Below are 113,332 nucleotides of genomic sequence, written 5' to 3'. Positions count from 1 at the left end.
TTCGTGCGCACCGCCAGGGCGCTGAACCTGTCGCAGCCGGCGCTGAGCCGACGCATTCAGAAGCTGGAAGAAAGCCTCGGTGCGCCGCTGCTCGAACGCTCGACGCGTCACGTCAATCTCACCATGACCGGCCGTGATTTCCTGCCGAAGGTGCGCCGCCTCATCGACGAGTTCGAGACCTCGGTGCTCGCCATCCACGATATCGGCGCGCGAAGTTCGGGCCTGGTCTCGGTGGCTGCGGTGCCGACAGCGGTGTTCTATTTCCTGCCGCGTGCGATCGGCCGGTTTGCCGAAACGTATCCACGCATTCGCATCCGGATTCTGGACATCGGTGCCAATGAAGGATTGGAAGCGGTCGCGCGCGGAGAAGCCGACTTCGGCATCAATTTCATCGGTGCTTCGCATGCCGAGATCGAATTCGAGAAACTGGTTGAGGACCCCTTCGTCCTGGCCTGCCGTCATGACCATCCGTTGGCATCGCGCAAACGGGTCAACTGGTCAGAGATTGTGTCACACCGGGTCATCACCGTCGGTCGCAACAGCGGCAATCGCGCGCTGATCGACAATGCGCTCGCGCGACACGGCCTGCAGCTGAACTGGTCCTATGAGGTCGCTCACCTCTCCGGTTCGCTTGGCCTCGTCGAAGCGGGACTCGGCATCGCGGTGCTGCCGAAGCTTGCGACGCCCGCCGCCGGTCACCCCATCATTCACACCGTTCGATTGATCGAGCCGGAGGTGTCGCGGACGATCGGAATCGTGCGCAGGCACGGGACCACACTATCTCCTCACGCGAGCCAGTTTCTCAAGATGCTTCTCGAGGCGTGGCACACGCCTTCCGGGACGCGCGGGCAAGACAAGCCGAAGCCCCGATCCGCTCAGGCAAACTCGATTCGGCGGGCCTGAAGAGGAAACGCTAATAGGTCGGCAGCGCAGCGCTGCAAGACCGTTCCCCTGTCGAACCGGAAGTTCCTCGGATCAGCCCCGCCGTGTTTTCAGAGGCATTTTGCGTCCTCCGGCCGCAGCACCATAGTGTGGCCAGCCGACTGCGTTGCGTTCAGTCCTCATACCGCTTACAAGGCCGGGCTTCGCCAGTCGCGAGCAGGTACGGATGCACATGGTCAGGCGATCAGAACGCAGAACCCGAATTGATTGCCGCTAATTGATGCGGCGATTGGATCGATGCGCACGTTAATCATCTCCACAGGCGCCGTCCCCACGACCTAGGTCTGACAACATGCCGCTAGATCGGCTGACGGCCATGCGCTAGTGTTTTATACGACCGGTTAAAAACACCGGCCGTTTGAGGGAGAAAAACGTGAGATCCAAGGTTATTGGCGCAGTCACACTGGCGGTCGCTGCGGCCGGGCTGTTCGCAGCCGCTGCACCCGCATTTGCGCAGCAGAAGACGATTACGGTCTGGTGGGGCAAGGGCTTCTACCGCTCCGAAGACGACGCGCTGATCGAGACGATCAAGAAGTTCGAAGCCAAGACCGGCATCAAGGTCGAATTGTCGCAGTACGCGATTCAGGACATGATTCCGAAGACGGTCGCCGCGCTCGATGCCGGCACCGTGCCCGATGTTGCCTATTCCGACTCTTATGACGTGCAGGCGCAGGGCAAGTGGGCCTATGAGGGCAAGCTCGAGGACCTCACCGATGTCATGGAGCCGATCAAGGATCGGTTCGTGCAGAACACGCTGGATGCGTCGATCCTCTATAACGACGTCACCAAGAAGAAGGCCTATTACGGCTTCCCGCTGAAGCAGCAGAGCATGCACGTCCAGATCTGGAACGACATGCTGGAGAAGGCCGGCTTCAAGCTCGCCGACATCCCGACCGACTGGGAAGGCTACTGGTCGTTCTGGTGCGACAAGGTGCAGCCGGGGATCCGCAAGGCCACCGGCCAGCGCATCTACGCCGTCGGCCAGCCGATGGGCGTGGAGTCCACCGACGCCTTCCAGTCGTTCTACACCTTCATGGACGCCTACCACGTCAAGCTGGTCGACGACGACGGCAAGCTGCTCGTCGACGATCCCAAGGTCCGCGAGAACCTGATCAAGGCGATGAAGGACTACACCGACACCTACATCAAGGGCTGCACCCCGCCCTCGTCCACGACCTGGAAGGATCCGGACAACAACGTCGCCTTCCACAACAAGACCATCGTGATGACCCACAACTTCACGATCTCGATCGCGGCGAAGTGGTACGAGGACTCCCAGAACCAGGCGCTCACGCCCGAGCAGCGCGAGGCCGGCAAGAAGGCCTATGAGCAGGACATCGTCACGGCGTCCTTCCCGAAGGCGCCTGACGGGTCGACCATCCGCTACCGCTCCGACGTCAAGACCGGGCTGGTCTTCACCGCGGCCAAGAACAAGGCCGAGGCCAAGCAGTTCATCAGCTTCCTGCTCCAGGAAGACAACGTCCGTCCCTATATCGAGGGCGCGCTCGGCCGCTGGTTCCCGGTGACCAAGGAAAGCCAGGCCAGCCCGTTCTGGCAGGCCGACAAGCACCGCAAGGCGGTCTACGCCCAGTTCACCGGCGGCACCGCCGCGTTCGACTTCACCAAGAACTGGAAGTTCACGATCCTCAACAACGAGAACGTGTGGGCCAAGGCGATGAACCGGGTCGTCAGCGAGAAGGTCCCGGTCGACAAGGCCGTCGACGAACTGATCGCCCGCATCAAGCAGGTCGCGGGTTAATTCATCCTTTCCCTCTCCCCGCTTTGCGGGGAGAGGTATAAGAACAACACCGGCCGCGTTTCGCGGCCGGCAACTCTTTGAAGAGTCCGAAAAGAATGGCGATCACGCTCTCTGGCGATCAGGCAATCCCCGCGCCGCCCTTGTCGTCGCGGCTGACCCCGGCGCAGGTCTGGGGCATCGCGCTGCTCGCGCCCTATCTGCTGGTTTTCCTCGCCTTCGTCGTCTATCCCGTCTGCTACGGGCTGTGGCTGGCGCGGGCGCCGGCGAACTATGTCGCGCTCTACAACGACCCGATCTTCGCGCGCGCCGCGGTCAACACGCTGATCTTCCTGGTCATCGGCATCAACACCAAGATGCTGATCGCGCTGTTCCTGTCCGGCTTCTTCGCCCAGCAGCGCACCTGGATCAAATGGCTCTCGGTGATCTTCATCCTGCCCTGGGCGGTGCCGTCGATCCCGACCATCCTGTCCGTGCGCTTCATGCTCAATCCCGAATGGGGCGTGATCAACCACCTCATCTTCTCGTTCACCGGTGACGACGGCCCGAACTGGCTGAACGACCCGACGGTGGCGCTGACCATGGCGATCGGCGTCCACATCTGGAAGTCGCTGCCGTTCTGGACGCTGATCCTGATCACCGGACGCCTTGCGATACCGCACGATCTGTTCGAGGCCGCCGAGGTGGATGGCGCGAGCTGGTGGCAGAAGTTCCGCTTCATCACCTGGCCGTCGATGCAGACGCTCTACATCACCTGCACGCTGCTCTCGATGATCTGGACACTCGGCGATTTCAACAGCGTCTACCTCCTCACCGGCGGTGGCCCGGCCGACCTCACGCATGTGCTGGCGACGCTCGGCATCCGCTATCTCCGGCTCGACCAGCTCTCGCTGGCAATGGCATCGATCGTCTGTGCGATGCCGTTCGTCCTGCCGCTCGTGTACTTCATGATGAAACGGTTGTCGCGATGAAGCTTCCCTCCTTACGCGAAGTCGCGACCGAAGCGCGGTTGCTGCTGATCGGCATTCCCGTCTTCATCTGGACGATGGTGCCGATCTATCACATGTTCCTGTTCGCGATCTCCCCGAAGGAGGACGCGTTCTCGGGCAAGCTCTGGCCCGACCATCCGACGCTGCACAACTTCGAGATCGTGTTCAAGCAGCAGCACTACTTCCTGCGCGACTTCTATGTGCAGTTCTGGAACTCGCTGGTGATCGCGGCGTCGGTCGGCGTGCTGACGCTGTTCATCGCCACCGCCGCCGCGTTCTCGATCTCGCGGCTGCGGGTGCCCGGGGGGCGCATCGTGATGAACCTGGCGCTCTTCACCTATTTCATCCCCGCGGCGTTCCTCGCCGTTCCGATGTACCGCACCATGGGTAATTACGGCCTCCTGAACAATCACTGGTCGCTGATCCTGGCCATGGTGACGATCGCCAGCCCTTACGCGATCTGGGTGCTGAAGCAGGCCTCCGACAAGCTGCCGGTCGAGCTGGATGAAGCCGCCGTGATGGACGGCGCGACGACGCTCCAGATCTTCCGGCTGGTCTATCTGCCGCTGATGATGCCCTCACTGGTCGCGATCGGCACCTATGCGGTGCTGCTGGCCTGGAACGAATATCTCTACGCGTTCCTGCTGCTCTCCAACGACCGCGAGATCACGCTGCCCGTCGCGCTCGGCAACTTCCTCGCCGCCGACGATTCGCCGTGGGAGCTGTTGATGACCACCGGCTTCATCTACGCGCTGCCACCGGCCGCGATCTACTACGCCTTCCGCCGCTACATGGTCGGCGGGCTCACCGCGGGTGCAGTGAAGTCCTGACGCGACAGGACGCATCCGGTCGCCGCAAGCAGTGCGTTCGAGCGACAACGTGGACAATTGAAGATTGTCCACGCCTGCTCTAACCTCGAAGCCCTGTCACGGGCTCGTCATCATGCGCGGCAACGACGCGATCCATCTCGGCCTGATGCTGCTCGCGCTCGCGGCAGCCTATCTGGTGCCGTTCGAGCTGTTGCTGCTGGCCTATGTCGTGCTCGGCCCGGCGCATTATTTCACCGAGATATCCTGGCTGCATGACCGCAGCTACTATCTGCCTCACCGCGGGATTGCCGTAGCCCTGGCAATCGTCGCCGTGGTCGCGGCGCTGATCGACAACGCCTCGTGGTTCGGCTTCGCGATGTGGGGCGCGCTGATCGTCTGCGCCATGCTGGCGGCGACCACATCCGCGGTCGAGAGCATGCTGCTGTTCATGGCGGCGATCGCCCTGTCCGCGATCATGTATTCGAGCGGATCGTCGCTCGCCGTGATCGGCATCCTGATCCCGACGCTCGTTCACGTCTCGCTGTTCACGCTGATCTTCATGGTGCTCGGCGCCTATCGGTCCGGCAGCCGCGTGCAGGCCACGCTGGTGGTCGTCTACCTCGCCGCAATTGCCACGATCCTGCTGCTGCCGCAGACCGCCGAAATCCGGATCGCGAGCTTTGCCCGGGTCGGCCAGGATTATTTCGGCAATGTCGGCCCGGCTCTCGGCCGGCTGTTCGGTGTGCCCGGCCTCGTCCTAGACACCAGGCTGACCAGCCTGCTCGCCTTCGTCTACACCTATCACTACCTCAACTGGTTCATCAAAGCCGACGTGATCCGCTGGACCGAGGTGCCGAAGGCCCGGCTGGCAGCGATGGCCGCCGCCAGCGCTGCATCCACCGCGCTTTATTTCTACGACTATGCGTTCGGCTTCACCTTCCTGCTGGCGCTGAGCCTGATCCACATCCTGCTCGAGTTTCCGCTCGACAGCCTCGCGCTGCGCCAGCTCGGCGCCGCAATACAAGGCTCGGCGCGTGGATGGCACGCTGCACGAACGGCTACAGCGGCGCCGCGCGCTCGCCCTGCGAGCTCGACAGCTTCGAAGCGAGCGAAGCAATCACGATGACGACCGCGATCAGGCCGATCACCAGCGTGCAGATCGCGTTGATCTCGGGCTTCACGCCAAGGCGCACCTCGGAATAGATCCGGATCGGCAAGGTGGCCGAGCCCGGACCGGTGGTGAAGCTCGCGATCACGAGATCATCGAGCGACAGCGTGAAGGCCAGCATCCAGCCGGCGACGATCGCGGGCGCGATCAACGGCAGCGTGACGGCCGCGAACGCGCGCACCGGATTGCAGCCGAGGTCCATCGCCGCCTCTTCCAGCGAGCGGTCCAGCGAGCCGAGGCGGGACTGCACGACCACGGCGACGAAGCACATCGTCAGCGTGGTATGGGCGATCGTCACCGTCCAGAAGCCGCGCTCGGCGTTCAGCGCGACGAACAAGAGCAGCAGCGACAGTCCGGTGATCACCTCCGGCATCACCAGCGGCGCATAGAGCATGCCGGAGAACAGTGTCCGGCCGCGGAACCTCTCGCCGCGCGACAGCGCCACTGCGGCGAGCGTGCCGAGCAGCGTGGCGATGCTCGCCGAGGAGACCGCGACCCGCAGGCTCATCCAGGCCGCCTCGATCATCGCGCGGTCATTGAAGAACTCGTGATACCAGCGCAGCGACCAGCCGCCCCACACCGTCACCAGCCGCGAGGCGTTGAAGGAATAGATGACGAGAATGAGGATCGGCAGATAGAGGAACGCCAGCCCCAGCGCGAGCGAGGCGATATTGAAGCGGGACAGGCGAGAGACCTTGCGCATCGGCTCACCGCCCCTGTTCCAGTTGTCGCTTCTGCAGCCGTTCGTACAGCAACAGCGGCACCAGCAGCACCACCAGCAGCACGATGGCCGCTGCGGAAGCGACCGGCCAGTCCTTGTTGGTGAAGAATTCGAGCCACAGGGTCTGGCCGATCATCAGCGAATTGGAGCCGGCCAGGAGGTCCGGAATCACGAACTCGCCGACGATGGGGATGAAGCACAAGAGCACGCCGGCGCCGACGCCGGGCAGCGACAGCGGGAAGGTGACGAGCCAGAACACCTGCCAGGGCGGCGCGCCGAGATCGGAGGCCGCCTCCTCCAGCGCCGGCTCCATCTTGGCGAGCGTGGCATAGAGCGGCAGGATCATGAATGGAAGATAAGAGTAGACGATGCCGATATACATCGCGGTGTCGGTGGAGAGCCACACCACCGGCTCGCTGACCAGATGCAGAGCGAGCAGGATCTGGTTGAGCAGGCCGTCGTGCTGGAGGATGTTGATCCAGGCATAGATGCGGATCAGGAACGAGGTCCAGAACGGCACGATCACCAGCACCATCGCCACCGCCTGCCAGCGCTTCGGCAACCGCGCCATGCCATAGGCGATGGGATAGCCGATCAGGAGCAGCAGCGCCGTCGCCGTGACCGCGACGGTCAGGCTGCGCACATAGGCGTACACATAGATGTCGTCGGAACCGAGCAGCCTGAAATTGTCGAGCGACAGCGCGGCAAAGGCCGCCTTGAGCGATTCCCATCCCGCCGCCAGGTCAAACACCGGCTCGTAGGGCGGCTGCGCGATCGCGGTCTGCGACAGGCTGATCTTCAGCACGAAGGCGAACGGCACCAGGAAGAGCAGCACCATCCAGACATAGGGGGCGATCGCGGCGAAGCGCGCCGGTCGCGCGAAGATCCGGCGTCCGCTCATGACGGCAGCACCACGCAGTCGTCGGGCGTGAACCAGGCGACCACGTGCTGGTTCAGGCTGTAGGCGTCGACGTCGAGGCGCGCGCTGTTGGCGACGGACGCCTGCACCATCCCGCCGGTGTCGAGCTTCACCTTGTAGGTGGTGGTGCCGCCGAGATAGCAGATGTCGGCGATCACGCCGTCCAGCCGGTTGATCGCCGTTTCATAACCTGCCTCGCTCACCGGGCCGCGGCGCGACAGCTTGACCTTCTCGGGACGGATCGCGACCGACAATTTTCCCGCGCCGACCGGCTCCCGCGGCTCGGCCACCACCAGCGTCCCCGCATCACGCGTGCCGATGACCAGACGATGGCCGTCGCGCAATCTGGACTCGGCGTCGAACAGATTGATGTCGCCGACGAACTCCGCGATCCAGCGCGAACGCGGCGCCTCGTAGAGCTCGCGGGGGCTCGCGACCTGGGCGAGCTTGCCGACCTTCATCACCCCGATCCGGCTCGCCATCGTCATCGCCTCTTCCTGATCGTGGGTGACGATGATGAAGGTCATGCCGAGCCGGCGCTGGAGCTCCATCAACTCGCCTTGCGTGCTCTCGCGCAGCTTCTTGTCCAGCGCGGCGAGCGGCTCGTCGAGCAGCAACAATTGCGGCCGGCGTGCCAAAGCGCGGGCCAGCGCCACGCGCTGGCGCTGGCCGCCGGAGAGCTGGTCGGGCTTGCGCTTCTCCAGGCCCTCGAGCTTCACCAATGCGAGCATCTCCGCAACGCGCGTGGCGATGTCGGCGCGCGCCAAGCCGGCGCGCTTCAGGCCGAAGGCGATGTTGTCGCGCACCGAGAGGTGCGGAAACAACGCGTAGTTCTGGAACATCATGTTGATCGGACGCTCATGCGGCAGCGCCTGCGCGATGTCCTTGCCGCCAAGCAGTATACGCCCCTCATCCGGCGCCTCGAAGCCGGCGAGCATGCGCAACAGCGTGGTCTTGCCGCAGCCGCTAGGCCCGAGCAGCGCGAAAAACTCGCCGGCCTTGATGTCGAGCGAGACACCGTCCACGGCCCGGAACGTCCCGAACGTCTTGGCGACGCCCTCGATGCGCAGCAACGGCTGACCCGCTACGGGAAATGCAGCTCCAGCGGCCGTATCCGCCGCGACGTCCGTTCCGGGCAACTCTTCCGCCATGGTCCCTGCCAACCCCGATTCCGCCGCACGCTAGCGGCCGATCGGCCTTTGCTCAACCGGTTCGGGGCGATCGTTCACATCCGCCATGAACGCGGCAAGCCGATCACGATCGGCCTTGGGCATGGTCAGACCGAGCTTGGAGCGACGCCACAAGACGTCCTCTGGAAAACGCGCCCATTCGTGGCTCATCAGATAACGCACCTCGGCGCCGGTCAGCTCAGGGCCAAAGGTTGGGCCAAGCTCATCGCGGCTCTTCACATCCCCCAGCACGACCGGCAGTCGCGAGCCGTAGGCCGCGACCAGGCGTTGGGCCTCCGGCTCCGAGAGAAAGCGCCAGCGATCGCGTGCGAGGTCGACTTCGGTGTCGAAACGGTCCCAGGCGAAATCGCCGCCGGGGAGTACCGCCCCGGCGGTCCAGGGCGGCGACATCGGATAGAACGGCGTCAGCCGCGTCACCCCCCGCTCCGCACGCAGGCGCGAAGTAGTGACATCGCCGCCAAACATCGTGATCAGCGGCGCCTTGCGCCGGCGCGCATGGAACAGCGCCGTGCCGTCGCGTCCTCGCGCGGACGCCAGCGTCAGGTTGACGCCCGAGACCGTCCGGACCACGTCGGTCGGGGCGACGCGCTCGCGGAAATAGCGGCTGGCCGCTTCGCAGAGATAGCTGACGTCGGCGCCCGGCATCGCGACGATCGCAGGATCGCCGGTGAAAGCGTGCGTGACCGTGCCGATCAGCGTGAAATCGCGCTCGAGGGGCCGGGCGAAGATCAGCCGTCCATCATTGTTCTGGAAGACGTAGACGTTCTCGGAATCGAACAGCCGCGGCACGATGATCTGGCTCATCTGCATCGCGGCCATGGCGGGCTGCGGCTCCCGCAGCACGGTATCCGCCACCATCGACGTCCAGCCACCGGTGGCGTTGGCCAGCGCCCGCGCCGTGATCGTGCGGCGGTGGCCGCGATCGACCACCGCGAGGCGCCATGTGTCGGTTCTGTCAGCGCGCACGCAGCGTGCCCCGGTATGGATCGCGGCGCCGCGTTCGGCGGCATCCAGCGCCGTGAGCACCACCAGGCGGGAATCGTCAACGACACAGTCCGAATATTCGAACGCCGTGCCGAACGGACGCTTCAGCGCGTTGCCGACCGGATGATGCGTAATGTCGAGGGTCGCTGATGGCGGCAGGCCACCCCGGTTCGTGAGGCCGTCATAAACATACAGGCCGGCCCGCAGCAGCCATGGCGGACGCTCCTCGGAATGGGCGGGAATCACGAAGCGCATCGGCCGGACCAGATGCGGCGCGATCCGGAGCCAGATCCGGCGCTCGGCGAGCGCCCGGCGCACCCGCCAGAACCCGCGGCGCTCCAGCACCGACAGATCGCCATGAATCAGCCGCGGCGTCGCCGACGAGGCGGCGCCGCCGAGATCGCCCTGTTCGAACAGAATGACCCGCAGGCCGCGGCCGGCCGCATCGCGCGCGAGGCTGACACCGTTCAGGCCGCCGCCGATGATCGCAAGGTCGTAATCCGCCATGAAGCCGTCGAGAGCGAGCGAAACGAAGCGCTCCCATCACTAGCCGGTCTTGAGCGCAAGCTCCATGGCTTCGGCGCGGCCGACGAGGCCGGCATACTTCCCGATCGGCAGTGGCTTGCCGAGCAGGTAGCCCTGCACGCCGTCGCAGCCCTCCTTGGCGAGGAAGGCGAGCTGGTCGAGCGTCTCGACGCCCTCGGCGATGATGGACATTTCGAGGCCGTGGCCGAGATCGATGACGGCGCGCACGATCGCCGCCGATTGCGGGTTGCGGCCGAGATTGATGATGAAGGCGCGGTCGATCTTGATCTTGTCGAACGGAAACGCCTGGAGATAGCTCAGCGAGGAATAGCCGCTGCCGAAATCGTCCATGGAGATGCGCACGCCGAGCGCCTTCAGCCGGCGCAGCAGCGCCAGGCCCCGGTCGAAATCCTCGATCAGCACGCCCTCGGTGATCTCGAGCTCGAGCCGGCCGGGCGCCAGGCCGGTTTCGATCAGGATCGAATGGACCAGCCCGACCACGTCGCCGTGCATGAACTGCGCCGGCGACAGATTGACCGCGACCTGGAGCGGCTTCGGCCAGGACGCCGCCTCGCGGCAGGCCTCGCGCAGGATCCACTCGCCCATCTCGACGATCAGGCCGCTCTCCTCGGCGATCGGGATGAATTCGGCCGGCGAGACCTGGCCACGCACCGGATGCTGCCAGCGCGCCAGCGCCTCGAAGCCGATGATCTCGCTCTCGGCGACGCTATGGCCGGCGGCCCCCTGCGGCTGGAAGGCGAGCGAGAGCTCGCCGTTCTTGATCGCCATCGACAGGTCCTGATGCAGCACGCGGCGATCGCGGATCTGCTGGTCCATCTCCGGCTGGTAGAGGCTGATCGTGCCGCGCGATTTCTGCTTGGCGCGGAACAGCGCCGCACCGGCATTGGCGAGCAACGAGGCGCCGTCGGCGCCATTGTGCGGGAAAATCGACATGCCGGTGGTGGCGCCGGCACGGACTGGCCGGCCGTCGATCTGGAATTCCCGCGCGACGGCTTCGCCGAGCTGCTGCGCCAGCGCAAGACCCGCCTCCGGCTGCTTGCCGTCGATGATCAGGCCGAACTCGTCGCCGGACAGGCGCGCCACCACGCCGCCGCGCGCGGAATCCTGGAGCCGCTGGGCCACCTCGATCAGGAGCTTGTCGCCGAGCGCATGGCCGAAGACGTCGTTGACCTCCTTGAGGCCGTCGAGATCAACGCAGAGGACGGCGAACTCCTCGCCGGTGCCTTCGCAGGCCTCGATCATCTGAGTCAGCGCCTGCAGGAAGGCGGCACGGTTCGGCAGATCGGTGAGGCCGTCGTGATAGGCCATGTGCGCCATGCGCGACTCGGTCTGCCGGCGGTCGGTGACGTCTTCGTGGGTCTTGATCAGGTATTGCGGCTCGCCGGCATCGCTGAGCACGGTGGCGCGCCGGGTCAGGAACAGCCGCAGGCCGTCCTTGGTGGAGATCGGGTGCTCCTCGGTGATCATCCCGCGCTTCTTGATCGCAGCCTCGTCGCGCGCGATGATCAGCTTGGCTTCCTTGGGATTGAAGATGTCGGACGCGGTCAGGCCCGTGGCTTCCTCGCGCCTGCGGTTGAGGATCGTCTCGGCGCTGCGGTTGGCGAGCAGATAGCGGCCGTCCTTGACCTGCTCGACGATCAGCGCCACCGGGATGTTGTCGACGACGAGCTCGAGGAATTTCTTGGTGCTCTCCAGCTCCTGCGACAGTGAGCGGCGGTCGGTGATGTCCTCGAACACGAGCATCAGGAATTCGGGCTTGTTGTTCTCGTTGCGGACCACGATCCGGATCGAGGCAACCATGCGCCGTTCACCGCCGCGGTCGACCTCGAACTCATTACGGAACTGGCCGTCCGGCGAATTGAGCGCCGCCCGGTCGGTCGCCTCGATGCTGGCCGCTGAGACGGGGGCAAACAGCTCGCGCGCGTTCTTGCCGACGACCTGGTCCCGCGTAACCCCCCAGAACCGCTCATAGGCGGTGTTGGCGAAGATGTAGCAGCCGTCCTCGATGTTCTTCGCAGCAACGCAGGCCGGCACGTTGTCGAGCACCGTTTCCAGGAACTGCTTGGTCGAGGCGAGCTGCCGCGACAGCCTGCGCTCCTCGCTGACGTCGAGATGCGTCGCCACCGAGCCGCCGTTCGGCAGCACAAAGTATTTTACCAGGATGGCCCGGCCGTCAGGCAGTTCGGTGATCAGACCGTTGCCGCTTGCCGCCTTCTCGTAGAATTCCTTATCGGAGACGCCACCAAGGACCCCGCGCTTGCGCCGCAGCTCGAGGATGTCGTGGCCGTTCATGTCGGCCCACAGATCCGACCGTGACAGGCCATAGATCTCGAGATAGCGGTCATTGCAGAAGATGACGCGCCGCTGCGCATCGGTCATCACCACGCCCTGGTTGAGATTGTTCATGGCGGAGGAGACGAAGGCGTTGCGCCGCAGCTGCAACCGCCTGGTCCGGCGCAGCGCGGAGTGGATCCACAACGCGATTGCCACGAGGAACGCACAGACGACGATGCCCCCGATCAGGGCTTCCCAGATCAGGTTGGGATCGAGGTTGTCGAGCGAGCTCGGCGGGGCGAAGCTGACCGACAGCGCAAAGGCACGCGCAGGCGCGACCGTGCCGGCCAGGCACACGACGGCCTGCACAGCAATCAGAATCGTGCTGTCCGCGTGCCAGTTCTTCTCAGCCATCAGCCACCCGCGATTTCAACGTCGGATTGTCTGGCCTCACGGGTTTGGATCGGGTAAACGCCTGTACGCGCAACAGAAAAATGTCACGTTAAATACGGCAATTGCCCTGACATGATAAATGCTTCCTTAACGGAAAATCACCCCGCGCCCTCGTTCCCGGGCTTGATGCCACCGGCGCTTCCAGCGGACCTCCTGCACAACCATGGATAGGGTCGACTGCATCGTCATCGGAGCCGGCGTGGTCGGGCTCGCGGTGGCTCGAAAGCTGGCCCAGGCCGGGCGCGAGGTCATCGTGCTCGAGGAAGCCGAGGCCATCGGCACCATCACCTCCTCGCGCAACAGCGAGGTGATCCATGCCGGCATCTACTACCGCGCCGGAAGCTGGATGGCGCGCATGTGCGTCAACGGCAAGCACGCGCTCTACCGCTACTGCGGCGAGCGCGGCATCCCGCACAAGAATTGCGGCAAGCTGATCGTCGCGACCAATGCGAAGGAAACCGAGAAGCTGCAATCGATCAAGGCGCACGCCGAGGCCAATGGCGTGCTCGACATGCAGTTGCTCACGGGCGAGGCCGCACGCGCGCTGGAGCCGGCGCTCGCCTGCGACGCCGCGCTGCTCTCGCCCTCGACCGGCATCATCGACAGCCACGCCTACATGCTCTCGCTGCGCGGCGAGGCCGAGGAAGCCGGCGCGGCCTTCGCGTTTCACACCCCGCTGATCCGTGCCAAGGCGGCCGCCGGCGTGATCGAGGTCGAGGCCGGCGGCGCGGCACCGATGGCGCTGCAATGCAGCCTCCTCGTCAACGCTGCGGGCCTCGCGGCGACAACGGTGGCGCGCAATATCGACGGCATGCCGCTGGACCGGATTCCGCCGGCCTATCTCGCCAAGGGAAATTACTTCAGCTGCAACGCCAAGGCGCCGTTCTCGCACCTGATCTATCCGGTGCCCGAGCCCGGCGGCCTCGGCGTGCATCTGACGCTGGACATGGCGGGGCAGGCGCGTTTCGGCCCTGACGTCGAGTGGATCGAGACGATCAACTACGAGGTCGATCCGTCACGCGCCGAGCGCTTCTATCCGGCGATCCGGAGATACTGGCCGACGCTGCCTGACGGCGCGTTGATGCCGAGCTATTCGGGCATCCGCCCGAAGATCGTGCCGCCGGCGGTCGCCACGCAGGATTTCCTGATGCAGGGTCCGCGCGATCACGGCGTGGCAGGCCTGATCAACCTGTTCGGCATCGAATCGCCGGGACTGACGTCCTCGCTCGCGATCGCCGATCACGTCGCCGAGCTCGCAAATATCTGAAGCGTCTTCAAGCGAAGCGGATACCACTTCGCGCAAAGAAGAAAACGCGTCCAAACAAGAAGCCGGAGCTATTTCCGTTCCGATTCCGTCGGAACGGAAATAGCTCTGGACGCCGCGCAAATGTCCTTGCGCGGCTTCGCATCTTCCAACAGGGATGAGCGCAACAGCACTCACCCCTGCCTGAAGGGGTACGATCAAACTCGACGCTGAATACGGGGTTTACTAGTGAAGCGTGTCGCCAGTGTGCTTCAGACGCTCGATCTGGTCCTTGACCATCAACTTCCGGCGCTTCAACTCAACAATTTGCAGGTCGTCTGTTGAAAGGTGCACGAGAGCTTCGTGCAATTCGTTTTCGAGAGTTTTATGCTTCCGTTCCAATTCAACCAGATGTGCCTGAATTGTCATTCGAAACCTCCTCGGTAGGGGTGACCTTGGATTCGATCCGGACGACGAAGTGTACATCACCGATTCGTTCTGTCGATGGATATCCGTCGTCGCCTTGTCATTTTTGAAAATTCATATGTAACGAAGCGTGAGTAAGGAACCGCGCTGGGAAAAATCCATGATATCAATGCGCTTGCGCAGCGCCGCAGCGAACCGTCGAAATATCTTGCGAGAGATCGGTGAGCGACGGCCCGAGATCGCTTGCGGTCACGGCGCGCAAGGACGATAATTTCCACAGGGCATCCACAGCCTTAATCTCACGACTATCGGTTTTTCGGCCACCGCAGACATGACCCATGAAGACGAGAGCGAACTCGAAGCCGAGCTCGCCCGGTTGCAGCAGGAACACCGAGATCTCGACGCGGCGATCGATGCACTGCATCAATCGCCTGCCCCCGACCTATTGCGGTTACAGCGGCTGAAGAAGCGCAAGCTGTTGTTGCGCGACCGCATCGCCTTCATCGAAGACCAGATCACGCCCGACATCATCGCCTGATCCCCAGCGGGCTTTTCGCGGCGGGGCGAGCCGGGTGAATCCTCTTGACTCCAAAAGAACAAAATAGGAACATTCAGGCACCAAACGCCCCCAGGAAACGCCCCAGAGAAACGCCCAAGGAACCTAGCAAGGACAACGCAGATGTCGGCAACCGCCCTTTTGGACAACAGCCATTATGAACAGGCCTGCGATCAGGCGATCGCGATGTGCGACGGCAATCTGCGCAGCACCATCAAGGCGCTGATCATGGCCAACGAATATCTGGAGGCGGAGCTCGAGGAATTGCAGGCGGCGATTTCAGCCGGCTGCATTCCGGAGACCTCTCGCAGCAAGGCGCGGAGCAGCGCCGCCTGATGTTGATGATCGGAGCAACGCCATGTCGGACGTCACCTACTACGTTGCAATGCCCTTCCTGATCGATGACGACGGATCGCCGGTCGCGGGCGCCGCGGAGGAATGTCAGTCCTCGACGGCCGCGCTGCGGCGCGCCGAAATTCTGGCGCGCGGCGCCGGCCACATCGGCGCGGTCGCATTTTGCCGCAGCGGCGATCCCATGACCGGCGAATTCGGCGACGCGACGCTGCTGCGCAAGTTCGGCAACGTGCCGGAAGATCTGGCCACGTTGTAGGGCATTTATTGTTTGAGCATGATCTCCGCGCAAACGCGTTTCGCATTTGTCGCGAGGAAGATCGCTGCACACTTTGCGCTAGCGCGGCCCTTCGGGTCCGGATCATGCTCAGTTGCTGACCAGCCTGATCCGCGGCTCGTGCCGCCGGCGCGCCTTGCGCACATACATTGCGGCATCCGCCTCCTCCAAGGCGCGGCCTGCGTCGGAATGCGCCCCCAGCAACGCGACGCCGGCGGAGGCGCCCGCGGTCACATTCTGGCTGCGGAAGACGAAGGATAATTCGTCGATCGTCTGCTCGAAGGCCGCGGCCTTCGCCGTGGCATCGGTCTCGTTGAGATTCCACAGCAGCAGCGCGAACTCGTCGCCGCCGAGCCGGCCGACCACGTCGGAGGCGCGGACCTGCCGCGTCAGCGCGCCGACGATCGCCTTGAGCACCTCGTCGCCGGCGGCGTGGCCGAAGGAATCGTTGATCGGCTTCAGCCGATCGACATCGAGCACGATCAGCGCGCCGGTGGCGCGATAGCGCTTCATGTAGGCGATGGCGCGTGTGAGCTCGCGCTCGAAGCCGCGCCGGTTCGGAATCTCGAGCAGGAAATCGGTGTCGGCGGCAGCTTCCAGTTCCGCGACCCGCCGCTCCGCCGCCTTGAGCTTGCTCCGCAGCCCGCGGATGATCTTTGCACTATCCTTGGTGCCATCAAGCGACGCTCCGCGCCGCGGCGGCTTGGCCGGACGCTTGGTGGCAGGTTTGGACCGGCTGGCGCTGATTTTCCGGCCCTTTTTGGCCTTCGCAGCGCTCGCCCTTTTTGGTTTCTTCATGGGCATCCTGCTCAATGAAGGCTTGCGGGGATTCACCAAGACAGGATAGTGCATTCCCTTCTCCTTGCCACCGCCTTGCGAGCCGCCGGCCGGAACCGTTAATCTGGCCTATGTTTCTGTTTTCCCGAGCACAATTAACGTCATGACCGCGCCGATCGCCATCATCATGGGAAGCCAGTCGGACTGGGACACGATGCGGCATGCCGCCGACACGCTGGAGGCGCTCGGCGTTGCCGCCGAGACCCGCATCGTTTCGGCACACCGCACCCCCGACCGGCTGGTCGCTTTCGCCAAGGGCGCGAAGGCGGCGGGTTACAAGATCATCATCGCCGGTGCGGGCGGCGCTGCACATTTACCGGGCATGGCGGCGGCGCTGACGGAGCTCCCGGTCTTCGGTGTTCCCGTCGAATCGAAGACGCTCAAGGGCGTCGATTCGCTCTATTCGATCGTGCAGATGCCCGCGGGCATCCCGGTCGGCACCCTTGCCATCGGCAAGGCCGGCGCGATCAACGCGGCGCTGCTTGCTGCCGCCGTGCTGGCGCTGTCCGACCCAGCCTTGTCCGACCGCCTCGCCGCCTGGCGCAAGGCACAGACCGAGGCGGTCGCCGAGCGCCCGGAGGACAAGGCGTGACTGACGCAAAGCAGGTGAAGCTGAAGCCCGGCGACACCATCGGAATCCTCGGCGGCGGACAATTGGGGCGGATGCTGGCCATGGCCGCGGCGCGGCTCGGACTGCGCTGCCAGGTGTTCTCGCCCGATCCGGACTCGCCGGCCTTCGACGTCGTGCTGAACGCGACCTGCGCCGAATATGCCGACGTCGAGGCGCTCGAGCTGTTCGCCAACGACGTCGACGTCATCACCTACGAATTCGAGAACGTCCCGGCGGCCGCCGCGATGGTGCTGGACGCGCGCCGCCCGGTGTTGCCCAACCGCAAGATCCTGGAGACCACCCAGGACCGGCTCGCCGAGAAGGATTTCGTGACGCGGCTCGGCATCGGCACCGCAGCCTATGCCGACGTCACCTCCGTCCCCTCGTTGCGCGAGGCGATTTTAAGGATCGGTCTTCCGGCCGTGCTGAAGACCCGCCGCTTCGGCTATGACGGCAAGGGCCAGGCCATCATCCGCGCGGGCGACGACATCGCCAAGGTCTGGACCAGCCTCGCCACCAAATCGGCGATCCTGGAGGCCTTCGTGCCGTACGAGCGCGAGATCTCCGTGATCGCCGCGCGCTCGGTCGCGGGCCAGGTGGAATGTTTCGACGTCACCGAGAACGAGCACCGCGACCACATCCTGAAGATATCGCGCGCGCCCGCGCCGATCCCGGACGCGCTCGCCGAAGAGGCGCGCAGCATCGCAAGCAAGATCGCAAGCGCGCTCGACTATGTCGGCGTGCTGGCGGTGGAGATGTTCGTGCTCGCCAATGGCACCGGACCAAAGGTGTTGGTCAACGAGATCGCCCCGCGCGTGCACAATTCCGGACACTGGACACTCGACGGCGCCTCCGTCTCGCAATTCGAGCAGCACATCCGCGCCATTGCCGGCTGGCCGCTCGGCAAGCCGGTGCGCCACGGCGAGATCGTCACCATGACCAATCTGATCGGCGACGAGATCAACGATTACGAGAAGTGGCTGAGCGTTCCGGGCGCGACCATCCACATCTATGGCAAGGGCGCACCGCGCCCCGGCCGCAAGATGGGCCATGTCACCGAGGTCCGGCCGCCCCGGGACAAGTGACGGGAGCGCGGCAACCGCCGCGATCCCTTGCCGACTGGATTTTGTCTTGACGCGTTGTCTTGACGCGAACCGGTATCCACTTCGCTCGAAAACGCTCTAGGCCGCCTTCGCGCCTGCGACGACGCCGGTGGGCTCCTCGCTGAGCCAGCGATAGATCACCCCGCCAAGCGCGCCGCCGATCAGTGGCGCGACCCAGAACAGCCAGAGCTGCGCCATCGCCCAGCCGCCGACGAACAGCGCGGGGCCCGTACTGCGCGCCGGGTTCACCGACGTGTTGGTGACGGGAATGCTGACGAGATGGATCATCACCAGCGCAAGCCCGATCGCGAGCGGCGCGAAGCCCGCGGGCGCGCGGCCATGGGTGGCACCCATGATGATGAACAGGAACATCATGGTCATCACCACCTCGGTGAGGAAGCAGACCATCATGCTGTACTGGCCGGGCGAATGCGCGTCGTACCCGTTCGACGCGAAGCCCTTGGTGACGTCGAAGCCTGGGGCGCCGCTGGCGATGATGTAGAGCAGTTCGGCGGCAACGATCGCACCGCAGACCTGCGCAATCACGTAAGGCAGGATCTGTCCGGCCGGAAAGCGCCCGCCGGCGGCAAGGCCGACCGTGACGGCCGGATTGAGATGACAGCCCGAGATGTGACCGATCGCGTAGGCCATGGTGACGACGCTTAAGCCGAAAGCCAGGGACACGCCGACCAGGCCGATTCCGACCTGCGGGAAACCGGCCGCGATCACCGCGCTGCCACAACCTGCGAATGTGAGCCAAAAGGTGCCGATGGCCTCGGCAGCATATTTCTTCATATCCATGTGTCGTCCCCTCATTTCAAAGTTTCCGGAACAAAGCTCCGGTCGCCGCCCCGCCAAAGGCACCAAATCTCCCAAATCGGGGCCGCACAGAGGTATTTTCGCCCCATTTAATGGCTGAACTTGGCCCGAAAACCCGCTTGGCTGGTGGACATCCAGGGTTTTGTCTGATACATCCGCGCGCTCAAGGCTAAGGGCTTGTGCGTTTTGCCATCCCCTTTGACTTACCAGAATTCAAATCCGATCCACTGAAGAGGATGCCGCGTGCAGGTTCTCGTTCGCGATAACAATGTCGATCAAGCCCTCAAGGCGCTGAAGAAGAAGATGCAGCGCGAGGGTATTTTCCGCGAGATGAAGCTCCGCGGTCACTACGAAAAGCCCTCTGAGAAGAAGGCCCGCGAAAAGGCCGAAGCCGTGCGCCGCGCGCGCAAGCTGGCCCGCAAGAAGCTCCAGCGTGAAGGCCTGCTGCCGATGAAGCCGAAGCCGGTGTTCGGCGCTGGCGCCGGTGGTGAGCGCGGCGGCCGTGGCGGCCCGGGTGCTGGTCCGCGCGGACCGCGCTGATTTGCCGAATTTGTAAGACCTCAGTTTTCGATAACGCGGGCCGCTGGCCCGCGTTATTGTTTGTGAGCGGTGCCTTTCTGGGACGGGGCACTACCGATGCGGCGCTAAAGCGCGACGAGGTTGGTCGTCGCGCTTTAGATTGTTGTTTGAGCATGATCTTTTCGGAAAACCGCGGCACACTTTGCGCTGACGCGGCCCTTCGGGTCCGGATCATGCTCTAGCGCGAGCGAACCGTAGATGGCCTCCCCTTTCCCCGAGCGTGGCTTGGCGCGACTGCGCCAGATCTGGCAGCAACCGTTCGCACTGGCCTTGATGGGGATCGCACTATGCGGCTGCTCCTTCGATCTGGGATCGCTGATGCCGGAGAAGGAAAAGCCGCAGGAGGCCCCCAAGGCGGCGGCCGCCACGGAGAGCGCGGTCAGCCCTGGCAACGTCACTGAGGCCCAGACCCACACCGCAAAGGCCCAAGCCCTGGCCAAGTCAGGCGAGACGGCAGCAGCGCTCGACGAATTCAATCGCGCGGTCGGGCTCGATCCCTACAACGCGCAGGCGCTGTATGGTCGCGCGCTGATCTACCAGGGCAACAACCAGCACGATTTCGCCGTCGCCGATTTCACCGCCGCGAGCGGGCTCAACCCGCAAAAGGCCGAGCCCCTGCTCGGCCGCGCCATCAGCCATCTCGCCCTAGGCAAGATCAAGGAGGCTACGGCCGATCTCGACGAGGCTTCCGAGGCCGATCCGCACAATGCCCAGGTCTGGACCGCGCGCGGGCAGGCCTATGAGCGGCTGGGTGACAAGGCCAAGGCGGCAGCGTCCTACACCAAGGCGGTCGCACTTCGTCCACGCGACGATACCGCCCGCAGCGGCCTCGCCCGCGTCGGCGGCTGACAGCGCGGCGCAAGGGCCGTCTTAGTCGGGGGTGGCGCTCTTCGGCAGAACGGCGTGGAACATCGACTTGACGCCGGACAGCATCTCGTCGGCGACATTGGTCTTCTTCGGCCGCGGCACGGACACACCGGCATCGGCATCGGCACGCAGATCGAGCGGAGGCGCGATCGCCGGCACGGGAATGTCAGCCGGCGGCGTGATCCGATTCGGGTCGTCATTGCCGACCGAGGCCGTGTAGGACGGCGACGGACCGCCATTGCCATACGGCTCGGGCGAGGGCGTGGACACCGTGATCGGCGGCGGCAGCGGACGGACCGCGGACGGCTCCGTCGTGACGACACGCGGGGCCTCGGGGACGCGGGTGGCCTCGCGCACCGCGGGCTCGGGGGTCCGCTCGACCGGCTTGGTCTCGGCGGCTTTGGCTTCGGCAGCCTTGCCCTCAGGCGACTTGCGAAGACGCTCGATGGCGGCACGCGCCAGATCGTTGGCGTCGGGGGCCGCAGCCGGGGACGCCGCGGCCGGCGCAGAATTGGCCTCCACCACCGGGGCGGTAGCTGCCGGGATCGACTTCGCGGCCGCTTTCTCGCGCGCCGGGGGGCGGCCATGCGAGCTGGTGTCGGCGGGAGCGACGTCCGCAGCCTTGGTCTCAGGCTTGTCGGCGGGTTTCTCGGCCGCAGCCTTGTCCGTCGCAGTCTTCTCGGAAACGCTCTTTTCGGAGACACCCTTGGCCTTGACGCCGGGCGCCGGCAGGTTGGCGACGTCGGCGGGCTTCCCGTTCTTGCCAGCCTCGGCGGGTGCCACCACGGCCGTAGGGGTATCGGCCGCCGGCTTGGCGTTGATGTAGTGATTAACAATGTACGCCCCGATGATCGTCGCGAGCACCGAGGGGAAAATATCCATCGAGATTTTAGCGAGGTATTTCAGCATTTCTCGGCCACTCCCCGCGCGATCTGATGCGGGAACTTTGGGGCATTGTAAGGGATCAACTGCGACGGATCGATGGCAAACGGTAACGCCGGACTTACAGCTTCAGCTCGATCTCAAGGAACACGATCTCAGTTGAGGTTTCGTTAAGTACGTCGTGTTGGACGCCGGCTTTGCGGAAGTAGGATTTTCCGGCCGCAAGCTGCGCCTTGGAACGCTCGCCGCCGGGGGCCACGATGGTCATTTCGCCGGCGACGATGGGAACAATCACATAGTCCATCCCGTGGGTGTGATGCCCGGTCGCGCTGCCCGGGGCGAGCCGCCATTCGGTCACCCGGACCTCTTCGTTGTCGATCTGAACCTCGGACTTGGCGGCAAGCATCGGGAACTCCTTCAGGCATGATCCGGAAAAGTGTGGGGCGGTTTTCCGGAAAGACCATGCTCAAACAATAACCAGAAGCGCGACCGCGCTTCAGGGCACGAAAACCATGAACACGTAGACGGCAAATACCACCATATGGACCAGCCCGAACAGGACATTGGTCCTGCCCGTGCCGAAGGTCAGCATGCTCAAAAAGAAGGTCAGGAGCAAAAGGACGCTGCCCTGGGCGCTGAGGCCGAGTTCGAGCTCCTTGTCGAAGGCGTAGGTAGCGATGCCGACGGCCGGGATGGTGAGACCGATGGTCGCCAGCGAGGAGCCGAGGGCGAGGTTGATGCTCTTCTGGAGATCGTTCTTGCGGGCCGCCGCAATGGCCGAGACACCTTCGGGCATCAGGATCAGGAGCGCGACCAGAAGGCCGGCAAAGGCCGGCGGCGCGCCGATCCTGGCGGCGACGGCATCGACCACGAGCGAGAATTTCTTGGCCAGCAGCACGACTGCCAGGAGCGAGACCAGGAGCAGCCCCACGGTGAGCGCGAGCGCCCCGGCCGACGGGTGCGCCTCCCCGCCCTCGCCCTCCGCCCGTTCATGAACGAAGTAGTCCTTGTGCAGGACGGTCTGGGTGTAGAGAAACACCGCGTAGAGCGCGAGCGTCACCACGTCGACGAAGCCGAGCTGAACCGCCGAATAGACCGGGCCCGGCGTGGTGGTGGTGTAATTCGGCATGATCAGCGTGATGGTCGCGAGCGCGAACAGGACGCTGAGATAGACGTTGGCCCCGGAGAGCTGAAAACCCTGCTCGCGATAGCGCAGGCCGCCGATAAAGATGCAGAGCCCGACGAGGCCGTTGCAAACGATCATGACCACGGCGAACACGGTGTCGCGCGCCAGTTCCGGCGCCGGCTTGTCGCCCAGCATGATCGTGGTGATCAGGGCCACCTCGATGATGGTCACCGAGAGCGTCAGCACCAGCGTGCCATAGGGCTCGCCGACCCGTTCGGCGATCACTTCGGCATGATGAACGGCGGCGAACACCGTGCCGAACAGGATGACCAGAAGGACGATGGCGAAGACGAGCCCGCCCAGCGAGAGCGTGAAGACGTAGCCCGTCGCACTGACGGCCGCAAACAACAGCACGGCCAGCGCCGGGAAGATCCAGGCCGACCGTGGCATCGGATTATGCGCGCTCATCCACCAGCTCCAGTTGTAGATCCGAGCAGTAGCAAATCGGCCGGCAGATTCAATGCCAGTGCAGGAGCGGTGCGACCGGCAGGACGGTCAGCAGCAGGAACAGCGGGATCAGCACGGCGCCGGCGCGCAGGAGATAGCCGAAGAAGCTCGGCATCTCGACGCCGTTTTCGCGGGCGATGCTGGCGACCATGAAGTTCGGCGCATTGCCGATATAGGTGAGCGCCCCCATGTAGACCGCGCCCATGGAGATGGAGGCGAGCGTGCCCGAGAGCGCATGCATCAGCACCTGCGGGTCGCCGCCGGCGAGCTCGAAGAACAGCAGATAGGTCGGCGCATTGTCGAGGAACGCCGACATCACACCCGTGAACCAGAAATAGGCGACCTCGCGCGGCGTTCCGTCCGGTGCCGTGACGGCGGACAAAAGCCAGGCGAAGGCGCCGTGGTGCCCGGCATCGAGCATGGCAATGACCGGGATGATGGCGACAAAGATGCCCGCGAACAGCTTTGCGACTTCGCGGATCGGCTCCCAGGTGAAGCCGTTGGCCTGCCTGTGCTCGTCCGGCGTCAGCCACACCGACAGCGCCGCAATGGCCAGCAGTGCCACGTTGCGGGCGATGTCTTCCAGCTCCAGCCTGGTTCCGAGAATGTCGAAGGCAATGCCGGGCTTCCACATCGCCGAGGCCAGCAGGCTCGCGACGATGGCTGCAATCAGCACGAGGTTGACGAGGCCGCGAATCCGCAGCGGCTTCGCGGGGCCCGCGTCTTCCTGCAACGGCTCGCTACGGAAGCGCCAGACGTCGATGACGACGAAGATCGCCAGCAACAATCCGGCAACGATCGTCGTCTGCAGCCAGATGTTCCGCGTGGTCCAGAAGAAGTCGACGCCGTGCAGGAAGCCGACGAACAGCGGGGGATCGCCGAGCGGGCTCAGCGCGCCGCCGACATTGGCGACCAGGATGATGAAGAAGATGACGACATGAGCGTTGCGGCGCCGCGGCCGGTTGGCCCGGATCAGGGGGCGGATCAGGATCATCGCCGCCCCGGTGGTGCCGACGACGCTCGCCATCAGCGTGCCGAGCGCGAGGATGCCGGCATTCGCCGCCGGCGTGCCCCTGATGTCGCCCGTGATGAGAATGCCGCCGGCCACGACATAGAGCGAGAACAGCAGCACGATGAAGCCGAGATATTCGGCGAGCATGGCGTGGACGAGTGCGGCCAGCGTCGCCATGCCTCCTGCGAGCCAGACCAGCGAGCCGAGCGCCAGCAGTGACCAGGCCGCGGCGATCTTGCCGTAATGTTGGTGCCAGAACTTTGCAAACAGCAGCGGCCCGAGCGCGATCGACAGCAGGAGACCGGCAAAGGGCAGTGCATAGGGCCAGCGCATCGCCGCGCCGTCGAGTTCCGTCGCGGCCCATGCCTGCTGCGGCAACAGCGCGAGGATCGCAGCGACGGACAGGCCGCCGCGCAGCATCACGAGCCGTCTAGGAAGCAATGAAGCGCTTTGCTGTTTCAATCGCACCGAAAGCATCAAGATTGTCGTGTCCGCCGCCCGCAAAGCGAACGAACTGCTTCGGTTCATGCGCGAGCGCGAACAGACGCTCTCCGAACACGATCGGAATGGCAAGGTCATTGGTGCCATGCATCACCAATAGCGGCACCGTGACGCGCGCAATTCGCTCGTCGGAGCGAAACTGATCGCGCATCAGGAGGCGGACCGGAGCGAAGCGGAACAGCGAGGCGGCGACCTCGACCGTCGAGGTGTACGGCGCCTCCAGGACCAGTTTGCGGACCGGATGTTCGGAGGCGATGGCGACCGCAACGCCCGTTCCGAGCGAAAAGCCCCAGGAGACGATTCGTTCCGCCGCGTAGCGCGCCGTCGTGAAGGCGTAGGCGGCCGCGGCATCGCGCAGCAGGCCCTCCTCGCTCGGCGCGCCGGAGGAGCCGGCATAGCCGCGATAGGACAGCGCGACGAGGCCGGTGCCGTCGGCGGTCATCGCCTTGAAGCGGCTGACGCCGCCCGCGAGAAAATCGCCGTTGCCCGGAAAATACAGAATCACGGGGCGGCCGGGCCTGGCCGGCACGTGCCAGACGATGACTTTCTCGGCATCGGACGTGGTCAGGACGTGCTCTTCCGCCTCAGGCAGGCCGGCGGCATCCGGAGCGGTGCGACCGACGGGTGGGATCGGAAACAGCATCTCGCGCTGCCGGACATACAGCACGACGAGACCGGCGCAATAGACGGCCGCGAGCAGGATGGCGATCCACTTGACGATGGTCATGATGATGCGGCCGGTCTCCGGCTCAGGGCTTGCGCCGGCTCCGCAGCAATTTCATGACGTCGAGCCGGATGCTCGCGGGAACGTCGCGGCAGCCGCACGCCGCCGCATGCGCGGCGTGCCATTTGACGCGCTACTCGCGCGTCGCTTTGGGTGGCATGCGATGGGACCGGTGCCATTCCTTGTTGATGGCCACGATCCGCTTCCCTCGCGGGCTACATCGCCTTGACGATGTTCTCGGTGACCTTCTTGGCGTCGCCGAGCAGCATCATGGTGTTGTCGCGGTAGAACAGCGGATTGTCGATGCCGGCATAGCCCGAGGCCAGCGAGCGCTTGATGAACATCACGGTGCCGGCCTTCCAGACCTGGAGCACGGGCATGCCGTAGATCGGGGAGGTCTTGTCCTCTTCGGCCGCCGGGTTGGTGACGTCGTTGGCGCCGATCACGAAGGCGATATCGGCCTGCGCGAACTCGGAGTTGATGTCCTCGAGCTCGAACACCTCGTCATAGGGCACGTTGGCTTCGGCCAGCAGCACGTTCATGTGGCCGGGCATGCGGCCGGCCACGGGGTGAATGGCGTATTTCACCTCGACGCCTTCCTTCTTCAGCATGTCGGCCATTTCGCGCAGCGCGTGCTGGGCCTGCGCCACCGCCATGCCGTAGCCGGGCACGATGATGACCTTGGAGGCGTTCTTCATGATGAAGGCCGCGTCATCCGCCGAGCCGAGCTTGGCGGGCTTCTGCTCGCCGGTGCCGCCGCCGGCGGCAGCCGTCTCGCCGCCGAAGCCGCCGAGAATGACCGAGATGAAGGACCGGTTCATCGCGTGGCACATGATGTAGGACAGGATCGCACCGGAGGAGCCGACCAGCGCGCCGGTGATGATCAGCGCGGAGTTGCCGAGGGTGAAGCCGATACCAGCCGCGGCCCAACCGGAGTAGGAGTTCAGCATCGAGATCACGACCGGCATGTCGGCGCCGCCGATCGGGATGATCATGAGCACGCCGAGCGCCAACGCGAGGATAACGATCATCCAGAAGTCGAACGCGCTGCCGGTCAGCACGAGACCGACGATGAAGAACACCAGCGCCACGGCGAGCGCGATGTTGATGATGTGTCGGAACGGCAGGATGATCGGCGCACCGCTCATCCGCGCGGACAGCTTCAGGAACGCGATCACCGAACCGGTGAAGGTCAGCGCGCCGATGGCGACGCCGAGCGACATTTCAACGAGGCTCTGGCCATGGATGTTGCCGGGCGTGCCAATGTCGAACGCTTCAGGCGCGTAGAACGCGCCGGCAGCGACCAGCACCGCGGCCATGCCGACCAGCGAGTGGAAGGCAGCGACCAGTTCCGGCATCGAGGTCATCGGCACGCGGCGCGCGATGACCGCGCCGATGGCGCCGCCGATGGCGATGCCGACGATGACCAGCACCCAGGCCAGGCCGTCAGCCGGCGGATGGTTGGCGAGCGTGGTGGCGACCGCGATCGCCATGCCGATCATGCCGAACAAATTGCCCTGGCGCGAAGAGGCCGGGCTCGACAATCCCCGCAGCGACAGGATGAACAGCACCCCCGCCACGAGATACAAGAATGCAGAGAGATTGGCGTTCATCTCAGGTCCCCATTGATCCCTTCAGCCCGAGGTGGCCGCTTACTTCGACTTCTTCTTGTACATCGCCAGCATGCGCTGGGTGACAAGGAAGCCGCCGAAGATGTTCACGCAGGCGAAGATCAGCGCCACGAAGCCGAAGGCGCGTGCCCAGCCCGAGCCGCTCGAGACGTTCGCGACGCCGCCGGCGAGCAGCGCACCGACCACGATCACCGAGGAGATCGCGTTGGTCACGCTCATCAGCGGCGTATGCAGCGCCGGCGTCACCGACCACACCACGAAATAGCCGACGAAGACGGCGAGAACGAAGATCGACAGCCGGAAGACGAAGGGGTCGACGACCTGTGCTGCATGCTCCATGGCGGCTCTCCTTAGACCTTCGGCTGGAAGTTCGGGTGGATGACAGCGCCGTCCTTGGTCAGCGCGGTCGCCTTGACGAGTTCGTCGTCCCAATTCACGGCGAGCTTCTTCTCCTTCTTGTCGACCATGGTCTCGATGAAGGAGAACAGATTGCGCGCGTAGAGGCTGGAGGCCGAGGCCGCGACGCGGCCTGCGACATTGGTGTAGCCGACGATCTTGATGCCATCGAGGTCGACGACCTCGCCCGGCTTCGCGCCCTCGACATTGCCGCCGCGCTCGACGGCGAGATCGACCAGCACCGAACCCGGCTTCATCGACTTGACCATCTCGCCCGAGACGAGCATGGGCGCCGGCCGGCCCGGAATCAGCGCCGTGGTGATCACGATGTCCTGCTTCTTGATGTGCTCGGCGGTGAGCGCGGCCTGCTTGGCCTGATACTCTTTCGACATTTCCTTGGCGTAGCCGCCCGCGGTCTGCGCGTTCTTGAACTCCTCGTCCTCGACGGCGAGGAACTTGGCGCCGAGCGATTCCACCTGCTCTTTCGTCGCGGGCCGTACGTCGGTCGCAGTGACGATGGCGCCGAGGCGGCGCGCGGTCGCGATCGCCTGGAGGCCGGCGACGCCGACGCCCATTACGAACACCTTTGCGGCGGGCACGGTGCCGGCCGCGGTCATCATCATCGGGAAGGCGCGGCCGAAGGCTTCGGCGCCCTCGATCACGGCACGGTAGCCGGCGAGGTTGGCCTGCGAGGACAGCACGTCCATCACCTGCGCGCGCGTGATGCGCGGCATCAATTCCATCGCGAAGGCGGAAACGCCGGCATCGGCCATCGCCTTCAGCGCGGCATCGTTACCGTAAGGGTCCATGATGGCGATGACGAGCGCCCCGCGCTTGTATTGCGCAAGCTCCGATGCCTCGGGGCGCTTCACCTTGATGATGATGTCGGCGTCCTTCAGCGCGTCAGTGCTGACGGTGGCACCCACGGCGGTGAATTCGGAGTCCGGCAGCCCCGACTTGAGGCCGGCGCCCGGCTCGACGGCGATCTCGGCGCCGAGCGCTTTGAACTTCTTCACCGTATCAGGCGAAGCGGCAACGCGCGGCTCCGACGGATCGATTTCCTTGGCAACGGCGATCTTCATAGGCCCTCCGGCGGCGCGGGAAAAAGCGCGCACGCAAACTTAGCGTCACTCCCGCAACGTTGGATACCGGTTTTGGCACCGGTTTGAATGCAAATTTTATGGGCACCGACGGCGCTGTCGGTGCGGCAGACGATGGATCAGGTGAGGAAGATCGCCATCAGGATCACGATGAGCGCGACCGAGGCCGTGCCGTATTTCACCAGCTTGATGAAGCCCTCATAGGTCTGCTCGTGGGCAACGTAGTCGTTGCCGTCGGCAGTGGTGTACGCCACTTCGCTATGGTCAGCCATGGATTGTCCCCAGTCGAAAGTCGAATTCTGGGGCTGGGATACCTTAATCTTTCGGGCAGGGCAACGGCAGGCAAGCGCGGTTTTCCCGCAAATCAGGTCATTTGGAATTCCGATTGCCGGGAATTCGGGCTCTCGCGCCGCTCAGCCCTGATCGATCATTGTGGCGGTGACACTCACGGTCGGTCGCCGGGGCTCCGGAAGACCGAGCGCCGCGCGGACCGCGTCGATCGCCTTCTCGCCCGCCTCGGTAAATCGCGCCATGCGCGGATCCGTACCGGGACCGACCGCCACGGAATGGTCGCCGGCCAGGAAGCCATGGGTCATGTGGAACCCCAGCGCGCGATAGACCTCGAACTGCTCCTCCGAGAAGAACTGATCGCCGGTGGTCTCGTGGGGGAAGGTGTCGTTCCGCCGCGCATAGTCGCGGATGTAGTCGTTCTCGTCGCTGGAGAGCGAGGACTTGATATAGACGAGATAGCCCTTGTCATCGCCGCCATAGTCGATGCTGCCGATCGCCACATGGACGTGCGGGGCCTCGTCCGCGGCGCCGGAGGACGCTTGTGCGGACTTCCTGTCGGCGTTCTCCGCCATGATGGCGCGCGTGCGGTCGCGAATCGGCGTCCAGGGCAGATCGATCCGGACCCCGAGGTCGATGCGGGCATAGCGCTGCAGCTTCATCAGCGAGGCGAAATTCATCGGTGCGTCGGCTTCCGCGTCGACCGCGACGATCACCTTGCAGCGCCGCCGCAGCAGCTCGTAGACGCCGAGATTTTCGATGTGGCCGCCGTCGGTGAGATAAACGCCGTCGCTGTTCTCGTAGAGACGGCCCGAGATTTCCGACCACAGGAACAGCGGCGTGGAGCGGCGCTGCGGCCGGGCGGCGGCCCCGACATAGCGCGGGTTGCTCAGCCAGTAGCCCAGCCGCACGTTCAACAGCGCCAGCGTCGGCGTCAGCGCCTTGATCGAGTTCGAGCCCATATTCGACGACGCCGCCGCCCCCGAGATCGCCATGGCGGTGGCGAGATCGAGGCTTTGCTCGAGACGCTCGACCGCCGGAGTCCTGGCGTAGCGCGTCGCCTCGCTGCCGACATAGAGCGGCGAGAAGACGAAGAAGTCCGCATTGCGGCCGCGCCGGTTGGCGAAGTCCGATCCCTGGATGTTGAGCGCCGTGTTGATGAGATGATAGGGCGCCCGCAGCTTCGGCGCGGCCGGCCGATCGGTCGTCGTGGCACTGTCGTCCGCGACCACGAAAAGCTCGCTCAACTTCATGCGATCGAGCGGCTTGAAATCGCGCCCCTGGTCGAGGCTCGCCTCGGCGCGCGCGATATTGCCGTCTGCCGAGCGGCCGGGGTCGAACAGGAAAGCCTTGCTCAGCCGATCGCGGTAGAGGCGGTGCAGCGAATTCGCATTCGGCGTCAGGGACCAGGAGATCGCAAACAGCAGCATGCCGACGAGCGCGTACAGGATCACCACGGGCAGGCTGTGCGCGTAGCCGGAGCCTCGATCCGTCCAATCGAATTGTCTTGCGACATTGCCCGCGGCAAATGCGAGCCACGCCGGAACGTGGGATACCGGCGTCAACCAGTCCGTCGTCGCCGTCGCTGCGGCAGCTTTTGGCGTGATCTCGGCCGAGAGGGTGCCGGCAGCCGCGTCGAACTCGATCTTGCCCGACAGGTTTGCCGACGCGGGCACAGTCGATTTATTGGCGGCGAGACAGCCCTTCTGCGCAATAACGGTCAGAGGCGCCTGGCATTTTTCGATCGGATCGTTGGCGATGCCCCAATAGGACAGATAGAGATAGGCGACCCAGATGATCAGCGGCAGCGCCAATCCCGCGATCCACAGCGCGACCTTGGCGATGATCGCGAGCACCAGCGAGCCCCATTGCGAGGATACGCTGTTGCCCTTCAGGAGTTCGGCGAACTGCTGCCTGAAGGCCGTGACGAATATGCCGATCGGCGCGGCAATCGCGGCGAGCGATTTGATCCAGGTGACGGCGACGCCGCCGACCGGCCCGCCGATCGTGTTGCTGTCGACGACATCGAACATCTGCAACAGCATGAAGGGCTGGAACTCGAAGAACGCGATCACGGCAAGCAGCACCAGGAAGGTCGCGCCGGCCGTCGGCCAATGCGAGCGAAACTCCTGGCGGTTCTCGGGACTTGCAAATGACTGCTTGAGCGCCCAGCCGAAGAACAGGCCGATGCCGATGATCGCCGTTGCCAGCGTCAGCGCGAAATTCCTGATCTGAAGGACGCGGGCGAAGTCGCACGCGATGCCAAGCAGGAACGCGATGCCCGCGGCATAGGTCAGGAAGACGGTTGGGCCGATGCCCCGTTCCGCGCGTGAGAGCAGATAGGCAATTCCGCCGCAGGCAAGCAGCACCAGCGCAACGATCGCGCCGATGGCGGCGAAACCGAAACGGTCCGCGATCCAGCCGAAATGGTGCAGCTCACATTGCGGCGAAGCGCCGTCGGCAAGATCGACACCGAAGAAGTTCGCGACCGTCAGGCAGCTCCGCAGCGGGGTCGACCAGATGGTAACGGCGGCGAGCAGCAGCACCGCCGGCAGCGTCAGCCCGATATTGGCGATCAGGCCGCGCGCCACGATCGCAATCCCGGTCAGGAGATCGCGGAAGCCGGCCGGGACCAGGTAGTTGGAATAATTCCTGATGTGCCCGACCGACGGCGTGTCGCTGATCTCGCTGGCGGTCACGGTTTCCCCGGTCGGCCGCTCGCCGAACACGAAACGGCCTGTCACCGTCATGGTCGTGCTGAGCGAGGTGCCGATGTAGCCGCCACCCGATACGGTGGAGAGATAGTCGATCCGTCCGATCAAATCGTGGTGGTTCAAGGCCTGGAGCACGCCGAGACACATGGCCGAGGAGCGGATGCCGCCGCCCGACAAGGCGAGCCCGACGACGTCGAGCATCTGGCAGGCGACGATACCGTCGGGGTCGATTTGCCGCGCCTCCTCGCGGCGCGTGTTGATGGCCTCGATCTCGTCGCGCACGATCTGCTGATGCTTCTCGCACCAGGGCGTTTCCTCCTCGAAGGCTGCGGCGTTCCGTGCTGCGCCAGGTCGCGGGACCTGTCCCTGGTCGGGCATGCGAGCCTCTCCCGAGCAACAAAAAGCGATCGGCAATCAAGAATTGAAAAAATAAATCAAGTATCTACAGGATTAGTCTCGCCTCCGGCGCGAACGTTCAACGCGGGCGCGGGAACCCGAGGCGGCCAGGCGCCCGCGCGCCCGACGCCTCAGCCCATCGCCTCCAGCTCGTCGATCATCCCGGCAATGACCGAAAGGCCGCCGTCCCAGAATTTGGGATCCTTGGCATCGAGCCCGAACGGCCGCAGCAGCTCGGAATAGTGCTTGGTGCCGCCGGCGGCGAGCATATCGAGATAGCGCTCGGCAAAGCCCTCGGCCGCGTTCTCGTAGACCGCGTAGAGCGAGTTCACCAGACAATCGCCGAAGGCATAGGCATAGACGTAGAACGGCGAATGGATGAAGTGCGGGATGTACATCCAGTAGTTCTCGTAGCCGGCCTTGATCTCGATCGCCGGCCCCAGGCTCTCGCCCTGCACCGACAGCCAGATCTCGCCGAGCCGCGTCGCGGTGAGCTCGCCGTTCTTGCGCTCGGTGTGGACCGCGCGCTCGAAGGAATAGAAGGCGATCTGCCGGACCACGGTGTTGATCATGTCCTCGACCTTGCCGGCGAGCAGCGCCTGGCGCTGCCTGGCGCTCTTGGTCTGCGCCAGGAGCCGCCTGAAGGTCAGCATCTCGCCGAACACGCTCGCGGTCTCCGCCAGCGTCAGCGGCGTCGGCGCCATCAGCGCGCCGTTCTTGGCCGCCAGCACCTGATGCACGCCATGGCCGAGCTCGTGGGCGAGCGTCATCACGTCGCGCGGCTTGCCCTGGTAGTTCATCAGCACGTAGGGGTGCGCCGACGGCGTGGTCGGATGCGAGAACGCGCCCGGCGCCTTGCCCGGACGCACCGGCGCGTCGATCCAGCGGTCGGTGAAGAAGCGCTCGGCGATGTCGGCCATTTTGGGCGAGAAGCCGCGATAGGCCGTCAGCACCATGTTGCGCGCATCAGGCCAGCCGATGACGTCCGTCGCCGCAAACGGCAGCGGCGCGTTGCGGTCCCAATAGGCCAGCCGCTTCTTGCCGAACCACTTTGCCTTCAGCGCGTAATAGCGATGCGACAGCTTTGGATAGGCCGCGCGCACCGAGGCCACCAGCGCATCCACCACCTCGCGCTCGACGCGGTTGTTCAGGTGGCGCGAATCCGCGACGTCCTTGAAGCCGCGCCAGCGGTCGGAGATGTCCTTGTCCTTGGCCAGCGTGTTGGTGATCAGCGCGAAAGTGCGCTCATTGGCCTTGAAGGTCTTCGCCAGCGCCTCTGCCGCGGTTTTGCGCTTGGCGCCGTCGCGGTCCTGCAACAAATTGAGCGTCGGCTCGATCGCGAGCTCCTTAGGCCCGACCTTAAAGCGCAGGCCGGAGATGGTCTGGTCGAACAGCCGGTTGAAGGCGGAATAGCCGGTCTGCGCCTTCTCCAGGAAAAGCTGCTCGAGCTTGTCGTCGAGCTGATAGGGCTTCTCCTTGCGCAGATCCTCGATCCAGGGACGGTAATGTGCGAGCTCCGGCGCCTGCATCGCACGGGTCAAAATATCGTCATCGACACGATTGAGCTCGAGCGCGAAGAACAGAAGATGGGTGGACGCCGCCGTCAGCCGCTCGGAGACATCGCCGTAAAACTTTGAAATCTTGGGATCAACGCTGTCGCCGGCATGGACGAGACCGGCATAGGAGCCGAGACGGCCGGCGAGATCGTCGATCGCCTCATAGCGTCGCACGGCCTCGGCGAGCCATTTTCCGCCATCTTCATTTGCTGTCCCTGTCGCGAGCTTGCCTTTGTAGTCGGTCTCGAACGCGACGCAATCGGCATCCATCCTTTCGAGATCGCGCGCCACTTCCGGCGCGTCGATCCCGGAATAGAGATCGGCGAGGTTCCATTCCGGAAGCCTGCCGGTCTTGCTCGCAGGCTTGGCGAGTGAAGGCTTGGCAAGCGAAGACTTGGCGAGTGAAGACTTGGAGGGCTTTGCCTTGACGATGGCTTTCTTGGCGGCGGATGTCCTGGTGTTCGGCTTGCGGAGAGCGGGTTTGCTGGGAGCGGGCTTCTTCAAGGCAGACTTTCCGAGAGCGGACTTGGAGCGCGAATTCATTGTGTGGGAAACCTGTGTTCAACAAGCGCGGCGGCGGGCCAGGGCATCAAGGTTTAAGAGTGCGTTAATCGGCTTCGGCCAGAGTGCCCCGATTCGAGACAGATAGTAGTAGCGTGCGGGGAACACCATGGCTGCCAGTATTTTGATCGCCGACGACGACGCTGTAGCCCGCCGGCTGATCGAGAACATGGTGCAGAAATGCGGCTATGAGACGGTCGTCGTGGACTCCGGCGACGCCGCGATCGCCGCCCTCACCGCCCCCGATGCACCTGCGATCGACGGCGTCATCCTCGACCTCGTGATGCCCGGCCTCGACGGCATGGGCGTACTGGCGAAGATCCGCGAAGCCGGCCTCAGCGTGCCTGTGATCGTGCAGACCGCCCATGGCGGCATCGACAACGTGATCTCGGCGATGCGCGCCGGTGCTGCCGATTTCGTGGTCAAGCCGGTCGGCATGGAGCGGCTCCAGGTCTCGCTTCGCAACGCGCTCAACGCCTCCGCGCTCAAGGGTGAACTACAGCGCATCCGTCACAGCCGCGAGGGCCGGCTGACCTTCTCCGACATTATCACCCGCGCCGAGGCGATGGCCGGCGTGATGCGCACCGCGCAGAAGGCGGCGAACTCCTCGATCCCGGTGCTGATCGAGGGCGAGTCCGGCGTCGGCAAGGAGATGTTCGCGCGCGCCATCCATGGCAGCGGCGAGCGCAAGGCCAAGCCGTTCGTCGCGGTCAATTGCGGCGCGATCCCCGACAACCTCGTCGAGTCCATCCTGTTCGGCCACGAGAAGGGCGCCTTCACCGGCGCCACCGAACGCCACACCGGCAAGTTCGTCGAGGCCCACGGCGGCACGCTGTTTCTGGACGAGGTCAGCGAGCTGCCGCTGGCTGCGCAGGTCAAGCTGCTGCGCGCGCTCCAGGAAGGCGCGGTCGAGGCCGTCGGCGGCCGCAAGCCGGTGAAGGTCGACGTCCGCATCATCTCGGCAACTAATCGCAGGCTGCTGGAACGGGTGAAGCAGGGACATTTCCGCGAAGACCTGTTCTATCGCCTGCACGTGCTGCCGCTGACGATCCCCTCGTTGCGGACCCGGCGCGAGGACATCCCGCATCTGCTCCGGCATTTCCTGGCGCGCTTTGCCGCCGAGGAGAACCGCACCATCACCGGCATCAGCGGCGAGGCCGTGGCGCATCTCGCCCAGCTCGACTGGCCGGGCAACATCCGCCAGCTCGAAAATGCGGTGTACCGCGCCGTGGTGATGAGCGAGGGCGACCAGCTTGGCCTTGGCGATTTCCCGCTGCTCGCCTCGCAGCCGTATCCCGCAACCGAGATTCCGACCGCGCCGCTGATGCTCGAACCGATCGCGGCGCCTTCCGTTGTGTCGTCGGGTAGCGAAATACCGATTGCGCCGCTCCCCTCGGTGGGAACTCTTCCCATGCTGACCGCGACCGGCGACGTCCGCCCTCTGGAGGACATGGAGAACGAGATCATCCGCTTCGCGATCTCGCATTACCGCGGGCAGATGTCCGAGGTCGCCCGCCGCCTCAAAATCGGCCGGTCCACGCTCTACCGAAAACTCGACGAGGCCGGGGTTCCCGGACATGGCGGGAAAAGCGGCGAGGAGACGCACTGAGCCTCATGCGAACGGAGGTTCGCGCGACGGCGCGAGGCGACTGTAAGCCGTTCGCATGACGACAGAATTCGACTGCGATTTGAACCGTGACCTGGAAGTGACAGACAGAGGGAAAAGCGCGCGGCAGAGGCGCACAATCCGTTGCCAAGAGGCTCCCTTGAAGTCAGTTTGTCGTGAGTTGTCCCGGGTAGCGCTGGCTGCAAAATCGGGGCCTGTATATCGTCTGCGTATGAATCGTTGCGTGCAGGCGTGCAACTTTCGAGAGGCCGGCGCGGTTTAGCCGAAGCTCAATTAGGCGATAACAAAGCTGTTCCACGAGGGACAGTTCACCCGAGGGGTGCGACACAATGCGTGACTGTTTGAACCACCGTGCAGGCTTTGACCGTGTCTTGATGACGGTCGCAGCAACCTTCCTCACGGTGTCGGCCAGCTCGGCCCTGGCGCAGGATCAGGCGCGCAGCAGCGCCGCCGAGCTCGCGATCGAAGCCGCGATCCCGCGCCCCGAGCCCGCCAACGTCCCGCCCCCGACTGCCTCCGACATCAAGCTCGACGCCACCGCCACGGTCCAGGACTCCGCGAAGGAGCCGGCCAAGGAACCCGTGAAGGCCGAAGCCGCTCCCGCGCCGGACAAGGTTGAGACGAAGCCGTCCGACGTCGCCACCACGCCCGCCACCGAGGCGCCGAAGAGCGAGACGGCTAAAACGGAGCCCGCGACGACCGAGCCCGCCAAATCTGAACCAGCAAAGGCCGACACTGCGACGACCGCGCCGGCTGCGCCTGCGGCTCCCGCCACCGCAGCGGCTCCTGCCGCCGAGCCGGTCAAGGCTGCGAGCAGCGTGCCCGCCGCCGACCAGCCGGTCGCCGACAAGCTGAAGGATATCATCGGCGCCAAGACCTCGCGCCATTTCGACCGCAAGAACGAGCGCGCGGCGATCGAGAAGTTCTACGGCGCCCGCGACTTCGCGCCGGTGTGGACGCAAGCCGGCAGCCTGACCGCCGCGGCCAAGGGCGTGATCGCGCGGCTGAAGGATGCAGCCTCCGACGGCCTCAATCCGACCGATTATCCGGTGCCGGATTTCGCCGCCGCCACGACCCCCGATGCGCTCGCCGACGCCGAGCTCAAGCTCACCGCCAGCATGTTCGACTATGCGCGCCAGGCCCAGAGCGGCCGCATGCACTGGTCGCAGGTCAGCGCCGACATCCTCTATCCCGAGCATCCGGTCGACCCGAGCGAGGTGCTCGCCAAGGTCACGACCGCGGCTGACGCCTCCGCGGCGCTCGACAGCTACAACCCGCCGCAGAAGCTCTACAAGGAACTGAAGGCGAAGCTCGCGGAGCTCCGCGGCCAGGGCAGCGGCCCGGTGATCGAGATCGCCGACGGCCCGGCGTTGAAATACACCCCCGCCGGCAAGAAGCAGGCTGAAATCGTCGTCGAGGATCCGCGCGTGCCGCAGCTCCGCGCCAAGCTCGGCATCACCGAGAATGCGAGCGACACCCGCTATGACGCCGCGGTCGCGGAAGCCGTGCGCAAATTCCAGAACGGCGCCGAGATCAAGGCGACCGGTATCCTCGACGACAAGACGGTCAAGGCGATCAACACCCCGAAGCGCGACAAGCAGATCGACACGGTGCTGGTGAACATGGAGCGCTGGCGCTGGCTGCCGCGCGACCTCGGTGTGCCCTCGCTCGGCGATGCCTATGTCATCCTCAACATTCCCGACTACACGCTGAAGGTGATGCAGCGCGGCCAGCAGGTCTGGACCACCCGCGTCGTCACCGGCAAGCCGGGCCAGCACGCGACGCCCCTGCTCACCGAAACGATGAAGTACATCACGGTCAACCCGACCTGGAACGTGCCGCCGTCGATCGTCTACAACGAATACCTGCCGGCGCTTCAGCAGGACCCGACCGTGCTTCAGCGCATGGGACTCAAGCTCGAACAGAACCGCGACGGCTCCGTGCACATCTCGCAGCCGCCGGGTGAAGCCAACGCGCTCGGCCGCATCCGCTTCAACTTCCCGAACAAGTTCCTGGTCTATCAGCACGACACGCCGGACAAGAACTTGTTCGCCAAGGAAGACCGCGCCTTCAGCCACGGCTGCATGCGCGTGCAGAACCCGGATCAGTACGCCTCCGTTCTGCTCAACATCGCCATGCCGAACGAGAAGTACACGCCGGAGCGCGTGCGCAGCATGTACGGCAAGAGCGAGATCGACCTGAAATTCCCGACCCCGATTCCGGTCAACATCACCTATCAGACCGCGTTCGTGGACGATGCCGGCAAGCTGCAATTCCGCAAGGACGTCTATGGCCGCGACGCGACCATGATCAACATCCTGAAGAACAGCCGCGGCAAGGACCTCGAGAATATCGTCGCGCACTCCCAGCCGAGCTATTCGCGCCCGGCAACGACGCTGCCCTCGGGCGTGGCAGTGGCCAACAATGGCGGCGGCTTCGGCTCGTCCGGTCCGAACTTCTTCGAGCGGCTGTTCGGCGCCCCGACCCCGCCGCCGGCTCCGGTCGGCCGCAGGCCGCAGCGGGTGTTTACCCGCTGAGCCCGGCCCGGCCGCTCGCTTCCTGAAATTCTGCAATAAAATCAACGCCCCCGTCCCCTGGATGGGGGCGTTTCACGTTAACCATTCTCCACCCGGGCCCCGGGCAGCGGGCGTTTTTTTGCCACACTCAACCGGTTAGGTTTGTATTCTGACTTGGTTTGGGGGCGGGAAGGTCAACCTCGAATTAACCTTCTCGCTTTAATAAAGCGTTCATCCTCTTTCTCGCGCTAACGGGGTTGGCGGGAGAGTCCATTTGAACGCTCGTCGACTGGGTGGGCTCATACGTGCTGACTGGTCTTGCACGCCAATTCGCTGTGCTGTCGTTGTCCCATGCGGGAGTGAAGGCCGGATCCCGGATCGGCCTTGCTGCCGTGTTGCTGCTTGCTGCCGCGGGTTCGGTCCATAATGCCGCCGCGCTGAACGAGACCAAGACGCTCTCCTTCCACCACACCCATTCCGGCGAAGACCTCACCGTCACCTTCAAGCGCGACGGCCGCTACGACGACGCGTCGCTGAAGCAGCTCAACCACTTCCTCCGCGACTGGCGCACCCAGGACGAGACGGTCATGGACCGTCACCTGTTCGACATCCTCTGGGAAGTCTATCGCGACGTCGACGGCAAGCAGCCGATCCAGATCATCTCCTCCTACCGCTCCCCCGCCACCAACGCGATGCTCCGCCGCCGTTCCTCCGGTGTGGCGCGCTTCAGCCAGCACATGCTGGGGCATGCGATGGACTTCTACATTCCGGGCGTGCCGCTGGAGCAGATCCGTTTCGCCGGCCTGCGCCTCCAGCGCGGCGGTGTCGGCTTCTATCCGACCTCCGGCTCGCCCTTCGTGCATCTGGACACCGGCAGCATCCGGCACTGGCCGCGCATGACGCATGACCAGCTCGCCCGCGTCTTCCCGGACGGAAAGACGGTGCATCTGCCGACCGACGGCACGCCGCTGAAGGGCTATGAGCTCGCCAAGGCCGAGATCGAGCGCCGCGGCAACGGTGACGACGGTGCCAGCAAGCCGAACTTCTTTGCCGCCCTGTTCAAGAGCAAGTCGGCGCCGGCAGCCAGCAGCAACGACGAGGATGACGAGGGCGCACCAGCCCCGGCCGCCAAGCCCGCGGCGCCCACCGTGGTCGCCGCTGCGGCCAGGCCGGCCGATCCGGTGCCGACGCCGCGCGCCAAGCCGCAGGTCGCCGCCACGCTGCAGCTCGCCTCGGCCGATGCGCAGATCGTTGCGCCGCCCAAGCCGAAGCCGGCGCCCGTGGCTGACAAGCCGGCGGCCGGCAAGCCTGAAACCCCGGCCGACATCATCAATGCCCGCGGCTTCTGGGACACTCCGGCGACGCCGCAGCAGGCGACACCGGCGCAGATCGCCGCGCTGAAGGCCCGCCAGGCGCTTGCCGCCGCGACCGATCCGCAGCCCACCGCCAGCGTCTCCAACGCAACTCTTCAGGCGCTGGCTTACGCACCGGCCGCCTCCCCGGTCGATCGCGCCAACGTCGTTGCCGCTTCCGCGCCGATCCCGCGCTCGGCCCGTCCCGCCGCCGCGTCCCGCAGCGGCGCCCAGGCAACCGAGATCAACACGGTGGTCGGCAAGAGCGTCGACGGCATGGTCGCAACCGCGACCCGGCTCTCCGCGGCCAAGGGCGAGAGCATCTGGCTCAAGATCGTGATGCTGTCGCCGAGCGCCAGCCGCGCGATGTCGGTGACGCTGATGGGCGAGCTCGATATGACCGCGCTGCGCGGCTATTTCGTCAAGCCGCAGGCCGTGATCGCCGTGGGCTTCACCGACGATCCGATGCAGGGCCTGTCCTGCGACAGCTTCTCGGGCAGCGCCACCGCGAAGCTCGATACGACCTCCTTCGTCGTGCGCACCGCCGCGTTGCGCTGAGGCGGTATTTCCACGAACACAATGTCGTGGCCCGGATGGTGCGCGCGCACTGGGTTCACTTGTCCGTGACGACAGATAAACGGATTTTGCCCAAGCCTGGCGCGCATATGCACTAAGGAGGATTCCCCCACTTCCAACGGGTAATCACCCGGTATCGCTGCGCATTCCAAACGCGCATCGTGGCAATGCGCGAAAAACCCGGAAGGGAGCGTGCGATGTCAGTTCCAAGCAAGTCTGAGCTCAGCCTTCTGAACCAGGACGAGCGCGAAGTCACATTGAATACGCACCATCCCGTGGTTGGAGAGATGGGGCGCGATCGACTTGAGGGCCTTCGCGACCGGCTACGGGATCTGCGCGACAGGGAGCGTACATTGTCGCGGCATCGACGCCGCGAAACAAAGGGGACGACCGACCCGCGCGGCAAGAGTTTCTCCGGAACGGCAGAGCACGCAAACCGGCGCCAATCGGTCTTCGCTGCCGCCATCAAGCGCGTCAAGAACGAGCTGAGGCGCATCCGAAAGTTTGAGGCACGACGGGAGCTCGGGGAAGCGGCGCGACGGGCGCTGGCACTTCGTCGGACACGTCAGTTTTCCCGACCGCAGACGACCCCAACTTCGCATGACGGCATGCGGCCCATCCCAAGCCGTCGCCGGATCAAGAAACTTCCGCCGGAAAAATCGGAAGGGTCTCGCAGGCCAACAAGCGGGCGCAGGCGGGACGAGACTCCAAACGCGGACGCGGCAATTGAGACGAGACCGACAATCCTGCCGATAGAGGCTGCGCGCCGGACCGGCGCAACGGCGTGCTCGCCATTTCCAAGACTATAGTGTCGAAACCCGCAGCTTCTATCTCGCTTTCCTGACCCGCCGATCCAGATGATACGTCAGCGCCAGCGAGAGACAGACGGTGAGCTGCTGCTTCGGAAGCGCGCCGGATACCGGCAACAGCAACGCCCTCGTCTGCCGATACTCGAACTGATCGGGAAAGCGCTCGCGGAACGTATCGACCAGCGTCGTCCTGCAGTTGACGAGAATGGCGGCGCGATCGGAGTCCTTCACGCGCCCGAGCCGGATCGTAGAGCCGCTGCCGGTCTCATCGGTCAGATAAGCGGGTTCGCCCCATTTCAGCGTTTCGGTGAGCGGGCCGACGTCGTCATGCGCCGCAGCGGTCGCAAAGATCAGCGCACGCACCTGAAGCAGCCGCTTGCCGATCGGCGCCGGAAGAGCGTCGAAGGCACGGCTCACCTCGCGCGGTAGCGGCGGCGCAGTCACGGCGTTTCCCTCGATGGACCCACGACACTGGTGTCGTCCTGGCGAAAGCCAGGACCCATACCGCGGAATCTATCGATGAAGCGCGGTACCAATCCCGCACGACGATAATGCAACTGCCGGCCTTCGCAATAACCACGGCCTGTGGCTATGGGTCCTGGCTCTCGCCAGGACGACAGTACAGACCTCAGATCATTCCCAGCGCCTGCATGTAGGTCTCGAGAATGGTCTCGGCCTCGGCGCGCTCGTTGGGATCCTGCTTGCGCATCCGCACGATGGTGCGCAGCGCCTTGACGTCGTAGCCGTTGCCCTTGCTCTCGGCATAGACGTCACGAATGTCGTCGGAGATCGCCTTCTTCTCTTCCTCCAGCCGCTCGATGCGCTCGATGATGGATTTGAGCTGGTCCTTGGCAAATTTCGTCGCGGGCTCGTCGTCGCGAACGGCGGCGGAGGTGGCCATCTTGGTACTCCCAATGAAACTGGCAAAACGAGGTGACGCCGGCATCCCTCACCGCGCGTGCTGCCTGAACCCTTAGGGTTCGTGCCCCCCGCGTTCAAGCAAGCATCGCGCTCGTCCACAGCGCGCCCACAGGAGATGAGAAGATACTGGAGATTGTCGTCATTCCGGGGCGCCCGAAGGGCGAACCCGGAATCTCAAGATTCCGGGTTCGATGCTGCACATCGCCCCGGAATGACGGAGAAAGACTAGTGCCCGTGAGGGTGGACCTTCTTCATCGCCTCGATCTGCTCGGGCGTGGCCGTGCCCTGGTGCTTCGCTTTCCAGGTCTCATAGGGCATGCCGTAGACGGCCTCCCGGCTCTCGTCCTTGCTCAAGGCGACGCCCTGGGCGTCGGCTGCGTCCTTGAGCCAGTTGGACAGGCAGTTGCGGCAGAAGCCCGCCAGATTCATCAGGTCGATATTCTGGACGTCCGTCCGTTCCCGCAAATGGTCGACCAGGCGCCGGAAAGCGGCCGCTTCGAGTTCCGTTCTGGTTTTGTCGTCGATTGCCATCACTGAATCCCTTGGCTACCCCTGATGTCGTCACCCTTACGGGATCAGGTGGGGTCCTGTCACAGATTTTGCCATATCGCGGCGCAAACGGGCCCCGGGCCGCCTCTCGCGGCAGTTCCCCGGCCCTACGCCAAATCGTCAATCATCTGGTATACGTTCCGCGACAATGATCGCCGAATCTCCCCGTTCCCCGTTTCGCCTGCTCGCCCGGTTGGTCCCGGTGCTGGCGATTGCCGTGCTGTGCCTCTGGACGAGCCCCGCCTCCGCCGATTTCCGCCTCTGCAACAACACCTCGAGCCGGGTCGGCATTGCGCTCGGCTACAAGGACGCCGAGGGCTGGACCACCGAGGGCTGGTGGAACATCTCCTCCCGCTCCTGCGAGACCCTGCTGCGGGGAACGCTGGTCGCCCGCTACTATTACATCTACGCGATCGACTATGACCGCGGCGGCGAATGGTCGGGCCAGGCCTTCATGTGCTCGCGCGACAAGGAATTCACCATCCGCGGCACCGAGGATTGCCTGGCGCGCGGCTATGACCGCACCGGCTATTTCGAGGTCGATACCGGCGAGCAGCGCGCCTGGACGGTGCAGCTCACCGATGCCAACGAGCAGCCGGCACAGCCGCGCCTGCCTGGCATGCCCGGCCCGGTTGGCCCGGGTGGCGGCGTTCCGGGTTTGCCCAATGGCCCGCCCGGTGCTACGCCCCCGGGCTCGCCCGGCCTGCCACCGGCCGCAGCTCCCCCTCCGCCTGGGAATAAGCCATGAGGCGTCTTCGCCGTATCAAGATTCTCGCGACCCTTGGACCTGCCTCTTCGGACCTCGCGATGATCCGCCGCCTGTTCGAGGCCGGCGCCGACCTGTTCCGCATCAACATGAGCCACACCCCGCATGACAAGATGCGGGAGCTGGTGGCGACGATCCGCAATGTCGAGAGCAGCTACGGCCGGCCGATCGGCATCCTGGTCGACCTTCAGGGACCGAAGCTCAGGCTCGGCGCCTTCGCCGAAGGCTCGGTCCAGCTCCAGAACGGCCAGACCTTCACGCTCGATTCCGACAAGGCGCCGGGCGATGCCACGCGCGTCAATCTCCCGCATCCGGAGATCCTCGCCGCGCTGCGGCCCGGCCATGCGCTGCTGCTGGACGACGGCAAGGTCCGGCTGATCGCGGAGGAGACCTCGAAAGAGCACGCGGTGACGCGCGTCGTGGTCGGCGGACGGATGTCCGACCGCAAGGGCGTCAGCCTGCCCGACACCGACCTGCCGGTCTCGGCGATGACGCCGAAGGACCGCGCCGACCTCGAGGCGGCGCTGGTCACCGGCGTCGACTGGATCGCGCTGTCCTTCGTGCAGCGCGCCGACGACGTGATCGAGGCCAAGAAGATGATCCGCGGCCGCGCCGCTGTCATGGCCAAGATCGAGAAGCCGCAGGCGATCGACCGCCTCGCCGACATCATCGAGGCCTCCGACGCGCTGATGGTGGCGCGCGGCGATCTCGGTGTCGAGCTGCCGCTGGAGCGCGTGCCGAGCCTCCAGAAGCAGATGACGCGCATGGCGCGCCGCGCCGGCAAGCCGGTGGTGATCGCGACCCAGATGCTGGAATCGATGATCCAGTCGCCGGTGCCGACCCGCGCCGAGGTCTCGGACGTCGCCACCGCCGTCTATGAAGGCGCCGACGCCATCATGCTGTCGGCGGAATCGGCGGCCGGAAAATTCCCGGTCGAGGCGGTCTCGACCATGAACCGCATCGGCGAAGAGGTCGAGCGCGACCCGATTTATCGGTCCGTGCTGACCGCGCAGCGCCCCGCGCCGGAATCCACCGCCGGCGACGCCATCGCGGACGCCGCCCGCCAGATCGCCGAGACGCTCGACCTGCCGGCCCTGATCTGCTGGACCAGCTCGGGCTCGACCGCGGTGCGCGTCGCGCGCGAGCGGCCGAAGCCACCGATCGTGGCGATCACGCCGAACATCGCGGCCGGACGCCGGCTGGCGGTGGTCTGGGGCGTGCATTGCGTGGTGGCGGAAGACGCGCGCGACCAGGACGACATGGTGAGCCGCGCCGGCCAGATCGCGTTCCGGGACGGCTTCGTCCGCGCCGGCCAGCGCGTGATCATCGTCGCCGGCGTGCCGCTCGGCATCCCCGGCACCACCAACATGGTGCGCATCGCCTCCGTCGGCCCCGAGGGCGGCGCGGATATCTAGGTCCGCGGGACCCCGGCAAACAAGAACGTCGAAAACAACCCCATGCACAGTAGCCGGCCTGTCCGGCGTGCCCGCTCGGGTTTTTCGAAAAGGCGCGCTCTGACAACGGCCTGAGCGCGATCAGGCCCTCGGCCTCGGTCGCGCCCTCGATTCAGGCCCCGACCAGCGCTTTCGTGGTCGGGAGCAGCGTCTGCTGCACCACCAGGCCGCGGGCGCGGGCGTCCATGACGCCGACGGCGCGCAGCGCGAGCAGCGTCACGGTCTGCACCGCATCGCGCATCTTGACGGGATCTTCGAGATTGTCAGGCGCGAGCGGCCCGACCAGGGCCTCATGCAGCGCACCGAGCAGCGCGGTGGCGGCCAGCGCGGTGTCCTGCGCCGGCAGGTGACCGGCGCGCACGGCCGCATCGATCCGGCCTGCGATCTCGCCCGCGATCTCGCGCCGGCTGGCAAGCCGGGAGGCGCTGACATCGACATCGACCGGCTCGGCCAGGATGCCCCAGGCCAGCCTGCGCTGCGACAGGGTATGGACCGCCACCGTGGTGACGGCGGCAGCCAGCGCCGAGGACGGGCCTGGCGCGGCATCGGCCGCCCGGCGGATCGCCGCGAGCTCGTCGCGGGAGACCTCGGCGATCAATTCGGAGATCAACTCGGCCTTGGAGGGGAAGTAGCGGTAGACCGTGCCGGCCGCGACATTGGCCCGGACCGCGACCGGCGCGATCTGCACCGCCGCCATCCCGCCTTCCGCCGCAGCCTCCCGCGCCGCCGCCAAGATCGCACTGCGCCGGGCCGCAAGGCGCTTAACCACTTGATGCGTCCGCCGATAAACCATGGCGCGCTTCCTGTCCCACACGCCTGCCGCACGCCCTGCGGCCGAACGCTTCGTCACTCAATCGCTGCAAATCGCCCCGCAAGGACTGAACAACTATTCAGGACGAATGACAAGGAGCAAATGAGGATACGGGCGCCACGCAACTCCGAGGCGCACGCGAGCAGGTAGTAAACGCATCCTTGCACCGCGTGGCGGCGGCGAACCGGCCCGGTTTACCCCAACTTAAAAGCGATCATGCTCAGGTGCGGATCTGCTGTTGTGCGTGGTCGTTCAACCCCGAGAGTCCAATGTCGGTTTCTGTTACAAGCAGCGTTCCCGTCCGCGGCGTTGCGCGCTGGCTCGTGCCGCTCTGCATCGGCGCCGGTGTGTACCTGTTCTTCCTCGGCGTCGGCGACATCATGCTGCGGGATTCCGATACGCTGTGGCAGATCAAGATCGGACAGTGGATTCTCGAACATCGTGCGCTGCCCACCACCGACATCTATTCGTTCACGCGCGCCGGTGAGCCCTGGATCTCCAGCTCCTGGCTGTCGCAAGTCCTGTTCGCGCTGGTTTACGAGCCGTCAAACTGGTCGGGCGTGGTTATCCTGACATCGCTTGCAATCGGAGCGACCGCGGCGATCTTCGTTCACCTGCTTGAGCCTTATCTGGAGCCGGCGCGCGCCTTTCTGCTCGTCACCCCGCTCCTCTTCATGTCGATGGGACATTTCCTCGCGCGCCCGCACATGCTGGCCCTGCCGGTCATGGTGGCCTTTGTCGGCGGGCTGCTGGCGGCCGCCGACCGGCGCACCGCGCCCTCCTGGCTGTTGCTGCCCTTGATGGCGCTATGGGCCAATCTTCACGGCGGCTTCGTCATGGGGCTGGCGCTGATCGGGGCCATCGGCCTCGATGCGCTCGCATCCGCCGATCGCAAGGATCGATTTGCGCTGGCGGCGCGCTGGGCCGTGTTCGGGCTTGCTGCGCTGGCCGCAGCCTGCTGCACGCCCTATGGCTGGAACACGCTTCTCGCATCGACGAAGATCCTCAGCCTCGGCAAGCTGCTCTCGATGATCTGGGAATGGATGCCCGCCGACTTCAGCTCGCTCGATTTGTTTGGAGCCAGCCTGCTCGGATTGATCGCCATCGGCTACTACAGCGGCCTGGTGCTGTCCTGGACCCGTATTCTTCTGCTCCTCGGCCTGGTCTGGGCGGCCCTCAACCACGTCAGAAATATCGAGGCCTTTGCGTTGTTGACGCCGCTGGTGCTGGCGAAGCCGTTCGCCGAGCAATTGGGCGTGACGCGAGCGGTCGCGCTGAGGGCGGCAGACGCCCGGTCCTCCTTTGCAGTGAGCGCAATCGCTGCGCTCGTGATCGTCGCGGCCGGCTGGAGCATCACGCGGTCCTATGCCACGCCGTACCGGTATGCCTTCATCGGCAATCAGTCCCCCGCGGCCGCGGTCGACGTGCTCGAACGGCGGCACGCGCAGCGGATCTTCAGCACCGCTCCGATCGGCGGCTATCTGATCACCCGCAACATCAAGACCTTCATCGATGGCCGCGCCGAGCTGTATGGCGAGCAGTTCGTGCTCGACTACTTCGACGCTGTCGAGGGCAAGAACGTCGAGACGCTCCTGCGTCTGCTCGATACCTACCGGATCGACGCGACGCTGCTGAACCCCACGGTGCCCGCCTCGAGGATCATGGACCATCTGCCGGGCTGGAAGCGGCTCTATGCGGATGACGTCGCCGTGGTCCACGTCCGCGACGACACACCGCTCCCCTCCCCGTCACGGTGAGCCACGAACCAAAGCGCGACGAGATTGGAGTGAATCGTCATCGCGTCTTGGCGTGTTGCTAGAGCATGAACTCTCGGGAATACCGCCGCACATTTTAGGCAAACGCGGCCCTGCGGGTCCGGATCACGCTCCAGGCCGCCAGCTCTCGCGGCCTTGCGCGGACGCTTCGCCGCGTTCTTGTGGTGGCTGGCCCCGCACCATGAGGGCCAGACACCCCGCAGCAAGACCAAAACGCGACCACGTCCGTTAACCCTCGGTCCCCGGCTGCAAAGCTCCCCGCACAAAAGAAAAGAGCCTCGTCTCGGACGAGGCTCTTTCAACTCTCAATTTGTCCGGCCTTACTTGAGGCTGGTCGAGATCGAGGTGAACTTGGTGTTCAGCGTGCTGCCGAGGTTGTTGACGACGGTGATGATCGCCAGCGCGATGCCGGCAGCGATCAGGCCGTATTCAATGGCGGTGGCGCCGGATTCATCCTTCACAAAGCGCGCAACGAGGTTCTTCATAGAGTGCTCCCAAAAAGTACACGAGGCTACAACTGGTCTGGTCTCTTCGGCTTCCCAGCGCCGCCCGACCATGGAACCGAACGTAGAGGCAAAGAATTGCGCCGCAGTTAATTCGACTGCGTAAACACTGAGCGGTTTGCGTGTATTCGTCGATGGTAAACCGAAATCTAAAACAACCCGTTAAATCATCCGGACGTGACGCCGACCCGGCCCCGATTTACCCGAAGTTATGACCGCCGTGGTCCACTGCCGCCGAACCGACAAGAACAACAGGACGACGAGGCGGAATGTCCCTTTCCTTTGCCAACAGCATCGCGATGCAGGGCCGCGCGCGAGCCCTGGTGCCGCTGTGCGTCGGTGCCGGCGCCTATCTGTTCTTCCTCTATGTCGGCGACACGCTGCTTCAGGACTCCGACTCGTTCTGGCAGATCAGGGTCGGGCAATGGATCCTCGATCACGGCGCCGTGCCCACCACGGATTTCTATTCCTTCACGCGGGCCGGCGCGCCGTGGATTTCGACGTCGTGGCTGTCGCAAGTGCTGCTCGCCTTCTCCCATGCGCAATGGGACTGGGCGGGTCCCGTCATCCTCACTGCGATGGCGACCGCACTCACGGCCGCAATCTTCGTCTATCTGCTCGACGCGCAGATCGAGGCACCGCGGGCAGTGCTGTTTGCGATGCTGGCGCTGCTGCTGTCGTTGCACCACGTCCTGGCGCGCCCGCATATTCTGGCGCTGCCGGTCATGGTGGCGTGGGTCGGCCTACTGATGGCGGCCGCCGACCGCAGGCGTGCGCCGTCCTGGTATTGGCTGCCGCTGATGGCGCTCTGGGCGAACCTGCATGGCGGCTTCGTGCTCGGCCTGGCGCTGATCGGTCCGATCTCGCTCGAGGCCGTCGAGCATGCCGAGAAGGGACAACGGCTCCGACTGTTCATGCGCTGGGTGCTGTTTGGCATCGGCGCAGTGATCGCGAGCTGCTGCACGCCGTACGGCTGGAAGACGCTGCTGGGCGCGACCAACATCCTCAGCCTCGGCGAGCTGCTGTCGCTGATCTTCGAATGGATGCCGGCGAACTTTGCCACGTTCACCTCGTTCGAAGGCGCGCTGCTCGGCCTGATCGCCTTCGGCTATTATCGCGGCCTGGTGCTCTCGGCGCCGAGGATCTTTTTGATCCTGTTCCTGACCTGGAGCGCGCTGACCCATGTCAGGAGCATCGAGGCCTTTGCCTTCCTGGTGCCGCTGGTGCTGGCGAAGCCGCTCGGCGAGTTGGTCCCGCGCCCGCAGCCGGACTCCACCGGCACCGACCGCTGGCCGGCCCACTATGTCACCGCGCTTGGCGCGCTGATGATCGTGGCCGCAGGCTGGACCTCGACCTCGCTCTACATGGGGCACCACCGCTTCACCTTCACGATGACGCAGACGCCGGTTGCCGCCGTCGACCTGCTCGAGCAGCGCAAGGTTCAGCGCATCTTCAACGCCTATCAGTTCGGCGGCTATCTGATCTCGCGCGATATCCCCGTCTACGTCGACGGCCGCGCCGAGCTCTATGGCGAGAAATTCGTGATGGACTTCTTCAAGGCGACCGAGGGCAAGAAGCCCGAGCTGCTTCCGCGCCTGCTGGATGAGTACAAGATCGACGCGACGCTATTGGTTGCCGATGCGCCCGGCCCCCAGATCCTCGATCAGCTCACGGGCTGGAAGCGGATCTATGCCGACGACATCGCGGTGATCCATGTGCGGGACGACAGCGCGGCCGCGAAATCGTCGAAGTGAGGACGCGACTCCAGCTTCATCCCGGCAGCATCTTGCATGGAGTCCTCCGGCCATGCGGCCGGAGGTCCAATTGATCCGGCGATTTGCCGCTTTGCCTTACCTGCAGGGATGGCGGTTGCCGTCCAGACCGAGATAGGTGCCCGTCGCCGGATCGAAGGACCGGTAACGCTCGGAGCAAGAACGGGAAGCGGCGCCGTCCGCGCGAGCCATGGCGCTGTCGGCGCCTTGCGCGGGAGCCGCGCCGTCCGGCAACTCGAGGCCCAGCCGGCCCGCCGGCGTCAGCGTGCCATTCAGATTGCGATTGGGGTTCTCCGCTTCGTACGTGTCCGGATGACTGCTCGCAAAACCGGATTGCGCGTAGGCGGTGGTTGCAGTCAGGGCCGACAACACAGCCACGGCAGCGAGGATCTTAAGCCCAGTCATAGTCGATCTCCATCATTGGCCGGTGCATCGTGCGGCCGGTGCGGCAGGAGGTGGGCCGACATGGTGTGCTGGACAAGCTCGCCGTGATGGCGGACTCGCCACCAGGCGCGATCTGGTCGTTCAAATACGGAAAGCGTCGTTTGTTTGTGGAACGCGAGGGAGGGACGAAAGCCCGCGCCCTGGTTTTTGTCTTGGAACGTGACGCCGCCACTTTGTCATGCGCTAATGTCCGGTGGACGAACAGGAAGACGTGTCATGATGTTTCGCAAACTCCTCACCGCCCTTCTCGTCATGGTCTCGATCAATGCTGCGCATGCGGCGCCGCAATGGCTGAGCCTGCCGCCGACGCCGACCTTGCCCAAGGCGGCGCAGAGCGGCTTCGCGCCCGTCAACGGCATCAAGGTCTGGTACGCCGTGTTCGGCCGCGGGGAGCCGGTGCTCTTGCTGCATGGCGGCCTCGCCAACGCCAACTACTGGGGTCACCAGGTCCGTGCGCTGCAACGGCGCTATCAGGTCATCGTCATGGAGAGCCGCGGGCACGGGCGCAGCAGCCGCAACCAGGAGCCCTATGGCTACGATCTGATGGCCTCGGACGTGGTCGGGCTGCTCGACCATCTCAAGATCAGGAAGGCCGCGATTGTCGGCTGGAGCGACGGCGCGATCATCGGCCTCGACATCGCGATGAAGCACCCGGAGCGGGTCACCAAGCTGTTCGCTTTCGCGGCCAACTCGGATCCGTCGGGCGTTGCCGATATTGCGTCAAGCGACGTCTTCAACGCCTACATCGCCAGAGCCGGCGAGGAGTACAAGCGTCTCTCGCCGACCCCGACGGAGTACAAGAGCTTCGTCGCGGAGATTACCAAGATGTGGGAGAGCCAGCCGAAATGGACGGCGTCGGATCTCGCGGCGATCAAGGTCCCGACCTGGATCGTGGATGGCGATCACGACGAGGCGATCAAGCGCGAGAACACCGAGTTCATGGCGGCGAACATCCCGGGCGCCGGCCTGCTGATCCAGCCGGAGGTCAGTCACTTCTCGTTTCTGCAGGATCCGGAGCAGTTCAACGACGATGTGCTGCGCTTTCTCGAGCGGCGCGGCGAGAGGGCGGGAGCCGCGGCGAGGTGAAATATCGTAGGGTGGGCAAAGCGAAGCGTGCCCACGACTTCTGTCTCGCTTGCCGATAGGTGGTGGGCACGGCGCAAAAGGCGCCTTTGCCCACCCTACGGGACTTGAACAGCGGCGATCGCCCAGCCTTCACCGCCTCATACTCCGGAATCAGAATGGGCACGGCGCGTGCGCGCCTTTGCCCAGCCTACTTCTTCGCCGGGCGGTCCTTCACGGGGATCACGAGCTTGAGGCCGGACCAGACGTCGTCGACGGCGCAGACCTTGATGTCGACGAGGCCGTTCGCGAGCGCGGTCTCGCGCACCAGCGTTTCCGTCACGTCAGTCGCGACGCCCGAGGCCTTCTTCGGCCATGACGCCCAGATCATCCCATCAGGTGCGATCGCCTTGCGGTAGCTGCGCAGCTTGACCGCAAAGCCTTTGGCTTCGGTCGCGAAGACATGCACCATGTCGAGCGGCGCCTTGGCGGTCTTTGCGATCTTCACGTCATCGGGCAATTCACCGACGACATCGCGATAGGCCGACGAAAGGCCGTCCACGAAAATACAAAAGCCCGGCTTGATGCCGAGCTTTTGCACTAACGGTTTGCCGGAATAGCCGGCCACGACGCGAGAGGCGTTACGCCTGCGGTTGCGGCTCCAGGCCCGGATCCGGATCGGGCCGCGGGCGCGACTTGCCGGCCGGGGGCACGGCGGAGGCGCGCGGCGTGGTCGGCTCGAGCACGGACTCGCGGTTCGGCTTCTTGCCCTTGAGCAGATCGACGATCTCGTCTCCGGAGAGCGTCTCGAACTCGAGCAGGCCCTTGGCCAGCGCCTCAAGATCACCGTGCTTCTCGGTGAGGATGCGGGTGGCTTCCTTGTAGCCTTCCTCGACCAGGCGCCGGATCTCGGAGTCGATCTTCTGGACGGTCGCCTCAGAAGCGTTCTGCGTGCGCGACACCGACATGCCCAGGAACACCTCGTCCTGGTTCTCGCCGTAGGAGACCGTGCCGAGCTCTTCCGAGAGGCCCCAGCGCGTCACCATCATGCGGGCGAGGCGCGTGGCCTGCTCGATGTCGGAGGCAGCACCCGAGGTCACCTTCTCGCGGCCGAAGATCAGCTCTTCGGCGACGCGGCCGCCCATCATGATGGCGAGGCGCGAGGTCATCTGCTCCAGCGACATCGACAGCTTGTCGCGCTCGGGCAGCTGCATGACCATACCCAGCGCACGGCCGCGCGGGATGATCGTCGCCTTGTGGATCGGATCGGTCGCGGGCACGTTGAGGCCGACGATGGCGTGGCCGCCCTCGTGATAGGCCGTCAAGAGCTTCTCTTCCTCGGTCATGACGAGCGACTTGCGCTCGGCGCCCATCATCACCTTGTCCTTGGCCTCCTCGAACTCGGCCTGAGTCACCATCCGCTTGTTGCGGCGGGCGGCGGTGAGCGCAGCTTCGTTGACGAGGTTCATCAGGTCGGCGCCGGAGAAGCCCGGGGTGCCGCGCGCGATGGTCTTGAGGTTGATATCCGGCGCCAGCGGCACCTTGCGAACGTGAACCTTGAGGATCTGCTCGCGGCCGACGACGTCCGGATTCGGCACCACGACCTGACGGTCGAAGCGGCCGGGACGCAGCAGCGCGGGATCGAGCACATCAGGGCGGTTGGTCGCCGCGATCAGGATCACGCCCTCGTTCGCCTCGAAGCCGTCCATCTCGACCAGCAGCTGGTTCAGCGTCTGCTCGCGCTCGTCATTGCCGCCGCCGAGACCGGCGCCACGGTGACGACCGACGGCGTCGATTTCGTCGATGAAGATGATGCAGGGGGCGTTCTTCTTGGCCTGCTCGAACATGTCGCGGACGCGGCTCGCGCCGACGCCGACGAACATCTCGACGAAGTCAGAACCCGAAATGGTGAAGAACGGCACGTTGGCTTCGCCCGCGACCGCACGCGCGATCAGGGTCTTACCGGTGCCGGGAGGGCCAACCAGCAGCACGCCGCGCGGAATGCGGCCGCCGAGGCGCTGGAACTTGCCGGGGTCGCGCAGGAATTCGACGATCTCCTGCAGGTCCTGCTTGGCTTCGTCCACGCCGGCGACGTCCTCGAAGGTGACGCGGCCATGCGCTTCAGTGAGCATCTTCGCACGCGACTTGCCGAAGCCCATCGCCTTGCCGGCGCCGCCCTGCATCTGCCGCGACAGGAAGATCCACACGCCGATCAGCGCGATGAAGGGCAGCCAGGAGACCAGCAGCGAGACGAACCAGGGCACGTTGTCGCCCGGCGGCTTCGCGGTGATCTGGACCTTGCTGTCATAGAGGCGCTTGACCAGCGTCGGGTCGTTCGGCGCATAGGTCTGGAAGCTGGAGCCGTTGGTGAAGGTGCCGTGGATATCCGGCCCCTGGATCACCACGTCGCGCACATTGCCGCGGTCAACCTCGCTCAGGAGCTGGGAGAAGGCGATGTCCTGCGAGGAGGCGCGCTGACCCGGATTTTGGAAGAGTGTGAACAACGCCAACAGCAGCAAGACAATGATGACCCAGAGGGCGAAATTGCGCAGATTGGCGTTCATCGATCTTCCTTCGTGGTCGCGCGGATCGCGGCCTGAATCCTTGGGCAGTACGAGGAAATCCCCAAGGAATCCTCTCGGTTAGACGCATACAATTTAGGTGCCGCCCCGGTCGCTGCCAAGGGAACGAGATGGGACTATTTATCCCATCTTAGGGCGATTCCCGCTGAAATAATGGCGACCTACCCGGGGTTTTTCCTGCCTGGTTAAGGTGACCTGACGGCGCTGCCTCGAAACAGCCGGTGTCATGATCCGCCTCTATCGCCCTTGCGCCGCCGGGCCGGCGCCGGCGCGATCTGGATACGCCCGCCGGCAAGGCTGATCAAGGCTCCCGCAAGGGTCTGCTTCAGGACCGGCCGGCCATTTACGGCTGCGCGGGGAGCTGCGGCCATACCAGCAGCGATGGCCTGATCGAGCGCGGCCAGGAGGGTTTCGACCTTGCCGAGTTCCGCCGGCCCCTCGTGCCCGAGCGCGTTGATGGCCCGCAGCAGCATCCGCAGCCGGACCTCCTCCGGCAGGGTGGCGAACGCGCCGGCCTCAAAGCTTCGCATATCCGGCCCATGCGGCGCATCGTCGCGATCCCTCAAGCGAAGGAAGCGCTCGGCCCCGTCCGTCAGCACCTCCACCGCCGCATTGGCGCGCGCCAGCCTGGCTGCGAGCCGCGCCAGACTGCGGGCGTCGCCGCCCTCGGCCGCAAGCTGCGGCAACAGCGCGCGCAGCCGCGGCCGGGTGAAGGCGGGGTCGCGGTTGGTGGGATCATCGGCAAAGCCGATCTTCGCGCGCTTCAGGGTCGCGATCAGCTGCGCCTTCGGGACGTCGAGCAGCGGACGCGCCAGCACGATGCCGTCGCGCTCCGTGAGGCGCGCCATCGCCGACAGCCCGGCAAGTCCGCTGCCGCGGACGAGGCGCATCAACAGCGTCTCGGCCTGGTCGTCGCGGGTGTGGGCGGTCAGCACATGGCTCGCACCGGCGCTGCGCGCGGCCTGCACGAGCAGGCGGTAGCGGGCTTCGCGCGCGGCCGCGGGCAGTCCCGTCTTCGGCTTGGCGCCGCGCCAGCGCAGGGTCCGGTGTGGCAGGCCGAGCTCGGTAGCGAGCCGCTTCACCTCGCGCGCCTCGCGCGCCGCCTCGGCCCGCAGGCCATGATCGACGGTGACGACGGTGAGACGCGGGCCGCGCGCAAGGCTGCGCTGCCAGCGCGCGGCGAGCCACATCAGCGCGATCGAGTCGGGCCCGCCGGACACCGCGAGCACCAGTGCGGGCGCACTTTTCAACTCGGCGAAGAGCTGCTTCGCCTCGCGCGCGGAGATCGGAGAATTGTCGTCGTCTGACATGACGCTGCCCAGCAATCGCCAGCGGATGGACCGACTGTTTAGCGCAGCACCATCCGCGTTGTCAGCGATCAACGCTGCGCGGTCAGCACTTCACCCGCTTCTGCTCGCGGTCGACGGCGGCTTTGACGCCGGCGGAGGCGCGCGGGTATTTGCGGCCGACCTCGCCGAAGGCGGCGCAGGCGGCCTCCTTCTCCTTCAGCGCGGCCAGCGACTGGCCGAGCCGCAGCAGCGCATCCGGCGCCTTGGCCGACTTCTCGTATTTGGTGGTGACGGCGAGGAAGGCTTCCGCGGAGTCGCGATATTGCTGGCGCTGGAAGTAGCTCTCGCCGAGCCAGTATTGCGCGTCGCCGAGCAGCGGGTCGCTCGGATATTTCTGCGCGAAGTTCTTCATGGTCTGCTCGGCGAGCGCATAGTCCTTGCGCTGCATGTAGCCGATGCCGAGATCGAACTCGTCGCGCGGCGTCGCCGACGGCGGCAGGGTGGTCAGGCCGGTGCCGGCGGCTGGCGCAGGAGAGCCCTGTTGGACCGGCGGATAGCCGGGCTGGGCTGCCGGCGGCACGCCCTGCTGATAGCGCGGGCTGGTGTTGGCGAGATCGAGCGGCTCGCCGGCGTTGCGCCCTCCGGGCGCTCCGCCAGGGACTCCCGCCGACATCGGCTGCTGGCCGCCGCCGAGCGCGCGCGGCGCGCCGGGCGCGCTCGGATTCTGGCTGGGGTCAAAGGCATCGCCACGGCGGCGCGTGCCGGGGGCACCGGGCGCCGGCTGCTCCTGAACGATCGGCGGGGGAGACGCGATCTGCGGCTGCTCGTAATTCGGCTGGGCGGGTTGCGGCTGCTGCTGGCGATAGGCCGGCGCAGCCTGCGCGGGTGGCACGGCGGCGACACTGGGCTGCACCGGCGCCTGTCCGGGCGCAGCTTGCGCACCGCCTTCGAGCGCCCGCAGGCGCTCTTCGAGCTGGCGGTTGCGGTATTGCAATTCTTCGTTCTGGCCGGTGAGCTGGCGCAGCTGGTTCTCCAGCCGCTCGATCCGCATCTCGGGGTCATCGTCCGACTGCGCGAGGACAGGCGAACACAAGGAGAGCAGCGCGGCGGTCGCCACGGTGCCGGTAAAGACCTTAAATCTGGATGACATCTTGCCCTGACGACGAAAGCGAAATGGCCTGCGACGGAACATTCGACGCGCCACACATTGAAGGGGAGTACGCCAAAAATGTGACTGGCACCACGGGGTTTCTGTCACAGATCGCTGAAACGAAACCGGCGCCCGTGAGGGCGCCGGCATAATCGAATTCTGAAGATGAACGGCGCCTGACTTGAAGCGTCAGGAGCTCGCGTTCAGCACGGTGACGGCGCGGCGGTTCTGCGACCAGCAGGAGATGTCGTTACAGACGGCCACCGGCCGCTCCTTGCCGTAGGAGATCGTGCGCATGCGGTTCGGATCGATGCCGCGCGAGGCGAGGAACGAACGCACCGACTGGGCTCTGCGGGCGCCGAGCGCGATGTTGTATTCGCGGGTGCCGCGCTCGTCGGCATGACCTTCGATTGTGAAGGAGTAGCGCGGATAGGTCTGCAGCCACTGCGCCTGCTTCTCCAGGGTCACGATCGCCTGCGGGGTCAGATCGGTCTGGTCGCTTTCGAAGAACACGCGGTCGCCGACGTTGACGACGAAGTCCTGCTGGCTGCCCGGCGTCGCCGCGTTGGCCATCGCATCCGCAGCAGAGTTCTTGTTGGCGCAGGCGCCCATCGACAGCGCGACGGCAAGCACCGCGGCCAGCTTCAATCCCTGGAGGATACGCATAGGATGTTTCATTCCGGAGCCTCCACGCTCGCGTTAGTCCACTGCTGTCCGGTCTACAGGGGGTTGGTTAAGCGAACGTTCCGTCAACCTTGATGGGATGTTGCCAGAGCCGGTCAAATGCCCCCCACCGGCGAAAAGCACCCGTCATGGTTAATGGGTTGTAAATGTGGCGCGAGGGTGAAAGCAAGCCGCGTTCACCGGCAAAATCGCTGACCTTGCTTGAATTTTGGGCCTGAGCCCGGGAAATCCCGGAGCGCCTTCGTCAGGCGGCCCGCCGGGAATCAGGCGTGAGCGGCATCCGGCACCCGCAGCGGCTGCTGCGGCGCCTGGCGCTGCGCGCTGCGCCCGAACAGCATCCGCCGCTCGAAGGCGGTGGACCGCATGATCGGATAACGCTCGAACACCTTCTTGCGGAAGGTCGGGAAATCCGCCGCCATCAGTCCGAACGGCTTGGTGAGACCGGGAACCAGCCTCGGCTCGGCAATGGTCTCGTGCAGAAACACCCGCCGGTAGAAGGCCTGATGCTCGGGACGCACGATCGCAAGGCCAAGATCGGCATTGAAATGCTCGCAGGCCATGTAGGCGAGCCGGGTCGTCAGATAGGGCAATTCCGGAACCCGCTTCACCTGGTCGGGATCGGCGACAAACCGGGTGGGATCGATCATGACCTCGCCGCGATCGAGTCGCGGCAGCAGGATCTCGGGAAAGACATCGGCCGAGGTCGACTGCCGCCACTCCGATGTCAGCACGCTGATGCGCACGGAGCTGCAAAGCTCGCCGTGCAGATAGACGCCGAAGGTCCACGCGTTCGGCAATTCGTCATACTGGTCGGTGACGCGCGCGTCCGCGGATTCCTTGACGGCACCTTCGCGCAGATAGGCGCGGTAGCGGAGATTGTAGATCTTCTCCTTCTCCGCGACCGTGTCGGCGAGATGATAATCGACGTCAGTCAGGAGCTCGGCGCCCCGTCCTACAGCCGAAATGATCGCTCTGGCTGAGGACTGCATTCCAACTCCTTACCCACCACCGCTCACCGCATGCGCGCGGAAACAACCTCCACGCGCGTGATGATTTATTAACAGCTTCTTAACAACGAAGCAAAGCAATCGAAGTGTTAGGGTTAATCCCCCCGTAGCACTACGGTGCCGGGCAACAGACTGAAACGACGGGAAATTCTCGGACGCGGACTTAAGCGAAGGAGCGCGAGCCGACGACCTGGAGCAGGGCTTCGTCGCGCCGTCCATGCGAGGCGTTGAGGAGCTGGCGCATCCGCACGGCGGGCACCGGGCGGCTGAACAGATAGCCCTGCGCCTCGGAGACGGTGCCGTCGGCGCTGATCAGCTCGAGCTGCTCGTTGGTCTCGATGCCCTCGACCACGACCGCCATGCCGAGGTCGGCGGACAGCCGCGCCACGCCGCGCAACAGCGTCAGCGGCCGGTCGGTGTCGATGCCTTCGAGGAAGGAGCGGTCGATCTTCACCTTCTGCATCGGGAAATTGTGCAGGTAGCTGAGGCTCGAATAGCCGGTGCCGAAATCGTCGAGCGAGATGCGCACGCCGAGCGCATGCAGCTGCGAGAGGATGTCGTGGGTGAGCTGGGTGTTGCGCAGCAGCGAGGACTCGGTGATCTCGATCTCCAGCCGATGCGCCGGCAGGCCCGAGACCTCCAGCGCGTAGCGAATCTCGCTCAGCACGTCGCGCTGGTGGAATTGCTGCGGTGAGAAGTTGACTGCGACGCTGACGCCCTCCGGCCACTTCATGCATTCCATGCAGGCGCGGCGCAGTATCCAGCGGCCGAGATCGACGATCAGGCCCATGTCCTCGGCGACCGGGATGATGTCGACCGGCGAGACCGTGCCGCGCACCGGATGATTCCAGCGCAGCAGCGCCTCGCATGTGGTGATCTTGCCGGACTTGAGATTGACCAGCGGCTGGTAGAACAGCTCGAACTCCTCGTTGGCGAGCGCCTTGCGCAGGTCGAGCTCGAGGATGCGGCGGGCCTCGACGGTCGCCGCCATCTCGTCGCGGAAGAAGCAGAAGGTGCCGCGGCCGTCGGCCTTGGCGCGGTACAGCGCCATGTCGGCGTTCTTGAGCAGCGTATCGGCGCTGATGCCGTCCGGCGAGGTCAGCGCGATGCCGACGCTGGCGCCGATCTCGACCAGATGATTGTCGATGCGGTAGCGCTCGCTCAGCCGCTCGACGATGCGGCGGGCGAGGCTCGCGGCATCCTCGGGCGAGCTGATGTCCTGCTGGAACACGACGAACTCGTCGCCGCCGAAGCGGGCGACGAAATCCTCCGGCCGCAGCATCTCGCGCAGGCGGTTGGCGACCGCACATAGCAGCTGGTCGCCGCAGGGATGACCCAGCGTGTCATTGACCTGCTTGAACTGGTCGAGGTCGACGAACAGCAGCGCGGAGAGCCGTTCGGCATGGTGCGAAATCGCCAGCAGCCGCTCGATCTCGTCGCGGAAGGAGACCCGGTTGGGCAGCGCCGTGAGCTCGTCATAGCGGGCGAGATGGCTGATCCGGGCTTCCGCGTTGGTGCGTTCGGTGATGTCTTCCAGCAGCAGCACGGTGCCGCCGCCGGTCATCGGCTGGAACGTCCAGGCGAGCGAGCGGCCCCGCGCGGGATTGGGATCCGCGGTGGCGATCTCGCGGATTCGCGCGTGCTCGATCTCGGCCAGGATCTGGTTGCCGCTCTCCGCCGAGATGGAGCCTGCGGCGACGCAGGCCGACACGATATCGACGGCGGTGGCGCCGCGCTTGACCAGATCCTCGGGCAAGCTCATCAGCTCGCCGAAACGATGGTTCATCACCGCAAGGCGCCCGTCGGCGCGAAACATGCACAGCCCGTGCGGCATGTTGTTGAGCGCGGTATCGAACTGGCTCGCCAGCGCGGATTCGCGGAAGCTAGAGGTCAGCGCCTTGACGAAGATCGCGTGCAGGCTGAGGTTGATGTTCTTCAGGCCGATGAAGAAGAACACGAGCAGGATCGCAAGACCGATGTGGTAGAATCCGCCATGCAGCAGCAGGGCGAGCGACATCGGACCGCAGGCGAGCGCGACGTGCCACTGGATCACCCGGGGCTGGCCGTAATTGCGGGCGGCGCCGCCGGCGGTGTAGCCGATGCCGATGGCGACACAGAGCATGTCGGCGACCGGATCCTCGTTGTTGTAGATGACGACGAAGGCCCATATGCCGAGCACCGCCGCATAGCTGAGCGCGCCGATCCAGTAACGCGGCTCCAGATGCTTTGCCTCTTCGAATGACAGTCCCTGCGTCCGGTTTTCGTATCCGCGCATCTGGAATGCGCGCGCGGTGCCGATGGCGATCAGGAGAAACGCGATCGGCCACAGCCAGACGTCGCCGGTCTTCAGCGCAGTCATCACCGCGGCCACGGCCGCGGAGGCCGAGCCCAGGAAAATCGCCCAGAAATTCTGCACCATAGAGTTGATGAGAGCGGCGTAGAGTATCGGCTCCAGCTCGTCTCGATCGCTCTGCTTCTGGTCGGCCAGTTGCATCGGCTTGTTACGCGTCCTGTTTGGAGCGTACTTTTACTCAGCCCAGGTGAAGCTTTCCTGAGGGAACATCGTTAAAGTCGGGTTGTTTTTCGGCAATAGCGAACCGATTTCCGCTGAAATATCAAGCAACTAGGCAAGCGTTGCCGAGCGCAAGGTGAAGGAAAGCTTGCCGCGCGCGCAGAACCCGAAAAAATCGGCGTGATTTTTCGAAAAGATCGCGCGTCCAAACGCGCGATCTATTGACCAGCCGTCGACGACAACAGCGGCGACCATGCCGGGTCGGAGGCGAAGCCCGGCGTCGGCACCTTCAGCTCGTTGCGGCCGGAAATGTCGACGCTGTACAGCGACGGTCCGCCGCTGCCGCCGGGATCGCGGAAGAACATCAGCACGCGGCCGTTCGGCGAGAAGGTCGGGCCCTCGTTGTGGAAGCCGGAGGTGAGCAACCGCTCGCCGCTGCCGTCCGGCTTCATGACGCCGATCGAGAACTGTCCGCCGCCCTGCCTGGTGAAGGCGATGTAGTCGCCGCGCGGCGACCACACCGGCGTCGAATAGGTGGCGTTGGTGTCGTCCTTGGAGAAGGAGATGCGCTGCGCAGCTCCCCCGCCCGCGGCCATGACGTAGATCTGCGACCGGCCACCGCGATCGGACTCGAAGCAGATGCGGGTGCCGTCCGGCGAGTAAGACGGAGACGTGTCGATCGCCGGCGTGTCGGTGAGACGCGTGGTCGAGCGCGAACGCAGATCCATCACGAACAGGTTGGAGTTGCCGCCCTGTTGCAGGCTCATGATGACGCGCTGGCCGTCCGGCGAGAAGCGCGGCGCAAAGGTCATGCCGGGGAAGTTCCCGACGATCTCGCGCTGGCCGGTCTCGATGTTGAAGAGATAGACCTTCGGATCGCCCTGGCCGAACTCCATGTAGGTGATCTCTTGCGAGTTCGGCGAGAAGCGCGGCGTCAGCACGAGGTCGGAGCCGCGGGTCAGATAGCGCACATTGGCGCCGTCCTGGTCCATCATGGCGAGCCGCTTGACGCGGCGCTCCTTCGGCCCGGTCTCGTCCACGAAAACCACGCGGCTGTCGAAATAGCCCTTCTCGCCGGTCATCCGCTCGTAGATCTGGTCGGAGATGATATGGGCGATGCGGCGCCAGTATTCCGGCGAGGTGAAGTATTGCTGGCCGGCAAGCTGCTGGCCGGAGACCACGTCCCAGAGGCGGAATTCGGCCTTCAGCCTTCCGTCCGGCTGCCGCGTCATGCGGCCGGTGACCAGCGCCTGGGCGTTGATGGTCTTCCAGTTCTGGAATTGCGGCGCGACGTCGATGTTGCTGATGCGCTCGATGAACGCGGCCTGGTCGATCGGCGCGAACAGGCCAGAGCGCTTCAGATTGTTGGTGATGACCTGCGTGACACCGTTGCCGACGTCGCCGTCCGACGGTGAGCCCGGCAGGAAGTTGGTGATCGCGATCGGGACCGGCTGGAATTCGGTGGGATCGATGCGGAGCCGCGGCTGGCCCTGAGCGAACGCATGTCCGCCCCCAAGCATCGCAAGTCCCGACCCGGTCAGGGTCATGAAGCGGCGGCGGGTGATCGATCGAGCGTCATTCATTGCAAAATTCTTTTGTTCGGATGTCACAACATGTCTTTCAGGCCGAAAGTCATCGGGATGAGCTTCCAGCTCTCGTACTGCTGCTTCGGCATGAACGAATAGACCTGACATTGCACGATGGCGCGCTTGGCGCTCTCGGCCACCGCCTGGGCAATCGACCGCGACGGTCCTCTCACCGCAACCACGATGGGCTCGGACGCCAGCGATCCGTCGATCTTCATGGGAATGTCGATGTCGGCTTCGTATTGATCGGCGTCCTGCCCGTTATAGGTGGGCGTGAAGCAGCGCTTGACTGCGCCCTGGAACGCACCTCGCCAGGTCGCAACGTTGTTGGCGGCAGTCCCGGTCGTCGATCCCAGCGACGCCGACGCATTCAGCGCCGTTCCAGCGAGTTCATGCCGGGTCGCAGCGCGCTTGTCGAGGTCGCGCTGGATCTGCGCGGGATCGAAGCTGCGCTCCTTGGGCTTCGGCTGCTGCTGCGGCTGCACCGCCGCGACCTTCTGCTCCACGGGCTTGGGCGGCGGCTTCTTCGTTTCCAGCTTCTTCTGCAGCTCGGCGATCGGATCTTCCTTGGCCGGATCGGGCTTCTTTTCCTGCGGCTTCGGTTCTTCCTTCGGCTTCGCCTCGGCGACGGGCTTGGGCGGCTCGGGCTTCTTCTCGACCGGTTTCTCGACGGGCTTCGGCGGCGGCTCGGGCGTCGCGTTGGTCTTGATCAGCTCTTTCTTCTCGGTGACCTTCCCGACGGCGTCCTCTTCGGGCTTGGGCTCGGCGATCTTCTCGACCTTGGGCTTCGGCTTGTCCTTCTCGCCGGTCTTCTGCCCCGACATCATCTTCGCGAGCTGATCGGAGGAGATGATGTCGATCGGGAGCGACTCTTCCGGCGCGACGTAGGCCCTGCTGCTAAAGGTGACCAGCCCCCATCCAAGCACGAGGACATGGAGGGCAATCGACGCAACGAGTGTCTTGTCGACGTTCACCTTCACGGCTTACCCCTGGTCCGCTTCCGTGACGAGCGCCAGCTTCTTGAACCCCGCACCGGACAACAGGCCCATCACCCTGGCCACCGTGCCGTAATCCGCCTTCTTGTCGGCGCGCAGATAGATGCGTTCCTCGAGACCGCCGCGCGCGTCCGTGATCGCCTTCAGCTTCGGCACCAGCTCGTTGATCGCGATCTCGGCGTCGTTGATGAACACCTTGCCCTTGATGTCGACCGACATCTGGATCGGCTTCTGATCGTTCTGCTCGAGGCTCTTGGCCTGGGTCTGCGGCAGGTCGAGCGGCACGCCGACCGTGAGCAGCGGCGCCGACACCATGAAAATGATGAGCAGCACCAGCATCACGTCGACCATCGGCGTGACGTTGATCTCGGCCATGACCGGCTTGCGCCGGCTGCGGCGGCCGCCGCCTCCGGACGAACTCGCGACGTTCATGCCCATGGTCTGGTGCCCAAATTGCCCTTCACACTATACATGCCGTCCGTCAGCCCCGCTCGTCGATCTGACGCGACAGAATGGCTGAAAATTCATCGGCGAAGCCTTCGAGCCGCTGGGCCTGCCGGTTCACCTCGGAGGTGAACTTATTGTAGAAAATAGTGGCAGGAATGGCGGCGATAAGGCCGACGGCGGTCGCAAACAGCGCCTCGGCGATACCGGGGGCGACCACCGCCAGGGAGGTATTTTTCGACGCCGCGATCGACTGGAAGCTCGACATGATGCCCCAGACCGTGCCGAACAGGCCGACGAAGGGGCCGGCGGAGCCGACGGTGGCGAGCACCAGCAGCCGGCGCTCCAGGCGCTCGACCTCGCGTGCGATCGAGACGTTCATCACCTTGTCGATGCGCATCTGAAGGCCCGCCACCGAGCGGGCGTGGCTCTCGAACGAGCGCTTCCACTCGCGCATCGCCGCCACGAAGCAGGCCGCCATCGAATGCGTCGGCTTGGCCGAGAGGGTGCGATAGAGCTCCTCGATCGACTCGCCGGACCAGAAGGCCTGCTCGAAACGGTCCATCGAGCGGCGGGTACGGGCAAACAGGAAGATCTTGTCGATGGCGATCGCCCAGACCCAGACCGAGCAGGACAAAAGTCCCAGCATCACCGCTTTCACGATCCAGTGAGCCTGCCAGAACAGCGCGATCAGCGACACGTCCGCGGAAGCGGCAACCGGAAGGGCTGACTGAGCCACGTCGGCCGGATTCATAAGCTGTATCCTCTCAAGGCGATCGTTACCCGATGTTCCGTGGCAGCAAATGACCGCCGGTTCCCCAACTGCCGCGCTAGAACCGGCGCGGCCGGCAAGCCCGCTCAAAGCCTTGTCTTTCTGGGGTGCAGGGGGCTCGTCCAAAGCCGGCCGCCTGCATTCCCTGCCAAGATGTCAAAACTATGGGCCTCGACGACGGCTATGGGCGCGATTGTCCACCCTTACCAGAGCCCGGCGATAGTTAATGCGGGGTTACCGGAGCTGAATTTGGCTGCCGGAAAGGCAGGCGGCACAGACGGTTGGCCGTTTTGCTGCGGGACATGGCGGTACATGGCGGCCGACGGACCGGAGCCAGGTGCCACTGGCGAGGCCGGTTCCCCCCCCAAGGCGATCCCAAGGCGGGAGGGAGCGCAATGGGACTCTTGGCGCTACGACACTGCACAGCGGACGCCCCTTCTGGAACCTCCTCCCCTGCCCAGCCCGAAATCGCAGAAGGCATAGCGTGCGCCACAGCTACACCACGTCCACATGCTCCATCTCGCATCTCACGGCGGGCACGAGCTGACAGGCTGAGTTCGCTGACAATAATATGCCGGCATCACCGGCCAGCCCGAGGAGCGTCCCTTGCCAAAACCACAATCCAATGTGCGGTGGATGGCCGCAGCGATCGTATCGGTCAGCCTCGTCACATTCGGCGCCGTGCGTGCGGCGTCGGTCGCGCCGGTCGCCGCGCAAAACGGCATGGTGGTGTCCGCGCAGCATCTGGCGACCCAGGTGGGTGTCGATGTGCTCAGGCGCGGCGGCAATGCCGTCGATGCCGCCGTGGCCGTCGGCTATGCCCTGGCCGTCGTCTATCCGGCCGCCGGCAATCTCGGTGGTGGCGGCTTCATGACGATCCAGCTCGCCGACGGCCGCAAGACCTTCCTCGATTTCCGCGAGACGGCGCCCAAGGGCGCAACTGCGAACATGTATCTCGACAAGGACGGCAACGTCATCAAGGGCCTTTCGACCAAGGGGCATCTGGCTGTCGGCGTGCCAGGATCCGTCTCGGGGATGGAATATGCGCGCGAAAAATACGGCACCATGAAGCGCGCCGACCTGCTCGCCCCCGCGATCCAGCTCGCCGAGCAGGGCTTTGCGCTGGACCAGGGCGATATCGACCTGTTGCGTACCGCCACCGCGGATTTTCGAGACGATCCCGCAACGGCCGCCATCTTCCTCAACAACAGTCAGCCGTTCCAGGTGGGTGAGAGGCTGATGCAGCCGGAGCTCGCCAAGACATTGCGCGAGATCAGCAGCAAGGGCACCGACGGTTTCTACAAGGGATGGGTCGGCAGCGCCATCGTGGCATCGAGCCAGGCCGGCAAGGGCCTGCTGACGCAGGACGACCTCGACGGCTACAAGACGCGCGAGCTCGCACCTGTCGAATGCGACTATCGCGGCTATCACGTGATTTCCGCGCCGCCACCAAGCTCGGGCGGCGTCGTCATCTGCGAGATCCTGAATATCCTGGAGGGCTATCCTCTGAAGGAGCTGGGCTACCATTCCGCGCAGGCCGTGCACGTGCAGATCGAGGCCATGCGGCATGCTTACGTGGACCGCAACAGCTATCTCGGCGATCCGGATTTCGTGAAGAATCCGCTCGATCGCCTCCTCGACAAGAATTACGCAGCCAATATCCGCGCCGTGATCGATCCGAACAAGGCCGGGATATCCAAGGACATCAAGCCGGGCGTCGCGCCGCACGAGGGCAGCAACACCACGCATTATTCAATCGCGGACAAGGACGGCAACGCGGTATCGGTCACGTACACGCTGAACGATTGGTTCGGCGCCAAGGTGACGGCGGCCAAGACCGGCGTGCTCCTGAACGACGAAATGGACGACTTCACCGCCAAGGTCGGGGTGCCGAACCTTTATGGCCTGGTGCAGGGCGAGGCGAATGCCATCGCTCCGGGCAAGCGGCCGCTGTCCTCGATGAGCCCGACCATCGTCACCAAGGACGGCAAGACCGTCATGGTGGTGGGCACGCCCGGCGGCAGCCGCATCATCACGGCCGTGCTGCAGACCATGATCAACGCGATCGATTACGGCATGAACGCACAGGAAGCCGTCGACATGCCGCGCATCCACCAGCAATGGCTGCCGGACCTGACCAATGTCGAGGACTATGCGCTGTCGCCGGACACGCGCAAGATTCTCGAGGTCATGGGCCACAAATTCGGGCCGCCGCAACCGGCGAACCACCTCGCGGTGATCATCGTCGGCGCGCCGTCGCTTAACGGCGAGCAAGTCGGCAACAATCGCTACTACGGGGCGAACGATCCACGCCGCAACAGTGGACTGGCGGACGGGTATTGATCGTCTACGCCGCCCCTACGACGGTCATACCCGGGCACTGACGGGGTAGAAATGGTCGAGGGCCGCCCCCTCACCACTTCTCCTTCGAGGTCCGCACATCGAGTTCGAACGACCAGGCGCGTTCGGGCTGGCGGTAGAGGAACGCGAAGCCATCGACGATGCCTTCAATGTCGATCAGGCTGTCTTCGCGGCTCGCCGCATCGGGAAAGCGCGAAAAGATCTTGTCGCCAGCGATCGCACCGTCGACCACGACATGGCCGACATGGATGCCGTCGCCCGCATATTCCTTCGCCATGGCCTGGGCCAGCGTGCGCAGGCCGGCCTTGGACGCGTTGAAGGCGCCGTAGCCGGCGCGGCCGCGCAGCGAGGCGCTGGCGCCGGTGAAGAGCAGCGTGCCCGCCTTCTTCGGCACCATGCGACGCACCGCCTCGCGGCCGAACAGAAAGCCGCCGAAGCACACGACGCGCCAGGCCTGCTCGAAATAGTCGGCGTCCATCTCGATGATCTTGCCGGGCGTATTGTTGCCGGCGTTGTAGATGGCGAGATCGAGGTCTTCGCCGGCGGCATCAAACAGAGCGACAACGTCGCTCTCGCTGGTCGCGTCCGCGACGATGGGCACGGCCGCTCCGCCCGCCTTGATGATGTCGTCTGCAACCGCCTGCAACGCGGACAACGTGCGGCCCGCGACGATCACCTTGAGCCCATCGGCCGCAAAGCGCTTGCAGAGCCGGGCCCCGAGCCCGCGGTCCGGGCCGACACCGATCACGATTGCGGTCTTCATGGGGTCGCTCCGTACAATGATGGGATCAGGCCGCCGAGGCAGGTTCGGGGCAGTTGGTCAGCCGCGCGGGATTGCCGACGGCCGTGCAGCCAGCAGGAACGTCTGACGTCACGAGCGCGTCGGCGCCGATCTTGGCGAAATCGCCGACCCTGATGTCGCCGAGGATGGTCGCACCGCCGCCGATATAGATGCCGCGGCCGATCCGCGGCGAGCGCGTCGGCAGTTCACTGCCGCGGCCGATGCTGACGTTCTGGAGGATGGTGACCTCGTCGCCGATCACGACGTTGGCGCCGATCACGATGCCGGTGGCGTGGTCGAGATAGACTGACGATCCGATGCTGGCGGCCGGATGAATGCTGACCTGCAGCGCATTCGACGCTTCGTTCTGGAACAGCAGCGCCGCATCGCGATGGTCATGGTGCCAGAGCCAGTTCGAGACGCGCCAGGCTTGCAGCGCGACATAGCCCTTGAAATGCAGCAGCGGCGGCAACAGGTCGGCGATGGCGGGATCGTGGATCGCGATCGCCTGCAAGTCACGGCCGGCCACCTCGATCAGATCTGGCGAGCCGCGAAAGGCATCGAAGGAAAAGGCCGAGAAGCGCGCGCGCTCGGCTGCGCTGCCGCCGAGCCGGCGTCCGATCAGATCGGACAAGGCCGCGGCGAAATCATCATGAGCGAGAATGGTGCCGGCAAGCGCCTTGCCGAAGACGGGATCGGCATCCGCCGCGCGCTGCGCCTCGCCGCGGACCCGTTGCCAGAGGCCGTCGCTCGCCATGATCGCAGCCTCCGCCATCGCCGCCTCCGGTGCGCCCTTCGTTTGTGCAGGCGAATATAGGCGGTCCGGATCAAGGCGCCAGTGATGCCGGGGGGACGTAACGCCGCTCGGGGGCGCGGCCCGACCGCGCCCGCTTGCGCAGGCACAGTGCATACAGCCAGCCGCCGCCTGCGACGAGGGCCGGCAGGACGTAAAGCGCGAAATCGCGGAGCAGGATCATGGGGCAAGGTCCGCTGTCGCAAACTTGACGGCGCGCCGCAGCGCGAACGCGGCAAGCTCGTAGAGGGCGCAGCTGAGAAAGATCTTCCAGGCATCGGTGGTCACGAGGTCCTGATAGGACTTGATCTCCGTCGGCCAGTGGTTGAGGAACGCGATCGCGAGCGGCACTGAGACGCCGAATCGATCGAACAGCGCAGACGCGCGCTCGAGAAGCGCGAGCCGCTGTCTGATCTCCTTACGTTCGGCGTTCATCATGGTCGGCCCTGTTGGCGCGCGGCAAGTGCGCTGTCAGGGCTTGGTCGGGCCGGGCGCGAGTCGGGTTCTACCGGTCCTGCACATGTGCGTGATCAACGCCACATAGCGAATGCCGGCCGGGACACAGGCGGAAATGGCAGTCGGGATCGGCCGCGCAGCCGCCATAGACGACGCCGATGTAACCCAGCACCGCGAAGGCGGTCACGCCGAGGAGCAGGCGGGTCCAGAGGTCCATGATGCTGTCGTCCAACATGAGTAGCGCCGCCCGGTGAGACGGGACGCGCAAGTCTTGGTGTCGGATGAACAGGTCTGGGTTCTGGCGGCTCGTAGCCAAGCAGTGGCTCGGTCTACTCCCTCTCCCCGCAAGCGAGGCGAGGCAAAGCGGCCCCCCAAAAACCAAACCGCCCGCCTGCGGGATGCGCAGGCGGGCGGCTCGGGGCCATCAGGACTTTGGGGGCATGCGCCTGAAGGCTTTGAGAGGTGTCCAGATCAACCCTGCTGCTGGTCGGTCGGCGGCGGGGTCGGACGCGTCTTGTGCTGGGCCATGAACTGGTCGAACTCTTCCTTGTCCTTGGCGTGACGCAGACGGTCGAGGAAGTTCTTGAATTCGACCTGCTCCTCTTCGAGCCGCTGCAGCGTCTCGGTGCGGTATTCGTCGAAGGCGCGGTTGCCGCTCGAGGGCGGGCCGAAGCCAAAGCCGAAGCCGCGGCGCTCCATACGGCCGCGCATGCGGTCCATCTTGTACTGCATCCGCTCCATCTTGTTCTGCCAGCGATCCTGGTGGCTCCAGCAACCCATTTTTCTGCTCCCGAGTGTGAAAAAGAGAAGGGCAAGTCCGATCGGCCACCAGATGATGAAGCCGAGGATGGTCACGGCGATCCAGCCGGGATGCCAAGGCGTGTCGAGCATATGGGGGCGCTCATAGTGTTGGTCCGAGGGGCCGCGCCATCGATTGACATCAGCGGTGTAGGCCATTTCCCATCTCCATGACGGCATCTGCGCCGTTGTGAATGTAAATAACATTTACATAGCTAGACCATCCCGCGATTTTGTCAAGCCGGCCACCCGACAGGCCTGGCGAATTATTTGCGCAATTTTATTTCGGCTTGCCCCAGGGGCCGCCCGGCGGCACGCCAGAACCGGAGGATGCCTCCGGAGGCACCGGCGGCGGCTCGGCGCCTTTGGCGGGCGGACGGCGGTCGGTCGGGAAGCCGAGACCGCGCAGATAGATCAGCACCTCGGCCTCTAACAGCTCGTCCGGCGACATCGGCAGTTTTCGTCGCGCAGCATCGCCGCGCGAGAACAGCGAGGCCACGCCATGCGCCATCGACCAGATGTGCAGCGCCATCATCATCGCCGGCGGCCGCGGCGTGCCGGGCGGTGCAAGTGCCGCAAGGCGCTCCGCGGCGGCGCGAATGATGTTGAAAGCACGCTCGCTCGCGGCCTGGAGCGCCGGGTTGGCATCGACCGGCAGGCCGGACTCGAACATCGCGTTGTAGAACGCCGGCTCCTCGCGGGCGAAGGCAAGATAGGCCCTGCCGACCCGCTCGAACGCCGTGACCGTATCGGGCCGCCCGTCGTCCCAGGCCGCGGTCAAGCGCGCCTCGAACTGCTCGAAGCCGCGCTGGGCGATCGAGGACAACAGTTCGTCACGGTCGCGGAAATGCCGGTAGGGCGCCGCTGCGCTGACGCCGGCCATGCGCGCCGCATCGGCGAAGGTGAAGCCGGCCGCGCCCTTCTCGGCAATCAACCCGAGGGCCGCCTGCAACAGGGCTTCCTTCAGATTGCCGTGGTGATAGCCGCGCTCGGCGCGGCGCGTCTCCTTGCGCCAGCTCATGTGAACGAGCTTTACATGAGCCGGGCGTGAAGGTCACTAGCGCAAGCTGGATTTGGTGAACCCGTATTTCCACCGTCATTCCGGGGCGGCTCGAAAGAGCCGAACCCGGAATCTCGAGATTCCGGGTTCGCGCGCTCGCGCGCGCCCCGGAATGACGGCGGGGCCCTAACCGCCCGGGATCGGCAGCACCGGCATGATCTCGACGCGCTCGCCGGGGAAGATCGCGAAGTGCGGGTGGTTCTCGAACATCTTCGCGGCCGCTTCGTGGGACGCAGCGCGGACCACGGTGAAGGCGCCCATCTCGTTGGCGATGTCGGCGATGCCCTTGTCATCGACCCGCTTGGTCTTGCCGAGCGGACCGCCCATCGCCTGGATCGCGCCTTGATGCTTCTCGGCCCAACCCTTCCAGGCCGCGATGCCCTCCAGTTCCTTCGCCTTGCGCTCGGCGTCTGACATCGCGTTCCATGCAGCCCATTTCGGGCTGGTCTTGCTGCCGAGGAAGACGGCGAGATAGGTGTCGGTGCTCATTGGTTCTCTCCTCTGTTGATGACTTTGTTGATGACGGCCGCGAATTCCAATCGCGCCCGCTCTGGCTAGTTCTTCAGACCGCCGAAGCCGGCGGCCGCGGCCTGCACGTCCGGCGGAAAGTCGGTCATCTCCTGCACCTGCCGGATCTCAATGACTTCATTGACCGCGGCCGGGCACTTCTTCGCCCACCCGATCGCCTCGGCACGCGAGGCGACCTCGATCATCCAGTAGCCGCCCAGCACTTCCTTGGCTTCAGTGAAGGGGCCGTCGGTCACAACAGGCTCGCCAGTCGCAAACGACACGCGCGCGCCCATCGCGGGCGGATGCAGGCCGTCGAGCGTGATCAGGACGCCGGCGTCATTCAGCGCCTCGTTGTAACGCATCATCGCGGCGACGCGCTCGGGATCGAGTTGCACGTCCGGCGGCGCGGTCTCGTAGCCGAGCGGGATCATCAGCATCATGAATCGCATGGGCAGTTCCTTGCTTACCTGGTCCTTCCGGGATGCGCCGCGAGGCGCAGCCCCGGAATCCGGGGGAGATCAGCGGGCCGAACCAGCCCGCGCTTCCCTGTAAGACGAATGCCTTGCTATGGAATCGACACCGTGGCGGAAAATGATTCCGGAGGTCATGCCTCGGAAGTTCCTGCCTCAGCGCGGCTGCGGCAGGAACCGGCCGTCCTGGAAGGCGGCGCCGAAATAGACCTCGACGCGGCGGATCCGGCCGCCGGCGAAGCTGAGGAACTCGGTGTTGCGAAAGCTCCTGCCATCGGTCGCCAGGCAGCGATAGGTGACGAAAGCCTCGTCGCCGACGACGAAGATGCGCTCGATCTCGTGGCGCGCGATCCAGCCGGTGTCCCGCCAGCAGCGTTCGAAATAGGTCGCCTTGTCGAGGTCGTCGTCGAACGGGCTGGTGAAGCGGAAGTCGTCGGCGAGCGCCTCGCTCACCCGTTGCCGGTCATTGGCGAGATAGGCGGCGAAGAGGTCTCGGATCAGGCGGGCGTGGTCGTCAGGCATGGATCGGTCTCCTCGGCAGACGTCGCTTAGAAGACGATGCAGCGGCGGCCGCGCCGACATCGCGCCAGGCGTTCCGCCGGCAGAACGCAAGAATATGTCGAGTGGTTCTCGTCCGGATCGATGGGCATCGCCAGGGCCTTTCTCGTCGGGACCAAAGCGAAGTAAAAGGGACCGGCCCTCGCGTGGGAACAGCCTTTCGAACACAGGACAGATTAGCAAATGCCGCAGGCCCCGCAAAAAGTCGCCCTCGTCACCGGAGCCGCGCGCGGCATCGGGCTTGCGACCGCGAAGAAGTTCCTTGGCGAGGGCTGGCGCGTGGCGCTGCTCGACATCGAGGGGGAGCTGCTCGGCCGCGCCGTCGCCGAGATTGGCCAAGGCGAGGCGACGCTCGCGCTGACCTGCGATGTCTCCGACGCGGCGGCGGTCGGCGCCGCGATGACGACGATCGAGCGGCGGTTCGGCCGGCTCGACGCGCTCGTCAACAATGCCGGGATCGCCGTGTTCGCGCCGCTGATGGAGACGCCGGATGCCGACTGGCGCCGCATGCTCGAGGTCAACCTCACCGGCCCGTTCCTCTGCACTAAGGCCGCGGTGCCCTTGATGCGCGACAGCGACGGCGGCGCCATCGTCAACATCACCTCGATCTCGGCGGTGCGTGCCTCGACCTTGCGCTCGGCCTACGGCACCAGCAAGGCGGGGCTCGCGCACCTGACCAAGCAGCTCGCGGTCGAGCTCGCCTCGCTCAACATCCGCGTCAACGCGGTCGCGCCGGGGCCGGTCGACACCGCGATGGCCAAGCAGGTGCACACCAAGGAGATCCGCGCCGACTATCACGACGCCATTCCGCTCAACCGCTACGGCCTCGAGGAGGAACTCGCGGAAGCGATCTATTTCCTGTGCTCGGAACGCGCGAGCTACATCACCGGTCAAATTTTGGCCGTTGATGGCGGCTTCGATGCAGCGGGTATCGGCCTGCCCACGTTGCGCGGCCAGCGCCGCAACGGGTAGGCACAGGATTTGTAGGGTGGACAAAGGCGCGACGCGCCGTGCCCATCACCGTCTCCGGATTTGGGTGCCATTGTTGGGCGCGCGACGCTTTGCCCGCCCGACGACGTCGAATGTGCGGAGAGTACGATGCAACGTGCCGTTTTGGTCAAAGCCCTAATGCTCGCGACCGCCCTGCTCGCCTCCGCACCGGTTGCCGCCGAAATCCGCATCATCCAATCACCCGGCGGACGGGTCGGGCCGTTCCTCGACCTATTCGAGAAGGTGCGCGAGAGCGGCGAGCGCGTGGTGATCGACGGTCCCTGCCTGTCCGCCTGCACGCTGGTGCTGAGCATCGTGCCGGGCGAGCGCATCTGTGTCACCAAACGCGCCGTGCTCGGCTTCCATGCCGCGCGTTCGGTCGACCGGCGCGGGCGCTTCTATGCCGAGCCGGAAGCCTCCGACGCGGTGCTCCAAGCCTATCCGGGGCCGGTGCGCGACTGGATCAGCCACCGCGGCGGCCTCACCTCACGGTTGCTGCTGTTGAAGGGGCGCGACCTCGCCGCGATCTATCCGCGCTGCCGGTGAGGACTTGGCGGTCACCAGCCGCGTGACCAGGTTGCGTCCGCCGCTGTCCGACGATTGAGCAGTTTTGCAGAATTTCGACTTTCCGGACGCCGAATCCGCTCAACCGCTTCGCAATGCCTGCACAATTTACGCGGTTTCCAGCCTTTCCCTGCAGTCTATGATGGTCGCGGCTCAGACTGAGACCGCGGCGGCGTCACGATCTCAGCAGTGGTCACGGACGAGGATGGTGCCGTTTTTTTCAAGATTGCTCATTTTTAAAAGGGGTCGCACGCTATGCAGCCCATCGATTTTCGCTACCGCCTGTCGGACCGGGGACGGATCGTCCTTGGCCAACTGAGCGCCGAGGAAACCGTCGAATTCGAACTGCTGACGCGGCGCGACCGCGAGGGCCTGATGGACCTGCCGTCCGAACTGCGGCTGCTCGAGCTCTACGTGAAGTATATCGGCTCGGGCGCAGAAGCCGCACTCGCGCCGACGGAACCCGCCCGGCACGACATCGCGCCGCTACGACCGAGGAGACCGCCGCCCTCGCGGACGGCGCGGCCGCGCAACTACGTCGTTTCGATGATTGTGATCGCAAGCGTCAGCTTCACGCTCATCGCATTGCTTGTGAGCTAATGGCGCTCGTGAGCTAGCACGCAAGCGCGCCGGCGAAATTACGCCGGTCATGCGGTCGCCGGGTTCTAGAAGAACCTCTGGATCATCTGCGCCAATTCCATGCTCGCGCAGATAAGCATACCCCAAAGTGCAAAATTGATCTGTAGCGCCGCTGCCATCGGTCGCTCCCCTTGTAAGTACGCCCATCCCAGTTTGTAGAATTTATGAAGGAATGATTAGCGATTTTGACAGGCAGTTCACAGCCTATTATTGCGCCAGTTGTTGTGCGATGCGGTCCCGATCATTTCACGAAGCGGCCCCACTGCTCTCGCAAAGTCATGCGAATCGAGACTCCATATTCCTATCCGGCCATGCCGGCCAGTTCGTTTCCCTTAGGTTCCATTTAACCGACGCGATGCAAAATCCCTCACGCGGATTTTGTGTGTCGCGTACCGCACTGAGGGTTCGGCATGATGCGACACGGCTTCGTCTTGCTTACTTTTTGCGCAGCGCTCATGGGCTGCGCGGCGGCGCCGGCGCAGGAGCGTCGTCCGATCGCATGGGACGGCCTCGGACAGAACCCGAACCGGCCACCCGTCACAAAGCGGCGCGCAGCGAACCCCGCACCCACGCAGGAAAATCCCAATCAGGAACGGGAAAGAGTGCTCGGGACCTTGCGCCCCTACTCCGAAGCGTGGTGGGCGGTCCATGACGAAATCGAAGCGGAGAATGACAGGCAGCTCGGCACGAAGCTCGTGATCTGCCCTCGCTGCGTCCAGTCGCCGTCCCCCGGCGAGGACGTGACCGGATCGGTCCGTTGAAACAGCAAACGGCCGATCCGGCTATGACGTGACCGCCTTGGGCGCGCCCCTTACCCGCAACGATCGAGGGAGGGGCGCCGCGTGCCAGGCGGTCGCGCCCGTCACATTCCCTCCGCCGGGCAGTTCACCATCCAGGGGATGCCGAACTTGTCGACGCACATGCCAAACCCCTTGGCCCAGAACGTCTTGCTGAACGGCATGGTGACGGTGCCACCGTCGGCGAGCGCGTTGAACTTGCGCTCGGCGTCCGCGACGTCGGCGATCGTCAGCGAGATCGAGAAGCCCTGCGGCTTCTGGACATGCTCGGGCGGCGCGTCGGAGGCCATCAGCACGCTGCCGCCGGGTAACGACATCCGCGCATGCATGATCGTCTTCTCGCGGCCGGGGGCGGCCGGCATGTCCGGCGGCGCGTCCGAGACGCGCATCATCGCGTCGATCTTGCCGCCGAGAACCTTGGCGTAGAAGTTGAACGCCGCTTCGCAAGTGTCCTGATAGAACAGATATGGATTGAGCATCGCTTCTCTCCTTTTCTTTCCCTGGGTTGTGAGGCTCATTGTTTCTCGGTGAGCTTCTTCAGGCTGACGAGGCCGGCCTCGAAATCCTTCCCGATCATGCTGTCCATGTTGATGAAGACCTGCATCACCTTGGACATGAAGGGCGCCGGACCGTACATCGCCCATGTGACCAGTGTGGCATCGCCTTGCGGCACAAAGGTGAACTCGGCGGTGTTGTGGCCTTCGAAGGGGCGCTCGAAATCGAGCTTGATGCGGAGCTTCGACGGCGTGCTCGCCTCGAGGATCTCCATGTGGCCGGCGCCGACGTTGTTGTTCCCGTCCCAGGCATAGGTCGCGCCCTTGCCCCGTGCTGTTCCGCCGAACGTCCGCTTCATGGCGGGATCGCGGTTCTCATAGGGCGACCAGCTGGTCCAGAAGTGGAAGTCGGCGACCACCGGATAGATGGCATCGGCCGGCGCCTTCACGGCGAGCGAACGCTCGACGCGAAAGGTGTCAGGCTTGGTGAGGGCGAAGCCGAGGACGCCCGCTAGTCCGACCGCGAGCACGATGGCGATGATGGCAATGGCTTTCAGCATGAACGGCTCCCTGGATACGGGATTAAGACGAAGGGAGGAGGCTGAGGCCGACAATTCGAAATGAGATTTTTTGGATCGTCATTCCGGGGCGGTCCGCAGGACCGAACCCGGAATCTCGAGATTCCGGGTTCGATGCTTCGCATCGCCCCGGAATGACGGCAAGCCGTCATTTCGCCTTCGCACCCTGCCTGGCGCTCCCGTTGCTGCTCTTCGGCTGGCTGTCCCGGATCAGGCGATCGATGTGCATGCGGATGTGGGCGGCTTCCGCCGAAGTGTTGGCGAGCGCGATGGCGCGGTCGAAGGCGATGCGGGCTTCGTCATTGCGGCCGAGCTGCATCAGGAAGGCACCGCGCACGCCGTGGAAATGGAAGTAGTTGCCAAGCTTTGGTGCCAGCGGCTCGATCAGGTCGAGCGCGGCTTGCGGCCCGCTCACCTTGGACACCGCGACCGCGCGATTGAGCGTCACCACCGGCGACGGCTGCGCCAGTTCCAGCGCGCCATAGAGCAGGTCGATCTGGGCCCAGTCGGTCTCCTCCGGCGTCGCCGCACGGGCATGCAACGCGGCGATTGCGGCCTGAATCTGGTAGGGCCCGCTGCGGCGATGGCGCATCGCCTTGTCGATCAGCGCCAGCCCTTCCGCGATCATGGCGCCGTTCCACAAGGAGCGATCCTGGTCCTCCAGCAAGATCAGCGAACCGTCGTCAGCAAACCGCGCGGCGCTGCGCGCATGCTGCAACAGCAGCAACGCCGCCAGCCCCATGATCTCCGGCTCGCTCTGGAACAGCCGCAGGAGCAGCCGCGCCAGCCGGATCGCCTCCTCGCAGAGCGGCTTTCTGATCTCGGCGGTGTCGCCGCTCGCCGAATAACCCTCGTTGAAGATCAGGTAGATCATCGCCGCGACGCCCGCGAGCCGCTCGGAGCGTTCGATCGGGCCGGGCGTTTCGAAAGGCGTCCCGGCCTCCGCGACCTTCGCCTTGGCGCGCGTGATGCGCTGCTCCATCGCCGCCTCCGAGACCAGGAAAGCGCGCGCGATCTGCTTCACCGTGAGACCGGAGACGATGCGCAAGGCGAGCGCGATCTGCTGCGTCGCCGGCAATTGCGGGTGGCAGCAGATGAACATCAGCCGCAAAATGTCGTCGCGATAATGCGAGCCGTCGAGCCGCTCGGCGAGCGCGCCCTCGGCATCGTCGAGATCGGAGATCGCCTGATCGTCCTCGGGCAGCGGCTGCTGCTTGCGGGCGCGCCGCACCTCGTCGATCGCGACATTGCGGCCGACCATGATCAGCCAGGCCGCGGGATCGCGCGGCGGGCCGTTCTGCGGCCAGGTCTTGAGCGCGCGCAGGCAGGCGTTCTGGAAAGCCTCCTCGGCGGTGTCGAGATCGCGGAAATAGCGCAGCAGCGCGCCGACCGCCTGGGGTCGCGCCGAAGTCAGCGCGGTCTCGATCCAGGCGGTATCAGTCTCGCTCACGTCAAATTTCCTCCGGGCCTGAACACGCCGACGGGACGCACCTCATAGGCGCCGCCGGGGTTGGCGGCGCCGAGGTCCCGCGCGACGTCGAGCGCATCGTCGAGGTTCTTGCAGTCGACGATGTAGAAGCCGAGCAACTGCTCCTTGGTCTCGGCATAGGGGCCGTCGAGCACCAGCGGCGGGTCCTCTTTACGCAGCGTCGCCGCCGCGGTGGTCGGCAACAGCCGCGCCACCGGACCGAGCCGGCCTTGGCTCGTGAGCTTCTCCTGCACCACGGCGAGCTTCTTCATCACCGCCTCGTCCTGGTCCTTGCTCCAGGAGCCGACGAAGTCCTCGTCATGATAGCAAAGGATCGCATAAAGCATGGGCAGCACCTTCCCTGACCTCTTGTTGTAAAGACGATCCACTATGCCCCGCCCCGACAGGGCTGCGGAAAAAATTTGCAAGAAAAATCCGGCAGATCGTGCCAAGGAGAGCCCTCAAAATCGGAACACGACGAGGCACTTCGAATGACCAAAGGCACACTGGCCGTCCTGATCAACAGCACGCAGCAGAACTGGCTGCCGGAGCGCTGGAAGGCCCGGTTCGATTCGGTCTGCGGAGGCCGCCGCGTGGTGCTGCTGCCGGATCCGGCGCTCGATCCGGCCGAGGTGCATTATGCCGCGGTGTGGAAGCCGGTGCCCGGCGATCTCGGCTCGTTCCCCAATCTGCGCGCGATCTTCAATCTCGGCGCCGGCGTCGATGCCCTGATGGCGGACAAGAGCCTGCCCGACGTGCCGCTGGTTCGCGTCGCCGTGCCCGACCTGACCAATCGCATGACCGAATACGTCGTGCTTCACGTGCTGATGCACCACCGCCAGGAGCTGTATTTGCGGCAGTCGCAGCGCGAGAAGCGCTGGGAGCCGAAATATCAGTGGCCGACAAGCGCAGTCACGGTCGGCGTCATGGGACTGGGCACGCTGGGTGCGGACGCGGCCGACGTGCTGCGGCGGCTCGGCTTCCGCGTCGCCGGCTGGAGCCGCAGCCCGCGCACCATCGAGGGCGTCGAGTGCTTCCATGGCACCGCCGGAATCGATGCGTTCCTGCGCGCGACCGACATCCTGGTCTCGCTGTTGCCGCTGACACCGGACACGCACGGCATCCTCAACCGCGACGTCTTCACAAAGCTCAACCGCAAGAGCCCGCTCGGCGCCCCCGTGCTGATCAATGCCGGCCGCGGCGGCTTGCAGAACGAAGCCGACATCCTGGCCTGTCTCGACGACGGCACGCTGGGCGCCGCCTCGCTCGACGTCTTCGTGCAGGAGCCGCAGCCGAAAGACAGCCGCTTCTGGACCCATCCCAAGGTGCTGCTGACCCCGCACAACGCCGCGGACACCGACGCGGAAGCGATCTCGGCCTATGTCGCCGAGCAGATCGCACGGTTCGAGGCGGGCGGCGCTCTGGAGAACGTGGTGGACCGGGCGCGGGGGTATTAGGGCCGCACGCGGCCGCCCCACCCTCGGCGTCGTCCTGGCGAAAGCCAGGAACCCAATCCCCCAGGGAGCAGTCGTGGTGCGAAGTGGCAACCACGAATCTTCGCCAAACTACGTCCGGTGGTTATGGTCCTGGCTTTCGCCAGGACGACATCGGAGTTTTTGGCACGCGCCCACCGTTTCACTCGCCCCCCACGACCACCCCGCTCAGCCGGTATTCCGTTCACCCTCTCTTAGCGAGAAGTTGATAAGCGTTGTTAACCAACGCTCAAAGAACGAGTCGGACATGCGGACGAGCCTCGGCCTCAGGATGCGGATCACGGTTGCGCTGGCGGTGACGGCGGCGGCGACCGCGCTGTTTGCCGTGCTGGGCGCGATGTGGATCATCGCCGGCATCATCGACCGCGCCGACCAGCGCGAACTGCGCAGCCATTACGACGCCCTGCAATCGCGCATCGCCGAGGAATCGCACCGCGCCGCCGCGATGAGCGCCGTGGTGGCCGCGATGCCGGCGACGCAGGAGGCGATGGCGAAGCAGGACCGCGAGGCGCTGGTGCGCCTGTTCGGACCGGTGTTCACTGCGATCAAATCCGACTACGGCGTCGACCAGTTCCAGTTCCACGTGCCGCCGGCGACGTCTTACCTACGCGTGCACCAGCCGGCCAAGTTCGGCGACGACCTCTCCGGCTTCCGCAAGACCGTCGTCGTCGCCAACCAGGACCGCAAGGTCGTGGTCGGGCTCGAAGGCGGCGTGGCCGGGCTCGGCATCCGCGGCGTGGTGCCAATCGCGCAAGGGGCTAAGCATCTCGGCACGGTCGAATTCGGCCTGACCTTCGGCCAGCCTTTCCTCGACGATTTCAAGACCAACCGCCATGTCGACGTCGCCTTCCATCTCGCCGACGGCTCGGGCTTCAAGCTGTTCGGGGGCACGCTGAAGGGCAAGAGCTTCTTCGATACGGCCGATTACGGCCGCGCCGCCGAGGGCGGCTTCACGGTGCGACAAGCCAGGCTCGACACCACGCCGGTCGCCGCGCTGCTCGGACCGATCAGGGACTTTTCCGGCAAGCCGCTCGGCGCGGTCGAGCTTGTGATGGACAATGCCGATTACGAGGCTTCCGCCGATCGCGCCTGGCTGCTGGCGATCGGGATCGCCGCGCTCGGGCTCGTGCTCGCGGCGATCGTCGGCTATCTCATCGCCCGCAGCATCTCGCGCCCGATCCTGTCGATCACGAACGTGATGCGCGAGCTCGCGGACGGACGTCTCGATGTCGCCGTGCCCACCAGCAAGGCGAATGACGAGGTGGGCGCGATGGTGAAGGCGGTCGCGGTGTTCCGCGACAATGCGGTGAATTTTGACAAGCTCCAGGCCGAGCAGCTCGAGGCCAAGGCGCAGTCCGAGGCGGAGAAGCGGCGCGCCTTCGCCGCGCTCGCCGACAATTTCGAGGCCAGCATCCGCGAGGTCGTCACCACGGTGTCCGCGGCCGCGGTCGAGATGGAGCACACGGCGCGCTCGATGTCCGCCATCGTCGAGCAGTCGCGCGAGCAGACCCGCACGGTGTCGTCGGCCTCGGCGCTGGCCTCCGAGAACGTGCAGACGGTCGCGGCTGCCGCGGAAGAATTGTCCTCGTCGATGACCGAGATCAGCCGGCGGCTCGCCCACGCGACCGAGGTGGTCGGCAAGGCCGCGAGCGACGGACGGCAATCGAATGCGCGCGTGCAGAGCCTGGCGGATGCCGCGCAGAAAATCGGCGACGTGGTCTCCTTCATCAATGGCATTGCGGGCCAGACCAATCTGCTGGCGCTCAACGCGACGATCGAAGCGGCGCGCGCGGGCGAAGCCGGTCGCGGCTTTGCCGTCGTCGCCTCCGAAGTGAAGGCGCTGGCGACCCAGACCGCAAAGGCAACCGAGGAGATCGGCGCGCAGGTCACCGCGGTACAAGGAGAGACCACCGGCGCGGTCGACGGCATCCAGTCGATCTGTGCGACGATCCAGCAGGTCGACGAAATCTCGGCCGCGATTGCCGCCGCCGTCGGGCAACAGGGCACCGCGACGCAGGAGATCGCACAGAACGTCCAGCAGGCCGCCGCCCGCACCGGCGAAGTCTCGCAGAACATCTCCGGCGTCACCGCCGGCATCGCAGCGACCGGAACGGCGGCCGAGGAAGTGCTGGGCTCCGCGATCGAGCTGTCGAAGCAGTCGCAACGGCTGCGCGACGAGGTGGATCGGTTCCTCGCGCATATCCGGGCGGCGTAGTCGAGCGCGGGATCGCGCTACATTCTCGCTGTCGTCCCCGCGAAGGCGGGGACCCATAACCCCAGGGAGAAGTTGCAGCGCGAGACTGATAACCCCGAGTCTTCGCCAAACCACTCCCTATGGCTATGGGTCCCGGATCGGCGCTCCGCTCTAGACAACGCTACGCGTTGTCGGGAGCTGCGCTTGTCCGGGACGACAGCTAGGGCCTGACTCCCACCATCACATCGATCGCGCCCTTCACGATCGCTTCCAGATCTTTCCGCGAGACACGCGCGCGCGAGCGGATGGCGATCGAGTGTACCGTCGCTGATGCAAGCTGGGCCAGCACGGCCGGGTCGGCGCTCTCCGGCAGTTCGCCCTTCTCCTTGGCGCGGCGGAAGCAATTCGCAAACGCCTTGTCGAGCTCGGCGAGACCGTCGAGCACCATGGCGCGGATGTCGGGATCACCGACCGCTTCGGACGCCGCCGTCACCACCGTGAAGCAGCCGCGCGGGCCCGTTTCGCCGGACAGATAGATGTTCAGCGCGGAGGCGAAGATGCGCTCCAGCCGCTGGCGCAGCGGCATCTCCTCGCGAAAGATCGCGGCCATGGATGCCCGCGCGTCCTCGCGGTAGCGCTGGTAGCTCTTGATGTAGAGCTCGCGCTTGTCGCCGAAGGCCCCGTAGAGACTCGGCCGGTTCATGCCGGTGGCCTCGCTGAGATCGTCGAGCGAAGTCGCGGCAAAGCCCTGCCTGCGGAACAGGTCGAGCGCCTTGCCGAGCGCGACATCGGGCTCATAGGCCCGCGGACGGCCGCGGCGCTTAGGTTCGCCGCGGCGCTCGGGCTCATTGGCAGCAGTTGGCGGCTTCGATTTTTGTACCATTTCGCAAATTAATCCTTGACCGCCGATATATTATGCAACACAGTACAAAAATCAATCTGGCCAGGTTGAGCGATACCCGAAAGAGGAACTGCCCAAGGAGGCTACAGATGGATCTCTATTTCTCGCCGCTCGCCTGCTCGATGGCGACCCGCGTCGCGCTGTACGAAGCCGGCGCCGAGGCGAATTACCTCGAAGTCGATCCGCCGACCAAGAGGGTGCTGAAGGACGGCACCGATTTCCGCACCGTCAACCCGATCGGCCTCGTGCCGACGCTGCGCACCGACGAGGGCGTGGTGCTGACCGAGAACGCGGCGATCCTGCAATATGTCGCGGACCGCTTCCCGCAATCCGGCCTCGGCGCGAGCGCGGGCATCGAGCGTACGCGGCTGCACCAATGGCTCTGCTTCATCGGCACCGAACTGCACAAGGGCCTCTTCATCCCCGTGCTCGACCGCAAGGCGCCGCAGGAGACGAAGGCCTACGCGCTTGAGAAGAACTTGTCGCGGCTCGACTATCTCGACAACTACCTTGAGGGACGCGACTTCCTGCTCGACCATTTCAGCGTGGCCGACGCCTATCTCGTCACGGTCATCAACTGGACTATGGCGACGCCGCCGATCGAGCTCGCCAAATGGCCGAACGTGAAGGCCTATTACGAACGCCTGCGCCAGCGGCCGTCGGTGGCGAAGGCGATCGCCGAGGAGTTCGAGCTGTACAAGGCCGAGCAGGCGCGGAAGAAGGCGGCGGCGTAAGCTTCGTGAATCAAGACGCCGTCCCGGCTATGTCGCCGGGGCGGCGCAAATCTATCCGTACAGCACCCGCGGCAGGATCGTGACGATCCCGGGCCACAGCGTCAGCAGCAGCACGAAGCCGACCATGATCATGAGATACGGCATCGTGACCCGCGCGATGTAGCCGAGGCCGTCTTCGGTCAGGCCCTGGATCACGAACAGGTTGAAGCCGACCGGCGGGGTGATCTGCGCCATCTCGACCGCGAGCACGAGGAAGATGCCGAACCAGATCTCGTCGAAACCTGCGCCCTTCACGATCGGCAGCACGATCGGCAGCGTCATCACGATCATCGAGAAGCCGTCGAGGAAGCAGCCCAGGATCAGGTAGAAGATGATCAGCACCACGATCAGCATGAAGGGCGACAGGCCGAGGCCCTTGACGAAGGCGGCCACCGCCTGAGGAATGCCGAGGAAGGCTGCGGCATTGCCGAGGATCGAGGCGCCGAGCACGATCAGCGCGATCATCGAGCAGGTCACGACCGAGCCGATCAGCACGTCGCGCATCACCTGCTGCGACATCGAGCCTTGCGCCCAGGCCACCAGCCCCGCTCCGAGCACCCCGACGGCGGCGGCCTCCGAGGGCGTGGCGAGCCCGCCATACATCGAGCCGAGCACGCAGGCGATCAGGAACAGCGCCGGCGCGAGATCCTTGAGCGCCGCAAAACGCTCGCCCCACGGCACCTGCGAGAGCTTTGCCTCCGTCTCCGGCACCATCGAGGGCTTGAGCGTCGTGTGCAGCATCACCCAGCCCATGAAGGTGGCCGCCAGCAGCAGGCCGGGCAGCACGCCGGCCGTAAAGAGCTTGAGAATGGAGACGTCGCCGAGCACGCCGTAGATGATCATGATGTTGGACGGCGGGATCAGGAAGCCGAGCGTGCCGGCGCCTGCGAGCGAGCCGATCGCGATGTCGCGCGAATAGCCGCGGCGCAAGAGCTCGTTGAGCGACATGCGGCCGATCACCTGCGTGGTCGCCGCGGACGAGCCGGAGATCGCCGCGAAGATGGTGCAGCCGATCACGTTCACATGCAGCAGCCGGCCCGGCAGCAGACCGGCCCAGGGCGCAAGTCCCTGGAACAGCGAGCGCGACAGGCGGGTGCGGAACAACAATTCGCCCATCAGGATGAACAGCGGCAGCGCCAGCAGCTCCTGCGTGGTCAGAATGTTCCAGGCGTATTGCGGCAGCAGCTTGTCGAGCGGAATCGAGCGGAACATCGCCAGCAGCAGCGTGGCGGTGAGCGCGAGCGTGAGACCGATCCAGACACCGCCTGCCAGCAGCGCGAACAGGATCCCAAACAGGGCGACGACTTCGATGGTCATGCGATCTTGAATCCGGGTGCGGGCAAAACGATCATTCGACGGGCGAGGCCTTCATGCGGTGATCCTCGAGCGGCAGGCCGAGGATGGCCTGGATCGCGCGCGCCAGGAACTGGAGCGTAAGCAGCAGCATGCCGAAGGTGACGACGGCTTCCGGAAACCACAGCGGCGTGTCGCTCGAGGTCGAGACCTGGCCGCGCACATAGGCGCCGTAGGCGAACTTCGCCATCGCGGAGGTCAGGAACGCCATGAAGGCGAAGCCGGCGGCGGCCGAGAGGATTTCGATCGCACGTTGGAACGGTGCGGGGACGTTCTTCAGCAGCAGCACCACGCGGATGTGGCCGCCGACGCGCAGGGTCATGGCGGCGCCGAAGGTGAAGGACGCCGCCATCAGGTAGGAGGAATATTCCCACGCGATCGAGATGGTCGGCGGGAAGAACGGCAGGAAGTTCGAGAGGAAGCGGGTTGCGACCTCGCACAGCATCAACAGCGTCAGCGTCAGCAGGCAGCCGCCGCCGATCCAGCCGTCGAGCCGGCCGAGACGGTCGATGCCGTCGAGCAGGATGCGCAGCGGCGCGGGCGCCGCTGCATTGAGACTTTGCGGTGCTGCGGGCGAAACGCTGACCATGGCTTGGCTCAGCGCTTCATTTCAGCGAGATAGGCCCGCACCGGCTTGTCGGCCGCCGGCACACGCTTGAGGAAGGCGTCGAGCTGCGGCGCGGTCTTGGCCCGGATGTCCGTCATCATCGCCTCCGAGACCGGGATCACCTCCATGCCGCCTTCCTTGAGGCGGTTGAGACTGTCGACGTCGGCCTTGAGCGAGTTCGCCCAGAAACCCGGCTCCATCTTGGCGGCGGTATCCGCGACGAGCTTCTGCTGATCCGCGCTGAGCGCCTTCCAAGAGTCGATATTGACCGTGAGCATCTGCGACGACCAGACGTGGTTGGTCGGGTAGATGTACTTCAGAAACTCCCAGAACTTGCCGTCGACGCCCGACACCGCCGAGGTGGAGACGCCCGAGACCGCCCCCGACGCCAGCGCGGGGATCGTCTCGCCCCAGGGGATCATCACCGGCGCCATGCCGACCACCGCCAGCATGTCGACGGCGTTCTTGTCGGGCACGCGGATCTTGATGTTCTTCAGGCCCTCGAGGTCGGCGACCTTGACCTTGAGATGCAGGTACTGCGTCGGCCACGGCACGATGTAGAGGATCTTCTGGTTGTTGCGCGCGGCGACCTTCTCGTATTCGGGCCGCACATATTTGTGCAGCACCTTGAGCTCGTCCATAGAGCTGCACAGGAAGGGGATGCTCTCGACGCCCATGAAGGGCTCATCGCCGACCTGCTGGATGTTGAGAACGTCGGCGAGCGGCACGAGGCCATCGCGCACGGCGCGCAAGTGTTCGGGGCCCTTGAAGCCGAGCTGGCCGCCGGCCTTCACGGTAATCGCGACCGAGCCGCCGGTCTGCTTCTTCACCTCCTCGGCGAACGCCATCGCGTTCTGGGTGTGGAAATTGCCGTCGGGCCAGACCGTCGACATGTCCCAGCTTGTCGTTGCGGCCCGCGCGCGGGTCGAGATGTGGCCGGCGGCGAGCAGCGTCGCTGCGCCCGCAGTGAAGTTCCGTCGCGTGATCATTGAGCCCCTCCGTTCACGACGCCTGACGCGTCACCGCGTGTACCCATAAACCGCAACCGCGTTGTCCGCAGACACGAGGCCGCTTTCGATGTCGTCGTTGACGGCCGCGCGCGGCCGCTCGGCCGGATCGCCGATGCCGGCGCCGCCGGGCGTCAGCACCACCAGCCGGTCGTCCGGCGGCACCTGCTGAAAGCCCTTGCCACGCAGCTTCTTGCCGGATTTCAGGCCGACATAGCCGGCCTCGCCGTTCCGGCCGCCGTCGCGGCCACGCGGCGGATGATCGATACGGTCGAACGCCGCCAGAATGTCGAACGGCGCGTCGACGCCGCTGCCGACCTCGATGATCTGGCCGAGGCCGCCGCGGGTGCGCCCTGCTCCGCCGGAATCCGGGCGCAGCTCCTTGCGCCAGAAGATCAGCGGCGTCTGTGTTTCCGCGATCTCGACCGGCGTGCCGCGCACGCCGCTGGGATAGGCGGTGGCCGACAGGCCGTCCTTGCCGAAGCGCGCACCAGTGCCGCCATTGCTGGTGACCGCCATCGAGAACCCGTAATTGCCGCCGACGCCCGAACGGGTCTGTCCACGCACATTGAGATTCCACAGGCACGAGGTGCCTTCCGCCGGCACGCGCTCGGGAATGATCTGGCGCAGGCAGCCGAACACCACGTCGGGCAGCATCTGGCCGATGATGTGGCGCGAGGCGACCGGCGCAGGCTTCGGCGCATTGAGGATCGCGCCAGGGGGAGCCGACACCGTCAACGGCGAGAGCGAGCCGGCATTGTTCGGGATCTGCGAGGCGACGACGCAGCCGAGGCCGAACACGGTGTAGGCCGTGGTGTAGGACAGAGGCACGTTGATGCCGAACTTCGAGGCGGCCGAGGTGCCGTCGAAATCGACGTGAATGCCCGCGTCCGAGATCGTCAGCGTTGCGGCCAGCGTCACCGGCGCGTCATAGCCGTCAACGACCATGGTGTTGCGCCAGCTTCCCTTCGGCAGCTTGGCGATCTCGGCCAGCACGGCCTCGCGCGAGCGGTCGCAGATGTAGTCGCCGAGCTCGTCCAGCGTGTCGATGCCGAACTCGGTCATCATCTCGACCAGGCGCTCGCAGCCGACGTCGTTGCAGCCCGCGAGCGAATAGGTGTCGCCCTCGGTGTCGATCGGCAGCCGCGTGTTGGTGCGGATCATCGCCATCAGCGTCTCGTTGACGACGCCCTGGTCGATCAGCTTCAGCATGGGGATGTAGAGCCCCTCCATGAACACGTCGGTGGCATCGGGCCCGAAGCCGATGCCGCCGATGTCCATGAGATGGCTGGTGCAGGAGAACAGCGCGACCAGCTTGCCGTCCTTGAAGCAGGGCGTGGTGACGACGAAGTCGTTGAGATGGCCGGTGCCCATCCAGGGATCGTTGGTGATGTAGGCGTCGCCCTCCTTCATCGTCTCGATCGGGAAGCGGTCGATGAAGTGCTTGACCGATTCCGCCATCGAGTTGACGTGACCGGGCGTGCCGGTGACCGCCTGCGCCAGCATCCGCCCCTTGAGGTCGAACACGCCGGCCGAGAGATCGCCGCATTCGCGCACGATCGGGCTGAACGCGGTGCGGAGCAGCACCTGCGCCTGCTCCTCGACCACGGCGATCAGCCGGTGCCACATGATCTGAAGGTCGATCAGGCTCGCGCCATTTGCCTTGCTCATGATCAAGCTGCCTTCCGTTCCATGACGATGCTGCCGGCACCGTCGATATGGGCGTCAAAACTGTTGGAGACGAAGGTCGAGGTCTCATCCTCCGCGATCACCGCGGGGCCGGCAATCGTCGCCCCCGGCGCCATGTCCTCGCGGCGATAGAGCGGGATCTCGATCACCTCTCCGGCCCGGCCGTCGAAGAATTTCCGGCTGCCGGACGCCTTGCCCGCAGGCATGCGTGCGACGGAAGCGACGACGGACGGATTGCGCGCATCGGTGGTCGCGAGCACCGACCAGCTCAGGACCTCGATCGCAGCGCCCGGAATCGACCGCTCGAACATGGAGGAATAATCCGCCTCGAACTTCTGGCGCAGGCCGGCGAGATCGGCTGAATTCAGCGGCCGGTTCGGCAGCTCGACGCTGATCTCGTGGCCCTGGCCGACATAGCGCATGAAGGCCGCGCGGCGTTCGCGCACCGGCGCATCGGCAGCACCAGGCTCGACCAGCGCACGCGCCTCGGTCGCCATCTCCTGCAAGAGGTCGGAGACCGCTTTGGTGTCGAAATCGTCGAGCCGGACGTGACGGCTGCGCACCAGTTCGTAAGCGATGGGCGCCGCCAAAAACCCGACCGCGGAGCCGACGCCGGCATTCGACGGCACGATCACCCGGGAGACACCAATCTTCTCGGCGACACGCGCCGCATGCAGCGGTGCGGCACCGCCGAAGGCGATCAGCGTATGCTGGCCGACCACGGCGCCACGCTCGACCGCGTGTACGCGTGCCGCACTCGCCATGTTCTCGCAGACGACCTCATGCACGGCATAGGCCGCGGTTTCCGCCGGCAGGCCCAGCGGCTCGCCGACGCTGCGGAGCAGCGCCTGCTTCGAGAGTTCGGGGTCGAGCTTGATCGTGCCACCCGCGAAGGCGTCGGGATCGATCATGCCAAGAGCGACGTCCGCATCGGTTACGGCCGGGCGCTGGCCGCCGCGGCCGTAGCAGGCGGGGCCCGGCTCCGAGGACGCGCTCTCGGGGCCAACGGTGACGCGCTTCATCGCGTCGACATGGGCGATCGAGCCGCCGCCGGCGCCGATCTCGACCATCTCGATCACGGGAATGCGCACCGGCAGGCCGGAGCCTTTCAGGAAGCGCGCAGCGCGATCGACCTCAAACACGCGCGAGGTCTCGGGCTGGTATTTCTCGATCAGGCAGATCTTGGCCGTGGTGCCGCCCATGTCGAAGGAGAGCACCTTGCTCTCGCCGAGACGCGCCGCGATCTGCGCCGCGAAGATCGCGCCGCCGGCGGGACCGGATTCGACGAGGCGCACCGGAAAGCGCCGCGCCGTCTCGATCGAGGTGACGCCGCCGCCGGACGTGACGAGATAGATGGCGCCGCGGAACTGCTCGACCTGCAGGGCATCGGCCATGCGGGCGAGATAGCCGTCGATCAGCGGTTGCACATAGGCATTCGCGACCGCGGTGGACGTGCGCTCATATTCGCGGATCTCCGGACACACCGCCGATGACACCGTCACGGAGACGCCGGGCATCTCCTCGCTGAGGATCGCGGCTGCGCGGCGCTCATGCTCGGGATTGGCGTAGGAGTGCAGGAAGGCGATTGCGACGCTCTCGACCTTCAATTCACGCAATTTTGGCGCGAGTGCGCGCACTGACGCTTCGTCGAGCGGGAGACGGATGGCGCCGTGCGCGTCGATGCGCTCGGGCACAGTGAAGCGCAGACTGCGCGGCGCCAGCGGCCTCGGCTTGTCGATGGTGAGGTCGTATTGGTCGTAGCGGCTCTCGGTGCCGATATCGAGCACGTCGCGAAAGCCGTCGGTCGCGATCAGCGCCGTCTTGGCGCCGCGGCGCTCGATGATGGCGTTGGTCGCGAGCGTGGTGCCGTGAATGAAGACGTCGATGTCGCTGATATGGGCGCGCGCATCGGCGAGAATGAGACGCATCCCGTCCAGCACCGCCTGTTCGGGCCGCTGCGGCGTCGTCAGCACCTTGCGCGTCTTGCGCACCTCGCCCATGTCCAGAACGATGTCGGTGAACGTGCCACCGATATCGACGGCAAGCCGCACCTCGGCTCCCTCAAGCATTCCAAATTCTCCGGCTGATCGTCAAGACTGGGGACAAAAACGCAGCAATTTCCGTGCCATCAGGCATGCCGGCAACGCCGCGCCCGGCTATTCTGCTTGGCACCCATGCAATAGGCAAGGCGTGTTCGCCCCGCACGCGATCAGAGCAGGAATGCAAGCGCCGCTTCGCAGCGCTCCTCGACCTTGAGCGTCAGGAGATCGTCGGCGCGGGTGCGCCCGAGATTGACCGCGGCGATCGGGATCTGCCGCTGCGCGGCAGCCTGCACGAAGCGGAAACCGGAATAGACCATCAGCGAGGAGCCGACGATCAGCATCGCGTCAGCCTGCGACAGATGGTCCTGCGCGGTGGCGACGACGTCGCGCGGCACGTTCTCGCCGAAGAACACGACGTCGGGCTTGAGGATGCCGCCGCAGGCTTCGCAGGCGGGCACCTTGAACGACGAAAAATCCGCGTGCTCCAGATCGGCATCGCCATCAGGCGCATCCGAGGCATCGAGCGCGAGCCATTCTGCGTTGGCGCGGCCAAGCGTATCCTGGAATTCGCTCCGCGGCGTCTTCGCCCCGCAGCCCATGCAGCGGACCAGATCGAGCCGACCATGCAGGTCGATCACCTGCCTGTGGCCGGCGGATTGATGCAGCCGGTCGACATTCTGGGTCAGCAGCATCCCGCACCGCCCGTTCGCCTCGAGCCGGGCCAGCGCATGGTGCGCATCGTTCGGCCTCGCCTGACCGAACCGCCGCCAGCCGATCAGGCTGCGTGCCCAATAGCGCCGGCGCGTGTGCTCCTCCGACATGAAGGCCTGGAAATTGACCGGCTGGGTCCGCTTCCAGTTGCCATGGCTGTCGCGATAATCGGGAATGCCCGAATTGGTGCTGCAGCCGGCGCCGGTCAGCACGAACAGACGTTGGTGCCGGGCGACGAAATCCTGGAGCGATTGGTTTGCCAGCGGAGCATTTGACATGGCGCAGATGTAGTCCGCGCCGCGACATTTTGCCAGATCACTCCCGGACCGGCGGATCGAAGCCGGCGACGGCTTGATCCGCGCCGGAGAAATGCCGGCGGCGAATGCTCGCGCACCCGTTTGTTCTGCCCCGAACACATCACCCGTCAGATCTTGCTGGGATCGGTGTCATGCCTGTGCTTGTGAAGAAACCGGGCTATCTGCCCACGGAGCGCCGCCGTGTCCAACAATGTTCCGACCGATCCGGCGGTGTCGAAGATCTCCCGCTGAAGCGTCGTCGGCAGGGAATTCCATTGCATGATGACGGCCGCGCCGAGACACCGCAAGACACGCTCTTCCTCCGCCGCCAGGGCTGCGCCGCGCAGTCGCTCCGTCCCCCCGGCGTTCACTGCATCCACGTATTGGTCCGCGAGGACCTGCTCGTTGTCCGCGCGCGATGCAAGGCTGTCCTGCAGTTTCTCGAATTTGCGGGTATCATCCTTGCCGGGCGAACTCCTGGCCAGTTCGCCGTACGCGGCCGCTCTTGCACGATACTGTAGAAATTTGAACATGCCGCCTCCTTTCGTTGAAAGTCTCGGCGTATTTCAGCCTGCCGGCTAGGCCGGCATCGGGACACTCAGAGAAGCCAATGGAGCGTCGAACGTGTACGCGAAGCCCCTCTCCGCGTAGGTCAATTGCACGTCGCCCTGGAGTTCGCGACCCAGCGTCTCGATCAATCGCGTTCCGAAGCTGCGCTTTGCGCGTGACTGGATCACCGGACCATTCTTCTCGATCCAGGTCAGGCGCAAGCGTTGCGTCTGCGGATCGATCGTCCAGTGGAGATCGACGCACCCCTTTGGAGCGGAAAAGGCTCCATACTTCGTGGCGTTCGTGCAAAGCTCATTGAGCGTCATCGCGACCGCGACCACGGCAGCCGAATTGATCCGGAGATCGGGCCCCGAAATCGAGAACTTCGATTCAGCAGGATCGTCGAAAGCTTCGACGGCGCTGCGGACGACCGCCCCGAGGTCGGCGCTCGACCAGCTCGCCCGCACGAGGAGATCGTGCGCCCGGCCAAGCGCGAGCAGCCGCCCCGCGATCGCCTGCTGTGCGTGCGCCAAGCCTTGCTCGCCGCGCAAGCTCTGGGAGACAATGGCGGAGACGGTCGCGAGCGTGTTCTTGATGCGGTGGTGCAGCTCTTCAAGGATCAGCTTTTGCAGCTTCTCGGACGTCTCTCGCTCCCTGGCGTCGATGCCCGCCCTGGCAAGCAGGCCCCTCGTGTTGATCTCGGCCTGGGCAAGGAGAAGCCGCAGGCTGACATTCTCTGCCGCCAGAGCATCCTCATGCGATTCTCCGCCGCCGAGGTGCTGGCCCGTGCGGAGATCGATCTCGAGCATTGGCGACTGTGTCACGAGGGTTGCTGCCGGACCTGGTTTCAGTGGAACGTTCCGTCACGAAGGCGGGATTTCAGCGGCGTCGTGATCTTGCTTGGGCGCCTTCGCTGGCGAGAAATAGGCGTGGATTTCAGCGGCATTTCCAAGAATTGCTGCCCTGCGCATTGCCGCCATGCGCTTGTCTCCCGACGGCATCTCGCGAGCTCGACGGAGGGCGTCGATCGCCCTCGCGTTCAGCTCGCAACCCAACGACGGCTGAATTGAATCCGATGAGGTACTTGCCTGATCCGACGGCGAAGGCGCGCCGAAGCCGACTACCATTGAATCAACATCGAAACGGCGATCACAAGCACGAAGAAGATGGGCAGCAAGACCGGAGGTACGAGCCACTCGCGAAGGATGAATCCGGGGGAAACCGACATATTGACCGCCTCTTGGTCGCGGCGGGAGCGCAATGCTCTCAGTCACCGATAACGGCCGAGGGGCGAGCGGTGATCGACGGGATATAGTCACCTTTCGCCGAATAGCGAGGCTTGCGACGAACTATTTGTCGCGAGCAGCATCGAACCGGGTTGTATCCCTGTCGCCAGATCATCATTTGAAAGAGGCGCAACCGGTTCGCTCTTGTCAGGTCTCGACGAAACGTCCGTGTACCTGACGTACGCAAGCCGAGCGTCGGCCACCCAGCGTGCCCCCGGCTCAAACGGCGTGAAGGCGCACGGCACCTGCAACCTGATCGGCCCGAACCATGATTGATTTCCCAAATCACAGTCGCTCATATGACCAGACACGGCGTGCCGTGCGGTTCTGGGGACACGACAGCGCCATCGAGGCCTCGTTCTTCATCGATGAAGGCGCGTTGATGCGGATTCAACCGGGCGTCCATGCGACCGAATCGGGACTCCTGAACGCGTTCGATTGCAATCGCGACTTGATATGTGCCACCGCGGCCAGGAAGTATGTGCGCGGCAGCAGAGGCTCCTACGACCTGCTCGCAGGAGATTTCTGAAGCGATCGGCACGAGGGTGAAGAGTTCGTGGCTTCGTCCGTGAGCCTACGTGTCTAGCTTGCCCAGTTCTCGCGAAACTCGGGGAACATGGTCAGGCCCCCGCAGGCATAGATTGTCTGCCCGGTGATGTAGCTCGCATCGTCTGAAGCAAGGAAGGCGAACACGGCGGCGATCTCTTCCGGCGTGCCGACGCGGCCGAGCGGAATATGGCTGGTGACGACACCGCGCTTTTCCGGGTCGCCCGTCCAGGCCGCGTTGATCGGCGTGTCGATCGCGCCCGGACCTACCGCATTGACACGGATGCCGTGCCTCGCGAATTCGAGCGCCAGCGTGCGCGTGAGGTTGGCCAGGCCGCCCTTGCTGATCGAATAAGCGAGATAGCCGGGCTTCGGAATGATCTGGTGGACGCTGGAGCAATTGATGATGCTGCCGCCTCCGCCGCGCGCGACGAAATGCGCCAGCGCCTTCTGCGCGCAGAGCACGGCACCGTTGAGATTGACGTCGATGATGCGGCGATAGATTTCGACGTCGAGCGCATCGCTCGGCGATTCCCGCTGGAAGCCGGCATTGTTGACGAGACAGTCGAGGCGCTTCCAGCGCGCCAGGATGGTCTCGAACATCGCGGCGATGTCCTGCTCGCTGCCGATGTCAGCCTGGACGATGACATGATCGAGCCTGCCGTGGCCGCGGTCGCCCGATGCCGTCCGCGCGAGCGCGAGCGTCTCTTCGGCCTTCCCAGGGTGATCGAAATAGTTGATGGCGACGGTCGCGCCTTCCTGGGCGAGCCGGACGGCAACGGCACGGCCGATGCCTTGCGAGGCGCCGGTCACCAGCGCGTATTGGCCAACGAGGCGCGAGGGAAAGGGGATCGAGCGGTCGGTCTGTGGCATGAGCTTTCTCCGGAGTGCCTCATCATCGACGGAAACGACGTTTTGTTCCATCACACCAGCGCAGCCCTGGGATTCATTCCGCGTGTTGCGCGAGGGAAGAGGTGAGGATCTGATAGAGGATGATGGCGCCGAAGGTCGCGGTTCCGATCCCGCCGATCGTGAACGCGCCGAATTTGAGCGTGAGGTCGCCCGCGCCCGCGGTCAGCGCCACGGCGACGGTAATCAGGTTCGCAGGATTGGCGAAGTCGACCTTGTTCTCGACCCAGATCCGCCCGGCCATCGCCGCGATCAATCCGAACAGCACGATCGAGAGGCCGCCGATGACGGGACCCGGGATCGACAGGATCAGCGCGCCGAATTTCGGCGAGAAGCCGAGCAGGATCGACACCGTGGCCGCCAAGGCAAACAGCAGCGTCGAATAGACCTTCGTCGCCGCCATGACGCCGATGTTCTCGGCATAGGTGGTGACGCCGGTGCCTCCGCCGCAGGCTGCGACGATCGTGGCCAGGCTGTCGGCGAACAGGGCGCGGCCGAGATAGGCATCGAGGCTGCGGCCTGTCATGGCACCGACGGCCTTGATGTGCCCGAGGTTCTCGGCGACGAGGATGACCGCAACCGGCGCGATCAGGAAGATCGCATTGGCCTGGAAGGTCGGAGTGGTGAATTTCGGCAGGCCGAGCCACGACGCGGCCGAGAGCTGTGCGAAGTCGATCGGCTTGCCGAAGCCGAGGCCGTTCGCGAACAGAAAATACAAGAGATATCCGCCGATCGCCCCGAGGATGATCGGCAGGCGGCGCCACAGGCCTGGAGCTGCAACGGCGACCACGCCGATGATGAGAACGGTCGCAAGCCCGATCCAGGTGTCGAACGCATTGGCGCTCACCGCCTTGACCGCGACCGGCGCGAGGTTGAGACCGATCGCGGCGACCACGGCGCCGGTGACGGCCGGCGGCATCAGGCGCTCGACCCAGCCGACGCCCGACCACATCACGATCAGCGCAATCGCGCCGTAGAGCACCCCGGCTCCGACGATGCCGCCGAGCGCAACGGAGATGTTCGGGTTCGGCCCCTGCCCGGCATAGCCCGTGGCGGCGAGGACGACGGCGATGAAGGCGAAGCTCGATCCGAGATAGCTCGGCACGCGTCCGGCGACGATGACGAAGAAGATCAACGTGCCGACGCCGGAGAACAGGACCGCAACATTGGGATCGAACCCCATCAGCAGCGGCGCGATGATCGTCGAGCCCGACATCGCCACGCAATGCTGCAGACCGGAGACGATGGTCTGGCCCCATGACAGCCGCTCCTCCGGCATGATCACGCCCGAGGTCTTGAGTTTCCAGCGCGGAAAGTAGCCCTGCGTCTGCTCGTCCGAGCCTGTCGTGGTTGCCATGCTCCCCCCGTTGCGGTGCAGCGATTGATCTTCGTGCGATCCGACAAAAATGTGATTGTCGCTTCTGCGGCTGCCATCACATGATGCGAGTCATGCAAGATTCAAATCTTGCAAAATCAATGCGTTCCGGGCTCATCATATGACACAGATCGCGATCCAGCCAGCCATCCGTCGCCGGCATCAGCCCTGGTACAAGATCCTCTACATCCAGGTGCTGATCGCGATCGTGCTCGGAGTGCTCATCGGCTATTTCTATCCCGATTTCGGCAAGGAGCTGAAGCCGCTCGGCGACGGCTTCATCGCGCTGATCAAGATGATGATCGCGCCGGTGATCTTCTGCACCGTGGTGCACGGCATCTCCTCGATGGGCGATCTCAAGCGTGTCGGCCGGGTCGGGCTGAAGTCGCTGATCTATTTCGAATCGGTCTCGACCGTCGCGCTCGCGGTCGGCCTTTTGGTCGGCGAGGTGCTCCAGCCCGGACACGGCTTCAACATCGATCCCGCCACGATCGACCCGAAATCGGTTGCGACCTACGTCACCAAGGCCAAGGAGGAAGGCATCGTCGCCCATCTGATGGCGATCATCCCCGACAGCTATGTGGGCGCCATCGCACGAGGCGATTTACTCCAGGTGCTGCTGATCTCGATCCTCTCGGGCTTCGCCATCGCCTTCCTCGGCAAGGCCGGCGAGCCGATCGCGGATGCGATCGACAAGGCCGCGAAGATGTTCTTCGGCATCATCCGCATCATCGTGCGCGTCGCTCCCGTTGGCGCGTTCGGTGCGATGGCGTTCACCGTCGGCGCCTACGGCCTCGGCTCGCTGCTCAACCTCGCCGCGCTGATCGGCACGTTCTATCTCACCAGCATCCTGTTCGTGCTGATCGTGCTGGGCGCAATCGCCCGGCTCGCCGGCTTCTCGATCCTGCGCTTCATCGCCTACATCAAGGACGAGCTGCTGATCGTGCTCGGCACGTCGTCGTCGGAGACCGTGCTGCCGCAGATGATCCAGAAGATGGAGCATCTCGGCGCCTCCCGCTCGGTGGTCGGCCTCGTCATCCCGACCGGCTACAGCTTCAACCTCGACGGCACCAACATCTACATGACGCTGGCAACGCTGTTTCTGGCGCAGGCGACCAACACGCATCTGACGATCTGGCAGGAGCTCGGCATCCTCGGCATCGCCATGATCACCTCGAAGGGCGCCTCGGGCGTGACCGGCGCCGGCTTCATCACGCTCGCCGCGACGCTCTCGATCGTGCCAGACATCCCGATCCAGTCCATCGCGATCCTGGTCGGCATCGACAAGTTCATGAGCGAGTGCCGCGCGCTGACCAATCTGATCGGCAACGGCGTCGCCTGCGTCGTCATCAGCATCTCCGAGGGCGAGCTCGACCGCGACGCGCTGCACGAGACCATGGCCCATCCGCTGGAGATCGGCGAGGCGCTGGAACCGGGCGGCAGCGCGTAAAGCGACACGGATCGACGGCAGGAGCAACCCGGTTCGACGCGGTAGTTTCCCGGAGTGGAAAAATAGTGAGATACGCGTCACAACAATGGCATTGGGATTACCGATTGATAGTCAATCTTTCCGCCCGACGCGCTGGGGGCAGGGCGTCGGGCTTTTGAAAATCTCCGCGATATCCGGACGGCGAGGCGGGATCAGAGGATCCGGCCATCGGCGCCAGGCACCTCGGCGGCCAAATCGAGCCGCCGCGTAATTCTTATCGCCTGCAAGAATGCCTCGTCATGACTGACGACGAGCAACGCGCCATCATAGGCCCGCAAGCCCGCTTCGACGGCTTCGATGGACGCGATATCCAGATGGTTGGTCGGCTCGTCCAGGATCAGCAGTGAGGGCGGCGTCGCCCCGCCGAACACGCAAGCAAGACCGGCACGAAGCAGCTGTCCGCCGCTCAGGCTCCCGGCGATCTGCAAGGCAGCGTCGGCGCGAAACATGAAGCGCGCAAGGGCGGCATGGCACTCATTCATGCCCGCCTCTGGATTGAGGCGCCTGAAATTGTCCAGGATCGAGATCGCGGGATCGAGCAGGCTGACCTTCTGGTCGAACAGCGCGAAGTCGGGCTTGACCCTCACCGTGCCCACAAGGGGGCACATCTCGCCGGCAATGAGCTTCAGCAGCGTCGTCTTGCCTGAACCATTTGGCCCGACCACCGCCACACGCTGCGGCCCGACGATCGTGAACGACAGATCCCGCAGGATCGCGCGCTCCGGATGATAGCCGGCGCTGACCCGATCGAGCCAAACCACCTCCCTCCCCGCCGGCAGGTTTGTCGACGGCAATCTCACGGACAACGGCTGGAGAATCTCGACGCGGCGGCGCGCCGTGTCGACGGCATCGAGCGCTTCCGCGCGCCGCCGCTCGGCAACTTGCGCCGTCTTTCCGCCGGCGTCCTCGCTGCGATCCTTGCGCGCGCCGGCCAGGATGCGCGGCATGTCGCCCTTGGCACGCTTCTGCCTGCCGCCGCTGTCCTTGCGCGCCTTCCTCTCCACTGCCTCCTGCGCCTTGCCGTCGATCTCGGACAGCCGCTTCTCGGCATGCGCAAGGTCGTGCCTGACGGCAGCAAGCTCGACAGCCTTCTGCTCGCGGTACCGGCTCCAATTGCCGCCGTATCGCGTTGCTCCGAGCGACGTCAACTCGACGATCGCGTCCATGGTTTCGAGCAGGCCCCGATCGTGGCTGACGACGATCGCGCCGCCGCGCCAGGCGGCGAGGAGATCGATCACGGCCCTGCGTCCGTCCCGGTCGAGGTTGTTGCTGGGCTCATCCAGCAGCAGGAAGTCGGGCTCGGCGAACACCAGCGCAGCAAGACGAACCCGCGTCGTCTGGCCGCCGGACAGGCAGGACAGCTCCGTATCGGGGGCAAGATCGAACCCGACGCGCGCCAGCGCGGACGCGAGCCGTGCTTCGAGAGTCCAGTCGATCGCAGCGATGTCGTCGGCGGAGGCATCGCCCCGCGCCGCACGGCGCAGCAGCTTCAGCGCCTCCCGCACGCCGAACAGATCGGCCACGGTCGCGCCCGCGCGCAGTTGAACGTCCTGGCGCAGCAGGCCGACGGTTCCGTTGGTCACAATGCGCCCCGACTGAGGAACATGTTCCCGGCAAATCGACGCCAGCAGTGTGGATTTCCCGACGCCGTTGCGGCCGACGAGACCGGTTCGCTCGGCCGCGAATGTCAGATCGATATTGGATAAAAGAGAACGGCCGTCAGGCGTGGACAGCGACAGGTTCGACAGGATGATGGAAGCAGGCATGAAATTCCCCGTGAGCAAGGCGGATCGGCGTTGCGGTCGGGGTAAAGTCCATGGCTGCGAAGTTCCTGATCGAGATGCCTCTAACTAGTCCGGAAGGCGAGCAAGATCAAGCCAAGGGGACGACAGCGCGTCGTGCGCTGCCGTCCCCCGTCGGCGGATGCCGTCAACCCTTGAGCGCGGTGACCACGACTTCGATCAACGCGCTGCCGCCGAGATCGGCGACGCCGACGGTGGCGCGGGTCGGCAGATTGTCGCCGAAGAACTCGGTCCAGGCCGCGTCCATCTCCTTCTTCTTGGAAAGATCTGTGACGAAGATCGAGGCGCTGACGACGCGGCTCTTGTCGGTGCCGGCCTCTTTCAGATAGCCGGCGATCTTGCCGAGAATGTTGCGGGTCTGATCGCCCATCGAGACCGACGTGTCGTCGGCGATGGTGCCGCCGAGGAAGACGAAGCCGTTGGCCTCGACGGCGCGGTGCATGATGGGCGTGCGGATGCTGCGGGTGATGCTCATGATGTCCTCTTGTTGCTAGAGCGTGGAAGGGTGGAAGCGGTCGATGCCGAGATCGCCGATGCGTGTCTGGGTGCCCCCGTTGACGATCAGCTCCGCCATCACGGCGCCGGCGCCGGGACCGAGCTGGAAGCCGTGCAGCGAGAAGCCGAACTGGTGATAGAGACCCTTGTGCCGCGAACTCGGCCCGAACACGGGGATGTCGTCCTTCATCCTGGCTTCGATACCGGCCCAGGCACGCACGATCGTCGCGCTGCGCATCACCGGAAACAGCTCGAACACGGTGCGCGCGCTGATCGCAAGGCTCTTCCAGTCCAGCACCGTCTCATTGCGGTCCTGATAGGGCCTCGCAAGATGCCCGCCGCCGATCAGCACGGTGCCGTTCGAGAACTGCTTGAAGGAGAGCTTGCGGCCGCGCAGGATCACGACGGGATCGATGAAGTGTGGCACGCGCGAGGTGATCATCAGCATCGGGGCCACGGTTTCGACCGGCACCGGTTCGCCGAGCGCGGCGGCGATCTTTCCAGCCCAGGCGCCGGCTGCGTTGACCAGCACCGGCGCGGCATAGGTGTCGGAGCCGACATCGACGTACCAGAGGCCGTCGCTGTAGCGGATGTTGCTGGCCGCCACGCCCTCGCGCACGGTCGCGCCGAGCTGTTCGGCCTTGCGCCGGAACGCGGTCGTCGTTTGCGCAGGATTGGCCGCGCCGTCACGGCGCGAGACCACGCCACCGGGACAGGTCTCGGCCACCGCAGGCACCAGCCGCCGCAGCTCAGTGGCGTCGATCAGCTCTTCATGGGTGAAGCCGAGCGCATTGAGCTCGGCGACGCGCGCGCGGCAGACCGCGAGCTCTTCCTCGTTCTCGGCGACCAGCACCTGGCCGTGGCTCTCGAAGCTGCAATCGTCGTCGAGGAGATCGGTGATCTTCTCCCAGATCCCCATCGAGCGAATCGAGAGCGGGATCTCCGGGACGTGCCGCGCAAGCTGGCGCACGCCGCCGGCATTGACGCCGGAAGCATGCCGGCCGGCATAGTCCTTCTCGATCAGCACCGGCTTCAGGCCGGCGAGGCACAGATGCAGCGTGGTCGAGCATCCGTGGATGCCGCCGCCGACGACGATCGCATCCACGTTTCCAGTCATCCGCGCACCACGGCCTTGACGTCGTCCTCGGTCTTGGGAACGGCGGCAAGCTCGGCGAGCGTGATCGGCTTCACTGGCGCACGCAGCCGGTAATAGCCGATCTCCTGCGGGCTCTTGGCCCGGGCCTGCGCCATCAGCTCGGTGACGGTGAGGCCGCAGAGCCGGCCCTGGCACGGGCCCATGCCGGTGCGGCGATAGGCCTTGAGCTGGTTCGGCCCGGTCGCGCCGATCGCGACGGAATCGAGAACATCCTTCGCGGTCACCTCCTCGCAGCGGCAGACGATGGTATCGCCCGAGGGAATGCGGAACTGCGGCGCCGGGCGGAACAGCGTGTCGAGGAAAGCGCGGCCGCGCTCGGCCTTGGCGAGAGCGGCGCGGAGCGTTGCCATCGATGCGAGCTTCGCGGCAGCCGCGGGTGCCAACGCTTCCACCGCCGCGCGCGCTGCGATGCGGCCGCGGACCACGGCGGCGTTGGCACCGCCGATGCCGGCGCCGTCGCCGGCGATCGCGATGCCGGCGACCGACGATGAGCCGTTCGCATCGAGCACGGGCGACCAGCACAATTGCAGTTCGTCCCAGCGATGCTCGACACCGGCCGCCATCGCCAGATTGACGTTAGGCACGACGCCCTGATGCAGCAGCAGAAGATCGACCGGAAGCGTCTCGCGCTTGCCTCCGGCGACATAGCTCACATTGGCAAGCTGGCCGTCACCCGACGCGGAGAGCTCGGTGACGCCGGAGACGACCTGCACCTTCGCCTTCACCTCGCGCATCATCTTCAGGCCCTTGGCGAAATAGGGCGAGGTCAGGAAGGCGAAGGCATGCGGCAGCGCCGCGAAATAATTGCCGCGCTCGGTGGTGTCGAGGATGCGGTCGATGCGGCCGCCAAGCCGCAAAATCTGCGCGGCGAGCAGCCAGAGCAGCGGCCCCTGCCCCGCGATCACGGTGCGGCCATCGGGCACCAGCGCAGATGATTTCAGCATGGTCTGCGCGGCGCCCGCGGTCATCACGCCTGGCAGCGTCCAACCGGGAATCGGGAACGGCCGCTCCAGCGCGCCGGTCGCAAGGATCACGCGCTTCGCCTTGACGAAGGCCGAAGCACCGCCGACGGAGACGGCGATGTCGAGATTGCGGTCGAGGCTCCAGACCGTCGCACGCTGAATCACTTCCGCATTGCTCGCGCGCAGCGACTGCACGAGATCCGCGCCGGCCCAATAATCGGCACCGAGCTGGCTGCGCTCTGTCACCGGCGTCGAAGCGATCGCGCGAAACACCTGGCCGCCGGGGCCGATATTCTCGTCGAGCAGCAGCGTCGACAGGCCAGCCTCGGCCGATGTCGCGGCGGCGGCGAGGCCGGCGGGCCCGGCGCCAATCACCACGACGTCATAATCTTCGCGCTTGGGAGCCACAGTCATCTTCCGATCTCCCGCTTGCCCTTCTGGATCTCGATCTGCATGCCCTCGGCAACGGGCACGATGCAGCCCTGCCGGTTGCCCACGCCGTCGATGGTGACGAGGCAGTCGAAGCACACGCCCATCATGCAGTAAGGCAGACGCGGCGCGCCGCTCACCGCGGTGGAACGCCGTGCATCCTGGCCGGAGGCCAATAGCGCGGCGGAGACGGTGTCGCCCTGGCGCGCCGCGACGGCAACGCCATCGACGAAGATCTGCACTTGCGGGCGTTTGTCCTGTTCGGATCGTCTAAACATGGGATGCCTCTTGGCTCCTTGATATCTCTAGTAGCCGCTGTTGTTCGCAGCGCCATCGCCGCCAAAACGGCTCGCGGAGAACGCGCCGACCAGCTCCGGCTCGAGCGCGCCCTGCGCCACCATGCGCGCGATCTCGAAGGCGTGGTTGGAGGCGAGTGTCACGCCGGAATGGCAGCAGGCGACGAAGGCGCCGGGATGCGTTTCCGACTGGTCGTAGATCGGAAAGCCGTCCTGCGGCATGACGCGGATGCCGGCCCAGCTTCTGATAACGTTGAGCCGCGACAGATGCGGGAACATGCGCTGCGCGCGATCGGTCATCACCGCGCTGATCGAATGCTTCAGCGTGCGATCGTCCAGCTCGTCCTCCTTGCTGTCGCCGATCATCACCGTGCCCTCGTCGGTCTGGCGGATCGTGGTCAGCGGATGCGGCAGGAACGGCATGGTGCGTTCGGTCACCACGATCTGGCCGCGGGTCGGGCCCATCGGCGCGTAGAGGCCGACCATCGGCGCGAGCGTCTGGTTGGCATTGCCCGCGGCAAGCACGACCTTGGCGGCACGAAGCTCGCCTTTCGGCGTGGTCAGGCGGAATTCGCCGCCGCTCTTGCTGATCGCCGAAACCGGCCGCTCCGGAAGATAATCGATGCCGAACGCCATAAAGCCGGTGTGGAAGGCGCGGAACGTGCGCAGCGAATTGACGTGGCCGTCGAGCGGACAATAGCTGCCACCGGAAACCTCCAGCCCGATCAGCGGCAGCGCCTTCTTCACCTCGGACGCCGGCAGCATCTCCATCTTGTAGTCGGCGGCGCCGACCTGGTTGTGCATGCGCTTGACGAGCTCGGTGCGCTGGCCGAATTCGTCCTCGCCGAGGGTGAGATGGAAGCCGCCATTTTGTTGCAGCGAGACATCGAGGCCGGTCTGCTGCTTCAGCTCGGAGGCAAGCCTGCCCCATGCCTGCGACGCCTGCACGGTCCACACCGTATAGGCCGGCATGCCCAGGCCCTTGCTCTGCACCCAGACCAGCGCAAAATTGGCGCGCGAGGCGCGCTTGGTGATGTCGCCTTCGTCGAGCACGGCGACCTTCTTGCCGAGCCGGCCGAGGCCCCAGGCAATGGCGGAGCCGAGCAACCCGCCGCCGACGACGGCGACGTCGTATTCTCCTGACATGAGTTCTCCTATCGTCCCGTATCGCCCTTGCCGGCGAGCACACGGTCGAGCCCGTAGAAGCGGTCGAGCAGAATGAGGGCGGTCATGGTGATCGCGATCACGCAGGCCGAGACCGACGTCACCAGCGGATCGATGTTGTCCTGGATATAAAGGAACATGCGCACCGGCAACGTCTCGGTACCGGGCGCCGCGAGGAAGACGGTCATGGTGAGATCGTCAAAGGACTGGATGAAGGCCAGCGCCCAGCCGCTGATGACGCCGGGCAGGATCAGCGGCAAGGTCACGCGGCGGAACAGCGTCCAGCCGCCGGCGCCGAGCGAGACCGCCGCCATCTCGACCGAAAGATCCATGCCGGTCGCGGCCGCAAGCGTCAGCCGCAGCGCGAACGGAAACACGATGATGACATGCGCGATGATCAGTGCCGCGAAGCTGCCGCCGAGGCCGGCGGAGGTGAAGAAGCGGAGGAAGGCGATGCCGAGCACGACATGCGGGATCATCAACGGCGACAGGAACAGCGCCGCCAGCGCATCGCGGCCGCGGAAGCGATAGCGCGCGATCGCGAGCGCCGCGGGCACCGCGAACAACAGCGCCACGAGGGACGACAGCGCGCCGAGCCCGAGGCTGACCCAGAAGGCGTGAATGAATTCAGGATAGTTCGCGATGGTCCTGAACCAGCGCAGCGAAAAGCCGTTGGTCGGCAGCGACAGGAAGCCTTCGGGCGTGAAGGCGACGAGGCAGACCACCAGGATCGGCGCCACCATGACGATGACGAAGACGGTGTGGAAGATCAGCGCCAGGGGGCCGTTCCGTCTCATCGGAACACCTCCGCGTAGCGTCGCTCGATCAGCGCATTGCTGCCGACGACGATCAAGACCAGCGCAACCAGCAGCAGCGTCGCGACAGCCGCACCGAGCGGCCAGTTCAGCGTGTTCAGGAACTCGTCATAGGCCAGCGTCGCCGCAACCTTGAGCCGACGGCCGCCGATGATCGCGGGCGTCGCAAAGGCGCTGGCCGAGAGCGAGAACACGATGATCGCGCCCGACAGCACACCCGGCATGATCTGCGGCATGATGATCCGGCGAATAGTGGTGATCGGACCTGCACCAAGCGACATCGCGGCGTTCTCGATCTGCGGATCGAGCCGCTGAAGCGCGGCCCACACCGACAGCACCATGAACGGCATCATCACATGCGCCAGCGCGATCACCATGCCGGTCTCGGTGAACATGAAGGGAATCGGTGCACGGATCAGCCCGGCCGACATCAGGAGCTTGTTGACGAGCCCGTTGTTGCCGCCGAACAGCAGCGCCCAGCCGAGCGTCCTCGCCACCACCGAGATCAGCAGCGGTCCGAGGATCACGAGCAGGAAGAAGCTCTTCCAGCGTCCGCTCATGCGGTTGAGGATATAGGCTTCGGGCGCACCTAGCAGGGCCGTGAGGAGAGTCGTCAGGATCGCGATGCGAAACGTCCGCCAGAACATTTCGGCGTAGTAGGGATCGGTCGCGATCTCGTGCCAGTTCTTCAGGATGAAGACCGGCTCGATGCCCTTGTACTGGCCCCAATCGTGGAACGACAACATCACGGTCATCGCGAGCGGAATCAGTAGCACGCCGACGAACAGCATCAAGGCGGGCGCGGAGAGTACCCATGGCGCGCGTGCGATGCGCGCATCGGCGGCCCCCGGCGGAGCCGTGTCTGCGACCGCACTCATGCGGCAGCTCCGCGCACGCTCATGTCCTCAGGCCGCCAGGCAAGACGAACGGTCTCGCCTTCGGCCGGCTGTGACTGGCCGTCATTCTGGCGGATCACGATCGCAGGACCGCATTCGCTGTCGCACTGGAACAGCCAGTGATTGCCCTGGAAAATGCGCGTGACGATCTTTGCGCTGAGGCCCGCATCGCCAAAACCAATTCTTTCAGGGCGAATGCTGACGGTGACGGGACCGCTGAGGCCAACTGGTGCCGGCGCGCTCCAGGAGCCCGCCACCAGCTTCGCGGGCGCCGTGGCCCGATCGATCGTCGCGGCAAAGTCGTTGGTCTTGCCGAGAAACTGCGAGACGAAGGCCGAGGCCGGCTTCTCATAGGTCTCCTGCGGCGTGCCGATCTGCTCGATCTTACCCTGGCTCATCACCACGATGCGGTCGGACAGCGACATCGCCTCGTTCTGGTCGTGCGTGACCAGGATCGTGGTGGTGCCGATGGTGCGCTGGATCTGGCGCAGCTCGATCTGCATCTCCTCGCGCAGCTTGGCGTCGAGGTTCGACAGCGGCTCGTCGAGCAGCAGCACGCTCGGCTTGATCACCAGCGCACGCGCCAGCGCCACGCGCTGTTGCTGGCCGCCGGACATGCGGCGCGGATGGCGATCCTCGTAGCCGGCGAGGCCGACCATCGCGAGCGCAGCGCGAACGCGCTCGGCCCTTTCGGCGCGCGGCACCTTGCGCATCTCGAGGCCGAAGGCGACGTTCTCCGCCGCGGTCATGTGCGGAAACAGCGCGTAGCTCTGGAACACGATGCCGAGGCCACGCCTGGCCGGATGGATCGCGGTCAGGTCCTTGCCCTTGAGGCGAATCGCGCCGCGCGTGGGATCGAGGAAGCCCGCGATCATCTGCAGGGTCGTGGTCTTGCCGCAGCCGGACGGGCCGAGGAAGGAGATGAACTCCCCCTTCCCCACCGACAGACTGAAGTCATCGACCACAGTCTGTGCTCCGAACTGCTTGGCGACCCGATCGAGCTCGAGATAGGCCATGACGCTGTCTCCGCCGCGAACGATTAGCGTTCGACTTCGCGATTCCAGCGCTTGGTCCACTCCTCGCGCTTCTCGTTGATGACCGTCCAGTCCGGATTATAGAGCTTTGCCGCGCGCTCGCCGATCGGCGCCATCTTGCCGAGCTCCGGCGGGATCACCAGCGATTTCAGCACCGGGCCATAGCCGTAGTCCTTGAGCATCACGAGCTGGATTTTTGGATCGAGCAGCATCTTGACGAAGCTGGACGCGAGCGGCGAAGCGTTCGGTTTGGTGATCGGACATGCCGTCGTCAGCAGCGTCGCCGCGCCCTCCTTCGGATAGACGAAGTCGACGGGGAAGCCGGTGTTGGCGAAGCTCTGCACACGGCCGGTGCCCCACACCGCGATCACGGCCTGGCCGGACTGGAACAGCTCGGTCATCTTGCCCGGCGACGGCTCATAGGCGAGCACGTTCGGGTTGATCTGCTCCTTGAAGATCTTGAAGCCGGAATCGACGTTGGACTCGCCGCCGCCGTTTATCTTCGACAGCATCACCAGCGCTTCGAGACCGTAGGTGTTGTTGATCGGCGGGATGACGAGCTGCTTGGCGTATTTCGTGTCCTTCAAGTCGTTCCACGAGGTCGGCGGCGCCCAGCCTTTCTCGGCAAACACCTTGGTGTTGTACATCAGCCCGGTCGCGACGATGCCGATCGCTACAGCGCGATCGTCCTTGAAGCGGGCGGTGTCGTAGAGATCGGCGGGCAGGCCCTCGAGCTTGCCGCAGAAGCCGAGCTGGATCGCCTGGTACATCGGGCCGTCATCGACGATGGCGACGTCGATCTGCTGGTTGCCCTTCTGCGCCTGAAGCTTGGCCAGCGTGTCGGTGGAGTTGCCGGCGACGTATTCGACCTTGACGCCGTTCTCCTTCTCGAAGGCCGGGATCACCTCGTCGCGAATGGTCTTCTCGAACGAGCCGCCATAGCCGGCGACATAGAGCGTTTTCTGCTGGGCCGAGGCGGCCGAAGAGGCGGCAACGAGCGCCGCGATGCTGACCGCTGTCAGAAGGCGAAAAGTCTTCATGTGGACCGATCTCCAATACCGGAATGAGGTGACGCGCCGACGTGTCTCGCTGACTGAAGCGCCTTCCGCATCTCCTTCCGCGCAAATTCCTCCCCGATCAGGCTCCGGCCCCCGTTCGGCGGGTTTTGGCGCGATCTGGAGGTCCAAACCCCTCCAATCTGCCGAAAAAGCGGGCTGTCTCCAGTCCTGATGAAAAAGATCGCAAACCTATACTTCCATCGTCCAATGAATAATGGCACCCTCTGCATGCCTAAATGTTATGAACGGAATTTGTTATGGCCCGGATCAATTCGCGGCAGGTAGAGGCATTCCGCGCGACGATGCTGACCGGCAGCGTGACCGAGGCGGCGGCGCTGATGACCGTGACGCAGCCGGCGGTCAGCCGGCTGCTGCGCGACTTCCAGGCGCTGTTGAAAATGGAGCTGTTCGAGCGGCGCGGTACCGGCCTCGTACCGACTGCTGCTGCGATGGCGCTTTACACCGAGGTGGAGCGCTCCTTCGTCGGCCTCGAACGCATCACCGCCGCGGCCGAGGAAATCCGCGGCCGCCGCACCGGGTCCTTGCGGATCGCCGCGCTGCCGGCGCTCTCGAACGGCTATCTGCCGCGGCTGGCCGGACATTTCCTGAAGGAGCGGCCCAACCTCAACCTCGCCTTCTTCGGCGTGATCTCGCCGATCGTGGTCGACTGGGTGCTGAACAATCAATGCGACATCGGCTTTGCCGAGGTGCCGATCGCCCATTCCGGCCTGCCGAGCCTGCGGCTGCCGGCATTGGCGCGCGTCGCGGTGCTGCCGACCGGTCATCGCCTCGCGGAGAAGGAAGTCTTGGAGCCGCGCGATTTCGAGGGCGAGACGTTCATCTCACTGTCGGCGGGATCGTCGAGCCGGCACCTCGTCGACCAGGTCTTCCATCGCCATGATGTCCGCCGCGTGCTCAGGGTCGAGACCACGCTGTCGGAGATCATGTGCGGCATGGTGTCGTCAGGACTTGGCGTCGCAATCTGCGATCCCTTCACCGCGCAGGAATTCTCCACCCGCGGCGTCGTGGTGCGCCGCTTCCTGCCACGCATCGACTTCGAATTCTCCGCTGTCTTTCCGGCGCAGCGCAGCCCCTCGCCGGTGGCGCTGGATCTGGTCGAGACCATGCGCAAGGCGCTCGCGGAGTTTGAGGATTAGAATACCTTTGGATTGAAACGATTTGGGGATTGAAACGATTTGGCCACAGGCTCGCTTCAACCTCTCCCGCTCGCGGGGGAGGTCGGCGCGAAGCGCCGGGTGGGGGCTCTCTCCACACGGGGAGTGTCCCTGTGTGGAGACAACCCTCTCCCCTGCCCTCTCCCGCAAGCGGGAGAGGGAGCGCACCGTCTTCGTAGCACCGGCAGCCTCTCAGCCGTTGAACGCCGCCTGCGCCTCCGGCAGGTCCCAGATCTTGCCGATCGCAGCGCTGCCGGCGGCGGTGATCGCCGCTTCGTCGGCGCCGAGATAGCGGCCGCCTTCAACCAGCACGCGGCCGTCGACTATGACCTGATCGATATTGGCGCGGTTGGCGAGCGCGATCAGCGCGCGACGCGGATCGAACAGCGGCTGGAGATGCGGATGGGTGAGATCGACCACCGTGAGGTCGGCGGTCGCGCCCGGCTCGATCCGGCCGAGGTCCGGCCGCTTGATGACGTCGGCGGCGACCGCCGTGTTCGCTTCGATCAACTCCGGCGAATTGGCGACATCGGCGCGCTTGGACGTGATCTTGGAGATCAGCGAGGCCGCATTGAGCTCGCCGAGCAGATCCATGTTGTAGCCGTCGGTGCCGACCACGGTGCGCACGCCGTGCTCGGCGAAGCGGCTGAAGGCGGCGGTGACGCCGGCACGCGCGAACACGCGCGGGCAATTCAGCACGGTCATGCCGCGCGCAGCCATCAGCTTGAGATCGTCGTCGGTGCTGAACATGCAGTGCGCCGCCATGAGATCGGGCGCGAGCAGGCCGAGCCAGTCCAGATATTGCGCCGGCGTGCGGCCGCCATAGCGCTTGCCGATGGTCTCGACCTCGGCGCGGCTCTGCGCCATGTGCGTCGTGATGGGCACGCCGAGCTCGCGCGCCCGCGCCGCGCAGGCCTTGAGCAGATCGGGGCCGCAGGTGTCGGTGGCGTGCGGGCTCATGGCGAGGCTGATGCGGCCGCCGCCGCGATTGTTCCAGCGCTGGTAGAGCGCGTCCCACGTCGCCATGTCGGCGGCGCCGTCGTCGCCGGAATAGCGGACCACGCCATCCGGGCCCGCCTTGGCATCCGACGTCGAGAACAGATAGGGCGCGCCGTAGAAGCGGATGCCCATCTCTTCCGCCGCGTCGAACATCTCGGGGATCGAATTGCGGAACGGCTCCATCACCGTGGTGGCGCCGCCCTTGAGCAGTTGGAGGATACCGAGCCGCGCCACCGCGAGGCGCTCCTCTGCCGACAGGATCTCGGCACCGCGCTTGGTGAGCGGCAGCAGCACCGTGTAGACGATGCTTTGATTGTTCTTGCGGCCGTTGCCGTCCTCGCTGTGGCTGCGCGCCACGGCTTCAGAGAAGCAGTGATTGTGCAGGTTCAACAGGCCCGGCAGCACGAAGCGGCCGGGCCTGTCGTAGACCTCGTCCGCGCTCGGCTTGTCGCGCGTGACCGCGGCGATCTTCTTGCCTTCGACCAGGACCCAATGGTCGCGCAGCACATCCTGCGCGCCGTCTTTCCGTGACAGCACATAGCTGCCGAAGATTGCGATCGTGCTCATGCGGGGCGTACGTTCCAGAAGACGGCGGTGCCGTCGAGAATGCCGGTGATGGCCTTGCGATAGGCGGTCGGCTGCTTGTACAGGCCGATCGGAATATAGGGGATTTCCTCGAACGCCACCGCCTGGATCTCGCGGCAGATGCGCTGCTGCTCGGCGAGCTCGGAGGCCGCCAGCCACTGGCTGCGCAAGGCCCCCATCTTCTCGCTCGCGTACCAGCCGGCGACTTTGCCTTCGCCGCGGATGTTGGTGTTGCCGGCCGGATTGAGCCAGTCGATGCCCTGCCAGTTGCCGACCGCCGCGCTCCAGCCACCCTGCGGAAGCGGGTCCTTCTTGAGCTGGCGCTGCAACACGACGGCGAAATCAAGCCCGGCATATTCGACGTTCATGCCGGCCTTGCGCAAGGAGTCCACTGCGATCTCGCCGAGCGGCTTCTGCGCCAGCGAGTTGGTGGGGACGAGCAGGACGATCTTCTCGCCATTGTAGCCGGCGGCCTTCAGATCCGCCTTCACCTTGGCGTAGTCGCGCGGGCCGCGGAAGACGTCGAGACCGACCTCGCTCGCCATCGGCGTGCCCGGAGCGAAATAGCCGATGGGCGACACCTGGAAGGCCGGATCGGTGCCGGCGACCGCCGTCATGAAGGCAGACTGGTCGATCGCGCCCAGCAGCGCGCGGCGGACGGCGGGATTGTCGAACGGCGGCTGGAGATGATTGAGGCGCAGCATGCAGGCATAGCCGCGGGGATCGAGGATGCGCGTGTCGATATCGCCGGCGGCCTTGATGATCGGCAACAGGTCGTGCGGCGTGGTCTCCTGCCAGTCCTGCTCGCCGGTCTGGAGCGCGGCGACGCCGGTGCCGGCATCGGGCGTCGTGGTCCAGACCACGCGGTCGTAATGCACGATCTTCGGGCCGGCCGTCCAATCCGGCTTGCCGTCGGTGCGCGGTTGGTAGCGCTCGAACTTGGCATAGGCATTGCGGGCGCCCTGCACGCGCTCGTCGGCGAGGTAGCGGAACGGGCCACTGCCGATGACCTCGGTGAGCGGCTTGAACGGGTCCTGACTCGCCAGCCGCTCCGGCATCATGAAGCAGGCGTTGATCGCGGCCTTGCCGAGCGCCTGCGGCAGCAGCGGGAACGGACGCTTGAGGCGGAAGCGGATGGTGCGGTCATCAGTGGCCGAGAGCTCGGCGGTCGCCTCCATCAGCTCGCCGCCAAAGCCGTCGCGCGCCGCCCAGCGGCGGATGCTGGCGACGCAGTCGCGGGCGAGCACACGCTCGCCGTCATGCCAGAACAGGCCGTCGCGCAAGCTGAGGTCCCACTGCAGCCCGTCGGCGGAGACGGTGTGGCCCGACAGCATCTGCGGCGAGACCTGGAGCGAGGAGCTCATGCCGTAGAGCGTGTCGTAGACCATGAAGCCGTGGTTTCGGGACACTTGCGCGGTCGAATAGATGGGGTCGACAAAGGCGAGGTCGATGACGGGAATGAAGCGCAGCGTGGACTGAGATTCAGCGCGGACGATGCCCGGCAGCGACAGCGCCGGCATTGCAGCGGCGGCCTTGAGGAGCGAGCGGCGGGAGACGGGCATTACGAAGGGCTCCTGAAGGATATTACGTGTTCAACAAGACCGCGCCGATCGCAGCGGCCACCGCCTGCTGCGCCGGCTCGACCACGGGCACGCCGATCGCATCCGCGATTGCCGCGCGGTGGGACGCCATGCCGGCGCAGCCCATCACCACGACATCGGCGCGGCATTGGGTGACCAATGCGCGGCCGGCGTCGATCAACCGGCCGCGGATGTCGGCGCCTGCCGTCTCCGCCGCGCTCGCGCCGACCGACCAGCTTCCGGCATAGCGGCTGTCGACGCCCATCACGCGCGCCATGCGCTGCTGGCGGCGGATGCTCGACGGCGACAGGGCGATGACACCGAAACGTTCGCCCAGCATCAGCGCGCGAAAGATGCCGCATTCGGCGATACCCAGCACCGGGCGGCCACCGGCCGCCTCACGCACCGCATGCAGGCCGGGATCGCTGAAGCAGGCGAGCACGAAGGCATCCGCATCGTCGCGCGACACACGGTTCACCAGCGGCATGACGACGCTGTCGGCGTCGCGCTGCGAGCTGATGCCGGGCGGCCCCTCGGCAAGGCCCACGACCTCGATGTCAGGCCCGCCGGCGATGCGCAGCGGCGCGACCGCGTCGTCGATCGCCGCCGTCACCGACGCCGAGGAGTTGGGGTTGATGACGAGGATGCGGCGGCGGGTCATGCTACTGCTCAGCGGTTGCCGGCTTCGTGGCGCAGGAAGTTTTCCGCGATCTTCTCACCGGTGGTGATCCAGACGTCGGGGCAGGACTTTGCGTAGGTCAGGAACTCGCGCAGCAGGCGCAGTCGCATCGGACGGCCGCTGCATTGCGGATGCAGCACCGTCGTCACCATCGCGCCCCAGTCGCGGACCTCATCCAGCTCGTCCTTCCACATCGAGAGCACATGCTCCTTGGGGAAGATCGAGCGCGGGCTGAAGCGCGCGGACAGGCCGTGCATCCAGTCGTCATAGCTCGCGGTCACCGGCAGCTCGATCGTGCCTGGCTTGCCGTCGGCGAGACGATGACGATAGGGCCTGACGTCGTCGCGGAACGAGGACGTATAGACGATGCCATGACGCACCAGCGCGACGCGCAGCTCCTCGGTGAACTCGCCGTAAGGCGCGCGATAGCCGGTCGGCCTGACGCCGAGCCGGCGCTTCAGCGCCTCGAAGCCACGCTCCAGCTCCTCCTCGATCCAGGGATCGCCGGGATCGGGCAACAGATGATGATAGCCGTGATGGCCGATCTCGTGGCCGGCCTTGAGGATGGATTCGGCCATCGCCGGATGCGCATCGACCGACCATCCCGTGACGAAGAACGTCGCCTTGAGATCGAGCTGGTCGAGCAGCTCCAGAAGTTTCGGCGTGCCGACGCGCGCCTCATAGCCGCCATAGCTCATGGTGATGAGCCGCTGGGCGTGCACGGCGTCTTTGCTGGTCCATGCGCTCTCAGCATCCACGTCGAACGACAGGAACATCGCCGACTTGTACGGCTTCGGCCAGGGATATTCGGGCGCGGGATCCGCGGTGTTGGCCGGGACGAGCGGGATGCTCTTGAGTGCCTTACTGTCCAGCATTGATGGTCGCCTTCTCTATTGCGTTATCGCTCAGTTTCCACTTCGCCAGCAGCGTACGATAGGTGCCGTCGGCGATCAGCGCATCTAGTGCCTCGACCATCGCCTGCTGAAGTGCCTTTTCCTTGACCGGCAGCGCGATGCCCGTGAACTGCGTCGCGAAGGGATCGCCGACCGGCGCATAGGTGCCCGGCTCGAGATCCATCAGATAGGGCAGCGTCTCGTTGCCCTGCACAGCGGCATCGATACGGCCCTGCCTGAGCTGCGTGCGCGCATCGGCCGAGCCGTCCGTGCCGACGAACTGGATCGGATTGCTGCCGCAGTTCTTCTGGCTCCACTTGTCGATCTCTGCGGGAAACATGGTCCGGCGGCTGGCGCCGACCTTCTTGCCGCAGAGCGCAGCCATGTCCTTGAACTCGGACGCGCGGGACTGCTGCACGAAGAATTTTGGGCCGCTGCGCAAATAATCGACGAAGGACGCGATCTCGTGCCGGCTCGCATAGTCGGTGAAACCGGACAGGATGGCATCCACCCGCCCCGTCGAAATCGACGGCATGAATTCGGCAAAGCTGGTCTCGGTCCATTCGATCTTGACGCCGAGCTTGCGGCCCATCGCCTCGCCGAGATCGATGTCGAATCCGGACAGCGCATTGGTGGCGGGATCGCGGAACTCCATCGGCGGATAGTTCGGCACCAGCGCCACCTTGAGGCTGCCGCGCTTTGCGATGTCAGGCGGCAGCTCGATCGCCAACGCCGAAACAGTCATAGCGCCCAAGAACGCCGCCGCAACCAAAAGCCTCTTCATCACCACACCCCCAATGTCAGATCACAGCCGAAAGAAATACCTTGGTGCGCTCCTCGCGCGGCGCGCCCAACACGTCGGAGGCGCGCCCCTGCTCGACGATCGCGCCCTGGTCCATGTAGACGACGCGGTCGGCGACCTCGCGGGCGAAGCCGAGCTCGTGCGTCACCACCATCATGGTCATGCCGCTCTTCGCCAGCTCCTTCATGACCGCGAGCACCTCGC

Annotated in this window: 108 protein-coding genes (2 of these 108 only partly in view); 32 read left to right on the top strand and 76 right to left on the bottom strand. The window is 65.2% G+C overall.

The features are described from left to right. The 5 genes from AAFG50_RS08560 to AAFG50_RS08540 form a co-directional block, all read left to right on the top strand. Positions 1–903, top strand: partial view of a LysR family transcriptional regulator gene (locus AAFG50_RS08560; RefSeq protein WP_028173036.1) — the 3' portion only. It extends 69 nt beyond the left edge of the window; only the last 903 of its 972 coding nucleotides appear in the window; its start codon lies off the left edge, out of view; it ends in the stop codon at positions 901–903. 412 nt (positions 904–1,315) lie between these two features. Further along, the gene (locus AAFG50_RS08555; protein WP_011089836.1) at positions 1,316–2,701 is read left to right on the top strand and encodes an ABC transporter substrate-binding protein; all 1,386 of its coding nucleotides are present in this window, start codon (positions 1,316–1,318) and stop codon (positions 2,699–2,701) included. Between the two features lie 95 nt (positions 2,702–2,796). After that, entirely contained in the window at positions 2,797–3,669 is an 873-nt protein-coding gene (locus AAFG50_RS08550) for a sugar ABC transporter permease (protein WP_028173035.1), read from the top strand. Next, positions 3,666–4,517: a carbohydrate ABC transporter permease gene (locus AAFG50_RS08545; protein WP_011089838.1), complete on the top strand. Its 852-nt coding sequence runs from the start codon at positions 3,666–3,668 to the stop codon at positions 4,515–4,517. The genes AAFG50_RS08550 and AAFG50_RS08545 overlap by 4 nt, the downstream gene beginning before the upstream one ends. A 64-nt stretch (positions 4,518–4,581) precedes the next feature. Then, positions 4,582–5,622 (top strand): hypothetical protein, encoded by a 1,041-nt coding sequence (locus AAFG50_RS08540; protein ID WP_231166637.1) that lies wholly within the window; start codon positions 4,582–4,584, stop codon positions 5,620–5,622. On the opposite strand, the gene AAFG50_RS08535 is transcribed toward AAFG50_RS08540, so the two are convergent. The 5 genes from AAFG50_RS08535 to AAFG50_RS08515 are packed head-to-tail and all read right to left on the bottom strand — an operon-like array spanning position 5,555 to position 12,712. Beyond that, positions 5,555–6,367: an ABC transporter permease subunit gene (locus AAFG50_RS08535; RefSeq protein WP_028173033.1), complete on the bottom strand. Its 813-nt coding sequence runs from the start codon at positions 6,365–6,367 to the stop codon at positions 5,555–5,557. The two genes, AAFG50_RS08540 and AAFG50_RS08535, sit on opposite strands and share 68 nt — an antisense overlap. Positions 6,368–6,371: 4 nt before the next feature. Beyond that, positions 6,372–7,286, bottom strand: coding sequence for an ABC transporter permease (locus tag AAFG50_RS08530; protein ID WP_028173032.1), 915 nt, complete (start codon positions 7,284–7,286; stop codon positions 6,372–6,374). Beyond that, a complete protein-coding gene (locus tag AAFG50_RS08525) occupies positions 7,283–8,455 on the bottom strand; it encodes an ABC transporter ATP-binding protein (protein ID WP_028173031.1) in 1,173 nt (390 codons plus the stop codon). The genes AAFG50_RS08530 and AAFG50_RS08525 overlap by 4 nt, the downstream gene beginning before the upstream one ends. A gap of 30 nt (positions 8,456–8,485) precedes the next feature. Further along, complete coding sequence (locus AAFG50_RS08520) at positions 8,486–9,985, bottom strand: glycerol-3-phosphate dehydrogenase (RefSeq protein WP_039186983.1); 1,500 nt, start codon at positions 9,983–9,985, stop codon at positions 8,486–8,488. Between the two features lie 39 nt (positions 9,986–10,024). Beyond that, a complete protein-coding gene (locus AAFG50_RS08515; RefSeq protein WP_028173030.1) occupies positions 10,025–12,712 on the bottom strand; it encodes an EAL domain-containing protein in 2,688 nt (895 codons plus the stop codon). Positions 12,713–12,914: 202 nt separating this feature from the next. On the opposite strand from AAFG50_RS08515, the gene AAFG50_RS08510 reads away from it, so the two are divergent. Continuing rightward, positions 12,915–14,018: an NAD(P)/FAD-dependent oxidoreductase gene (locus tag AAFG50_RS08510; protein WP_028173029.1), complete on the top strand. Its 1,104-nt coding sequence runs from the start codon at positions 12,915–12,917 to the stop codon at positions 14,016–14,018. Between the two features lie 222 nt (positions 14,019–14,240). Here AAFG50_RS08510 and AAFG50_RS08505 read toward each other — a convergent pair whose 3' ends face one another. Beyond that, positions 14,241–14,423 (bottom strand): DUF465 domain-containing protein, encoded by a 183-nt coding sequence (locus AAFG50_RS08505; protein ID WP_008131172.1) that lies wholly within the window; start codon positions 14,421–14,423, stop codon positions 14,241–14,243. 328 nt (positions 14,424–14,751) lie between these two features. Here AAFG50_RS08505 and AAFG50_RS08500 point away from each other — a divergent pair, with 328 nt between their 5' ends. From AAFG50_RS08500 to AAFG50_RS08490, 3 genes are all read left to right on the top strand, one after another. Next, complete coding sequence (locus AAFG50_RS08500) at positions 14,752–14,958, top strand: DUF465 domain-containing protein (RefSeq protein ID WP_011089847.1); 207 nt, start codon at positions 14,752–14,754, stop codon at positions 14,956–14,958. A 141-nt stretch (positions 14,959–15,099) separates the two neighbouring features. Further along, on the top strand, positions 15,100–15,312 hold the full coding sequence (locus tag AAFG50_RS08495; RefSeq protein WP_027545542.1) for a hypothetical protein: 213 nt from the start codon (positions 15,100–15,102) through the stop codon (positions 15,310–15,312). A gap of 22 nt (positions 15,313–15,334) precedes the next feature. After that, positions 15,335–15,586 (top strand): hypothetical protein, encoded by a 252-nt coding sequence (locus AAFG50_RS08490; RefSeq protein WP_011089849.1) that lies wholly within the window; start codon positions 15,335–15,337, stop codon positions 15,584–15,586. 108 nt (positions 15,587–15,694) lie between these two features. Here AAFG50_RS08490 and AAFG50_RS08485 read toward each other — a convergent pair whose 3' ends face one another. Continuing rightward, positions 15,695–16,402: a GGDEF domain-containing protein gene (locus tag AAFG50_RS08485; protein ID WP_028173028.1), complete on the bottom strand. Its 708-nt coding sequence runs from the start codon at positions 16,400–16,402 to the stop codon at positions 15,695–15,697. A 142-nt stretch (positions 16,403–16,544) separates the two neighbouring features. Here AAFG50_RS08485 and purE point away from each other — a divergent pair, with 142 nt between their 5' ends. Together purE and AAFG50_RS08475 are read left to right on the top strand one after the other, a co-directional pair. Beyond that, positions 16,545–17,033: a 5-(carboxyamino)imidazole ribonucleotide mutase gene (gene purE, locus AAFG50_RS08480; protein WP_011089851.1), complete on the top strand. Its 489-nt coding sequence runs from the start codon at positions 16,545–16,547 to the stop codon at positions 17,031–17,033. Beyond that, positions 17,030–18,136, top strand: a complete 1,107-nt coding sequence (locus AAFG50_RS08475) for a 5-(carboxyamino)imidazole ribonucleotide synthase (protein ID WP_011089852.1) — start codon at positions 17,030–17,032, stop codon at positions 18,134–18,136. The genes purE and AAFG50_RS08475 overlap by 4 nt, the downstream gene beginning before the upstream one ends. Positions 18,137–18,232: 96 nt before the next feature. Here the strand turns inward: AAFG50_RS08475 and aqpZ are convergent, their stop codons facing one another. After that, positions 18,233–18,955 (bottom strand): aquaporin Z, encoded by a 723-nt coding sequence (aqpZ, locus tag AAFG50_RS08470; RefSeq protein WP_028173027.1) that lies wholly within the window; start codon positions 18,953–18,955, stop codon positions 18,233–18,235. A gap of 261 nt (positions 18,956–19,216) precedes the next feature. Between aqpZ and rpsU the strand changes: the two genes are divergently transcribed. Both rpsU and AAFG50_RS08460 read left to right on the top strand, forming a co-directional pair. Next, positions 19,217–19,513, top strand: a complete 297-nt coding sequence (gene rpsU, locus AAFG50_RS08465) for a 30S ribosomal protein S21 (RefSeq protein WP_011089854.1) — start codon at positions 19,217–19,219, stop codon at positions 19,511–19,513. A gap of 237 nt (positions 19,514–19,750) precedes the next feature. Further along, a complete protein-coding gene (locus tag AAFG50_RS08460; RefSeq protein WP_028173026.1) occupies positions 19,751–20,401 on the top strand; it encodes a tetratricopeptide repeat protein in 651 nt (216 codons plus the stop codon). 21 nt (positions 20,402–20,422) lie between these two features. Here AAFG50_RS08460 and AAFG50_RS08455 read toward each other — a convergent pair whose 3' ends face one another. The 11 genes from AAFG50_RS08455 to AAFG50_RS08405 form a co-directional block, all read right to left on the bottom strand. Beyond that, positions 20,423–21,328: a hypothetical protein gene (locus AAFG50_RS08455; protein ID WP_342714162.1), complete on the bottom strand. Its 906-nt coding sequence runs from the start codon at positions 21,326–21,328 to the stop codon at positions 20,423–20,425. 94 nt (positions 21,329–21,422) lie between these two features. After that, positions 21,423–21,707 (bottom strand): cupin domain-containing protein, encoded by a 285-nt coding sequence (locus AAFG50_RS08450; RefSeq protein ID WP_028173024.1) that lies wholly within the window; start codon positions 21,705–21,707, stop codon positions 21,423–21,425. Positions 21,708–21,797: 90 nt separating this feature from the next. Next, positions 21,798–22,895, bottom strand: coding sequence for an ionic transporter y4hA (locus tag AAFG50_RS08445; protein WP_011089858.1), 1,098 nt, complete (start codon positions 22,893–22,895; stop codon positions 21,798–21,800). 49 nt (positions 22,896–22,944) lie between these two features. After that, positions 22,945–24,423 (bottom strand): sodium:proton antiporter, encoded by a 1,479-nt coding sequence (locus tag AAFG50_RS08440; RefSeq protein ID WP_028173023.1) that lies wholly within the window; start codon positions 24,421–24,423, stop codon positions 22,945–22,947. Further along, positions 24,377–25,174, bottom strand: coding sequence for an alpha/beta hydrolase (locus AAFG50_RS08435; RefSeq protein ID WP_028173022.1), 798 nt, complete (start codon positions 25,172–25,174; stop codon positions 24,377–24,379). Before AAFG50_RS08435 ends, AAFG50_RS08440 begins: the two co-directional genes overlap by 47 nt. Before the next feature lie 212 nt (positions 25,175–25,386). Further along, complete coding sequence (locus tag AAFG50_RS08430; protein ID WP_011089861.1) at positions 25,387–26,784, bottom strand: NAD(P)(+) transhydrogenase (Re/Si-specific) subunit beta; 1,398 nt, start codon at positions 26,782–26,784, stop codon at positions 25,387–25,389. Between the two features lie 39 nt (positions 26,785–26,823). Then, a complete protein-coding gene (locus AAFG50_RS08425; RefSeq protein WP_011089862.1) occupies positions 26,824–27,141 on the bottom strand; it encodes a proton-translocating transhydrogenase family protein in 318 nt (105 codons plus the stop codon). An 11-nt stretch (positions 27,142–27,152) separates the two neighbouring features. Further along, positions 27,153–28,280: a Re/Si-specific NAD(P)(+) transhydrogenase subunit alpha gene (locus AAFG50_RS08420; RefSeq protein WP_028173021.1), complete on the bottom strand. Its 1,128-nt coding sequence runs from the start codon at positions 28,278–28,280 to the stop codon at positions 27,153–27,155. Between the two features lie 137 nt (positions 28,281–28,417). Then, entirely contained in the window at positions 28,418–28,570 is a 153-nt protein-coding gene (locus tag AAFG50_RS08415) for an aa3-type cytochrome c oxidase subunit IV (protein WP_008136857.1), read from the bottom strand. A 141-nt stretch (positions 28,571–28,711) separates the two neighbouring features. Continuing rightward, positions 28,712–31,678 carry a cell division protein gene (locus AAFG50_RS08410; protein ID WP_028173020.1) on the bottom strand — a complete coding sequence of 989 codons (2,967 nt, stop codon included), beginning with the start codon at positions 31,676–31,678 and terminating at the stop codon, positions 28,712–28,714. Positions 31,679–31,827: 149 nt separating this feature from the next. Continuing rightward, on the bottom strand, positions 31,828–33,795 hold the full coding sequence (locus AAFG50_RS08405; protein ID WP_028173019.1) for a M3 family oligoendopeptidase: 1,968 nt from the start codon (positions 33,793–33,795) through the stop codon (positions 31,828–31,830). A gap of 127 nt (positions 33,796–33,922) precedes the next feature. Between AAFG50_RS08405 and AAFG50_RS08400 the strand changes: the two genes are divergently transcribed. The 3 genes from AAFG50_RS08400 to AAFG50_RS08390 all read left to right on the top strand — a co-directional run bounded on the left by AAFG50_RS08400 (position 33,923) and on the right by AAFG50_RS08390 (position 39,866). Further along, on the top strand, positions 33,923–35,422 hold the full coding sequence (locus AAFG50_RS08400) for a sigma-54 dependent transcriptional regulator (RefSeq protein ID WP_011089866.1): 1,500 nt from the start codon (positions 33,923–33,925) through the stop codon (positions 35,420–35,422). Positions 35,423–35,769: 347 nt separating this feature from the next. Continuing rightward, entirely contained in the window at positions 35,770–37,977 is a 2,208-nt protein-coding gene (locus AAFG50_RS08395; protein WP_028173018.1) for a L,D-transpeptidase family protein, read from the top strand. Positions 37,978–38,249: 272 nt separating this feature from the next. After that, complete coding sequence (locus AAFG50_RS08390; RefSeq protein ID WP_028173017.1) at positions 38,250–39,866, top strand: DUF882 domain-containing protein; 1,617 nt, start codon at positions 38,250–38,252, stop codon at positions 39,864–39,866. An 845-nt stretch (positions 39,867–40,711) separates the two neighbouring features. Here AAFG50_RS08390 and AAFG50_RS08385 read toward each other — a convergent pair. From AAFG50_RS08385 to AAFG50_RS08375, 3 genes are all read right to left on the bottom strand, one after another. Beyond that, positions 40,712–41,137 carry a hypothetical protein gene (locus tag AAFG50_RS08385; RefSeq protein ID WP_011089870.1) on the bottom strand — a complete coding sequence of 142 codons (426 nt, stop codon included), beginning with the start codon at positions 41,135–41,137 and terminating at the stop codon, positions 40,712–40,714. A 184-nt stretch (positions 41,138–41,321) separates the two neighbouring features. Next, positions 41,322–41,594 (bottom strand): DUF2312 domain-containing protein, encoded by a 273-nt coding sequence (locus AAFG50_RS08380; RefSeq protein ID WP_008136868.1) that lies wholly within the window; start codon positions 41,592–41,594, stop codon positions 41,322–41,324. A 245-nt stretch (positions 41,595–41,839) separates the two neighbouring features. Then, positions 41,840–42,145 carry a DUF1244 domain-containing protein gene (locus AAFG50_RS08375; protein WP_028173016.1) on the bottom strand — a complete coding sequence of 102 codons (306 nt, stop codon included), beginning with the start codon at positions 42,143–42,145 and terminating at the stop codon, positions 41,840–41,842. Between the two features lie 166 nt (positions 42,146–42,311). Here AAFG50_RS08375 and AAFG50_RS08370 point away from each other — a divergent pair, with 166 nt between their 5' ends. Beyond that, positions 42,312–42,911 carry a DUF1036 domain-containing protein gene (locus AAFG50_RS08370; RefSeq protein WP_011089872.1) on the top strand — a complete coding sequence of 200 codons (600 nt, stop codon included), beginning with the start codon at positions 42,312–42,314 and terminating at the stop codon, positions 42,909–42,911. Beyond that, positions 42,908–44,344 (top strand): pyruvate kinase, encoded by a 1,437-nt coding sequence (pyk, locus tag AAFG50_RS08365; RefSeq protein WP_011089873.1) that lies wholly within the window; start codon positions 42,908–42,910, stop codon positions 44,342–44,344. The genes AAFG50_RS08370 and pyk overlap by 4 nt, the downstream gene beginning before the upstream one ends. 151 nt (positions 44,345–44,495) lie before the next feature. Here pyk and AAFG50_RS08360 read toward each other — a convergent pair whose 3' ends face one another. Next, positions 44,496–45,176, bottom strand: a complete 681-nt coding sequence (locus AAFG50_RS08360) for a TetR/AcrR family transcriptional regulator (RefSeq protein ID WP_008136878.1) — start codon at positions 45,174–45,176, stop codon at positions 44,496–44,498. A gap of 287 nt (positions 45,177–45,463) precedes the next feature. Between AAFG50_RS08360 and AAFG50_RS08355 the strand changes: the two genes are divergently transcribed. Next, complete coding sequence (locus AAFG50_RS08355) at positions 45,464–46,951, top strand: hypothetical protein (protein ID WP_028173015.1); 1,488 nt, start codon at positions 45,464–45,466, stop codon at positions 46,949–46,951. 338 nt (positions 46,952–47,289) lie between these two features. Here AAFG50_RS08355 and AAFG50_RS08350 read toward each other — a convergent pair whose 3' ends face one another. Further along, positions 47,290–47,454, bottom strand: a complete 165-nt coding sequence (locus AAFG50_RS08350; RefSeq protein WP_028173014.1) for a Flp family type IVb pilin — start codon at positions 47,452–47,454, stop codon at positions 47,290–47,292. A gap of 287 nt (positions 47,455–47,741) precedes the next feature. On the opposite strand from AAFG50_RS08350, the gene AAFG50_RS08345 reads away from it, so the two are divergent. Further along, entirely contained in the window at positions 47,742–49,226 is a 1,485-nt protein-coding gene (locus tag AAFG50_RS08345; protein WP_028173013.1) for a hypothetical protein, read from the top strand. 96 nt (positions 49,227–49,322) lie between these two features. On the opposite strand, the gene AAFG50_RS08340 is transcribed toward AAFG50_RS08345, so the two are convergent. Continuing rightward, a complete protein-coding gene (locus AAFG50_RS08340) occupies positions 49,323–49,649 on the bottom strand; it encodes a BA14K family protein (RefSeq protein ID WP_028173012.1) in 327 nt (108 codons plus the stop codon). 255 nt (positions 49,650–49,904) lie between these two features. Here AAFG50_RS08340 and AAFG50_RS08335 point away from each other — a divergent pair, with 255 nt between their 5' ends. Beyond that, positions 49,905–50,774 carry an alpha/beta hydrolase gene (locus AAFG50_RS08335; protein WP_162185892.1) on the top strand — a complete coding sequence of 290 codons (870 nt, stop codon included), beginning with the start codon at positions 49,905–49,907 and terminating at the stop codon, positions 50,772–50,774. Positions 50,775–50,961: 187 nt separating this feature from the next. Here the strand turns inward: AAFG50_RS08335 and AAFG50_RS08330 are convergent, their stop codons facing one another. The 11 genes from AAFG50_RS08330 to tolQ form a co-directional block, all read right to left on the bottom strand. Next, a complete protein-coding gene (locus AAFG50_RS08330; protein ID WP_231166636.1) occupies positions 50,962–51,351 on the bottom strand; it encodes a DUF3052 domain-containing protein in 390 nt (129 codons plus the stop codon). A gap of 40 nt (positions 51,352–51,391) precedes the next feature. Continuing rightward, on the bottom strand, positions 51,392–53,314 hold the full coding sequence (gene ftsH, locus AAFG50_RS08325) for an ATP-dependent zinc metalloprotease FtsH (protein WP_011089881.1): 1,923 nt from the start codon (positions 53,312–53,314) through the stop codon (positions 51,392–51,394). A 242-nt stretch (positions 53,315–53,556) separates the two neighbouring features. Beyond that, positions 53,557–54,642, bottom strand: coding sequence for a tRNA lysidine(34) synthetase TilS (gene tilS / locus AAFG50_RS08320; protein WP_028173010.1), 1,086 nt, complete (start codon positions 54,640–54,642; stop codon positions 53,557–53,559). An 82-nt stretch (positions 54,643–54,724) separates the two neighbouring features. Next, entirely contained in the window at positions 54,725–55,771 is a 1,047-nt protein-coding gene (ybgF, locus tag AAFG50_RS08315; RefSeq protein ID WP_028173009.1) for a tol-pal system protein YbgF, read from the bottom strand. Positions 55,772–55,960: 189 nt separating this feature from the next. After that, positions 55,961–56,449: a peptidoglycan-associated lipoprotein Pal gene (gene pal / locus AAFG50_RS08310; RefSeq protein ID WP_028173008.1), complete on the bottom strand. Its 489-nt coding sequence runs from the start codon at positions 56,447–56,449 to the stop codon at positions 55,961–55,963. Positions 56,450–56,718: 269 nt separating this feature from the next. Continuing rightward, on the bottom strand, positions 56,719–57,444 hold the full coding sequence (locus AAFG50_RS08305) for a hypothetical protein (RefSeq protein WP_011089885.1): 726 nt from the start codon (positions 57,442–57,444) through the stop codon (positions 56,719–56,721). Between the two features lie 181 nt (positions 57,445–57,625). Next, entirely contained in the window at positions 57,626–59,956 is a 2,331-nt protein-coding gene (locus AAFG50_RS08300) for an EAL domain-containing protein (protein WP_028173007.1), read from the bottom strand. A gap of 236 nt (positions 59,957–60,192) precedes the next feature. Further along, positions 60,193–61,557, bottom strand: coding sequence for a Tol-Pal system beta propeller repeat protein TolB (gene tolB, locus AAFG50_RS08295; RefSeq protein ID WP_028173006.1), 1,365 nt, complete (start codon positions 61,555–61,557; stop codon positions 60,193–60,195). A 23-nt stretch (positions 61,558–61,580) separates the two neighbouring features. Then, on the bottom strand, positions 61,581–62,540 hold the full coding sequence (locus AAFG50_RS08290) for a cell envelope integrity protein TolA (protein ID WP_011089888.1): 960 nt from the start codon (positions 62,538–62,540) through the stop codon (positions 61,581–61,583). Positions 62,541–62,543: 3 nt separating this feature from the next. After that, a complete protein-coding gene (gene tolR / locus AAFG50_RS08285) occupies positions 62,544–62,993 on the bottom strand; it encodes a protein TolR (protein WP_028173005.1) in 450 nt (149 codons plus the stop codon). A 43-nt stretch (positions 62,994–63,036) separates the two neighbouring features. Further along, positions 63,037–63,753 carry a protein TolQ gene (tolQ, locus tag AAFG50_RS08280; protein ID WP_018641591.1) on the bottom strand — a complete coding sequence of 239 codons (717 nt, stop codon included), beginning with the start codon at positions 63,751–63,753 and terminating at the stop codon, positions 63,037–63,039. Positions 63,754–64,407: 654 nt separating this feature from the next. Between tolQ and ggt the strand changes: the two genes are divergently transcribed. Beyond that, positions 64,408–66,114, top strand: a complete 1,707-nt coding sequence (ggt, locus tag AAFG50_RS08275; RefSeq protein WP_039186997.1) for a gamma-glutamyltransferase — start codon at positions 64,408–64,410, stop codon at positions 66,112–66,114. 70 nt (positions 66,115–66,184) lie between these two features. Here the strand turns inward: ggt and AAFG50_RS08270 are convergent, their stop codons facing one another. The 9 genes from AAFG50_RS08270 to AAFG50_RS08230 all read right to left on the bottom strand — a co-directional run bounded on the left by AAFG50_RS08270 (position 66,185) and on the right by AAFG50_RS08230 (position 71,522). Next, positions 66,185–66,895, bottom strand: a complete 711-nt coding sequence (locus AAFG50_RS08270) for an SDR family NAD(P)-dependent oxidoreductase (protein ID WP_011089892.1) — start codon at positions 66,893–66,895, stop codon at positions 66,185–66,187. A gap of 25 nt (positions 66,896–66,920) precedes the next feature. Next, complete coding sequence (locus tag AAFG50_RS08265) at positions 66,921–67,688, bottom strand: serine acetyltransferase (RefSeq protein ID WP_011089893.1); 768 nt, start codon at positions 67,686–67,688, stop codon at positions 66,921–66,923. 198 nt (positions 67,689–67,886) lie between these two features. Beyond that, positions 67,887–68,141 (bottom strand): hypothetical protein, encoded by a 255-nt coding sequence (locus AAFG50_RS08260; protein ID WP_231166635.1) that lies wholly within the window; start codon positions 68,139–68,141, stop codon positions 67,887–67,889. Between the two features lie 70 nt (positions 68,142–68,211). Further along, positions 68,212–68,397: a hypothetical protein gene (locus tag AAFG50_RS08255; protein ID WP_011089894.1), complete on the bottom strand. Its 186-nt coding sequence runs from the start codon at positions 68,395–68,397 to the stop codon at positions 68,212–68,214. Positions 68,398–68,633: 236 nt separating this feature from the next. Then, positions 68,634–69,119, bottom strand: a complete 486-nt coding sequence (locus AAFG50_RS08250; protein ID WP_028173002.1) for a DUF2852 domain-containing protein — start codon at positions 69,117–69,119, stop codon at positions 68,634–68,636. Between the two features lie 121 nt (positions 69,120–69,240). Then, entirely contained in the window at positions 69,241–69,981 is a 741-nt protein-coding gene (locus AAFG50_RS08245; RefSeq protein ID WP_011089896.1) for a TetR/AcrR family transcriptional regulator, read from the bottom strand. A 165-nt stretch (positions 69,982–70,146) separates the two neighbouring features. After that, on the bottom strand, positions 70,147–70,509 hold the full coding sequence (locus tag AAFG50_RS08240) for a hypothetical protein (protein ID WP_011089897.1): 363 nt from the start codon (positions 70,507–70,509) through the stop codon (positions 70,147–70,149). Between the two features lie 65 nt (positions 70,510–70,574). Beyond that, entirely contained in the window at positions 70,575–70,979 is a 405-nt protein-coding gene (locus AAFG50_RS08235; RefSeq protein WP_011089898.1) for a YciI family protein, read from the bottom strand. Positions 70,980–71,156: 177 nt separating this feature from the next. After that, the gene (locus tag AAFG50_RS08230; protein ID WP_028173001.1) at positions 71,157–71,522 is read right to left on the bottom strand and encodes a nuclear transport factor 2 family protein; all 366 of its coding nucleotides are present in this window, start codon (positions 71,520–71,522) and stop codon (positions 71,157–71,159) included. Positions 71,523–71,741: 219 nt separating this feature from the next. Between AAFG50_RS08230 and AAFG50_RS08225 the strand changes: the two genes are divergently transcribed. The 4 genes from AAFG50_RS08225 to AAFG50_RS08210 all read left to right on the top strand — a co-directional run bounded on the left by AAFG50_RS08225 (position 71,742) and on the right by AAFG50_RS08210 (position 74,512). After that, positions 71,742–72,530, top strand: coding sequence for an SDR family oxidoreductase (locus AAFG50_RS08225; protein ID WP_028173000.1), 789 nt, complete (start codon positions 71,742–71,744; stop codon positions 72,528–72,530). Between the two features lie 126 nt (positions 72,531–72,656). Further along, positions 72,657–73,094, top strand: coding sequence for a hypothetical protein (locus AAFG50_RS08220; RefSeq protein ID WP_011089901.1), 438 nt, complete (start codon positions 72,657–72,659; stop codon positions 73,092–73,094). Positions 73,095–73,367: 273 nt separating this feature from the next. Next, the gene (locus AAFG50_RS08215) at positions 73,368–73,712 is read left to right on the top strand and encodes a hypothetical protein (RefSeq protein WP_028172999.1); all 345 of its coding nucleotides are present in this window, start codon (positions 73,368–73,370) and stop codon (positions 73,710–73,712) included. Positions 73,713–74,161: 449 nt separating this feature from the next. Further along, positions 74,162–74,512 carry a hypothetical protein gene (locus AAFG50_RS08210; RefSeq protein ID WP_028172998.1) on the top strand — a complete coding sequence of 117 codons (351 nt, stop codon included), beginning with the start codon at positions 74,162–74,164 and terminating at the stop codon, positions 74,510–74,512. A gap of 101 nt (positions 74,513–74,613) precedes the next feature. On the opposite strand, the gene AAFG50_RS08205 is transcribed toward AAFG50_RS08210, so the two are convergent. The 4 genes from AAFG50_RS08205 to AAFG50_RS08190 all read right to left on the bottom strand — a co-directional run bounded on the left by AAFG50_RS08205 (position 74,614) and on the right by AAFG50_RS08190 (position 77,435). Beyond that, positions 74,614–75,027 carry a VOC family protein gene (locus tag AAFG50_RS08205; protein ID WP_011089903.1) on the bottom strand — a complete coding sequence of 138 codons (414 nt, stop codon included), beginning with the start codon at positions 75,025–75,027 and terminating at the stop codon, positions 74,614–74,616. A 35-nt stretch (positions 75,028–75,062) separates the two neighbouring features. Then, positions 75,063–75,602: an SRPBCC family protein gene (locus AAFG50_RS08200; RefSeq protein ID WP_028172997.1), complete on the bottom strand. Its 540-nt coding sequence runs from the start codon at positions 75,600–75,602 to the stop codon at positions 75,063–75,065. A 166-nt stretch (positions 75,603–75,768) separates the two neighbouring features. Beyond that, the gene (locus AAFG50_RS08195) at positions 75,769–77,070 is read right to left on the bottom strand and encodes an RNA polymerase sigma factor (RefSeq protein ID WP_028172996.1); all 1,302 of its coding nucleotides are present in this window, start codon (positions 77,068–77,070) and stop codon (positions 75,769–75,771) included. Beyond that, positions 77,067–77,435 carry a YciI family protein gene (locus AAFG50_RS08190; protein WP_011089906.1) on the bottom strand — a complete coding sequence of 123 codons (369 nt, stop codon included), beginning with the start codon at positions 77,433–77,435 and terminating at the stop codon, positions 77,067–77,069. The genes AAFG50_RS08195 and AAFG50_RS08190 overlap by 4 nt, the downstream gene beginning before the upstream one ends. Positions 77,436–77,579: 144 nt before the next feature. On the opposite strand from AAFG50_RS08190, the gene AAFG50_RS08185 reads away from it, so the two are divergent. Together AAFG50_RS08185 and AAFG50_RS08180 are read left to right on the top strand one after the other, a co-directional pair. Then, a complete protein-coding gene (locus AAFG50_RS08185) occupies positions 77,580–78,545 on the top strand; it encodes a glyoxylate/hydroxypyruvate reductase A (protein WP_028172995.1) in 966 nt (321 codons plus the stop codon). A gap of 283 nt (positions 78,546–78,828) precedes the next feature. Continuing rightward, entirely contained in the window at positions 78,829–80,796 is a 1,968-nt protein-coding gene (locus AAFG50_RS08180; RefSeq protein ID WP_028172994.1) for a methyl-accepting chemotaxis protein, read from the top strand. Positions 80,797–80,995: 199 nt separating this feature from the next. Here AAFG50_RS08180 and AAFG50_RS08175 read toward each other — a convergent pair whose 3' ends face one another. Continuing rightward, positions 80,996–81,658, bottom strand: coding sequence for a TetR/AcrR family transcriptional regulator (locus tag AAFG50_RS08175; RefSeq protein WP_028172993.1), 663 nt, complete (start codon positions 81,656–81,658; stop codon positions 80,996–80,998). 107 nt (positions 81,659–81,765) lie between these two features. On the opposite strand from AAFG50_RS08175, the gene AAFG50_RS08170 reads away from it, so the two are divergent. Beyond that, positions 81,766–82,410, top strand: a complete 645-nt coding sequence (locus tag AAFG50_RS08170; protein ID WP_011089910.1) for a glutathione binding-like protein — start codon at positions 81,766–81,768, stop codon at positions 82,408–82,410. A 51-nt stretch (positions 82,411–82,461) separates the two neighbouring features. Here the strand turns inward: AAFG50_RS08170 and AAFG50_RS08165 are convergent, their stop codons facing one another. The 8 genes from AAFG50_RS08165 to AAFG50_RS08130 all read right to left on the bottom strand — a co-directional run bounded on the left by AAFG50_RS08165 (position 82,462) and on the right by AAFG50_RS08130 (position 91,512). Continuing rightward, the gene (locus tag AAFG50_RS08165; protein WP_011089911.1) at positions 82,462–83,766 is read right to left on the bottom strand and encodes a TRAP transporter large permease subunit; all 1,305 of its coding nucleotides are present in this window, start codon (positions 83,764–83,766) and stop codon (positions 82,462–82,464) included. Positions 83,767–83,797: 31 nt separating this feature from the next. Further along, positions 83,798–84,391 carry a TRAP transporter small permease gene (locus AAFG50_RS08160; protein WP_028172992.1) on the bottom strand — a complete coding sequence of 198 codons (594 nt, stop codon included), beginning with the start codon at positions 84,389–84,391 and terminating at the stop codon, positions 83,798–83,800. A gap of 8 nt (positions 84,392–84,399) precedes the next feature. Continuing rightward, a complete protein-coding gene (locus AAFG50_RS08155; protein ID WP_028172991.1) occupies positions 84,400–85,398 on the bottom strand; it encodes a TRAP transporter substrate-binding protein in 999 nt (332 codons plus the stop codon). A 30-nt stretch (positions 85,399–85,428) separates the two neighbouring features. Then, on the bottom strand, positions 85,429–87,087 hold the full coding sequence (locus AAFG50_RS08150) for a hydantoinase B/oxoprolinase family protein (protein WP_028172990.1): 1,659 nt from the start codon (positions 87,085–87,087) through the stop codon (positions 85,429–85,431). A 2-nt stretch (positions 87,088–87,089) separates the two neighbouring features. Continuing rightward, the gene (locus tag AAFG50_RS08145; protein WP_028172989.1) at positions 87,090–89,174 is read right to left on the bottom strand and encodes a hydantoinase/oxoprolinase family protein; all 2,085 of its coding nucleotides are present in this window, start codon (positions 89,172–89,174) and stop codon (positions 87,090–87,092) included. A 140-nt stretch (positions 89,175–89,314) separates the two neighbouring features. Continuing rightward, on the bottom strand, positions 89,315–90,136 hold the full coding sequence (locus tag AAFG50_RS08140; RefSeq protein WP_011089916.1) for an NAD-dependent protein deacetylase: 822 nt from the start codon (positions 90,134–90,136) through the stop codon (positions 89,315–89,317). Between the two features lie 146 nt (positions 90,137–90,282). Continuing rightward, positions 90,283–90,687: a hypothetical protein gene (locus tag AAFG50_RS08135; RefSeq protein WP_011089917.1), complete on the bottom strand. Its 405-nt coding sequence runs from the start codon at positions 90,685–90,687 to the stop codon at positions 90,283–90,285. Between the two features lie 45 nt (positions 90,688–90,732). After that, complete coding sequence (locus tag AAFG50_RS08130) at positions 90,733–91,512, bottom strand: sensor histidine kinase (RefSeq protein WP_028172988.1); 780 nt, start codon at positions 91,510–91,512, stop codon at positions 90,733–90,735. 745 nt (positions 91,513–92,257) lie between these two features. On the opposite strand from AAFG50_RS08130, the gene AAFG50_RS08125 reads away from it, so the two are divergent. Next, positions 92,258–92,518, top strand: a complete 261-nt coding sequence (locus tag AAFG50_RS08125) for a DUF1488 domain-containing protein (RefSeq protein ID WP_011089919.1) — start codon at positions 92,258–92,260, stop codon at positions 92,516–92,518. Between the two features lie 53 nt (positions 92,519–92,571). Here AAFG50_RS08125 and AAFG50_RS08120 read toward each other — a convergent pair whose 3' ends face one another. Together AAFG50_RS08120 and AAFG50_RS08115 are read right to left on the bottom strand one after the other, a co-directional pair. Then, a complete protein-coding gene (locus AAFG50_RS08120) occupies positions 92,572–93,408 on the bottom strand; it encodes an SDR family oxidoreductase (protein WP_028172987.1) in 837 nt (278 codons plus the stop codon). A 73-nt stretch (positions 93,409–93,481) separates the two neighbouring features. Next, complete coding sequence (locus AAFG50_RS08115; RefSeq protein WP_028172986.1) at positions 93,482–94,801, bottom strand: solute carrier family 23 protein; 1,320 nt, start codon at positions 94,799–94,801, stop codon at positions 93,482–93,484. A 139-nt stretch (positions 94,802–94,940) separates the two neighbouring features. Here AAFG50_RS08115 and AAFG50_RS08110 point away from each other — a divergent pair, with 139 nt between their 5' ends. Then, on the top strand, positions 94,941–96,269 hold the full coding sequence (locus tag AAFG50_RS08110; RefSeq protein WP_028172985.1) for a dicarboxylate/amino acid:cation symporter: 1,329 nt from the start codon (positions 94,941–94,943) through the stop codon (positions 96,267–96,269). Positions 96,270–96,460: 191 nt separating this feature from the next. On the opposite strand, the gene AAFG50_RS08105 is transcribed toward AAFG50_RS08110, so the two are convergent. The 10 genes from AAFG50_RS08105 to AAFG50_RS08060 all read right to left on the bottom strand — a co-directional run bounded on the left by AAFG50_RS08105 (position 96,461) and on the right by AAFG50_RS08060 (position 106,397). Beyond that, positions 96,461–98,074, bottom strand: a complete 1,614-nt coding sequence (locus AAFG50_RS08105; RefSeq protein WP_028172984.1) for an ABC-F family ATP-binding cassette domain-containing protein — start codon at positions 98,072–98,074, stop codon at positions 96,461–96,463. Positions 98,075–98,237: 163 nt separating this feature from the next. Further along, the gene (locus tag AAFG50_RS08100; RefSeq protein WP_027545617.1) at positions 98,238–98,585 is read right to left on the bottom strand and encodes a RidA family protein; all 348 of its coding nucleotides are present in this window, start codon (positions 98,583–98,585) and stop codon (positions 98,238–98,240) included. Positions 98,586–98,600: 15 nt separating this feature from the next. Continuing rightward, complete coding sequence (locus AAFG50_RS08095; protein ID WP_028172983.1) at positions 98,601–99,722, bottom strand: FAD-dependent oxidoreductase; 1,122 nt, start codon at positions 99,720–99,722, stop codon at positions 98,601–98,603. Beyond that, positions 99,719–101,137 (bottom strand): NAD(P)/FAD-dependent oxidoreductase, encoded by a 1,419-nt coding sequence (locus AAFG50_RS08090; protein ID WP_028172982.1) that lies wholly within the window; start codon positions 101,135–101,137, stop codon positions 99,719–99,721. The genes AAFG50_RS08095 and AAFG50_RS08090 overlap by 4 nt, the downstream gene beginning before the upstream one ends. Next, on the bottom strand, positions 101,134–101,430 hold the full coding sequence (locus tag AAFG50_RS08085) for a (2Fe-2S)-binding protein (RefSeq protein ID WP_011089927.1): 297 nt from the start codon (positions 101,428–101,430) through the stop codon (positions 101,134–101,136). Before AAFG50_RS08085 ends, AAFG50_RS08090 begins: the two co-directional genes overlap by 4 nt. Before the next feature lie 27 nt (positions 101,431–101,457). Further along, positions 101,458–102,594: an FAD-dependent oxidoreductase gene (locus tag AAFG50_RS08080; RefSeq protein WP_028172981.1), complete on the bottom strand. Its 1,137-nt coding sequence runs from the start codon at positions 102,592–102,594 to the stop codon at positions 101,458–101,460. 8 nt (positions 102,595–102,602) lie between these two features. Continuing rightward, positions 102,603–103,409: an ABC transporter permease gene (locus AAFG50_RS08075; protein WP_011089929.1), complete on the bottom strand. Its 807-nt coding sequence runs from the start codon at positions 103,407–103,409 to the stop codon at positions 102,603–102,605. Beyond that, positions 103,406–104,305 carry an ABC transporter permease gene (locus AAFG50_RS08070; protein ID WP_011089930.1) on the bottom strand — a complete coding sequence of 300 codons (900 nt, stop codon included), beginning with the start codon at positions 104,303–104,305 and terminating at the stop codon, positions 103,406–103,408. Before AAFG50_RS08070 ends, AAFG50_RS08075 begins: the two co-directional genes overlap by 4 nt. Beyond that, positions 104,302–105,339, bottom strand: a complete 1,038-nt coding sequence (locus tag AAFG50_RS08065) for an ABC transporter ATP-binding protein (protein ID WP_028172980.1) — start codon at positions 105,337–105,339, stop codon at positions 104,302–104,304. The genes AAFG50_RS08070 and AAFG50_RS08065 overlap by 4 nt, the downstream gene beginning before the upstream one ends. Positions 105,340–105,362: 23 nt before the next feature. Beyond that, entirely contained in the window at positions 105,363–106,397 is a 1,035-nt protein-coding gene (locus AAFG50_RS08060) for an ABC transporter substrate-binding protein (RefSeq protein WP_028172979.1), read from the bottom strand. Positions 106,398–106,672: 275 nt separating this feature from the next. On the opposite strand from AAFG50_RS08060, the gene AAFG50_RS08055 reads away from it, so the two are divergent. Next, on the top strand, positions 106,673–107,572 hold the full coding sequence (locus AAFG50_RS08055; protein ID WP_028172978.1) for a LysR substrate-binding domain-containing protein: 900 nt from the start codon (positions 106,673–106,675) through the stop codon (positions 107,570–107,572). Positions 107,573–107,782: 210 nt separating this feature from the next. Here the strand turns inward: AAFG50_RS08055 and AAFG50_RS08050 are convergent, their stop codons facing one another. The 6 genes in view from AAFG50_RS08050 to AAFG50_RS08025 are tightly spaced (at most 22 nt apart) and all read right to left on the bottom strand, a layout consistent with a single transcriptional unit that may run on beyond the window. Beyond that, positions 107,783–109,156: an amidohydrolase family protein gene (locus tag AAFG50_RS08050; RefSeq protein WP_028172977.1), complete on the bottom strand. Its 1,374-nt coding sequence runs from the start codon at positions 109,154–109,156 to the stop codon at positions 107,783–107,785. Beyond that, positions 109,153–110,736, bottom strand: coding sequence for an ABC transporter substrate-binding protein (locus AAFG50_RS08045; RefSeq protein WP_028172976.1), 1,584 nt, complete (start codon positions 110,734–110,736; stop codon positions 109,153–109,155). The genes AAFG50_RS08050 and AAFG50_RS08045 overlap by 4 nt, the downstream gene beginning before the upstream one ends. A 22-nt stretch (positions 110,737–110,758) precedes the next feature. Further along, the gene (locus AAFG50_RS08040; protein WP_028172975.1) at positions 110,759–111,415 is read right to left on the bottom strand and encodes an aspartate/glutamate racemase family protein; all 657 of its coding nucleotides are present in this window, start codon (positions 111,413–111,415) and stop codon (positions 110,759–110,761) included. Positions 111,416–111,423: 8 nt separating this feature from the next. Continuing rightward, positions 111,424–112,308, bottom strand: coding sequence for a polysaccharide deacetylase (locus tag AAFG50_RS08035; protein WP_028172974.1), 885 nt, complete (start codon positions 112,306–112,308; stop codon positions 111,424–111,426). After that, positions 112,295–113,110, bottom strand: a complete 816-nt coding sequence (locus tag AAFG50_RS08030; RefSeq protein WP_028172973.1) for an ABC transporter substrate-binding protein — start codon at positions 113,108–113,110, stop codon at positions 112,295–112,297. The genes AAFG50_RS08035 and AAFG50_RS08030 overlap by 14 nt, the downstream gene beginning before the upstream one ends. A gap of 16 nt (positions 113,111–113,126) precedes the next feature. Next, positions 113,127–113,332, bottom strand: partial view of an amino acid ABC transporter ATP-binding protein gene (locus AAFG50_RS08025; RefSeq protein ID WP_028172972.1) — the 3' portion only. 559 nt of this gene lie beyond the right edge of the window; 206 of the gene's 765 nt are visible here — the last part of the coding sequence; its start codon lies beyond the right edge, outside the window; its stop codon occupies positions 113,127–113,129.

This window comes from Bradyrhizobium sp. B039 (assembly GCF_038965675.1).
Taxonomy (GTDB): Bacteria; Pseudomonadota; Alphaproteobacteria; order Rhizobiales; family Xanthobacteraceae; genus Bradyrhizobium; species Bradyrhizobium diazoefficiens.
Note: the sequence above shows the minus strand (reverse complement) of the source record. Positions and strands in the feature narration are given on the sequence as shown.

Coding starts and splice junctions, on each gene's coding strand:
- AAFG50_RS08035 (WP_028172974.1), bottom strand. CDS start 112,308: ATGCTGGACAGTAAGGCACTCAAGAGCATCCCGCTCGTCCCGGCCAAC.
- AAFG50_RS08460 (WP_028173026.1), top strand. CDS start 19,751: ATGGCCTCCCCTTTCCCCGAGCGTGGCTTGGCGCGACTGCGCCAGATC.
- AAFG50_RS08495 (WP_027545542.1), top strand. CDS start 15,100: ATGTCGGCAACCGCCCTTTTGGACAACAGCCATTATGAACAGGCCTGC.
- AAFG50_RS08520 (WP_039186983.1), bottom strand. CDS start 9,985: ATGGCGGATTACGACCTTGCGATCATCGGCGGCGGCCTGAACGGTGTC.
- AAFG50_RS08120 (WP_028172987.1), bottom strand. CDS start 93,408: ATGCCACAGACCGACCGCTCGATCCCCTTTCCCTCGCGCCTCGTTGGC.
- AAFG50_RS08535 (WP_028173033.1), bottom strand. CDS start 6,367: ATGCGCAAGGTCTCTCGCCTGTCCCGCTTCAATATCGCCTCGCTCGCG.
- AAFG50_RS08175 (WP_028172993.1), bottom strand. CDS start 81,658: ATGGTACAAAAATCGAAGCCGCCAACTGCTGCCAATGAGCCCGAGCGC.
- AAFG50_RS08050 (WP_028172977.1), bottom strand. CDS start 109,156: ATGAGCACGATCGCAATCTTCGGCAGCTATGTGCTGTCACGGAAAGAC.
- AAFG50_RS08160 (WP_028172992.1), bottom strand. CDS start 84,391: ATGGTCAGCGTTTCGCCCGCAGCACCGCAAAGTCTCAATGCAGCGGCG.
- AAFG50_RS08270 (WP_011089892.1), bottom strand. CDS start 66,895: ATGAAGACCGCAATCGTGATCGGTGTCGGCCCGGACCGCGGGCTCGGG.
- AAFG50_RS08410 (WP_028173020.1), bottom strand. CDS start 31,678: ATGCCCGACCAGGGACAGGTCCCGCGACCTGGCGCAGCACGGAACGCC.
- AAFG50_RS08150 (WP_028172990.1), bottom strand. CDS start 87,087: ATGAGCAAGGCAAATGGCGCGAGCCTGATCGACCTTCAGATCATGTGG.
- AAFG50_RS08070 (WP_011089930.1), bottom strand. CDS start 104,305: ATGAGTGCGGTCGCAGACACGGCTCCGCCGGGGGCCGCCGATGCGCGC.
- AAFG50_RS08220 (WP_011089901.1), top strand. CDS start 72,657: ATGCAACGTGCCGTTTTGGTCAAAGCCCTAATGCTCGCGACCGCCCTG.
- AAFG50_RS08265 (WP_011089893.1), bottom strand. CDS start 67,688: ATGGCGGAGGCTGCGATCATGGCGAGCGACGGCCTCTGGCAACGGGTC.
- AAFG50_RS08345 (WP_028173013.1), top strand. CDS start 47,742: ATGTCCCTTTCCTTTGCCAACAGCATCGCGATGCAGGGCCGCGCGCGA.
- AAFG50_RS08245 (WP_011089896.1), bottom strand. CDS start 69,981: ATGAGCTGGCGCAAGGAGACGCGCCGCGCCGAGCGCGGCTATCACCAC.
- AAFG50_RS08355 (WP_028173015.1), top strand. CDS start 45,464: ATGTCGGTTTCTGTTACAAGCAGCGTTCCCGTCCGCGGCGTTGCGCGC.
- AAFG50_RS08190 (WP_011089906.1), bottom strand. CDS start 77,435: ATGCTTTATGCGATCCTTTGCTATCATGACGAGGACTTCGTCGGCTCC.
- AAFG50_RS08180 (WP_028172994.1), top strand. CDS start 78,829: ATGCGGACGAGCCTCGGCCTCAGGATGCGGATCACGGTTGCGCTGGCG.
- AAFG50_RS08260 (WP_231166635.1), bottom strand. CDS start 68,141: ATGAACGCCGAACGTAAGGAGATCAGACAGCGGCTCGCGCTTCTCGAG.
- AAFG50_RS08485 (WP_028173028.1), bottom strand. CDS start 16,402: ATGAAGAAACCAAAAAGGGCGAGCGCTGCGAAGGCCAAAAAGGGCCGG.
- ggt (WP_039186997.1), top strand. CDS start 64,408: ATGGCCGCAGCGATCGTATCGGTCAGCCTCGTCACATTCGGCGCCGTG.
- AAFG50_RS08380 (WP_008136868.1), bottom strand. CDS start 41,594: ATGGCCACCTCCGCCGCCGTTCGCGACGACGAGCCCGCGACGAAATTT.
- AAFG50_RS08500 (WP_011089847.1), top strand. CDS start 14,752: ATGACCCATGAAGACGAGAGCGAACTCGAAGCCGAGCTCGCCCGGTTG.
- AAFG50_RS08135 (WP_011089917.1), bottom strand. CDS start 90,687: ATGTTCAAATTTCTACAGTATCGTGCAAGAGCGGCCGCGTACGGCGAA.
- AAFG50_RS08045 (WP_028172976.1), bottom strand. CDS start 110,736: ATGCCCGTCTCCCGCCGCTCGCTCCTCAAGGCCGCCGCTGCAATGCCG.
- AAFG50_RS08525 (WP_028173031.1), bottom strand. CDS start 8,455: ATGGCGGAAGAGTTGCCCGGAACGGACGTCGCGGCGGATACGGCCGCT.
- AAFG50_RS08400 (WP_011089866.1), top strand. CDS start 33,923: ATGGCTGCCAGTATTTTGATCGCCGACGACGACGCTGTAGCCCGCCGG.
- AAFG50_RS08255 (WP_011089894.1), bottom strand. CDS start 68,397: ATGTTGGACGACAGCATCATGGACCTCTGGACCCGCCTGCTCCTCGGC.
- AAFG50_RS08450 (WP_028173024.1), bottom strand. CDS start 21,707: ATGCTTGCCGCCAAGTCCGAGGTTCAGATCGACAACGAAGAGGTCCGG.
- AAFG50_RS08110 (WP_028172985.1), top strand. CDS start 94,941: ATGACACAGATCGCGATCCAGCCAGCCATCCGTCGCCGGCATCAGCCC.
- AAFG50_RS08545 (WP_011089838.1), top strand. CDS start 3,666: ATGAAGCTTCCCTCCTTACGCGAAGTCGCGACCGAAGCGCGGTTGCTG.
- AAFG50_RS08155 (WP_028172991.1), bottom strand. CDS start 85,398: ATGATCACGCGACGGAACTTCACTGCGGGCGCAGCGACGCTGCTCGCC.
- AAFG50_RS08090 (WP_028172982.1), bottom strand. CDS start 101,137: ATGACTGTGGCTCCCAAGCGCGAAGATTATGACGTCGTGGTGATTGGC.
- AAFG50_RS08125 (WP_011089919.1), top strand. CDS start 92,258: ATGATTGATTTCCCAAATCACAGTCGCTCATATGACCAGACACGGCGT.
- AAFG50_RS08080 (WP_028172981.1), bottom strand. CDS start 102,594: ATGTCAGGAGAATACGACGTCGCCGTCGTCGGCGGCGGGTTGCTCGGC.
- AAFG50_RS08250 (WP_028173002.1), bottom strand. CDS start 69,119: ATGGCCTACACCGCTGATGTCAATCGATGGCGCGGCCCCTCGGACCAA.
- AAFG50_RS08375 (WP_028173016.1), bottom strand. CDS start 42,145: ATGGCAATCGACGACAAAACCAGAACGGAACTCGAAGCGGCCGCTTTC.
- AAFG50_RS08085 (WP_011089927.1), bottom strand. CDS start 101,430: ATGTTTAGACGATCCGAACAGGACAAACGCCCGCAAGTGCAGATCTTC.
- AAFG50_RS08405 (WP_028173019.1), bottom strand. CDS start 33,795: ATGAATTCGCGCTCCAAGTCCGCTCTCGGAAAGTCTGCCTTGAAGAAG.
- AAFG50_RS08430 (WP_011089861.1), bottom strand. CDS start 26,784: ATGAACGCCAATCTCTCTGCATTCTTGTATCTCGTGGCGGGGGTGCTG.
- AAFG50_RS08515 (WP_028173030.1), bottom strand. CDS start 12,712: ATGGCTGAGAAGAACTGGCACGCGGACAGCACGATTCTGATTGCTGTG.
- ybgF (WP_028173009.1), bottom strand. CDS start 55,771: ATGTCATCCAGATTTAAGGTCTTTACCGGCACCGTGGCGACCGCCGCG.
- AAFG50_RS08440 (WP_028173023.1), bottom strand. CDS start 24,423: ATGCTTTCGGTGCGATTGAAACAGCAAAGCGCTTCATTGCTTCCTAGA.
- AAFG50_RS08420 (WP_028173021.1), bottom strand. CDS start 28,280: ATGAAGATCGCCGTTGCCAAGGAAATCGATCCGTCGGAGCCGCGCGTT.
- AAFG50_RS08425 (WP_011089862.1), bottom strand. CDS start 27,141: ATGGAGCATGCAGCACAGGTCGTCGACCCCTTCGTCTTCCGGCTGTCG.
- AAFG50_RS08100 (WP_027545617.1), bottom strand. CDS start 98,585: ATGAGCATCACCCGCAGCATCCGCACGCCCATCATGCACCGCGCCGTC.
- AAFG50_RS08140 (WP_011089916.1), bottom strand. CDS start 90,136: ATGTCAAATGCTCCGCTGGCAAACCAATCGCTCCAGGATTTCGTCGCC.
- AAFG50_RS08165 (WP_011089911.1), bottom strand. CDS start 83,766: ATGACCATCGAAGTCGTCGCCCTGTTTGGGATCCTGTTCGCGCTGCTG.
- pyk (WP_011089873.1), top strand. CDS start 42,908: ATGAGGCGTCTTCGCCGTATCAAGATTCTCGCGACCCTTGGACCTGCC.
- tolR (WP_028173005.1), bottom strand. CDS start 62,993: ATGGGCATGAACGTCGCGAGTTCGTCCGGAGGCGGCGGCCGCCGCAGC.
- AAFG50_RS08455 (WP_342714162.1), bottom strand. CDS start 21,328: ATGCTGAAATACCTCGCTAAAATCTCGATGGATATTTTCCCCTCGGTG.
- AAFG50_RS08065 (WP_028172980.1), bottom strand. CDS start 105,339: ATGGCCTATCTCGAGCTCGATCGGGTCGCCAAGCAGTTCGGAGCACAG.
- AAFG50_RS08170 (WP_011089910.1), top strand. CDS start 81,766: ATGGATCTCTATTTCTCGCCGCTCGCCTGCTCGATGGCGACCCGCGTC.
- AAFG50_RS08300 (WP_028173007.1), bottom strand. CDS start 59,956: ATGCAACTGGCCGACCAGAAGCAGAGCGATCGAGACGAGCTGGAGCCG.
- AAFG50_RS08200 (WP_028172997.1), bottom strand. CDS start 75,602: ATGCTGAAAGCCATTGCCATCATCGCCATCGTGCTCGCGGTCGGACTA.
- aqpZ (WP_028173027.1), bottom strand. CDS start 18,955: ATGGATATGAAGAAATATGCTGCCGAGGCCATCGGCACCTTTTGGCTC.
- AAFG50_RS08360 (WP_008136878.1), bottom strand. CDS start 45,176: ATGGTTTATCGGCGGACGCATCAAGTGGTTAAGCGCCTTGCGGCCCGG.
- AAFG50_RS08060 (WP_028172979.1), bottom strand. CDS start 106,397: ATGAAGACTTTTCGCCTTCTGACAGCGGTCAGCATCGCGGCGCTCGTT.
- AAFG50_RS08230 (WP_028173001.1), bottom strand. CDS start 71,522: ATGCCTGACGACCACGCCCGCCTGATCCGAGACCTCTTCGCCGCCTAT.
- AAFG50_RS08235 (WP_011089898.1), bottom strand. CDS start 70,979: ATGCGATTCATGATGCTGATGATCCCGCTCGGCTACGAGACCGCGCCG.
- AAFG50_RS08445 (WP_011089858.1), bottom strand. CDS start 22,895: ATGAGCGCGCATAATCCGATGCCACGGTCGGCCTGGATCTTCCCGGCG.
- AAFG50_RS08205 (WP_011089903.1), bottom strand. CDS start 75,027: ATGCTCAATCCATATCTGTTCTATCAGGACACTTGCGAAGCGGCGTTC.
- AAFG50_RS08305 (WP_011089885.1), bottom strand. CDS start 57,444: ATGCAGTCCTCAGCCAGAGCGATCATTTCGGCTGTAGGACGGGGCGCC.
- AAFG50_RS08415 (WP_008136857.1), bottom strand. CDS start 28,570: ATGGCTGACCATAGCGAAGTGGCGTACACCACTGCCGACGGCAACGAC.
- AAFG50_RS08130 (WP_028172988.1), bottom strand. CDS start 91,512: ATGCTCGAGATCGATCTCCGCACGGGCCAGCACCTCGGCGGCGGAGAA.
- AAFG50_RS08030 (WP_028172973.1), bottom strand. CDS start 113,110: ATGAAGAGGCTTTTGGTTGCGGCGGCGTTCTTGGGCGCTATGACTGTT.
- AAFG50_RS08395 (WP_028173018.1), top strand. CDS start 35,770: ATGCGTGACTGTTTGAACCACCGTGCAGGCTTTGACCGTGTCTTGATG.
- AAFG50_RS08055 (WP_028172978.1), top strand. CDS start 106,673: ATGGCCCGGATCAATTCGCGGCAGGTAGAGGCATTCCGCGCGACGATG.
- AAFG50_RS08145 (WP_028172989.1), bottom strand. CDS start 89,174: ATGCTTGAGGGAGCCGAGGTGCGGCTTGCCGTCGATATCGGTGGCACG.
- AAFG50_RS08115 (WP_028172986.1), bottom strand. CDS start 94,801: ATGGCAACCACGACAGGCTCGGACGAGCAGACGCAGGGCTACTTTCCG.
- AAFG50_RS08040 (WP_028172975.1), bottom strand. CDS start 111,415: ATGACCCGCCGCCGCATCCTCGTCATCAACCCCAACTCCTCGGCGTCG.
- AAFG50_RS08490 (WP_011089849.1), top strand. CDS start 15,335: ATGTCGGACGTCACCTACTACGTTGCAATGCCCTTCCTGATCGATGAC.
- AAFG50_RS08550 (WP_028173035.1), top strand. CDS start 2,797: ATGGCGATCACGCTCTCTGGCGATCAGGCAATCCCCGCGCCGCCCTTG.
- AAFG50_RS08210 (WP_028172998.1), top strand. CDS start 74,162: ATGATGCGACACGGCTTCGTCTTGCTTACTTTTTGCGCAGCGCTCATG.
- AAFG50_RS08185 (WP_028172995.1), top strand. CDS start 77,580: ATGACCAAAGGCACACTGGCCGTCCTGATCAACAGCACGCAGCAGAAC.
- AAFG50_RS08335 (WP_162185892.1), top strand. CDS start 49,905: ATGATGTTTCGCAAACTCCTCACCGCCCTTCTCGTCATGGTCTCGATC.
- AAFG50_RS08505 (WP_008131172.1), bottom strand. CDS start 14,423: ATGACAATTCAGGCACATCTGGTTGAATTGGAACGGAAGCATAAAACT.
- AAFG50_RS08510 (WP_028173029.1), top strand. CDS start 12,915: ATGGATAGGGTCGACTGCATCGTCATCGGAGCCGGCGTGGTCGGGCTC.
- tolQ (WP_018641591.1), bottom strand. CDS start 63,753: ATGAATCCGGCCGACGTGGCTCAGTCAGCCCTTCCGGTTGCCGCTTCC.
- pal (WP_028173008.1), bottom strand. CDS start 56,449: ATGAAACATCCTATGCGTATCCTCCAGGGATTGAAGCTGGCCGCGGTG.
- tilS (WP_028173010.1), bottom strand. CDS start 54,642: ATGTCAGACGACGACAATTCTCCGATCTCCGCGCGCGAGGCGAAGCAG.
- AAFG50_RS08530 (WP_028173032.1), bottom strand. CDS start 7,286: ATGAGCGGACGCCGGATCTTCGCGCGACCGGCGCGCTTCGCCGCGATC.
- AAFG50_RS08215 (WP_028172999.1), top strand. CDS start 73,368: ATGCAGCCCATCGATTTTCGCTACCGCCTGTCGGACCGGGGACGGATC.
- AAFG50_RS08350 (WP_028173014.1), bottom strand. CDS start 47,454: ATGAAGAACCTCGTTGCGCGCTTTGTGAAGGATGAATCCGGCGCCACC.
- ftsH (WP_011089881.1), bottom strand. CDS start 53,314: ATGAACGCCAATCTGCGCAATTTCGCCCTCTGGGTCATCATTGTCTTG.
- AAFG50_RS08370 (WP_011089872.1), top strand. CDS start 42,312: ATGATCGCCGAATCTCCCCGTTCCCCGTTTCGCCTGCTCGCCCGGTTG.
- AAFG50_RS08105 (WP_028172984.1), bottom strand. CDS start 98,074: ATGCCTGCTTCCATCATCCTGTCGAACCTGTCGCTGTCCACGCCTGAC.
- AAFG50_RS08075 (WP_011089929.1), bottom strand. CDS start 103,409: ATGAGACGGAACGGCCCCCTGGCGCTGATCTTCCACACCGTCTTCGTC.
- AAFG50_RS08095 (WP_028172983.1), bottom strand. CDS start 99,722: ATGACTGGAAACGTGGATGCGATCGTCGTCGGCGGCGGCATCCACGGA.
- AAFG50_RS08435 (WP_028173022.1), bottom strand. CDS start 25,174: ATGACCATCGTCAAGTGGATCGCCATCCTGCTCGCGGCCGTCTATTGC.
- AAFG50_RS08340 (WP_028173012.1), bottom strand. CDS start 49,649: ATGACTGGGCTTAAGATCCTCGCTGCCGTGGCTGTGTTGTCGGCCCTG.
- AAFG50_RS08240 (WP_011089897.1), bottom strand. CDS start 70,509: ATGAGCACCGACACCTATCTCGCCGTCTTCCTCGGCAGCAAGACCAGC.
- AAFG50_RS08225 (WP_028173000.1), top strand. CDS start 71,742: ATGCCGCAGGCCCCGCAAAAAGTCGCCCTCGTCACCGGAGCCGCGCGC.
- tolB (WP_028173006.1), bottom strand. CDS start 61,557: ATGAATGACGCTCGATCGATCACCCGCCGCCGCTTCATGACCCTGACC.
- purE (WP_011089851.1), top strand. CDS start 16,545: ATGACCGCGCCGATCGCCATCATCATGGGAAGCCAGTCGGACTGGGAC.